Source organism: Bradyrhizobium sp. BR13661 (assembly GCF_029892425.1).
Lineage (GTDB): Bacteria > Pseudomonadota > Alphaproteobacteria > Rhizobiales > Xanthobacteraceae > Bradyrhizobium.
This window is the reverse complement of record NZ_JARXWB010000001.1, coordinates 1-115,343: the sequence shown is the minus strand read 5'-3', so window position 1 is coordinate 115,343 and position 115,343 is coordinate 1. Positions and strand designations below refer to the sequence as shown.

General features: G+C 64.0%; 106 protein-coding genes (1 of these 106 running past the window's edge). 47 read left to right on the top strand and 59 right to left on the bottom strand.

Going from position 1 to position 115,343, the window contains the following annotated elements:
• Positions 1-607: the 3' portion of an inositol monophosphatase family protein gene (locus M2427_RS00530; RefSeq protein WP_280704092.1), read on the top strand. Its footprint begins 185 nt before the window's first position; 607 of the gene's 792 nt are visible here — the last part of the coding sequence; its start codon lies off the left edge, out of view; its stop codon occupies positions 605-607.
• Between the two features lie 68 nt (positions 608-675).
• Here the strand turns inward: M2427_RS00530 and M2427_RS00525 are convergent, their stop codons facing one another.
• The 5 genes from M2427_RS00525 to M2427_RS00505 all read right to left on the bottom strand — a co-directional run bounded on the left by M2427_RS00525 (position 676) and on the right by M2427_RS00505 (position 8,463).
• Complete coding sequence (locus M2427_RS00525) at positions 676-1,803, bottom strand: AAA family ATPase (protein WP_280704091.1); 1,128 nt, start codon at positions 1,801-1,803, stop codon at positions 676-678.
• 228 nt (positions 1,804-2,031) lie between these two features.
• Positions 2,032-5,184, bottom strand: a complete 3,153-nt coding sequence (locus M2427_RS00520) for an efflux RND transporter permease subunit (RefSeq protein WP_280704089.1) — start codon at positions 5,182-5,184, stop codon at positions 2,032-2,034.
• Between the two features lie 6 nt (positions 5,185-5,190).
• On the bottom strand, positions 5,191-6,384 hold the full coding sequence (locus tag M2427_RS00515) for an efflux RND transporter periplasmic adaptor subunit (RefSeq protein ID WP_280704088.1): 1,194 nt from the start codon (positions 6,382-6,384) through the stop codon (positions 5,191-5,193).
• A gap of 232 nt (positions 6,385-6,616) precedes the next feature.
• Positions 6,617-7,645, bottom strand: coding sequence for a cyclopropane-fatty-acyl-phospholipid synthase family protein (locus M2427_RS00510; protein ID WP_280704087.1), 1,029 nt, complete (start codon positions 7,643-7,645; stop codon positions 6,617-6,619).
• Complete coding sequence (locus M2427_RS00505) at positions 7,642-8,463, bottom strand: DUF1295 domain-containing protein (RefSeq protein WP_280704085.1); 822 nt, start codon at positions 8,461-8,463, stop codon at positions 7,642-7,644. The genes M2427_RS00510 and M2427_RS00505 overlap by 4 nt, the downstream gene beginning before the upstream one ends.
• A 177-nt stretch (positions 8,464-8,640) precedes the next feature.
• Here M2427_RS00505 and M2427_RS00500 point away from each other — a divergent pair, with 177 nt between their 5' ends.
• The 4 genes from M2427_RS00500 (at position 8,641) to M2427_RS00485 (ending at position 11,621) form a co-directional block, all read left to right on the top strand.
• Positions 8,641-9,663, top strand: a complete 1,023-nt coding sequence (locus M2427_RS00500) for a flagellar motor protein MotA (RefSeq protein WP_280704685.1) — start codon at positions 8,641-8,643, stop codon at positions 9,661-9,663.
• Between the two features lie 148 nt (positions 9,664-9,811).
• Positions 9,812-10,840 carry a peptidoglycan -binding protein gene (locus tag M2427_RS00495; RefSeq protein ID WP_280704684.1) on the top strand — a complete coding sequence of 343 codons (1,029 nt, stop codon included), beginning with the start codon at positions 9,812-9,814 and terminating at the stop codon, positions 10,838-10,840.
• Complete coding sequence (locus M2427_RS00490; protein ID WP_280704083.1) at positions 10,840-11,286, top strand: GNAT family N-acetyltransferase; 447 nt, start codon at positions 10,840-10,842, stop codon at positions 11,284-11,286. The genes M2427_RS00495 and M2427_RS00490 overlap by 1 nt, the downstream gene beginning before the upstream one ends.
• A 68-nt stretch (positions 11,287-11,354) precedes the next feature.
• A complete protein-coding gene (locus tag M2427_RS00485; protein WP_280704082.1) occupies positions 11,355-11,621 on the top strand; it encodes a hypothetical protein in 267 nt (88 codons plus the stop codon).
• A gap of 10 nt (positions 11,622-11,631) precedes the next feature.
• Here the strand turns inward: M2427_RS00485 and M2427_RS00480 are convergent, their stop codons facing one another.
• Complete coding sequence (locus M2427_RS00480) at positions 11,632-13,458, bottom strand: ABC transporter ATP-binding protein/permease (RefSeq protein WP_280704080.1); 1,827 nt, start codon at positions 13,456-13,458, stop codon at positions 11,632-11,634.
• A 218-nt stretch (positions 13,459-13,676) separates the two neighbouring features.
• On the opposite strand from M2427_RS00480, the gene rpmE reads away from it, so the two are divergent.
• On the top strand, positions 13,677-13,904 hold the full coding sequence (rpmE, locus tag M2427_RS00475) for a 50S ribosomal protein L31 (RefSeq protein ID WP_027530154.1): 228 nt from the start codon (positions 13,677-13,679) through the stop codon (positions 13,902-13,904).
• A gap of 250 nt (positions 13,905-14,154) precedes the next feature.
• Here the strand turns inward: rpmE and M2427_RS00470 are convergent, their stop codons facing one another.
• Entirely contained in the window at positions 14,155-14,667 is a 513-nt protein-coding gene (locus M2427_RS00470) for a DUF1465 family protein (protein WP_280704077.1), read from the bottom strand.
• Between the two features lie 609 nt (positions 14,668-15,276).
• Entirely contained in the window at positions 15,277-15,468 is a 192-nt protein-coding gene (locus tag M2427_RS00465) for a DUF1192 domain-containing protein (protein WP_271582459.1), read from the bottom strand.
• A gap of 116 nt (positions 15,469-15,584) precedes the next feature.
• Here M2427_RS00465 and M2427_RS00460 point away from each other — a divergent pair, with 116 nt between their 5' ends.
• On the top strand, positions 15,585-16,583 hold the full coding sequence (locus M2427_RS00460; protein WP_280704076.1) for an NAD(P)H-quinone oxidoreductase: 999 nt from the start codon (positions 15,585-15,587) through the stop codon (positions 16,581-16,583).
• A gap of 140 nt (positions 16,584-16,723) precedes the next feature.
• On the top strand, positions 16,724-19,600 hold the full coding sequence (locus M2427_RS00455) for an EAL domain-containing protein (protein WP_280704075.1): 2,877 nt from the start codon (positions 16,724-16,726) through the stop codon (positions 19,598-19,600).
• A 139-nt stretch (positions 19,601-19,739) separates the two neighbouring features.
• Here M2427_RS00455 and M2427_RS00450 read toward each other — a convergent pair whose 3' ends face one another.
• Entirely contained in the window at positions 19,740-20,813 is a 1,074-nt protein-coding gene (locus M2427_RS00450; protein WP_280704074.1) for a class I SAM-dependent methyltransferase, read from the bottom strand.
• A 325-nt stretch (positions 20,814-21,138) separates the two neighbouring features.
• Between M2427_RS00450 and M2427_RS00445 the strand changes: the two genes are divergently transcribed.
• Positions 21,139-21,573: a DUF3551 domain-containing protein gene (locus M2427_RS00445; RefSeq protein WP_280704073.1), complete on the top strand. Its 435-nt coding sequence runs from the start codon at positions 21,139-21,141 to the stop codon at positions 21,571-21,573.
• Positions 21,574-21,622: 49 nt separating this feature from the next.
• On the opposite strand, the gene M2427_RS00440 is transcribed toward M2427_RS00445, so the two are convergent.
• On the bottom strand, positions 21,623-21,886 hold the full coding sequence (locus tag M2427_RS00440; RefSeq protein WP_280704072.1) for a hypothetical protein: 264 nt from the start codon (positions 21,884-21,886) through the stop codon (positions 21,623-21,625).
• A gap of 146 nt (positions 21,887-22,032) precedes the next feature.
• On the opposite strand from M2427_RS00440, the gene M2427_RS00435 reads away from it, so the two are divergent.
• Complete coding sequence (locus M2427_RS00435) at positions 22,033-23,529, top strand: sensor domain-containing diguanylate cyclase (RefSeq protein WP_280704071.1); 1,497 nt, start codon at positions 22,033-22,035, stop codon at positions 23,527-23,529.
• A gap of 3 nt (positions 23,530-23,532) precedes the next feature.
• Here the strand turns inward: M2427_RS00435 and M2427_RS00430 are convergent, their stop codons facing one another.
• Positions 23,533-24,408 (bottom strand): UTP--glucose-1-phosphate uridylyltransferase, encoded by an 876-nt coding sequence (locus M2427_RS00430; RefSeq protein ID WP_280704070.1) that lies wholly within the window; start codon positions 24,406-24,408, stop codon positions 23,533-23,535.
• A gap of 246 nt (positions 24,409-24,654) precedes the next feature.
• Between M2427_RS00430 and M2427_RS00425 the strand changes: the two genes are divergently transcribed.
• Entirely contained in the window at positions 24,655-26,010 is a 1,356-nt protein-coding gene (locus M2427_RS00425; protein WP_280704069.1) for a lytic murein transglycosylase, read from the top strand.
• Between the two features lie 149 nt (positions 26,011-26,159).
• On the top strand, positions 26,160-27,848 hold the full coding sequence (locus tag M2427_RS00420; RefSeq protein ID WP_280704068.1) for an SGNH family hydrolase: 1,689 nt from the start codon (positions 26,160-26,162) through the stop codon (positions 27,846-27,848).
• Positions 27,849-27,950: 102 nt separating this feature from the next.
• Here M2427_RS00420 and M2427_RS00415 read toward each other — a convergent pair whose 3' ends face one another.
• Both M2427_RS00415 and M2427_RS00410 read right to left on the bottom strand, forming a co-directional pair.
• Entirely contained in the window at positions 27,951-28,325 is a 375-nt protein-coding gene (locus tag M2427_RS00415) for a CsbD family protein (RefSeq protein WP_280704067.1), read from the bottom strand.
• A 74-nt stretch (positions 28,326-28,399) separates the two neighbouring features.
• Positions 28,400-29,137: an SDR family oxidoreductase gene (locus M2427_RS00410; protein ID WP_280704066.1), complete on the bottom strand. Its 738-nt coding sequence runs from the start codon at positions 29,135-29,137 to the stop codon at positions 28,400-28,402.
• Positions 29,138-29,236: 99 nt separating this feature from the next.
• Between M2427_RS00410 and M2427_RS00405 the strand changes: the two genes are divergently transcribed.
• Positions 29,237-30,016: an SDR family NAD(P)-dependent oxidoreductase gene (locus M2427_RS00405; RefSeq protein WP_280704065.1), complete on the top strand. Its 780-nt coding sequence runs from the start codon at positions 29,237-29,239 to the stop codon at positions 30,014-30,016.
• Between the two features lie 96 nt (positions 30,017-30,112).
• Complete coding sequence (locus M2427_RS00400; RefSeq protein WP_280704064.1) at positions 30,113-31,000, top strand: TauD/TfdA family dioxygenase; 888 nt, start codon at positions 30,113-30,115, stop codon at positions 30,998-31,000.
• Positions 31,001-31,182: 182 nt separating this feature from the next.
• Here the strand turns inward: M2427_RS00400 and M2427_RS00395 are convergent, their stop codons facing one another.
• A complete protein-coding gene (locus M2427_RS00395; RefSeq protein ID WP_280704063.1) occupies positions 31,183-31,821 on the bottom strand; it encodes a YqgE/AlgH family protein in 639 nt (212 codons plus the stop codon).
• 142 nt (positions 31,822-31,963) lie between these two features.
• Here M2427_RS00395 and M2427_RS00390 point away from each other — a divergent pair, with 142 nt between their 5' ends.
• The 3 genes from M2427_RS00390 to M2427_RS00380 all read left to right on the top strand — a co-directional run bounded on the left by M2427_RS00390 (position 31,964) and on the right by M2427_RS00380 (position 35,373).
• Complete coding sequence (locus tag M2427_RS00390) at positions 31,964-32,803, top strand: protein-disulfide reductase DsbD domain-containing protein (RefSeq protein WP_280704062.1); 840 nt, start codon at positions 31,964-31,966, stop codon at positions 32,801-32,803.
• 190 nt (positions 32,804-32,993) lie between these two features.
• Positions 32,994-34,352, top strand: coding sequence for an oligosaccharide flippase family protein (locus M2427_RS00385; protein WP_280704682.1), 1,359 nt, complete (start codon positions 32,994-32,996; stop codon positions 34,350-34,352).
• Between the two features lie 196 nt (positions 34,353-34,548).
• On the top strand, positions 34,549-35,373 hold the full coding sequence (locus M2427_RS00380; RefSeq protein WP_280704060.1) for a sulfite exporter TauE/SafE family protein: 825 nt from the start codon (positions 34,549-34,551) through the stop codon (positions 35,371-35,373).
• Between the two features lie 155 nt (positions 35,374-35,528).
• On the opposite strand, the gene M2427_RS00375 is transcribed toward M2427_RS00380, so the two are convergent.
• The 12 genes from M2427_RS00375 to cysG all read right to left on the bottom strand — a co-directional run bounded on the left by M2427_RS00375 (position 35,529) and on the right by cysG (position 46,755).
• Positions 35,529-36,317: a 3-hydroxybutyrate dehydrogenase gene (locus tag M2427_RS00375; protein WP_280704059.1), complete on the bottom strand. Its 789-nt coding sequence runs from the start codon at positions 36,315-36,317 to the stop codon at positions 35,529-35,531.
• A 1-nt stretch (position 36,318) separates the two neighbouring features.
• Positions 36,319-37,494 carry a patatin-like phospholipase family protein gene (locus M2427_RS00370; RefSeq protein WP_280704058.1) on the bottom strand — a complete coding sequence of 392 codons (1,176 nt, stop codon included), beginning with the start codon at positions 37,492-37,494 and terminating at the stop codon, positions 36,319-36,321.
• Between the two features lie 87 nt (positions 37,495-37,581).
• Complete coding sequence (locus M2427_RS00365) at positions 37,582-38,085, bottom strand: CAP domain-containing protein (RefSeq protein ID WP_280704057.1); 504 nt, start codon at positions 38,083-38,085, stop codon at positions 37,582-37,584.
• An 81-nt stretch (positions 38,086-38,166) separates the two neighbouring features.
• Positions 38,167-39,204, bottom strand: coding sequence for a sulfate ABC transporter ATP-binding protein (locus M2427_RS00360; protein ID WP_280704056.1), 1,038 nt, complete (start codon positions 39,202-39,204; stop codon positions 38,167-38,169).
• Positions 39,194-40,105: a sulfate ABC transporter permease subunit CysW gene (cysW, locus tag M2427_RS00355; protein WP_280704055.1), complete on the bottom strand. Its 912-nt coding sequence runs from the start codon at positions 40,103-40,105 to the stop codon at positions 39,194-39,196. The genes M2427_RS00360 and cysW overlap by 11 nt, the downstream gene beginning before the upstream one ends.
• 11 nt (positions 40,106-40,116) lie before the next feature.
• Positions 40,117-40,953: a sulfate ABC transporter permease subunit CysT gene (gene cysT, locus M2427_RS00350; protein ID WP_280704054.1), complete on the bottom strand. Its 837-nt coding sequence runs from the start codon at positions 40,951-40,953 to the stop codon at positions 40,117-40,119.
• A 36-nt stretch (positions 40,954-40,989) separates the two neighbouring features.
• On the bottom strand, positions 40,990-42,003 hold the full coding sequence (locus tag M2427_RS00345; protein WP_280704053.1) for a sulfate ABC transporter substrate-binding protein: 1,014 nt from the start codon (positions 42,001-42,003) through the stop codon (positions 40,990-40,992).
• Between the two features lie 112 nt (positions 42,004-42,115).
• Entirely contained in the window at positions 42,116-42,841 is a 726-nt protein-coding gene (locus M2427_RS00340; RefSeq protein ID WP_280704052.1) for a phosphoadenylyl-sulfate reductase, read from the bottom strand.
• The gene (locus M2427_RS00335) at positions 42,838-43,353 is read right to left on the bottom strand and encodes a DUF934 domain-containing protein (RefSeq protein ID WP_280704051.1); all 516 of its coding nucleotides are present in this window, start codon (positions 43,351-43,353) and stop codon (positions 42,838-42,840) included. Before M2427_RS00335 ends, M2427_RS00340 begins: the two co-directional genes overlap by 4 nt.
• Positions 43,340-44,995, bottom strand: a complete 1,656-nt coding sequence (locus tag M2427_RS00330) for a nitrite/sulfite reductase (RefSeq protein WP_280704050.1) — start codon at positions 44,993-44,995, stop codon at positions 43,340-43,342. The genes M2427_RS00335 and M2427_RS00330 overlap by 14 nt, the downstream gene beginning before the upstream one ends.
• A gap of 30 nt (positions 44,996-45,025) precedes the next feature.
• A complete protein-coding gene (locus M2427_RS00325) occupies positions 45,026-45,334 on the bottom strand; it encodes a DUF2849 domain-containing protein (protein ID WP_280704049.1) in 309 nt (102 codons plus the stop codon).
• Positions 45,331-46,755 carry a siroheme synthase CysG gene (gene cysG / locus M2427_RS00320; protein WP_280704047.1) on the bottom strand — a complete coding sequence of 475 codons (1,425 nt, stop codon included), beginning with the start codon at positions 46,753-46,755 and terminating at the stop codon, positions 45,331-45,333. Before cysG ends, M2427_RS00325 begins: the two co-directional genes overlap by 4 nt.
• A 236-nt stretch (positions 46,756-46,991) precedes the next feature.
• Here cysG and cysD point away from each other — a divergent pair, with 236 nt between their 5' ends.
• The 3 genes from cysD (at position 46,992) to M2427_RS00305 (ending at position 52,183) form a co-directional block, all read left to right on the top strand.
• Positions 46,992-47,786 carry a sulfate adenylyltransferase subunit CysD gene (cysD, locus tag M2427_RS00315; RefSeq protein WP_254135527.1) on the top strand — a complete coding sequence of 265 codons (795 nt, stop codon included), beginning with the start codon at positions 46,992-46,994 and terminating at the stop codon, positions 47,784-47,786.
• A 21-nt stretch (positions 47,787-47,807) separates the two neighbouring features.
• Positions 47,808-49,724 carry an adenylyl-sulfate kinase gene (gene cysC / locus M2427_RS00310; protein ID WP_280704046.1) on the top strand — a complete coding sequence of 639 codons (1,917 nt, stop codon included), beginning with the start codon at positions 47,808-47,810 and terminating at the stop codon, positions 49,722-49,724.
• Positions 49,725-50,017: 293 nt separating this feature from the next.
• Positions 50,018-52,183 carry a malate synthase G gene (locus M2427_RS00305; RefSeq protein ID WP_280704045.1) on the top strand — a complete coding sequence of 722 codons (2,166 nt, stop codon included), beginning with the start codon at positions 50,018-50,020 and terminating at the stop codon, positions 52,181-52,183.
• Positions 52,184-52,253: 70 nt separating this feature from the next.
• Here the strand turns inward: M2427_RS00305 and M2427_RS00300 are convergent, their stop codons facing one another.
• Positions 52,254-52,409 carry a Thivi_2564 family membrane protein gene (locus tag M2427_RS00300; RefSeq protein WP_280704044.1) on the bottom strand — a complete coding sequence of 52 codons (156 nt, stop codon included), beginning with the start codon at positions 52,407-52,409 and terminating at the stop codon, positions 52,254-52,256.
• A gap of 271 nt (positions 52,410-52,680) precedes the next feature.
• On the opposite strand from M2427_RS00300, the gene M2427_RS00295 reads away from it, so the two are divergent.
• Positions 52,681-54,774 (top strand): methyl-accepting chemotaxis protein, encoded by a 2,094-nt coding sequence (locus M2427_RS00295; RefSeq protein WP_280704043.1) that lies wholly within the window; start codon positions 52,681-52,683, stop codon positions 54,772-54,774.
• A gap of 184 nt (positions 54,775-54,958) precedes the next feature.
• Complete coding sequence (locus M2427_RS00290; protein ID WP_280704042.1) at positions 54,959-57,052, top strand: HAMP domain-containing methyl-accepting chemotaxis protein; 2,094 nt, start codon at positions 54,959-54,961, stop codon at positions 57,050-57,052.
• Positions 57,053-57,057: 5 nt separating this feature from the next.
• Here the strand turns inward: M2427_RS00290 and M2427_RS00285 are convergent, their stop codons facing one another.
• Together M2427_RS00285 and M2427_RS00280 are read right to left on the bottom strand one after the other, a co-directional pair.
• Positions 57,058-57,708 (bottom strand): DUF2865 domain-containing protein, encoded by a 651-nt coding sequence (locus M2427_RS00285; protein ID WP_280704041.1) that lies wholly within the window; start codon positions 57,706-57,708, stop codon positions 57,058-57,060.
• Positions 57,709-57,726: 18 nt separating this feature from the next.
• Positions 57,727-58,497 carry a L,D-transpeptidase gene (locus tag M2427_RS00280; RefSeq protein ID WP_280704040.1) on the bottom strand — a complete coding sequence of 257 codons (771 nt, stop codon included), beginning with the start codon at positions 58,495-58,497 and terminating at the stop codon, positions 57,727-57,729.
• Between the two features lie 225 nt (positions 58,498-58,722).
• Here M2427_RS00280 and M2427_RS00275 point away from each other — a divergent pair, with 225 nt between their 5' ends.
• The 6 genes from M2427_RS00275 (at position 58,723) to M2427_RS00250 (ending at position 63,241) form a co-directional block, all read left to right on the top strand.
• Positions 58,723-59,835, top strand: a complete 1,113-nt coding sequence (locus M2427_RS00275; RefSeq protein WP_280704039.1) for an AI-2E family transporter — start codon at positions 58,723-58,725, stop codon at positions 59,833-59,835.
• Between the two features lie 78 nt (positions 59,836-59,913).
• A complete protein-coding gene (locus M2427_RS00270; protein ID WP_280704037.1) occupies positions 59,914-60,285 on the top strand; it encodes a DUF883 family protein in 372 nt (123 codons plus the stop codon).
• Positions 60,286-60,320: 35 nt separating this feature from the next.
• On the top strand, positions 60,321-60,776 hold the full coding sequence (locus M2427_RS00265; RefSeq protein ID WP_280704036.1) for a hypothetical protein: 456 nt from the start codon (positions 60,321-60,323) through the stop codon (positions 60,774-60,776).
• A gap of 186 nt (positions 60,777-60,962) precedes the next feature.
• Positions 60,963-62,105 carry an OpgC domain-containing protein gene (locus tag M2427_RS00260; protein WP_280704034.1) on the top strand — a complete coding sequence of 381 codons (1,143 nt, stop codon included), beginning with the start codon at positions 60,963-60,965 and terminating at the stop codon, positions 62,103-62,105.
• A gap of 109 nt (positions 62,106-62,214) precedes the next feature.
• Complete coding sequence (locus M2427_RS00255) at positions 62,215-62,823, top strand: TetR/AcrR family transcriptional regulator (protein ID WP_280704033.1); 609 nt, start codon at positions 62,215-62,217, stop codon at positions 62,821-62,823.
• A 58-nt stretch (positions 62,824-62,881) separates the two neighbouring features.
• On the top strand, positions 62,882-63,241 hold the full coding sequence (locus M2427_RS00250) for a RidA family protein (protein ID WP_280704032.1): 360 nt from the start codon (positions 62,882-62,884) through the stop codon (positions 63,239-63,241).
• A 48-nt stretch (positions 63,242-63,289) separates the two neighbouring features.
• Here M2427_RS00250 and M2427_RS00245 read toward each other — a convergent pair whose 3' ends face one another.
• The 16 genes from M2427_RS00245 to urtA form a co-directional block, all read right to left on the bottom strand.
• Positions 63,290-64,948, bottom strand: coding sequence for an HWE histidine kinase domain-containing protein (locus M2427_RS00245; protein ID WP_280704031.1), 1,659 nt, complete (start codon positions 64,946-64,948; stop codon positions 63,290-63,292).
• A 312-nt stretch (positions 64,949-65,260) separates the two neighbouring features.
• Entirely contained in the window at positions 65,261-65,884 is a 624-nt protein-coding gene (ureG, locus tag M2427_RS00240) for an urease accessory protein UreG (protein ID WP_280704030.1), read from the bottom strand.
• 39 nt (positions 65,885-65,923) lie between these two features.
• Positions 65,924-66,652: an urease accessory protein UreF gene (locus M2427_RS00235; RefSeq protein WP_280704680.1), complete on the bottom strand. Its 729-nt coding sequence runs from the start codon at positions 66,650-66,652 to the stop codon at positions 65,924-65,926.
• Entirely contained in the window at positions 66,633-67,268 is a 636-nt protein-coding gene (locus M2427_RS00230) for an urease accessory protein UreE (RefSeq protein WP_280704029.1), read from the bottom strand. The genes M2427_RS00235 and M2427_RS00230 overlap by 20 nt, the downstream gene beginning before the upstream one ends.
• Positions 67,269-67,274: 6 nt before the next feature.
• Positions 67,275-67,574, bottom strand: coding sequence for a putative quinol monooxygenase (locus M2427_RS00225; protein WP_148755265.1), 300 nt, complete (start codon positions 67,572-67,574; stop codon positions 67,275-67,277).
• A 134-nt stretch (positions 67,575-67,708) separates the two neighbouring features.
• Positions 67,709-69,424 (bottom strand): urease subunit alpha, encoded by a 1,716-nt coding sequence (ureC, locus tag M2427_RS00220; RefSeq protein ID WP_280704028.1) that lies wholly within the window; start codon positions 69,422-69,424, stop codon positions 67,709-67,711.
• 37 nt (positions 69,425-69,461) lie between these two features.
• On the bottom strand, positions 69,462-70,007 hold the full coding sequence (locus M2427_RS00215) for an HD domain-containing protein (RefSeq protein WP_280704027.1): 546 nt from the start codon (positions 70,005-70,007) through the stop codon (positions 69,462-69,464).
• The gene (locus M2427_RS00210; RefSeq protein ID WP_280704025.1) at positions 70,004-70,462 is read right to left on the bottom strand and encodes an endonuclease domain-containing protein; all 459 of its coding nucleotides are present in this window, start codon (positions 70,460-70,462) and stop codon (positions 70,004-70,006) included. The genes M2427_RS00215 and M2427_RS00210 overlap by 4 nt, the downstream gene beginning before the upstream one ends.
• Before the next feature lie 92 nt (positions 70,463-70,554).
• On the bottom strand, positions 70,555-70,860 hold the full coding sequence (locus M2427_RS00205) for an urease subunit beta (RefSeq protein WP_025576653.1): 306 nt from the start codon (positions 70,858-70,860) through the stop codon (positions 70,555-70,557).
• A gap of 9 nt (positions 70,861-70,869) precedes the next feature.
• Entirely contained in the window at positions 70,870-71,172 is a 303-nt protein-coding gene (locus M2427_RS00200) for an urease subunit gamma (protein ID WP_007605424.1), read from the bottom strand.
• 40 nt (positions 71,173-71,212) lie between these two features.
• Complete coding sequence (locus M2427_RS00195; protein WP_280704024.1) at positions 71,213-72,043, bottom strand: urease accessory protein UreD; 831 nt, start codon at positions 72,041-72,043, stop codon at positions 71,213-71,215.
• Positions 72,044-72,078: 35 nt separating this feature from the next.
• Positions 72,079-72,774 (bottom strand): urea ABC transporter ATP-binding subunit UrtE, encoded by a 696-nt coding sequence (urtE, locus tag M2427_RS00190; protein ID WP_280704023.1) that lies wholly within the window; start codon positions 72,772-72,774, stop codon positions 72,079-72,081.
• 3 nt (positions 72,775-72,777) lie between these two features.
• A complete protein-coding gene (gene urtD, locus M2427_RS00185; RefSeq protein ID WP_280704022.1) occupies positions 72,778-73,539 on the bottom strand; it encodes an urea ABC transporter ATP-binding protein UrtD in 762 nt (253 codons plus the stop codon).
• A 5-nt stretch (positions 73,540-73,544) separates the two neighbouring features.
• Complete coding sequence (gene urtC, locus M2427_RS00180) at positions 73,545-74,714, bottom strand: urea ABC transporter permease subunit UrtC (protein WP_280704021.1); 1,170 nt, start codon at positions 74,712-74,714, stop codon at positions 73,545-73,547.
• Positions 74,711-76,321, bottom strand: a complete 1,611-nt coding sequence (urtB, locus tag M2427_RS00175; RefSeq protein ID WP_280704020.1) for an urea ABC transporter permease subunit UrtB — start codon at positions 76,319-76,321, stop codon at positions 74,711-74,713. The genes urtC and urtB overlap by 4 nt, the downstream gene beginning before the upstream one ends.
• Before the next feature lie 82 nt (positions 76,322-76,403).
• Positions 76,404-77,726, bottom strand: a complete 1,323-nt coding sequence (gene urtA, locus M2427_RS00170; protein WP_280704019.1) for an urea ABC transporter substrate-binding protein — start codon at positions 77,724-77,726, stop codon at positions 76,404-76,406.
• A 501-nt stretch (positions 77,727-78,227) separates the two neighbouring features.
• On the opposite strand from urtA, the gene M2427_RS00165 reads away from it, so the two are divergent.
• From M2427_RS00165 to M2427_RS00155, 3 genes are all read left to right on the top strand, one after another.
• A complete protein-coding gene (locus tag M2427_RS00165) occupies positions 78,228-79,775 on the top strand; it encodes a DEAD/DEAH box helicase (RefSeq protein WP_280704018.1) in 1,548 nt (515 codons plus the stop codon).
• 23 nt (positions 79,776-79,798) lie between these two features.
• Positions 79,799-80,089 carry a translation initiation factor IF-1 gene (infA, locus tag M2427_RS00160; RefSeq protein WP_008546913.1) on the top strand — a complete coding sequence of 97 codons (291 nt, stop codon included), beginning with the start codon at positions 79,799-79,801 and terminating at the stop codon, positions 80,087-80,089.
• A gap of 269 nt (positions 80,090-80,358) precedes the next feature.
• Positions 80,359-80,571, top strand: coding sequence for a cold-shock protein (locus M2427_RS00155; RefSeq protein ID WP_057759442.1), 213 nt, complete (start codon positions 80,359-80,361; stop codon positions 80,569-80,571).
• Between the two features lie 111 nt (positions 80,572-80,682).
• Here M2427_RS00155 and M2427_RS00150 read toward each other — a convergent pair whose 3' ends face one another.
• The 4 genes from M2427_RS00150 to M2427_RS00135 form a co-directional block, all read right to left on the bottom strand.
• Positions 80,683-81,258 (bottom strand): pilus assembly protein, encoded by a 576-nt coding sequence (locus M2427_RS00150; protein ID WP_280704016.1) that lies wholly within the window; start codon positions 81,256-81,258, stop codon positions 80,683-80,685.
• Between the two features lie 22 nt (positions 81,259-81,280).
• Entirely contained in the window at positions 81,281-81,859 is a 579-nt protein-coding gene (locus M2427_RS00145; protein WP_280704015.1) for a pilus assembly protein, read from the bottom strand.
• A 225-nt stretch (positions 81,860-82,084) separates the two neighbouring features.
• The gene (locus M2427_RS00140; protein ID WP_280704014.1) at positions 82,085-82,585 is read right to left on the bottom strand and encodes a pilus assembly protein N-terminal domain-containing protein; all 501 of its coding nucleotides are present in this window, start codon (positions 82,583-82,585) and stop codon (positions 82,085-82,087) included.
• Positions 82,586-82,814: 229 nt separating this feature from the next.
• Positions 82,815-83,642, bottom strand: coding sequence for a sterol desaturase family protein (locus M2427_RS00135; protein ID WP_280704679.1), 828 nt, complete (start codon positions 83,640-83,642; stop codon positions 82,815-82,817).
• Between the two features lie 259 nt (positions 83,643-83,901).
• On the opposite strand from M2427_RS00135, the gene M2427_RS00130 reads away from it, so the two are divergent.
• The 10 genes from M2427_RS00130 (at position 83,902) to M2427_RS00085 (ending at position 92,810) form a co-directional block, all read left to right on the top strand.
• Positions 83,902-84,066: a Flp family type IVb pilin gene (locus M2427_RS00130; protein WP_079851750.1), complete on the top strand. Its 165-nt coding sequence runs from the start codon at positions 83,902-83,904 to the stop codon at positions 84,064-84,066.
• Positions 84,067-84,138: 72 nt separating this feature from the next.
• The gene (locus M2427_RS00125) at positions 84,139-84,285 is read left to right on the top strand and encodes a hypothetical protein (protein ID WP_280704013.1); all 147 of its coding nucleotides are present in this window, start codon (positions 84,139-84,141) and stop codon (positions 84,283-84,285) included.
• A gap of 106 nt (positions 84,286-84,391) precedes the next feature.
• On the top strand, positions 84,392-84,916 hold the full coding sequence (locus M2427_RS00120) for a prepilin peptidase (protein WP_280704011.1): 525 nt from the start codon (positions 84,392-84,394) through the stop codon (positions 84,914-84,916).
• A gap of 125 nt (positions 84,917-85,041) precedes the next feature.
• Positions 85,042-85,839: a Flp pilus assembly protein CpaB gene (gene cpaB, locus M2427_RS00115; RefSeq protein WP_280704010.1), complete on the top strand. Its 798-nt coding sequence runs from the start codon at positions 85,042-85,044 to the stop codon at positions 85,837-85,839.
• A gap of 11 nt (positions 85,840-85,850) precedes the next feature.
• Positions 85,851-87,326 carry a type II and III secretion system protein family protein gene (locus M2427_RS00110; RefSeq protein WP_280704009.1) on the top strand — a complete coding sequence of 492 codons (1,476 nt, stop codon included), beginning with the start codon at positions 85,851-85,853 and terminating at the stop codon, positions 87,324-87,326.
• Between the two features lie 21 nt (positions 87,327-87,347).
• A complete protein-coding gene (locus tag M2427_RS00105; RefSeq protein WP_280704008.1) occupies positions 87,348-88,082 on the top strand; it encodes a CpaD family pilus assembly protein in 735 nt (244 codons plus the stop codon).
• Positions 88,079-89,347, top strand: a complete 1,269-nt coding sequence (locus M2427_RS00100; protein WP_280704007.1) for an AAA family ATPase — start codon at positions 88,079-88,081, stop codon at positions 89,345-89,347. The genes M2427_RS00105 and M2427_RS00100 overlap by 4 nt, the downstream gene beginning before the upstream one ends.
• A 21-nt stretch (positions 89,348-89,368) precedes the next feature.
• Positions 89,369-90,832, top strand: a complete 1,464-nt coding sequence (locus M2427_RS00095) for a CpaF family protein (RefSeq protein WP_280704006.1) — start codon at positions 89,369-89,371, stop codon at positions 90,830-90,832.
• A 16-nt stretch (positions 90,833-90,848) separates the two neighbouring features.
• Complete coding sequence (locus tag M2427_RS00090) at positions 90,849-91,826, top strand: type II secretion system F family protein (protein ID WP_280704004.1); 978 nt, start codon at positions 90,849-90,851, stop codon at positions 91,824-91,826.
• 9 nt (positions 91,827-91,835) lie between these two features.
• Positions 91,836-92,810, top strand: coding sequence for a type II secretion system F family protein (locus tag M2427_RS00085; RefSeq protein WP_280704003.1), 975 nt, complete (start codon positions 91,836-91,838; stop codon positions 92,808-92,810).
• Between the two features lie 132 nt (positions 92,811-92,942).
• Here M2427_RS00085 and M2427_RS00080 read toward each other — a convergent pair whose 3' ends face one another.
• The 3 genes from M2427_RS00080 to M2427_RS00070 form a co-directional block, all read right to left on the bottom strand.
• Positions 92,943-93,755, bottom strand: a complete 813-nt coding sequence (locus tag M2427_RS00080; protein WP_280704002.1) for a tetratricopeptide repeat protein — start codon at positions 93,753-93,755, stop codon at positions 92,943-92,945.
• 71 nt (positions 93,756-93,826) lie between these two features.
• Positions 93,827-95,344 (bottom strand): metallophosphoesterase, encoded by a 1,518-nt coding sequence (locus M2427_RS00075; protein WP_280704001.1) that lies wholly within the window; start codon positions 95,342-95,344, stop codon positions 93,827-93,829.
• Between the two features lie 273 nt (positions 95,345-95,617).
• Entirely contained in the window at positions 95,618-95,821 is a 204-nt protein-coding gene (locus M2427_RS00070; RefSeq protein WP_280704000.1) for a hypothetical protein, read from the bottom strand.
• A 190-nt stretch (positions 95,822-96,011) separates the two neighbouring features.
• Here M2427_RS00070 and M2427_RS00065 point away from each other — a divergent pair, with 190 nt between their 5' ends.
• Positions 96,012-97,385, top strand: coding sequence for a leucyl aminopeptidase family protein (locus M2427_RS00065; RefSeq protein ID WP_280703999.1), 1,374 nt, complete (start codon positions 96,012-96,014; stop codon positions 97,383-97,385).
• The gene (locus M2427_RS00060; RefSeq protein WP_280703998.1) at positions 97,378-98,220 is read left to right on the top strand and encodes an NlpC/P60 family protein; all 843 of its coding nucleotides are present in this window, start codon (positions 97,378-97,380) and stop codon (positions 98,218-98,220) included. Before M2427_RS00065 ends, M2427_RS00060 begins: the two co-directional genes overlap by 8 nt.
• Before the next feature lie 160 nt (positions 98,221-98,380).
• On the opposite strand, the gene M2427_RS00055 is transcribed toward M2427_RS00060, so the two are convergent.
• The 6 genes from M2427_RS00055 to M2427_RS00030 form a co-directional block, all read right to left on the bottom strand.
• Positions 98,381-100,018, bottom strand: a complete 1,638-nt coding sequence (locus M2427_RS00055; RefSeq protein WP_280703997.1) for an ABC transporter ATP-binding protein — start codon at positions 100,016-100,018, stop codon at positions 98,381-98,383.
• Between the two features lie 7 nt (positions 100,019-100,025).
• Positions 100,026-101,204, bottom strand: a complete 1,179-nt coding sequence (locus M2427_RS00050) for an ABC transporter permease (RefSeq protein WP_280703996.1) — start codon at positions 101,202-101,204, stop codon at positions 100,026-100,028.
• Entirely contained in the window at positions 101,204-102,313 is a 1,110-nt protein-coding gene (locus M2427_RS00045; RefSeq protein ID WP_280703995.1) for a microcin C ABC transporter permease YejB, read from the bottom strand. The genes M2427_RS00050 and M2427_RS00045 overlap by 1 nt, the downstream gene beginning before the upstream one ends.
• Positions 102,314-102,315: 2 nt before the next feature.
• The gene (locus tag M2427_RS00040; protein ID WP_280703994.1) at positions 102,316-104,187 is read right to left on the bottom strand and encodes an extracellular solute-binding protein; all 1,872 of its coding nucleotides are present in this window, start codon (positions 104,185-104,187) and stop codon (positions 102,316-102,318) included.
• Between the two features lie 14 nt (positions 104,188-104,201).
• Positions 104,202-106,103 (bottom strand): ABC transporter substrate-binding protein, encoded by a 1,902-nt coding sequence (locus M2427_RS00035; RefSeq protein ID WP_280703993.1) that lies wholly within the window; start codon positions 106,101-106,103, stop codon positions 104,202-104,204.
• A 213-nt stretch (positions 106,104-106,316) separates the two neighbouring features.
• A complete protein-coding gene (locus M2427_RS00030) occupies positions 106,317-106,871 on the bottom strand; it encodes a cytochrome c family protein (protein ID WP_280703992.1) in 555 nt (184 codons plus the stop codon).
• Positions 106,872-107,090: 219 nt separating this feature from the next.
• Here M2427_RS00030 and M2427_RS00025 point away from each other — a divergent pair, with 219 nt between their 5' ends.
• The gene (locus M2427_RS00025; RefSeq protein WP_280703991.1) at positions 107,091-107,831 is read left to right on the top strand and encodes a 3-deoxy-manno-octulosonate cytidylyltransferase; all 741 of its coding nucleotides are present in this window, start codon (positions 107,091-107,093) and stop codon (positions 107,829-107,831) included.
• Between the two features lie 21 nt (positions 107,832-107,852).
• Positions 107,853-108,710, top strand: coding sequence for a prephenate dehydratase (locus M2427_RS00020; RefSeq protein WP_280703989.1), 858 nt, complete (start codon positions 107,853-107,855; stop codon positions 108,708-108,710).
• 123 nt (positions 108,711-108,833) lie between these two features.
• On the opposite strand, the gene M2427_RS00015 is transcribed toward M2427_RS00020, so the two are convergent.
• Positions 108,834-109,847: an LLM class flavin-dependent oxidoreductase gene (locus tag M2427_RS00015; protein ID WP_280703988.1), complete on the bottom strand. Its 1,014-nt coding sequence runs from the start codon at positions 109,845-109,847 to the stop codon at positions 108,834-108,836.
• Positions 109,848-110,241: 394 nt separating this feature from the next.
• Here M2427_RS00015 and metF point away from each other — a divergent pair, with 394 nt between their 5' ends.
• Together metF and metH are read left to right on the top strand one after the other, a co-directional pair.
• Positions 110,242-111,162 carry a methylenetetrahydrofolate reductase [NAD(P)H] gene (metF, locus tag M2427_RS00010; RefSeq protein WP_280703987.1) on the top strand — a complete coding sequence of 307 codons (921 nt, stop codon included), beginning with the start codon at positions 110,242-110,244 and terminating at the stop codon, positions 111,160-111,162.
• A 6-nt stretch (positions 111,163-111,168) separates the two neighbouring features.
• Positions 111,169-115,020 carry a methionine synthase gene (gene metH, locus M2427_RS00005; protein WP_280703986.1) on the top strand — a complete coding sequence of 1,284 codons (3,852 nt, stop codon included), beginning with the start codon at positions 111,169-111,171 and terminating at the stop codon, positions 115,018-115,020.
• Positions 115,021-115,343 lie beyond the last annotated feature (323 nt).

Here is a 115,343-nt window from a genome sequence, read left to right as displayed (position 1 = left end):
CGGCTACGGATTCATCGGCGAGGAAGGAGGAATGCGCGAGGGCAGCGACAAGAGCCACACCTGGATCGTCGACCCCCTCGACGGCACCACCAACTTCCTGCACGGCATCCCGCAATTCGCGATTTCGATCGGTCTGTCACGCGAGGGTACGATCATCGCCGGCGTGATCTACAATCCCGCCAATGACGAGCTCTACATCTCGGAGCGCGGCAAGGGCGCCTTCCTCAACGACCAGCGCCTGCGCGTCGCCGGCCGCCGCCAGCTCAACGAGTGCGTGGTGGCCTGCGGCCTGCCCCATATCGGCCGAGGCGATCACGAGGAATTCCGCCGCGAGATGACCGCGATCCAGGACCGCGTCGCAGGGCTGCGCCGCTTCGGCGCCGCCTCGCTTGATTTGGCCTTCGTCGCCGCCGGCCGCCTTGATGGGTACTGGGAGCGCAATCTGCAATCCTGGGACATCGCCGCCGGTATGCTGATGGTGCGCGAGGCCGGTGGCACGGTCAGCGACATCAACACGCCGGGCGATGCGCTGGTCACGGGTGATGTCGTGTGCGGGAATGAGTACGTGCACGGGGAGCTGGTGAAGATCTTGAAACGGCCGGCGTAAGGCGAAAGCGCATCCTCCGCATCGTCATTCCGGGACGCGCCACTTGGCGCGGGCCCCGGAATGAAAGGCTAGGCGTCGTCATCGTCGGGCTCCTCATCGCGATACTCGCCTCCAAGGGTGAGGCCCTCGATCATCGTGGCGCCTTTCGACTTGATCACCCGGCGGAGCGGGACCGAGCTCTCGCTTCGCAAGGCCTCCATCAGCTGCTCCGAGTGGGTGACGATCCAGATGTCGGCGCGGCTCGATGCCTTGACGATCAGCCGGGCCAATGGCGCCAGCAGCGACGGATGCAGGCTGGTCTCGGGTTCGTTCAGCGCGATGAACGGCGGAAGCCGATAGCCCATGAACACCGCGAGCAGGCAAATGTATTTCAGCGTCCCGTCGGATAATTCATGAGCCCTGAACGGCCGCGGCATATCCTCCAGTTGCAGATCAAATTCACACAGGCCGCCCTGCTCCCATGCGCGGAGTTCGGCGCCCGGGAACGCATCCTGGATCGCGTCCTGCAGGTCGGTGGCGTCTTCCCTGATGGTATAGAGTGTCGCCAGGGCCGCAGCCAGGTCGCTTCCATCAGCACTGAGGGAGGGCGTCGTGATCGCGAGGCAAGGCTTTCGTATCGGTGACGCCGGATCGGTGCGAAAGTCGTGATAGAAGCGCCAGCCGAGCATGGCGTTTCTGATCAAATCGATTTCGGGGCATTGCTTGCTATCGGAAAAACCCGCAAGCGCCGTCTCGGACGGCAGCACCGCATCCTTGTGGCTGCTCCAAGCACCGCTCTCGCCGCGGATGCTGACGAGCGAATTCTTCCGCTCCATCAGTTGAACCGTTCGTTTGCCCTGAGTCGCCTCGATACTTTCGGCCTTGATCATCGGCTCGCCGGAAAACGCCGCCTCAAGAGATCCAGGAAATCCGATCTCGATGGAATATTTGAGACGGTCGAATTTTGCCGATAACCGCAGTCGCCCGTCTTCGCCGCGTTTGCGAATGCCGGACCAGCAGACTGAATTCAATCCGCCTTCGTCAGCGATCGTGCGCGTGATCCGCCCGGTCGCCGCGTCGCGCAACAGCGACAGGGACTTGTAGAGATTGGATTTGCCGACACCATTTTCCCCCACAAAGACGGACAGGGGATGGATTGGTATCGAGAGCCGCCGGATGGAGCGATAGTTGGAGATCGCAATGTCGGTCAGACGCATCAGGTACTCTCAAGCGGTGGGCTGGCTGTGCATTCGTGCGGCGGAGCGAATACACGCGATTCAATCCAAGGATGTAGTCTGGATTGATGCCCACGGGAAGGCAAGCTTCTCTCGTCATTCCGGGGCGCGCCTCTTGGCGCGAGCCCGGAATCCATTCATCGACTACGCTTGCGGCCCGATGGATTCCGGGCTCGCGCTACGCGCGCCCCGGAATGACGGGAAGAAGTGTCAGTGACCGACACTTGCCGGCGCAGGTGGCCCATACGCTTCAGCTTCCACCTTCTCCCGATCCCCCGCCAGCACGCGCTGCACCGAGACGAAGAACACCGGCACCATCAGCAGCGCCAGGATCACCACCGCGATCATGCCGCCCATTACGACGCTGCCGAGCGCCTGCTGGCTGGCGCCGCCGGCACCGTGCGCGATCGCCATCGGCAACACGCCGCAGATGAAGGCCAATCCCGTCATCAGAATCGGACGGAAGCGCAGGCGGCAGGCCTCCATCGTCGCTTCGACCAGCGGCTTGCCCTCTTTGCGCAGATCCTTGGCGAACTCGATGATCAGGATCGCGTCCTTGGCGGCAAGGCCGATGATGGTGATCAGGCCGACGGTGAAATAGACGTCGTTGGGCAGACCGCGCAGCATCGCAGCGACCACCGCACCGACGATGCCGAGCGGCACGGTGAGCAGCACCGCGAGCGGAATGGTCCAGCTCTCGTAGAGCGCGGCGAGACACAGGAACACCACGAATACGGACAGCGCCAGCAGGAACGGCGCCTGCGAGCCCGACAACTTTTCCTGCAGCGACTGTCCGGTCCATTCATAGCCGAAGCCGCGCGGAAGCTTGCCGGCAAGCTTCTCCATCTCGGCGATGGCATCGCCCGAGGTGAAGCCGGGTTTGGCTTCGCCCGAGATGCGCACCGCCGGATAATAGTTGAAGCCGGCGATCTGGGTCGGGCCGCGCGACCATTCGACCGTCGCGAACGAGGAGAACGGCACGAGGTGACCGTAGGAATTCCTGACGTTGTAGTTGAGGATGTCCTCGGTCTTCATGCGGTCCCGGGCGTCGGCCTGCACCACGACGCGCTGCATGCGGCCGCGGTTCGGGAAGTCGTTGATGTAGTTGGAGCCGAGATTGGTCGAGATCGTGTTGTTGATGTCCTCGAAGGTGACGCCGAACGCGCCGGCCTTCTCGCGATCGATCACGAGATTGACGACGCCCGCCTCGGGCAGGCCTTCGACATAGACCTTCTGCAGCACCGGGCTCGCATTGGCCTCCGCGATCAGCTGATCGGCGGCGCGCATCAGGGCCGGATAGCCCTTCTGGCCGCGGTCCTGCAGGCGGAACGAAAAGCCCGAGGAGTTGCCGAGATTGTCGATCGGCGGCGGCTGCAAAGCGGAGATCTTGGCGTCGCGAATCGTCGACGACAGATCGCGGTTGATGTCGGCAACGATGGCCGCCGCAGACTCCTTCGGCCCGCGCTCCGACCAGTCCTTCAAGGTGATGAAGGCCTGCGCGGTGTTCATGCCCTGGCCGGAGAAACTGAAGCCGGTGAGGAAGGTGACGTTGTCGACGCCCGGCCGCTGGGCCAGATATTTTTCCACCTTCTCGATCACGGCCTCGGTGCGGCCGTAGGACGAGTCGGATGGCGTCTGCACGTCGGTGGTGACAAAGCCCTGGTCGTCGACGGGCAGGAAGCCGCCGGGCAGACTGACGAAGGCCCACGACAGGCCAGCGAGCAGCGCGGCATAGACCAGCATCAGGCGACCGATGCGCTTCAGCGAGAAGCCGACGGTGCGGGAATAACCTTCCTTGCCGCCTTCGAGCATGCGGTTGAACCAGCCGAACACGCCGCGCTTCGCGTGGCCGTGACCGGCCGCGACGGGCTTGAGCAGGGTCGCGCACAGCGCCGGCGTCAGCGACAGCGCGAGGAAGGCCGAGAAGCCGATCGCGGCGACCATCGTCACCGAGAACTGGCGGTAGATGATGCCGACCGAGCCCGGGAAGAATGCCATCGGCACGAACACGGCCATCAGCACCAGCGTGATGCCGATGATGGCGCTTGATATCTGCGACATCGCCTTGCGCGTCGCTTCCTTCGGCGGCAGGCCCTCCTCGCTCATGATGCGCTCAACATTCTCGACCACGACGATGGCGTCGTCGACGAGGATGCCGACCGCGAGCACCATGCCGAACATGCTGAGCATGTTGATGGAGTAGCCGGCGAGCAGCAGCACGGTACAGGCGCCCAACAGTGCCACCGGCACCACGATGGTGGGGATGATGGTGTAGCGGATGTTCTGCAGGAACAGGAACATCACTGCGAAGACCAGCACCACAGCTTCGAGCAACGTCGTCAGCACCTTCTTGATCGAGGCCTCGACCACCGGCGTGATGTTGTAGGGGATTTCATAGGAGATGTTGGCCGGGAAGAAGCGCGACAGCTCCTTCATCTTCTCCTCGACCGCGCTCGCGGTCGCCAGCGCATTGCCGGTCGGCGACATCAGCACGGAGAGACCCGCAGTCGGCTTGCCATTGAGGCGCGTGTTGAACTGATAGCTGAGGCCACCGACCTCGATGCGGGCGACGTCGCGCAACCGCACGGTCGAACCGTCGGCATTGGCGCGCAGGATGATGGCGCCGAATTCGTCCGGCGAGGAGAGCTGCCCCTTGACCAGCACCAGCGCGGAGGTGCGCTGGCTATCGGTCGACGGCTCGGCGCCGATGCTGCCCGAGGCAACCTGCGCGTTCTGGGCTGATATCGCCTTGTTGACGTCGTCGGCCGTCAGGCCATAGCCGACGAGCTTGGCCGGATCAACCCAGACGCGGAGACTGCGCTCGGTCGAATAGAGCGTGGCGCGGCCGACACCGGGAATGCGCCTGACTTCACCGAGCACGTTGCGGATCATGAAATCGCCGAGGCCGACTTCATCGAGACTGCCGTCGGTCGAGTTCAGCGTGATGATCTGCAGCACTGCGCTGGAGGCTTCCTCGATCAGGATGCCCTGCTGGATCACCGCGCGCGGCAGCCGCGCCTCGACGCGCTTGATGCGGTTCTGCACCTCCACCGAAGCCGCACTGGTGTCGGTACCCGGCTGGAAGTTGGCTGTTATCTCGACCTGGCCGAGCGAGTCGCTGGTCGACTCGAAATTGAGGATGCCGGAGGCGCCGTTGAGCTCCTCCTCGATCAGCCGCGTGACACTGTTGTAGAGGTTTTCCGGCGACGCGCCCGGATAACTCGTCGAGATCGAGATCGAGGGCGGCGCGATGATCGGATATTGCGCGATCGGCAACAACGGGATCGAGATTGCGCCGATCAGACAGATGAACAGCGCGACGACCCAGGCGAAGATCGGCCTGTCGATGAAGAAGCTCGCCATGGTGCGTTACCGCACGACCTTGAGGGCGTGTCTGTTATCCGCGCTCGCCTCGGCCTCGGACCAGGATTGCGGCTTGACCTTGTCGCCGGCCGCGAATTTCTGGAAGCCTTCGACCACCACCTTGTCGCCGGCCTTCAGGCCGTCGGTGACGAACCAGACGCCGTCCTGCACCGAGCCCGTGCGCACCGGCTGCACCGCGATGCGGTTGTCGTCCTTGACGACGAACACCTCGCTGCCGCCGCCGCCATTGCGCTGCACCGCCTGCTGCGGCACCGCGATCGCATCGGAGTCGAGCCCCTGGTCGAGGCGGACGCGCACATACATGCCCGGCAAGAGCTCGCGCTTGGGATTGCGGAACTCGCCGCGCAAGGTCACCTGGCCGGTGTGGGCGTCGACCTTGGCCTCGGAAAACAGCAGCTTGCCGTCGAGGGCATAGACACTGTTGTCGTCGAGCACGAGACGCACCTTGGCGGCATCGCCTTCGATGCGATCGAGATCGCCGCTCTCGAAGGCGCGGCGCAGTTGATTGAGCTCGGTCACCGACTGGGTGAAGTCGGCATAAACAGGATCGAGCTGCTGCACGGTGGCGAGATTGGTCTCGTTCTGCACGACCAGCGCGCCCTCGCTGACCAGCGCGGCACCGACGACACCGTCGATCGGCGCGCGCACGGTCGCATAGTCGAGATTGAGTTTTGCGCGCGCGAGGTCGGCCTTGCGGCCCTCGACTTCGGCTTGGGCCTGGCGCTCGGCGGCGATGGTCTTCTCGTTTTCGGCTTCGGGCGCGGCGCGCTGACTGGTCAGGGTCGCGATGCGGCGCGCCTGCTGCTGCGCCTGCATCAGCGCGGCGTCGGCCTTGGCGAGCGCGGCCTCATTGGCCATCACCTCGACCTCGAACGGACGCGGATCGATGCGATAGAGCGGATCGCCTGCCTTGACCTCGCTGCCCTGACGGAACAAGCGCTCGACCACGATGCCGGACACGCGCGGGCGCACTTCGGCCACGCGTGTCGGCGCGATCCGGCCCGGCAGCTCGCGCACCACGGCGCGGGCTTGCGGCTTGACGGTGACGATGCTGACGTCAGGTTCAGTGGGTTGCGCAGCGGAGACGGCGGATGAAGATTCGTCGCAAGCGCCTAGCAGCGGCGCAAAGGCCGCGAGCATCATTGCAACGCATGCCGATCGCGCTCGAAGTCCTGACATGAAGTGGGGTGCCCCAAAATTGTTGAAACTGATCAAGCATCGCGCAACGCCCGTTCTGGGCAATGTCTGCGCGGCTGATGCGATTAAAGTAGCGGGGACGTGCTGCGACGCAACGCATCGCGCGGGCGGCTCAATGCCACATCAGCTATCGCGCTGAGTTCAGGCTGATTTTTGGGACTCACCGGATTGTGAGTCGGGTTCCATTGCGGCGCGATGCGACAGAACATCGCGATCAATCCGCCGCCTTCATCCGGTAGTGGCTGACGCCCCACTCCGTTCCGCCGGCGTAGCCGAACAGGCCTGCGGTGGCGAGGAAGAACCAGCGCCAGCGCCGCATCCAGAGATGCGTCTCGTCGCCATAGACGTTGCGCAAGGAGGATTCGATCGCGTCACGATGCGCATCGAAATTGGCAAGCCAGTCCATCGCGGTGCGCTGATAGTGCGTGCCGCTCCAGCGCCATTCCTTCTCGATCTGGAAGATGTCGGCATATTGCCTGACGAGATGATGGCTCGGCATCAGGCCGCCGGTGAAGAAGTGTTGCGCGATCCAGTCCTCGCGATTGGCGTGGTCGAATGCATAGGAACCGACACGATGGGTGAAGATGTGCATGAAGAAGCGGCCCTCCGGCGCGAGCCAGGAGCGCACCCGCGTCATCAGCTTGCGCCAGTTCATCATGTGCTCGAACATCTCGATCGAGACGATGCGGTCGAACTGGCCCTCGGGTGCGAACACGTTCATGTCTGATGTGACGACGCGCAGATTCAGCAGGCCTCGGCTCTGCGCCTCCCGCTCGATATAGGCGCGCTGCGACTGCGAGTTCGACACAGCGGTGATCCTGGCGTGCGGAAACTGCCGCGCCATCCACAGCGACAGCGAGCCCCAGCCGCAGCCGAGTTCGAGAATGGTCTGCCCGTCGGCAAGGCCGGCATGCTCGACGGTCTGGCGCAGCGCTTCCTCTTCCGCCTCCTGCAATGTCGTCGCATCGTTACTGTAGAAGCAGGAGGAGTATTTGCGGTTTGGTCCGAGCACCTGCGCGAAGAAGCTTTGCGGCACTTCGTAATGCTGGGTGTTGGCCGCATCCGTGTGCTCGGCGATCGGCCGCAGCATCATCCGTCCGGCGAAGGCGGCATCGTCGGCTGCGGTGTGCACGGCGAGCCGCGTCGCGGTGCGCGAGCACAGGCGCTGGATGGCGGCTCGGACCACGAGATCCGGCAGCGGCACGCGTTCGGCAGTCCCGATGACGGCGGACACGACGCTCATGTGGCTACGCCCTCGGTCGATTGCTGCTTCGGCGGCAACGGGAAGAAGGCACTGGTTCGCGCCTGATAGGCGCGATAACGCTCACCCCGGGAGCGCAGCATCTGCGCCTCCAGCGGAGGGATGCCGGTGACGTGCACCAGAATCCAGTACATGAAGATCGGCGCGAGCAGGCTGGCCCAGCCCCAGGAATAGCCGACGGACAGGGCGATGACCGGATAGGCGAGCCAGGAAAACCATTCGAAGAAATAGTTGGGATGACGCGACCAGCGCCACAGGCCGACGTCGCACACCTTGCCCTTGTTGGCGGGGTCGTGCCGGAAGCGCCGCAACTGCGCATCCGCGAGCCCCTCGCCGAGGATCCCGGTCAGGAGGATCGCGATGCCGAGGAAATCCTGAACCCGCAAGGCGGGATCGGGCAGATGGGCCGCGACGAAGATCGCGAACACCAGCGGCACCGAGCCCAGGGCCTGGTTCTGCAGAAAGACGAACATCCGCCAGGGCGCTTTCAGGCCCCAATCGGCGGCGAAGGCAGCGTAGCGGGGATCGTCCGCGATCCCCGCGGTGCGGATCGCGATATGGATGCCGAGCCGGAATGACCAGAGGGCCACCAGCGCAGCAACCAGCCATTGCCGCGCATTGGGCGCTCCGCCGGCAACCGGCCAAAGGGCCGCACCCGCGCCGACCAGGCCGACGGCAAAGGTCCATATCGTGTCGACCCAGCCGGAATTGCCGGTGCGCTGCTGCACAACCCAGGCGAATGCCATCAGGACCGCGAGCGAGAGCGCGATGGAAGCCAATCCCCAGAGAAACACCGCCATGCAAAAATTCCGACCTAAGCCTGTGGAATGCCGAAGTTTTGCAAAATACGTTGGTATCAAAGCGCGGTTTCAGCTCCGGGTTCCGCGCTCCCTCCTGAAATCCGCACATCCGGCGCTTTTTTTGCACCCGGCCTGTGCCATAGTGCGGATGCAAGCAAGTAATGGATGATCCCGGCCATGCCGTCAGGCGCTTCGCCCCGCTCCACCATCGAGATCGAGTACACAAAACTGTCTTCGCCCAGCGTCTTCCTGGTGCGGATGCTGGTTTTCCTGGTGCTCTGCACCCTGGTGGGCGTGGTGCTCTACAAGCAGATCATCCAGGCCTTCTTCGCCAATCCCGGATTGAATGCCCTGATCGGGGCGGTGCTGTTCATCGGCATCGTGCTGGCCTTCCGCCAGGTGATCCGGCTCTATCCTGAAGTGTCCTGGGTCAACAATTTCCGCATCGCCGACCCGGGCCTTGCGCCCGCCCGGCACCCGAAGCTGCTGGCGCCGATGGCGATGATCCTGGGCGGCGAGCGCACCGGGCGGATGTCGATCACCCAGACCACCATGCGGCATCTGCTCGATTCGATCGCGACCCGCCTCGATGAGGCCCGCGACATCTCGCGCTACATGACGGGCCTCCTTGTCTTCCTCGGCCTGCTCGGCACCTTCTGGGGCCTGATCGAGACGGTCGGCTCGGTCGGCAAGGTGATCGACGGGCTCAAGGTCGGCGGCGATGCCGGCGCGCTGTTTGATACGCTGAAGGAGGGCCTCGCCGCCCCGCTCGGCGGCATGGGCATCTCCTTTTCCAGCTCGCTGTTCGGTCTGGCGGGCTCGCTGATCCTCGGCTTCCTCGATCTTCAATCGAGCCAGGCGCAGAACCGCTTCTACACCGATCTCGAAGACTGGCTCGCCACCACCGTGCGCGAATATGGCAGCGGCGAGGTGCCTGTCATCTCCGGCGGCGGCAGTGGCGTGGCCAGCGGCGAACTGCAGGCGGCCGTCGAACGGCTCCGCTCCGTGCTCGAGGAAGGCAGCGCCAGCCGCGGAACCACCGCGGCGATGGCGAACCTTGCCGAAGCGATCCAGGCGCTGGTCTCGCATATGCGGACCGAGCAGCAGATGATCCGCGAATGGGCCGACGGCCAGGGCGAGCAGAACCGCGAGATCCGCCGCCTCCTGGAGCGCATCGCGCGCCAGCCCGAGAAGAGCTAGGCGCTCTCGTGCCCCGGACACAGCGCAGCGCTTCTTCAGCGGTGCGCTGCAGAGCCGGGGCCCAGAGAAACGAAACATGGGTCCCGGCTCTGCGCAGCAGCGTTGCACGCTGCAGCGCGTCCGGGACACGAAAGTGGAGATCGACCAGATGGCTCTTGCCCGTACCCGCCGCAGCGACGGCGCCTTCAATTATTGGCCCGGCTTCGTCGACGCGCTGTCGACGCTGGTGCTGTCGATCGTGTTCCTGCTGTCGGTGTTCCTGGTCGTGCAGTTCTTCCTGTCGCAGGAGGTCACCGGCAAGGACAAGGCGCTGGAGCAGCTCAATGCCAAGATCGCCCAGCTCAACGAGCTGTTGTCGCTGGAGAAGCTCGGCAAGCTCACGCTCGACGACCAGGTCTCGCAATTGAAGGCCGGCCTGGCCTCGGCCGAGAGCGAGCGCGATCGCATCAAGGGACTCTATGACGGGCTCGCCGCTGCCGGCAACGACGCGCAGGGCAAGACCTCCGAACTCGGCAAGGCGCTGGACTCGGAGAAAGCGGTCTCGGCGCGGGCGCTGGCGCAGATCGAGGTGCTGAACCAGCAGATCAGCGCGCTGCGCCGGCAATTGGCCGCACTCGAAGAGGCGCTGGATGCGAGCGAGAAGCGCGACAAGGAATCGCAGAACCGCATCGCCGATCTCGGCTCACGGCTGAACGTTGCGCTGGCGCAGCGCGTGCAGGAATTGTCGCGCTACCGCTCGGAATTCTTCGGCCGCCTGCGCGCCATTCTCGGCAACCGTCCAGACATCCGCGTGGTCGGCGACCGCTTCGTGTTCCAGTCCGAAGTGTTCTTCGACACCGGACAGGCGACGCTGCTGCCCGAGGGCCGCGCCGAGCTCGACACGGTCGCGGCCGCACTGATCGAACTCGACAAGAAGATCCCGGCCGAGATCGCCTGGGTGCTGCGCGTCGACGGCCACACCGACGTGCGGCCGGTCAACGGCCCGAACTTCAAGTCGAACTGGGATCTGTCCGCGGCGCGCGCGATCTCGGTGGTGCAATATCTGGTCTCGCTCGGCGTGCCGGCCCAGCGCCTCGTCGCCGCCGGCTTCGGTGAATTCCAGCCGCTCGACACCGCCAACACCGAAGACGCCTACAAGCGCAACCGCCGCATCGAGCTGAAGCTGACGGAGCGGTAGTGAGCGCGGTCCGCCTTCGCCCCTACCTGGACGCCGACGAAGCGGCGACAATCGACCTCTGGCATCGCACCTGGCAACAGGCCTATCCGCAGATCGATTTTGCTGCGCGGGTGGACTGGTGGCGCGAGCGATGGCGCAAGGAACTGGTGCCGAAGGCGTCCATTGTGGTCTCGGAACAAGATGGCGCACTGACGGGATTCGTGACCATCGACGGCGACGGCTATCTCGACCAGCTCGTGGTCGATCCCGATCACTGGGGCTCGGACGCGGCGAGACTGTTGGTGGACGAGGCCAAGCGCCTGTCACCATCAGGCGTCACGCTGCTGGTCAACAAGGACAACGCCCGTGCCATCCGCTTCTACGAGCGCAACGGCTTTGCGCATGAGGGCTGCGACGTGAACCCGACGTCGGGGCGGCCGGTGCTGAAGATGGCGTGGCGGCCGTGACTGATGTCACGTAAGAGCCCGGCGCGATTTGCTAACGTGACATCAGACAATGCAGATGGAGAGGATCGATGCGGCTGAGCGATCTGGCCAAAGGGTCTTCGGTCTTTCTCGGCGTCATCGTCGCCGGCTATGTGTCGACTGTTTATGTCGACCAGCGCTTGCCCTCGCCGCCCAAGACGGCGAGTGAGACGGGTTCGCCCGCGCCAACGAACACCCCCGCCCCGTCAGACAGCCCGACGCCGGCGAGTAGTGGCTCGCCCTGTATCGGCGAAGGCGGGAGCTGGAAGAACTGGCCGTGGCCGAACGTGCCGATGGGCTCACCGAAGTGCCCGTGAGATCGGCGCCTCACGCGCCCTCGAACTGCAATCTCGCCAGCCGCGCATAGAGCCCGTTCGCCGCAACCAGCTCGGCATGCGTGCCCTGCTCGACGATCTTGCCCTGGTCCATCACCAGGATGCGGTCGCAGGAGAGAACGGTGGCGAGGCGGTGCGCGATCACCAGCGTGGTGCGGTGCTTCATCAGCTCTTCGAGCGCGGTCTGCACCAGCGTCTCGCTTTCGGCGTCAAGCGCTGAGGTGGCTTCGTCGAGCAGCAACAGCGGCGCATCGCGCAGGATGGCACGCGCGATCGCGATACGCTGGCGCTGGCCGCCTGAGAGCGTCACGCCGCGCTCGCCGAGCGGGGTGTCAAAACCTTCGGGCAGGCGGCGGATGAACTCAGTGGCATGCGCGAGATCGGCCGCACGCTCGACCTCGGCGTCGGTCGCATCGGGCCGGCCAAAGCGGATGTTTTCGCGCGCGCTTGCGGCGAACACGTTGGACTCCTGCGGCACCAAAGCGATGCGGGAACGGAAATCGCGGGGGTCGGCAGATTTCACCGGCACGCCGTCGAGCGAGATCGAACCGCCCCGCGGATCGTAGAAGCGCAGCAGCAGATGGAAGATCGTGCTCTTGCCGGCGCCGGAGGGACCTACGATCGCAACCTTCTCGCCTGGCCGCACGGAAAACGACACGGCATCGAGCACGTTGACGTCGGGCCGCGCGGGATAAGCGAAGCTGACGTGATCGAAGCCGACCTCGCCGCGCCCGGGCACCGGCGGTGCGCGCGGCGACGCGGGTGCAGCGATCTCCGGCTTCACATGCAAGATCTCGAACAGGCGCTCGGCAGCGCCTGATGCCGCCGACACCTCGCCCCAGACCTCGCTGAGCTGGCCGAGGCCGGCCGCCGCAAAGGCCGCATAAAGCACGAACTGGCCGAGCCGGCCCGGCGTGATCGCGCCTGTCAGCACGTCATGCGAGCCGATCCAGAGGATGCCGACCACGCTTGCAAAAACGATGAAGATGACGATGGCGGTGAGAACCGCGCGGGCCTGGGTCGAGGTACGCGCGGCCTCATAGGCCTGCTCGACCTCGCCGCCGAAACGCTTCGCGGCCAGTCCTTCGCTGGTATAGGCCTGCACGGTGCGGATCGCGCCGACCAGCTCGCCGGCATAGGCGGACGCATCGGCCAGCGTGTCCTGCGCGTTGCGCGACAGACGCCGCACCCAGCGCCCGAACGCGACCAGCGGCAGCACGATCAGGGGAATCGCGAGCAGCACGAAGCCTGAGAGGCGCGGGCTGGTGATCACCATCATCGCAGCCGCGCCGATGAACATCATCACATTGCGCAGCGCGATCGACACCGAGGCGCCAACCGCGGATTTGATCTGCGTCGTGTCGGCGGTGAGCCGCGACACCAACTCGCCGCTGCGCGCGGAATCGAAGAAGGCGGGCGAGAGCGAGAGCAGATGCGCAAACACGTCGCCGCGCAGATCGGCGACGATGCGCTCGCCGATCGTCATCACGAGGTAGTAGCGCGACGCGCTCGCCAGCGCCAACACGGCGACGACAGCGATCATCACCGAGAAGTAGCTGTTGATCAGCGCAATGCCTTCGGGCGTCAGCCCGAAATCGATCATCCGGCGCACCGCGACCGGCACCAGCAGCGTCGTCAGAGCCGCGACCGTCAGCGCGACAAAAGCGAGCGCCGCCCGTCCGCGATAGCGCGCGACGTAGGGCGCGAGCGCCATCAGCGGCCGCAGCTTGGCGCGGCCCTTGGCGGGTTGCTCGATCAGCTCGGCTTCGATCGACGGAACTTCTGCGGGCCCGGTTTCAAGCCGTTCAACTGCGCTCATTGGAATCCGACCAAAAGAGAGACGTCCGCTCCACATAGGCCGCGGCCGGGGGCTAGGCAAATCCGGGATGTCCCTTAGGGGCGGCCCGGTTCTTCAGTGCCCACAATGGCTTGTTTTAGGGGGCCAGCTTGTCTTTAGGGGGTCTGTGGGGTATAGACCCCGCCAAATCCGTCATTCGATAGTCACTCAAGCCGGGCGCGGGCGCCCTAGGAATTGCCATGAAAGCCGAAATTCATCCGGATTATCATACGATTAAGGTCGTCATGACCGACGGAACCGAGTACCTGACCCGCTCCACCTGGGGCAAGGAAGGCGACACGCTGAACCTCGACATCGACCCGAAGTCGCACCCGGCCTGGACCGGCGGCAACGCCCAGCTGATGGATCGCGGCGGCCGCGTCTCGCGCTTCCAGAAGAAGTTTTCGGGCTTCCTCAAAAAGGATTGATCCTGGCCGAAAAGGCTGGAACCAAAAACGCCCCCGGGAGACCGGGGGCGTTTTTGTTTTTGGGGAACCGTGTCCCGGACGCGCTGCAACGCTCTTGCGTTGCTGCGCTGAGCCGGGACCCAGAAAGCCGCACACGTGACTGCCGCATGGGCCCCGGCTCTGCAGCGCACCGTCAAAGGGACGCTGCGCTGCGTCCGGGGCACGAGACCCGAGTTACGAGCGCCACGGCATCGGCGATGCGGCGGAGACCTTACCGACGCTCGAACGCCGCCTTCAGCGCGTTGAGCTGCGGCACCAGCGGGTTGCCGATCGCGATGTGATCGGTCGGCGGGGTGTGGATCGAGGTGTCGAGGCGACGCACGCGGGTCTGCAGGCTCATCGAGCGATTGATCAGCTCCTGGAGCTGCGCCGGCAGCTTCTCGATGGTGTCGGTGGGGCCGGGATCGGCGGCGGTGAGCTTGACCTTGGTCTTCTCGCGGTTGGCCTGGAGCAGCGTCATCTCGCCTTCCTTCACGGCGCGATGCAGCAGCAGCCACGAGGCAAGCTGCATCAGGCGCGTGGTCAGGCGCATGCTCTCGGTCGCGTAGGTGAGGCTGACCGCGCGGTCGAGCGCCTTGGCCTCGGTGCGGCCGGCACCGTCGAGATAGGCGGCGGTCTCTTCGACGAGATCCATGCCCTCGCGGAACAGGACGCCGAATGCCGCAGAATTGGTGAACCGCTCACTGAGTTGAACGAGAGCGCCTTCGGCCTGCAAACGTTCCATGGTTAACGCCCCTTACGCAACTGTTTACCTATCCGGCTTTGGCGCCGGCTTATGATGAACAAATCATTGCGCGGGGCGGACCGGGAGTCCAGCGACAAGCGCGGATATGGTTTCCGCGGGTCATTCCCCGGAATTCAACCGGAACGGGATGCCAAAATGGGAGGGCTTTTTGTTTTGGCGCGTTTTCATGACGCGAACCGGTATCCACTTCGCTCGAAAACGCTATAGGACGCAAAAAAAGAGCCGCCGGAAGACCGGCGGCTTTGAAAGTTGATAACAGGGAGGCGTCAAACAGAGTGGACAGGAGCCACTCGGTGTCCAAACGAGGACAGCTCCAGTCATAAACTCGAAAGCTTAATCGAGAGTAAACGAACGATTATTTTGAGGGTTCGTTAGCCATGTCGTTCATTGGCCGACGTGATCTCGTGCCCCGGACGCAGCGCAGCGCGTAGCGATGCGCTGCCGAGCCGGGGCCCAGTTCTTAGCGAACGTGCGTGGGGAGACATTGGTCCCGGTTCTGCGCAGCAGCGCCATCAGCGCGTTTACGCGCGTCTTCGACGCGCTATGGCGCCGCAGCACGCCCGGGACACGGGAGGAGAGATCAGAATCCTACGACTTGAAAAAACTATTGGCCGCATCGCGCGAGGCGCGCTTTTTGGTGGCGGCTTCTTCCAGCCTGGCGATCTCGGTCTTGAGCAGGGCGACGCGCTCGGTCAGCTCCTCGACCGACAAGAGTGAGAGATCCTGTCCGATCTCGTGGGTCACCTTCTTGCGCGGGCGGTCGTCGTCTTCCATCGGCATCGTCGTTGCTCCTGCGTCCGCGGGCCTGACCACACGGTTGAGGCGGTTGCCAGCTTGAACCGCGCTGGCTAAGCAAAGGCCTCGTACTCCCTCGCACCTTTGCTCAAGGATACATCATGGACAAGCTGCCCGCGCAAATGACTGTGGTCGCCATCTCCCGGCACGGCGGACCGGAGGTCCTGCTGCCGGAACAGCGTCCCGTGCCGCAGCCCGGCCCCGACGAGATCCTGGTCAAGGTGCAGGCCGCGGGCGTGAACCGGCCCGACGTGGCCCAGCGCTCCGGCGCCTATCCGCCGCCGCCCGGCGCCAGCGACCTGCCAGGTCTGGAAATTGCGGGTGAAGTGGTCGCTGTCGGCAGCAACGCCAAGCGGCACAAGGTCGGCGACAAGGTCATGTCGCTCGTCGCCGGCGGTGGCTACGCGCAGTACTGCATCGCGCAGGATGCCCAGGCGATGAGCGTGCCGCCCGCGCTGTCGATCAAGGAAGCCGGCGCGCTGCCGGAAACCCTGATGACGGTCTGGCACAATGTGTTCGAGCGTGGCGGACTTAAGGCCGGCGAAACGCTGCTGATCCATGGCGGCTCCTCCGGCATCGGCACGATGGCGATCCAGCTCGCCAAAGCGTTCGGCGCAAAGGTGTTCGTCACCGTCGGCTCGCAGGACAAGATCGATGCCTGCCTCAAGCTCGGCGCGGACCGCGCCATCAACTACAAGACCGAAGACTTCGTCGCCGTGGTGAAGGAAGAGACCGACAAGGTCGGCGTTAATCTGATCCTCGACATGGTCGCCGGCGAATATGTCGACCGCAACTATGACGCCGCCGCGGTCGACGGCCGCATCGTCCAGATCGCAACCCTCAACGGCCCCAAGGTCAGCGTCAACATTGCCAAGGTGATGGTGAAGCGGTTGACCCATACCGGCTCGACCTTGCGTCCCCGTAGTAATGCGGACAAGGCGGCGATGGTGGCTGCAATCGAGGCGAAAGTGATGCCGCTTTTGCGCGAGGGCCGGGTCAAGCCGCTGATGGACAGCGCTTTCCCGCTGGAAAAGGCATCCGACGCGCATCGGCGCATGGAAACCTCCGCACATATTGGCAAAATTGTGTTGGAGGTCTAGGCCGCTGGCTCACCAAACCTGCCGGAAACCCTTTGATTTTCTTGGCTTTCGTGGCATCTATCGCGACACACCGAACCACTTCTGTCCGGTGTGAAATCGCCTTCCACTGAAGAGTTTGCGTCGAACGCGGAGAACTGACCTTGCGTCTGATCAGGTGCCTCGCGCCCATCGCGCTGGGCCTCATGATTCTCGTCGCCGCGTCCCCTGCGCGCGCGCTTGACGCTGTCAGCGTCCGCAGCGACGCGCCCGCGATCGACCTCACCGGCGTGCTCGAGCATCAGCGCAGCGACGCCGACCGCATCCAGGTCTCCACCGCGCCCGGCACCGACGGCATCGTGCGCCGCATCGAGGTGCGCGCCCGTGAAGGCGGCCAGAACTGGGTGGTGTTCGCGCTTGCCAACAACACCGACGACCAGCTCGACCGCCTCATCGTCGCCCCGCATTATCGCATCGTATCCTCCGGCTTGCTGTGGCCCGACCTCGGGCTGTCGCGTATCGCGACCATCACGCCGTCGACCGGCGACCGGCCGGAGCGGCAGGAAAGCCCGACCGCCGACGTGTTCCGCATCACGCTCGACCCCGGCGCCGTCGTCACCTTCGTCGCGGAACTGCGCACCGATAAGCTGCCGCAGCTCTATCTGTGGGAGCCGGAAGCCTACAAGGACAAGGTCAACTCCTTCACGCTGTACCAGGGCATCGTGATCGGCATCTCCGGCCTGCTTGCGCTGGTTTTGACCATTCTGTTCGTGGTGAAGGGCAGCATCATGTTCCCGGCCGCCGCGGCGCTGGCCTGGGCGGTGCTGGTCTATATCGGCGTCGATTTCGGCTTCTGGGGCAAGGTGCTCGACATGTCGAACAACGCCGAGCGCATCTGGCGCGCGGCGGGTGAGGCGATATTGGCAGCAACGCTGCTGGTGTTCCTGTTCGCCTATCTCAATCTCAGCCGATGGCATGTGCGCTATTCTCACATCACGGTGGGCTGGCTCGCCTTCCTGGGCTCGCTGGTCGCGCTCGCTCTGTTCGATCCGGCCGTCGCTTCCGGCATCGCGCGCATCTCGCTGGTGCTGATCGCCTTCGCCGGCTTCGCGCTGATCGTCTACCTCTCCACCCACGGCTTCGATCGCGCGGTACTGCTGATCCCGACCTGGTTCCTCCTGGTGGTCTGGGTGGTCGCGGCCGGCATGACGGTGGCGGGCTCCGTCACCAACGACATCGTCGGCCCTGCCCTGCTCGGCGGTCTCGTGCTGATCGTGATGCTGATCGGCTTCACGGTGATGCAGCATGCCTTCGCCGGCGGCGGCGCCACCACGGGCGTCGTCTCCGACATCGAACGGCGCGCGCTCGCGCTGGCCGGTTCCGGCGATCTGATCTGGGACTGGGACGTCTCCGCCGACAAGGTGTTCACCAGCCCCGAGACGGAAGCCCTGCTCGGACTGAAGCGCGGTACCCTCGAAGGTCCGGCGGCGTCGTGGCTGGAGGTGCTGCACCCGCTCGACCAGGATCGTTTCCGCGCCGCGCTCGACAGCGTGCTCGACCAGCGCCGCGGCCGCCTGGTGCAGGATTTCCGCCTGCGCACGCCGGACGGTCATTTCATGTGGTTCGCGCTGAAGGCGCGCCCGGTGGTCGGCTCGGACGGCGAAGTCTCACGGGTGGTCGGCACGCTCACCGATGTCACCGAGCTGCGTAACGCCGAGGAACGCCTGCTGCACGATTCCGTGCACGACAACCTCACCGGCCTGCCTAACCGCAAGCTGTTCATGGACCGGCTCGGCGCCGTCGCGCATTTCGCCAAGACCATGCCGACGCTGCGCCCGACACTGATGGTGATCGACCTCGACCGCTTTAAGCAGGTCAACGATTCCGTCGGCATCGCGGTCGGCGATTCCATCCTGCTGACGCTGGCCCGCCGCCTGACCCGCATCCTGAAGCCGCAGGACACGCTGGCGCGGCTCGCCGGCGACCAGTTCGGCCTGATCCTGCTCTCGGAGCAGGACCCGGCCCGCATCACCGCCTTCGCGGAAACCATCCGCAAGACCATCCGCGCGCCGATCGCCTTCAATGACCGCGAGATCTTCCTGACGGCGTCGATCGGGCTGGCGCTCTCCGATCCGCAAACGCAACTGACTGACGAGATCATCAAGGACGCCGAGCTTGCGATGTATCACTCCAAGCGCATCGGCGGCGACCGCATCGACGTCTACAAGCCGGCGATGCGTGCACGGAAGACCGATCGCTTGACGCTGGAGAGCGAGCTGCGCCGCGCCATCGAGCGGCAGGAACTCACCATCCTGTACCAGCCGATCGTGCGGCTGGAGGATCGTTCGGTCGCCGGCTTCGAGGCGCTGGTGCGCTGGGATCATCCGAAGCTCGGGCGCATGGCGCCGTCGGAATTCATCACCATCGCCGAAGAGACCGGCCTGATCGTCGATCTCGGCATGTTCGTGCTCGACCAGACCGCCAAGCAGCTCTCGATCTGGCAGCGCGCGATGCGCTCGCGCGAGCCGATCTTCGCGAGCGTCAACGTCTCCTCGCGGCAATTGCTGCGCCACGATTTGATCCACGATATCCGCACCGTGCTGTCGCGCTCTTCGGTGGCGCGCGGCACGCTGAAGCTGGAACTCACGGAATCGCTGGTGATGGAGAATCCGGAGCACGCCGCGCAGATGCTGACGCGCATCCGCGAGCTCGGAACTGGATTATCGCTCGACGATTTCGGCACCGGGCATTCCTCGCTGGCCTATCTGCAGCGCTTCCCGTTCGACACCATCAAGATCGACCAGTCCTTCGTCCGCACCACCAATCGCGGGACGCGGCCGGTGATCCTGAAGTCGATCATCGCGCTCGCGCACGATCTCGGCATGGACGTGGTGGCGGAAGGCGCCGAGACCGATTCCGACGCGGTCGAGCTGTACCAACTGGGCTGCGAATACGCGCAGGGCTTTGCCTTCGGCGAGCCGATGGACGCCGACGCCGCGATGCGGCTGCTGACGGAAGTGCGGCTGGAAGCGGCGAGCTAGCCCGCATTTCTCACAGCGTTGGAGCGCATCGGGGCGGCGAAAGTTCTTTTGCGAGAAGGACTTTGCGATCGCCCATGGCAGCCTCCTCGATGCGCAGACTCCGACGGCTGCTGAATCGTCGCGATACCGAACCTTCCGCTCAGGCGGTCAGTTCGAGAATCAAGTTGACCGGCGTCTGCGCGGCACGCCGCAGGTTCGAGAACCCGGCGTCCCGCGCCACCTTGCGCAAGCGCTCTTCACCGGCCTGCGCGCCGAGGCCGAGCCCGACCTCCTGCGACAGCGAGTTCGGCGTGCACGCCATGGCCGACGCGGCGTAGAACATGCGGCCGATCGGATTCAGATTCTCCTCCAGGCGGTCGCCGGCATAGGGCTCGACCAGCAGCACCTTGCCGTCGGCCTTGAGCGCGCTGCGGCAGCGCGCGAGCGCGCCGACGGGATCGCCGAGGTCGTGCAGGCAATCCATGAAGCAGATGAGGTCGAAGTCGTGGCCGTCGAACTCGGTCGCCGCCTTCACTTCGAAGGTGATGTTGGCAGTCACGCCCTGCTCGGCGGCGCGCTGGCGTGCGGTCGCGATCGACGCGTCGTGATAGTCAAGCCCAATGAAGCTCGATTTGGGGAACGCTTGCGCCATCAGGATAGTGGATGCGCCATGCCCGCAGCCGATGTCGGCGACCCGGGCGCCGCGCTTCAGTCGCTCGATGACGCCGTCAAGCGCAGGCAGCCACGCGCTCACCAGATTCGCGCGATAGCCGGTGCGGAAGAAGCTCTCGGTGCCGCAGAACAGGCGATGATTGTGCGCATGCCAGCCCAGGCCTTCGCCCGAGCGGAAAGTCTCGACGATCTGGTTCTCGTCGAGCCAGAACGAGGCTGCGACCTCGAAAGCGGAGGCCATGAAAATGGGGCTTTGCTCCAGGGCCAGGACCATCGCCTGCGCAGGCGGTAGCGCGTAGGTCCGCTTCTCGGGATCGTAGGCGACATAGCCGCCGGCCGCTTGATTGGCGAGCCACTCGCGGACATACCGCTCGCGAATGCCAGTGGCTTCAGCGAGCGCCGGCGACGTACAGGCACCGAGTTCGGCCATCGCCTGATAGAGCCCGAGCTTGCGGCCTACATTCACCAGCACGCCGGAAAAGGCCGCACTCAGGTCGGTGACGACCTGACCGATGAAGGCTTCGATTTCGCTCGGTGAAGGCGATGGTGTAAACTGGGTCATGATCCGGTCCTTTCTGTATTAGCGCGGAGCGGTCGGTCGTTAACACCGCGCCGTCCCCTGATCGTCCCCCGGGTCGTCCTCCAGCAGCGCGCATGATTTAATGAGCGTATGCTGTGCCGCTTGAGATAGTCGGCAAAACAAGCGCGGTCTTGATAAACTCCGCCAAAGCGTTGCGGGATCATGCCAATGACGATGGAAAGACGCGCCGCGACTTGACGCGACCATCGCTAGGCGCGCGCGAACCCATTCCGAGAACATTGACCTGGATCAATGCCGCCTGCGGTCCAAGTGCACCGGGTGTTGTGCCGACTTGGAGGAAGTTCCAATGCGCACACTGGCCTTGACGATCTTGACGATGGGCATCGTCTTAACAGCGGGGCCTGCCCGGGCTCAGAGATACGATCCGGCCTTTCCCGTTTGTTTGTACGTCGTTTCTTTCGGAGCTACCCCCTACTACAGATGCAGCTATCAAACGATGGACGAATGCAGGGCGTCGGCCAACGGTCAGATGTGCGTCCTCAACCCGTACTACGCTGGTGCGACGGCGCCGATGAAAAGGAACAGTCGGCACGATCATCGCCAAGTCGGATCACGATCGGCCACGCAAGCTGGGACCAGATCATACGTGCCACCTAAGTCAGCGATCCGCTCACGGTCCGCACCGTACAATCAATTCAATGAACCGTATTATGGAGCTTCCCAAGGTTACGCGCCCGGCGAAAAGCAACGATTTCTCGAAAGCGTGCGACAAAGCCTCTAGACACGCCCGGTGCAGAATCTTGGCACTCATGCCGGCCGAAGAAACCTCGCTACCTCCGCCGGTCGCTCTTCAGCTTCGTGAATCGCACGGTCTGGCCGTCCGGCATCCGCGTGGCCTTGAAACCTGCCGCGAGGCAGGCTTCACGCTGGGGCATCTGGATGTCGGGGCTGCGCAGGCTGTCCCACCATGACGCACGGTTGGCCGCGCGCGGCAGGGCCGCGCCGATGATTTCCTCGATCTGCTCGAAGCTCAGCACGAACTCCGCCTGCTTCTGCCGTATCAGGTAATCGCGTAGCGCGTCGTAATCGTTCACCGCCGTCCTCTATCCCCTTGTCCGCGGTCTGATCTGCTCAAACGCGAGACCGGCGGAAACCAATCCTTAACTCATTGCAGCGTCGCCGTCGCGGCTTAAACACTATGCAAGATTTCAGGCGCATTCGTTAATGCCGGGAGCAAACGATGCTGTTGGGAAGGCGCGAAACCACGGCCCGCCGGCCCTGGCGTATTTCGGCGAAGCTGCTGATCATCTCGTCCATCGTGACGGTGATCGGCTTTTCCGCCATTTGCGTCAACGTCATGCTGGACATGCGCCGCGGCGAAGAGGCGCTGGCGCGCCAGACGCTGGAGAACCTGGCGACCTCGATCGACGCCGACATCAGCCGCAACATCGATATCTACGACCTCTCCCTGAAGGCGGTCGCCAGCAACATGCTGTTGCCCGAGATCAACACGGTCTCGAGGCCGATCCGCCAGCTGATCCTGTTCGACCACTCCACGACCGCCAAGCATTTCGGCGCCATCCAGGTGTTCGACGCCAGCGGCAATCTGACCATCGATGCCTCCACGCTCGATCCGCAACCGGAGAATCGCGCCGACGAGGAGTACTTCAGGGCCCATCGCGACAATCCCGACGTCGGACTTTTTATCAGCCGGCCGATGCTGTTCCGCGGCGCCTATTCGATCGTGCTGAGCCGACGGCTGAGCGGCACCGATGGCGGATTCGTGGGAGTCGTCGCCGGCTCCATCCGCTTCAGCTATTTCCACGAACTGTTCGAGCGGCTCAGCCTTGATCTCGAGGACACCATCACCGTGCTCAAGCGCGACCGCACCATCATGATGCGGCGGCCGTTCGATCTCGACATCATCGGCAAAAACCTGGGAACGCAGCAGGATTGGAAGTCCGAAAATCTCAGGGCCGGCGGATCCTACGCCGGAAGGGGGCCGGTGGACCCGACGCCGCGCCTTTACGTACGCAGCAGCGGCTCTGGTCCGCTGTTTGTCGTGGCCGGCAAGCCGCTGAGAGTGGTGTTCGCGCTGTGGCAGCGCGAAGCGCTGCGCATCGGCGCCGTGGTGCTGATGCTCTCCCTGTTCGTGCTGGGATCAGCGATCGTGCTCGCGCGTGAGATCAGCCGGCGCGCGGATGCCGAGAACAGGCTCGAGGAGATGGCGACGACCGACGCGCTCACGGGCCTGCGCAACCGCCGCAAGTTCGACCAGGTCATCGATACGGAATGGCGCCGCGCCATGCGCCAGAAGACGCAGGTCGCGCTCCTGATGATCGATGCCGATCACTTCAAGGCCTATAACGACACGTTCGGTCACCAGGCCGGCGACCAGGTGCTGGTTGGCATAGCCATCTGCATCTCGGACTCAGTGCGTCGCGCCGGCGACTGCGCCGCGCGCTATGGCGGCGAGGAGTTCGCCGTGCTGCTGCCGAACATTTCGGCGACCGAGGCGTTCAAGATCGCCGAGACCATCCGCGCCAAGGTGCTGGGCTGGTCCGACGGTGGCGCGGGATCAACCGTCTCCTGCGGCGTTGCCAGCCTCACGCCCACCGCCGGCATGGACTGGGCCGTCCTGGTCGCCGCGGCCGACAAGGCACTCTACGCCGCAAAAGCCGGCGGGCGGAATCAGTCGGTGGTCGCGAGCCTGCCGAAGCTGTCGCTGGTGGCGTAAGGCCTACTGCCCCAGATACTTCTTCATCTCCGCGATCAACCCCTCGCGCAGCTCCGGCCGCTTCAGGCCGTAGGCGATGTTGGCGCGGAGGAAGCCGGGCTTGGAGCCGCAATCATGCCGCTCGCCCTCGAACTCGACGCCGTAGAATTTTTGCGATTTGGCGAGGCCGATCATGGCGTCGGTGAGCTGGATCTCGCCGCCGGCGCCGCGCTCCTGCGTCTCCAGGATCTTGAAGATCTCGGGCTGGAGAATGTAGCGGCCGGTGATCGAGAGGTTGGAGGGCGCGGTGCCCTTGGCCGGCTTCTCGACCATGCCATCGACCTCGAACATCTTGCCGCTGCGCTTGCCGACGCCACAGATGCCATATTGGTGGGTGAGATGGTCGGGCACCGCCTCGACCGCGATCAGATTGGATTTCTCGCCGAGCGATGCGGCGGTCTCGATCATCTGTTTCAGGCAGCCGGGCGTGTTGAGCACGAGTTCGTCGGGCAACACCACCGCGAACGGCTCGTTGCCGACGATGTCGCGCGCGCACCAGACCGCATGGCCGAGGCCGAGCGGCGCCTGCTGCCGGGTGAAGCTGACGGCGCCGGCCTCCGGCTGGTTCTGCGCCAGAACATCCTGCTCGGCCTTCTTGCCGCGCGCAGCGAGCGTGGCGTCGAGCTCGTACATCCGGTCGAAATGATCTTCGATGACGCTTTTGTTACGGCCGGTGACGAAGATGAAGTGCTCGATGCCGGCTTCCCTCGCCTCGTCATAGACGTACTGGATCAGCGGCTTGTCGACGATGGTGAGCATTTCCTTCGGCATGGCCTTGGTGGCAGGCAGGACACGGGTGCCGAGGCCGGCGACTGGGAATACGGCTTTGCGGATTTTCATGGGATTGATCGAATACCTTGGAGCGCGCGTGAAAGAAGCAATGCCATCTTGCTAGCCGTTTTGCAGCCGGTAACAAAGGCGGATGTTGGGCTCGGTCTCGCAGAATTTGCGAAAAAGGTGACCAGCAAAAATTCACCTTTGTTAAGATATTGGCAACCGTAACCAGGCCTCCTGATGGCCGATTTTCGGCTGGACGGATGAGACATGAGGCAAGCGGTGGCAAGGTCAGCAAAACGCTGGGGAATGATGACCGGCGCAACAATGTTTGCGGCCGCGCTGCTGTTCCCCGCGGCCGCGCAGGCCCAGACGCAGAACGGCCTGTCAAAACTGTTCGGCGGTATTTTCTCCGGCTCGAACGCCGCGCCGTCGCAACCCGCACCCGCCTCCGGCGGCGCCCAAACGGGAGCTCAACCCTGGAGCGGCGAGGACGGCGCCTCCGGCCATCCGCTGATGACGGCCGCGGCGATCCGCGAGGCGGCCGGCAATTTCGACAATTGCGTTGCCGGCATGTGGCCTGATGCCGCACGGCGCAACATCACGCAGGAGAATTTTCAGCGCTTCACGGCTGGGCTCACGCCCGATCTGCGCATCATGGACCTGATGGATTCGCAGCCGGAATTCTCCAAGTCGATCTGGGACTATCTCGACATCCTCGTGAACGATAACCGCCTCGCCAAGGGCAAGGAAGTCCTCGCCAAATACAAGGCGCAGTTCGACGCGACCGAGAAAGCCTATGGTGTGGATCGCTACATCATCGCCGCGATCTGGGGCATCGAATCCAATTATTCGACGCAGATGGGCGACCGCAGCGTGCTGCAATCGACCGCGACGCTTGCCTGCATCGGCCGCCGCCAGGCCTATTTCAAGGACGAGTTCCTCTCGGCGCTGGAGATCCTCAATCGCGGCGATCTCAGGCCCGAACAGATGCGCGGCTCCTGGGCCGGCGCGTTCGGCCCGACGCAATTCATGCCGACCGCTTTCAAGCGCTTTGCCGTGGACGGCGACGGCGACGGACGGCGCGACGTCGTCGACAATCCGACCGATTTGATCGCATCCACCGCCAACAATCTGAAGAAGGACGGCTGGCAGAGCGGCCAGACCTGGGGCTACGAGGTCGTGGTGCCCCAGGGCTTCAATTACATGCTGGCCGACCGCGCCAAGATGATGACGATCGCGCAGTGGGAGAAGCTCGGGCTCAAGCGCCCGACAAATCAGCCCTTCCCGCATCCGGCGGAGAAGGCCTATCTGCTGGCGCCGGCCGGCGCGCAGGGGCCCGGCTTCCTGATGCTGCAGAACTTCCGGGTCATCATGAAATACAACCCGGCCGAGGCCTATGCGATGGCGATCGGCCATTTCGCCGACCGCCTGCGCGGGGGGCAGCCCTTCGTGCAGCCGTGGCCGCGGCAGGAGCGGGAGCTATCCCGCACCGAGCGGCTGGAACTGCAGCAGCTGCTGGTCCAGCGCGGCTTCTACAAGGGCACCCCGGACGGCCAGTTCGGCGGCCAGACCCGGGACGCACTGCGCAACTTCCAGGCCTCGATCGGGGTCCCCGCGGACGGATTTGCCTCCTCCGACGTGCTGGACCGGCTGCGCGGGCGGTAAAAACGGCCTGAAAGTAACCCTGAGCGGCGATTCTGCCCCCTCAGCGGTGTATGGCACCAAGATTCTGCAAGAGAATTTGCCCGTTTGGCGCCCGATTCCGTTAGTATAACGACCTACTTCCAGACCCCGTTGCGCGCGCAAAAGATCGCATGTCGAAGCCAAAATCCTTTTTCAAGGCGCTGACCGAAACCGGCCCGCTGATCGCGCTGGGGACGGCGCTTGCGATCCTGGTCTCGATCGCGGGCTCGTCCGCCTCGGCGCAGGGGTTCTTCAACTTCCCCGGCTTCGGCCCGCCGCAGCGCCAGGCCCCGCAACGCGGTGGTGGTGGCGGCGGCGGTGGTTGGGGCGATTTCTTCGCGCCGTTCCAGCAGCAGCAGCCGCAGGCTCCGCGCCAGGATTTTTCGCGCGCCCCGGCGCCCGCCAAGCGCGACACCATTCCGGACAAGAACGTGCTGGTGATCGGCGACGCCATGGCCGACTGGCTCGCCTATGGCCTGGAAGACGCCTACACCGAGCAGCCCGACATGGGCGTGATCCGCAAGCACAAGACGACCTCGGGCCTGATCAAGTACCAGCCGAAGGGTGAGCCTTCGGACTGGGCGGCGGCCGCCAAGGGCATCCTCGACACCGAGAAGCCCGACGTCATCGTCGTCATGCTCGGCCTCAACGATCGCATCTCGATCCGCGAACCCGTGGTCGACAAGCCGGCGGACAAGGATAAGGACAAAGACAAGAAGAACGACAAGGGCGCGCGTGCCAAGCCGCAAGGAAAAGGTGACGCCAAACCGGACGCCGCGGCCAAGCCCGAGGACAAGCCTGTCGACACCGACCTGCCGCAGGACGACGCAGACAACGCGGACGCGCCGGTTGCCGCGCCCGAGAAGACCGCGCGCAACCCGAACGGCCTCTACGAATTCCGCGACGACCACTGGGTCGAACTCTACAACAAGAAGATCGAGGAACTCGCGAACGTTCTCAAAGCCAAGGGCGTACCGGTGCTCTGGGTTGGCCTGCCCGCGATCCGCGGGCCGAAGGGCACTGCGGACATGCTGTTCCTGGATTCGCTCTATCGCGAGGGTGCGGCGAAGGCCGGCATCACCTATGTCGATGTCTGGGACGGCTTTGTCGACGAAGCCGGCCGCTTCCTGCAGAAGGGCCCCGACTTCGAAGGCCAGATCCGCCAGCTCCGCAGCGGTGACGGCGTATTCTTCACCAAACCCGGCGCGCGCAAGCTCGCGCATTACGTCGAGCGCGAGATCACGCGTCTGCTCGCAGGCCGGTCTGGACCGATCGCGCTGCCGAGCGAGCCGGCGACGCCGGACACCAGCGCCGAGCCCGGCAAGCCCGCGCCGCGGCCGCTTGCCGGCCCGATCGTGCCGCTGGTTGCGGCCTCGATCTCGACCGATCAATTGCTGGGTGGCCCCGGCACGCGGCCTGCAGCCGTCGATGCACTCGCTGCGAGAACAATGGTGAAGGGCGAGCCGCTGGCCGCGCCCGCTGGCCGTGCTGACGACTATTCCTGGCCGCGCCGCGAAGTCGGCCGCGAGCAGGCCAAGGGCGATACGCCGGTTGCGGCCACGACGCCTGACGGTGGTGCCGCAGTTCCCGGTACGCCGGGGGCAGCCGCTGCCATCGCGCCACCCAAGCCGCTCGCACCGAAGAAGCCGACGCCGCAGCAGCAACCGGCACAGGCGACGCCGTCCCTGCGTGACTTCTTCGGCTTCGGCTCGCCGCAGCCCGCGCCGCGCCAGCTGGCGCCGGCACCGCGCAACCCGAATCCGAACCCTGCGATCCCGCGTCCGCCCGGCAATGTCGGGCGTTCGGCGGAGGTTCGGTAGGCGCAGTCGTTCCGAGGCGCGCGAAGCGCGAGCGCCACCGTCAATGTCGATGAATGGATTCCGGGCTCGCGCCAAGCGGCGCGCCCCGGAATGACGCACGGCTCAGCCGTAATAGCGCCAGCGCGGCGGGGGACGACGTGCAGGGCGCGACATCAGCAGCGCGAGTGCGAAGCCGATGCCGCCGGCGACAAGCAACGCACCGAGCGGATTGTCCTGCACCTTCTGCGAGATCGCCTGCGAGCCGCCGCGAAGCGTCTCGCCGCTGTTCTCATAGGCATCCTTGGCGTAGTTCGTCGCGGTGTCTGCGGCGTCGCGCACGGCATCCTTCGCCTGGCCGTAGATATTCTGCACGGTGCCTGCAGCTTCGCGCGCCTTGCCCGATGCCTGTGTCTGCGCATCGCCTGCCATGTCTCCGATGGCGCCTTCCGCGCGTCCGGCGAATTCCTTTGCCGAGCCGACGATCCTGTCCTTGTCCATGATGCTCCTCCTCGGGGGTCTGCCCAAGTAACCGATCAGGACGAGCGCAGTTCCACAGCTACTTGGAGTTTGGCCTAGAGAATAAGCCCGCCATCGATCACGAGCGTCTGTCCAATCATGTACGAAGACAACGGCGAGGCCAGGAACAGTGCCGCGCCCGCCATGTCGGCCGGCGTGCCCAATCGCCGCAGCGGAATTCGCGCGAGCGCGCCTTCGAGCCGCTTGGGATTGTCGGTCGTCACCTTCGTCATCTTGGTGTCGACGAGGCCGGGCGCGATACCGTTGACGCGGATGCCGTCCTCGGCCCAGGCCTCACCGAGCGTTCGCGTCAATCCGACCGCGCCCGTCTTCGAGGCATTGTAAGCGGGATTGCCCATGGTGGAATGATAGGCCGCGGTCGAGGACACCATGATCAGCGCGCCCTTGGATTCCCGCAACATGGAATGAAACCGCGTCGCGCACGCCATCAGGCTCATCAGATTGACCTCGACCACCTTGCGAAAGCCCGCCATCTCGAACTCGCCGCGGCGATAGATCACCGCGCCTTGCGCGAGCACGAGGATGTCGAGCTTGTCGAAGGACGGCTCGAACGCCTCGATCGCGCCAGCATTGCCGACATCGAGCTGCGCGTAGGCAAGACCGGTGAGATCGGAGCCCTCCTCCGGCGAATATTCCGCTGCGCGAGCCCGCGTACCGCACACCGCAACGTGCGCGCCCCTCGTGCGAAAGGCCTGTGCGATCCCGTTACCGATACCGCTGGAACCACCGACGACCAGCACCTGCTTGCCAGAGAAATCGAGTTCGTTCGCCATCGCGGCCTCCCCTTTTGTTTTGCTTGTTTGACCTGTCTGCGGATCGATGCCAGCCTTGTCCATCTCATAACAAGAAACAAGAGACCGCGAGGAAACAGCATGTCCGAATTCAAAGAGCTCAGCCGCTCCGTGAAGGGCCTGACCGTTCTCGTCACCGGCGCCGCCAGCGGCATGGGGCGCGCGACCGCGCGCGTGTTCGCAGCCGAAGGCGCAAACGTTGCCGTCACAGATTCCGACGAGCAAGGCGCGCAGGCCGTTGCCAAGGAGATCGCGACAAGCGGTGGAACGGCGAAGGCGTGGAAGCTCGACGTCGCCGATGGTGGCGAGATCAAGCGCGTGGTTGGCGACGTCGTCGCGCATTTCGGCGGGCTCGACATCGTCGTCAACAATGCCGGCATCTCCGTGCGGGTCGCGATCGACGATGAGGCTTACGAAGACGCCTGGGCTAGGGGCATCGCGGTGATGCTGACGGCACATCCGCGCATCATCCGCGCCGCGTTGCCGCACTTGCGCAAGTCGAAGTCCCCGCGCATCGTCAACATCGCCTCGACCGAGGCACTCGGCGCCACCGCGTTGCACAGCCCCTACTCCGCTGCGAAAGGTGGCGTCGCGAGCCTCACCCGCTCGCTCGCGGTCGAACTCGGCCGTGAAGGCATCACCGTCAACTGCATCTGCCCGGGCCCGATCCGCACTGCCATCACCGATCGCATCTCGGAAGAGCACAAGACCATCTACGCCAAGCGCCGCACCGCACTGGGACGTTACGGCGATCCTGAAGAGGTCGCGCATATGACGCTGAGCCTGTGCCTGCCGGCGGCATCATTCCTCACCGGCGCCGTGATCCCGGTCGACGGCGGGTTGATGGCGCGGAACGCGTAAGAGCCATGCACGTAGAGCGTTGACATCATCAGGCGCCGGAGTAGCTTTTTCGATGGCAGAGCGGACCAACCGCTCGCGGTTCGCGGGAGATGCGCCATGACGATCGCCATCCGGCAGCTTCAGAAGCATTTTGCCGGCGAGGTTTCCGGCCTCGACCTGCGAAAGCCTCTTACGCCGGATGAGGCCCGTGAGGTCGAGGCCGCCATGGACAAATATGCGGTGCTCGTCTTCCACGACCAGGACATCACTGATGAGCAGCAGATGGCCTTCGCGCTGAACTTCGGCCAGCGCGAGGATGCCCGCGGTGGCACGGTGACGAAGGAAAAGGACTACCGGCTCCAGTCCGGCCTCAACGACGTCTCCAATCTCGGCAAGGACGGCAAGCCGCTGGCAAAGGACAGCCGTACGCATCTGTTCAATCTCGGCAACTGCCTCTGGCATTCCGACAGCTCGTTCCGCCCCATCCCCGCAAAGTTCTCGCTGCTTTCCGCGCGCGTCGTGAACCCGAAGGGCGGCAACACCGAATTTGCCGATATGCGTGCGGCCTATGACGCGCTCGACGACGAGACCAAGGCGGAGATCGATGATCTCGTCTGCGAGCATTCGCTGATGTATTCCCGGGGATCGCTTGGCTTCACCGAATACACGGACGACGAAAAGGCGATGTTCAAGCCGGTGCTGCAACGGCTGGTGCGGACGCACCCCGTGCATCGCCGCAAGTCGCTCTATCTCTCATCGCATGCCGGCAAGATCGTCGGCATGAGCGTGCCGGAGGGCCGGCTCTTGCTGCGCGATCTCAACGAACATGCGACGCAGCCGGAGTTTGTCTACGTCCACAAATGGAAGCTGCATGATCTCGTGATGTGGGACAACCGCCAGACCATGCACCGCGTCCGCCGCTACGACCAGTCGCAGCCCCGCGACATGCGCCGGGCCACGGTGGCGGGGACCGAGCCGACGGTGCAGCAGCAGGCGGCGGAGTAGGTCGCTGTCGGTGCGGCGAAGGCCTTGGTTATCTCGTCGTCCTGGACAAGCGAGCAAAGCGAGCGCTGATCCAGGACCCATTACCACCGAACACAGTTTGGCGAAGGCTGGTTGTGACCAGCCGCCTCAAACTGCAGCTTGGGGTAATGGGTCCTGGCTTTCGCCAGGACGACATTGGAGCGCTACGCGTGCCCGGCCTCGTTCGACAGCATCCCAGGATCAATCCCGATCTTGCGCAGGGCGCGGCCGTATTTCTCGTCGACGTCGTCGCCGAAGATCAGATCCGCATCCGCGTCGCAATGCAGCCAGCCATTGCTCTGAATCTCGGTCTCGAGCTGGCCCGGCGCCCAGCCGGCATAGCCGAGCGCGAGAATGGCGTGCTTGGGGCCGGAGCCGTTGGCGATCGCGCGCAGAATGTCGACGGTCGCGGTGAGGCAAACGCCGTCGTCGATTCGCAGTGTCGCGTGCTCGATATAGAAATCGCTGGAATGCAGCACAAAGCCGCGACCGGTGTCGACCGGGCCGCCAGCCAGCACCTTCATGCTCTCGGCATTTTCGGGCAGCTTGATGTGCTCGCCCTTCTTGATGATGCCGAGCTGCTCCAGCAGCTCCGGAAAATCGATGCTGCCGGCCGGATGATTGACGATGATACCCATCGCGCCCTCGGCGGAATGCGCACAAAGATAGATCACCGAGCGCTCAAAGCGGGAGTCGCCCATGACAGGCATCGCGATCAGGAGCCGTCCGTCGAGATAACTGGCCGAACTGGGGAGCCCCGCGCCGCGGGTGCTTTCGCCCGTCCTCTTGCCTGTGGGAGCCATCGGTGAAGCACTCCGGTTTCAATTCCTATCCTGATGTCGGGCCGGGCGGCTGTCAAATCAAGGCTTGCAGAGACTCGAATCAGGTACCTCCATCACAAGCAATTCAATGGTTTGCCCAAGGGGGACCCTGTAAAGACGTGCCATGCTGACAAGAGTTCCCCTGCATGCGGCGATTGGCGTCGCGACAACCGTGCTTGTGTCGTTGCTGACGACGGTAGCCCATGCTGACGATGCGTCACCGTGGCAGCGCGACGGACATTCCGCGGTGCGGCTGCTCGCGGGATCACGCAGTGGCACGGTGCTGCTCGGCGGTATCGTCGTCCAGCTCCAGCCCGGCTGGAAGACCTATTGGCGGATGCCGGGCGACTCAGGCGTTCCGCCGCGGTTCGACTTCTCAAAGTCGGACAATGTCGAAGCCGTGACCGTGATGTGGCCGGCGCCGCTGAAATTCGACGACGGCGCAGGCGGTCATTCGATCGGCTATCACGACCAGATCGTGCTGCCCCTGCGCATCGTCGCCAAGGCCGCCGACAAGCCGGTGACGTTGCGGGCCGAGATCAACTACGCCGTCTGCGAAAAGCTCTGCATTCCCGTCGAGGCCAATCTCGAGCTCGGCTTCAACAATGTTGCCTCGACCGAAGACGCCAATCTGCGCACAGCGCTCGACGCCGTGCCGAAGCCCGCCACGATCGGCGACCCCAATCCGCTGACCATCCGCGACGTCAAGCGCGACGGGCCGAAGAACGTGGTGGTGGATGTCGTCGCGCCCCAAGACAGCAAGGTCAACCTGTTCGTGGAGGGACCAACGCCCGAGTGGTCGCTGCCGATCCCTGATCCGGTCGAGCACAGCCCGCCCGGCGTGAAGCGATTTTCCTTCGAGCTCGACGGATTGCCTCCGGGCGTCAAGCCTGATGGTGCTGCTTTGAAGTTCACGCTGGTGGGGCCGGACAAATCGTACGAGTTCAATACGAATTTGGAGTGAGCCAAAGCTGTCGCGCCACTCTCAGCTGTCGTCCCGGATCTGCGCTGACGCTTGTCCGGGACGACACCGAGGGTGGCGCAACGGCGTGCCCACCCAACCGAATCTTAACGAATGGTTGCTAATCCCAAAAGCTACCGCATCAAGCCTGCCGCAGCATGCGGGACGCCCTGGGGATTTCGACTTGGCCGTGATGGATGCAGAACCCGCAACGACCGGACCGGCCGGGCTGATCGCGCGGCTGCGCGCGAAGTTGACGGGCGGATCGAGCGAGGCGTCGCTGACGCGGCGGCTGGCCGGCACCATCTTCATCATCCGCGTCATCAGCGCGGGCCTTGCCTATGTCTCGCAGGTGCTGCTCGCGCGCTGGATGGGCACGTCCGACTACGGCATCTATGTCTATGTCTGGACCTGGGTGCTGCTGCTCGGCAGCATGATGGACTTCGGCATCTCCGCGTCCGCGCAGAAGATCATTCCGGAATATCGCGCCAGCGGTGACCATGCTCTGCTGCGCGGCTTTCTCTCCGGCAGCCGCTGGCTGACCTTTGCCGTTTCCACGCTGGTGTCGCTGGCGCTTGCCGGCATCGTCAGATTGCTGTCGCCCTGGATCGATCCGGCCGAGGAGCTGCCGCTCTATATCGGCTGCATGACGCTGCCTGCCTTCGTGGTCGCCAACACCCAGGACGGCATCGCACGCTCGCATGACTGGATGCAGCTCGGACTGATGCCGCAATTCATCATCCGTCAGGCGCTGATCATCGGCATCACGGCATGCGCCTTCCTGCTCGGCTATCATCTCGGCGCGATCGCCGCGATGGCCGCAAGCGCGGGCGCAGTGTGGATCGCGATGACCGGGCAGATGGTGGTACTGAACCGCAGGCTCGCCGATCACATCACCCCCGGGCCAAAGGCCTATGACGTCAGCGGCTGGCTTGCCGTCTCGCTGCCGATCCTGCTGGTCGAGAGTTTTTACCTGCTCCTGTCCTACACCGACGTGCTGGTGCTGCAGCAATTCCGCCCCTCCGACGAGGTCGGCATCTATTTTGCCGTGGTGAAGACGCTGGCCCTGGTGTCGTTCATTCACTACGCGATGTCGGCGACGACGGCACATCGCTTCGCCGAATACAACGCCAGCGGCGACAAGGCGCGGCTGTCGGCCTATGTCGCGCATGCCATCGCCTGGACGTTCTGGCCGTCGCTGGCCGCGACCGCCGTGCTGCTCGCGCTCGGCAAGCCGCTGCTCTGGCTGTTCGGACCGCAATTCGTGGTCGGCTACGACATCATGTTCGTCGCCGCTGTTGGCCTCGTGGTGCGCGCCGCGATCGGACCGGTCGAGCGGCTGCTCAACATGCTCGGCGAGCAGAGGATCTGCGCGCTCGCCTATGCGCTCGCCTTCGTGATGAATGTCGTGCTTTGCATCGCCCTGGTGCCGCGGTTCGGCGGCCACGGCGCCGCGGCCGCGACCTCGATCTCGCTCACCTTCGAGACCGTGCTGCTGTTCTGGATCGTGCGGCAACGGCTGGGACTGCACGTGCTGGCGTTTGGTAAATAGGTACTACGCACCCATCTTTGTTCGCCCGCTCGAGGAACGACTGTTTCCCAACGGGCCCGATAACAGAGAAAAATACCTACCCAGCTCGACATCAAAGCAGAAAGTTTCTTATTCTGCCCAACAGGTTGCGTGCTGGGGGAAATTTATTCTACGTCATATTGCTCATCTGACGAGATAAACCTAGATTCCTCCTGATATGATCGATCCGCTTTACGTCGCCTCGGGATTTGGCGTCGGCCTGCTTGTCGGGTTGACCGGTGTGGGCGGCGGCTCGTTGATGACGCCGCTGCTGATCCTGCTGTTCGGAATCCACCCGACCACCGCCGTCGGCACCGACCTGCTTTATGCCGCCGCCACCAAGACCGGCGGCAGCGTGGTGCATGGCTGGTCGCGCAGCGTGCACTGGCCCGCAGTGCTGCGGCTTGCCAGCGGCAGTATTCCGGCCAGTGCGCTGACGCTGCTGGCGCTGTGGAAGCTCGATCTCAGAGGTGAGACCGAGCGCAATCTGGTCAATCTGGTGCTGTGCTTTGCGCTGATCCTGACCGCGACATCGCTGATCTTCCGCAAATCGATCATGGACCTGTATCGCCGGCGCATGGAGCAGGTCGACGAGCGCACCATCGCGATTGCGACCGTGATCACGGGCGTCGTGCTCGGCGTGCTGGTCTCGATTTCATCGGTCGGCGCCGGCGCAGTCGGCGTGACCGTGCTGCTGCTGCTCTACCCGCGCCTGCCGATGGCAACCATCATCGGCTCCGACATCGCGCACGCGGTGCCGCTGACGCTGGTGGCCGGCGTCGGACACTGGATGCTTGGTTCGGTCGACTGGGGTCTGATGGGCGTGCTGCTGCTCGGCTCGCTGCCCGGCATCATCATCGGCAGCTACGGTGCGACGCGCGTGCCGGAGACGGTGCTGCGCGTGGCGCTCGCCAGCGTCCTCGTCGTGGTCGCCAGCAAGATCATGTTCACGGAGCTGAACGTGCAATCCGCGATCGTGACGGCGCTGGCCTGGAGCCATTAGGCGGAAGCGGTGCTCCATGCGGGCTATCGTAGGGTGGATTGGCCGAAGGCGTAATCCACCACTTCTGTCTCTTTGGAAATAGAAGAGGTGGGTTACGGCTTGCAAACTGCGCTTCGCGCAGTCGCAGGCCTAACCCACCCTACGACATCCTGCCCTTACTCCGCGGTCCAACCGCCGTCGATCGACAGATTGGTGCCGGTGATCTGCGCGGCATCGTCGCTGCACAGGAACAACGCCAGCGCTGCCACCTGCTCTGAGGTCACGAACTCCTTGGTCGGCTGCGCGTCGAGCAGCACGTCGTTGATGACCTGCTCGCGCGTGAGGTTGCGGGCCTTCATCGTATCCGGGATCTGCTTCTCCACCAGCGGCGTCCAGACATAGCCGGGGCTAATGCAGTTGCAGGTGATCTTGTTGGTCGCGACTTCCAGCGCCACGGTCTTGGTCAGGCCGGCGATGCCGTGCTTGGCCGAGACGTAAGCCGACTTGAAGGGCGAGGCGACCAGCGAGTGCGCCGACGCGGTGTTGATGATGCGGCCCCAGCCCTTCTTCTTCATGCCCGGGACGGCCGCGCGAATGGCATGGAAGGCCGAGGACAGGTTGATCGCGATGATCTGGTCCCACTTCTCCGGCGGGAATTCCTCGATCGGCGAGACGAACTGGATGCCGGCATTGTTGACGAGGATGTCGACCGAGCCGAACGACTTCTCGCCGAGCGCGATCATCCCGGCGATCTCGGCCGGCTTGGTCATGTCGGCGGGCGAATAGACCGCCTTCACGCCGAAATCGGACTCGATCTTGGAGCGCTCCTTCTCGATGTCCTCCGGCGAACCGAAGCCGTTGATGACGACATTGGCGCCGGCGGCGGCAAAGCCGCGCGCATAGGCGAGCCCGATGCCGCTGGTCGAACCGGTCACAACGGCGTTCTTGCCTGAGAGAGTACCCATCTTATTCGCTCCTTTTTGGCGGGGGCGCGGTGACGTCCCCGGTGAGATCGTAAGTCACCATGGTCTCGCCGGACTGCGGCTTCTCGAGCCAGTCCTTGTGGCGCATCGACAGATGCACGTCGCGAACGCCGCTTTCCCAATGCTCGACCATGGCGACATGCGAGAAGTCGTAGTCCTTGGACGAGGATTCGTAGTTCTTGCTGCGATAGATCAGGTGCACCACGGTGACGGTGCTTTCGCGCGAGGCTTTTGCGAGGAATTCGACGGACGGGTCGTTCTTCAGATAGTCCGGCAATTTGGCAATCAGCTCGCGCGCCGCCCGGCGGGCATTGTGCAATTGCTTGTTCTTGTCGGTGTTCATTCGCGTGCGGCTGGAGAAGCGGATGTCCTTCTCGCGCTCGGTGGCCTCGAGCAGCGAGGTCGGCAGATCGCCGCGCGCGCTGAACAGATCGACCTGGAAGATCAGCATGTCGCGTTCGACCTCGGCATCGAGCACGAAGTCGAGCGGCGTGTTGGAGGCGATGCCGCCGTCCCAGTAATGCTCGCCCTCGATGACGACCGACGGAAAGCCCGGCGGCAGCGCACCTGATGCCATGATGTGCTCGGGGCCGATTTTCTTGCCGAACTTCTTGAACTCGTAATTGTCGAAATATTTGAAGTTACCGGAGGCGACGCCGACCGCGCCGACCGAAAGGCGGGTCTTGAGGTCGTTGATGCGGTCGAAGTCGACGAGCCGCTCCAGCGTCTTCTTCAGCGGCGCGGTGTCGTAATAGCTCTCGGCCTGCTTGCTGCCCGGCGGCCACAGCGGCGCGGGCGGCATGCGCGGGACGAAGAAGCCGGGCACGCCGAAGGTCGCGATCAGCGCGGCGCTGGTGGAATTGAACAGTTCGCGGCTGTGGTCGCTCTTGCCGATCGGCTTCCATGGCACCGGCGCGGACACCATCTCCCAGAATTCTTTCAGCCGCTTGACGCGGGTGTGGCCCTCATTGCCGGCGATGATGGCGGCATTGACCGCGCCGATGGAGATGCCCGCAACCCATTCCGGCTCGAAGTCAAAATGGCACAGCGCCTGATAGGCGCCAGCCTGATACGAGCCAAGCGCACCACCGCCCTGGAGAACCAGGACACGCTGCGCCTTCGCGGGAACGGTTGCGACTTCCGGGCTATGATCTGTCATTCGGGGACATTAGCAAATAATCGCAAAAGGCGAGCCACCGTGGCGATAGTCTGTCGCGGCGTCAATGCACCCGGGATCAAGTCTGGCTTATCGGGGATCGGTCGACGCCAGGATCATGGTCCAGAACACCTTGTACTTGGTGCCAGGAGCATAGCTGGCCGCTATGCCTAATTTTGTGACACCGCTCTTGAGCATGTTGGCGCGGTGCGGGGGCGAGTCGCGCCAACCGGAAAACGCTTCCGCCAGCGTATGATAGCCGGCCGAGATGTTCTCGACCGCCACGGTCGCGGGATAGCCGCCGGCATTGAGCCGCTTGCCCAGGGGCGCGCGAACGTCATGGTCCATCTTGTTGGCGGCGGCCATGGCGCCAGACTGGGATTCGGCCAGCCGCATCAGTTCGGGGTCGATCTCAACGACGCCGAGACCGTTGTTCTGGCGGTATTGCGAGATCATGATCGCAGCGGCTGGCGCATCGAGCTTGGCGCCCGGGACCGACATGTCGGCATACATCGACGGCTGCTGGACCGGCGCTTCGTTGCCGGCACAACCGGCGAGAAGCAAAATAAGAAGGATCGCGGCCGCAGCGCGCATGTTCAGGGGCCCCCAAATGAGGGGCCGTTGTTGCATACCAACCGTGGCTGAAAGGTGAATTTTGAGGAAGATTTGAGCGGTTTACCCGCCCGCAAAGATGCGGTAGCGGCGGGGCTCGAGGCCGACTGTGTCGCCGGCCCGCAGTTCCCGGCTGCGCGGGGCATCGATCTCGATGGTCTCGCCGCCGGATAAGGCGACCTCGGCCCGCTGCACCGGGCCGAAATTGCGGACATGCTGGACCGCGCCTTCGAAGGCACCGCTGCCGGGTGGGCCGACCAGCATGTCATGTCGCCGCACGAACAGTTTTGACGCGCCAGGCTTCAGGCCCTCAGCCGCGAGATTGAGCGGTCGATCGCCAAGCCTGACGACGCCGCCCTCGACATGGACCGGAAGCTCGATGGACTCGCCGATGAAGCCGTGGACGAAGGCTGTCGCCGGAGTCTCATAGACGTCATTGGGCGAGCCGATCTGCTCGATCTTGCCCTTGTCCATCACGACGACGCGGTTGGCGACTTCCAGCGCCTCCTCCTGATCATGGGTGACGAAGATCGAGGTCACATGGATCTCATTGTGGAGCGAGCGCAGCCATTTGCGCAGCTCCTTGCGCACCTTCGCATCGAGCGCACCGAAGGGCTCGTCGAGCAGGAGGATGCGCGGTTCGATGGCGAGCGCACGGGCGAGCGCAATGCGCTGGCGCTGGCCACCGGAGAGCTGGTTCGGATAGCGGTCGGCGAGCCAGTCGAGCTGCACGAGATCGAGCAGTTCCTTCACGCGTCTGCGGATCGTCGCCTCGTCCTTGCGCACCGCGCGCGGCTGCACGCGCAGGCCAAAGGCGACGTTTTCGAACACGCTCATGTGGCGGAACAGCGCGTAGTGCTGGAACACGAAGCCGACGTGACGCTCGCGCGCGCCCTGCGCCAGCGCGTCCTCGCCATTGAAAGCAACTTCGCCTGAATCAGGCCAGTCGAGGCCGGCGATGATGCGCAGCAGCGTGGTCTTCCCGGAGCCCGAGGGCCCGAGCAGGGCGAGCAGCTCGCCATCGTCGACCTTGAGGTCGACGCCATCAAGCGCTTTAAAGCTGCCGAATTTCTTGACGAGATTTTTGACTTCAATGGTCATTGACGTCGTGTCCTTCGTCGAGATGACGTTCGAGGATGGTCTTGGCGATCAGCGTGATCAGTGCCAGCATCGCCAGCAGCGAGGCAATCGCAAACGCGGCGACGAACTGGTACTCGTTGTAGAGAATCTCGACCAAGAGCGGCATGGTGTTGGTTTCGCCGCGAATGTGGCCGGAGACGACGGAGACCGCGCCGAATTCGCCCATCGCCCGCGCATTGCACAGCAGGACGCCGTAGAGCACGCCCCACTTGATGTTGGGCAGCGTGACCCGGAAGAAGGTCTGCAGACCGGAGGCGCCGAGCGAAATCGCGGCCTCTTCCTCTTGCGTCCCCTGCTCCTGCATCAGCGGAATCAGCGCACGCGCCACGAAGGGGAAGGTCACGAAGGTGGTGGCGAGCGCGATGCCGGGCACCGCGAACAGGATCTGGATGTCGTGATCCCCGAGCCAGCCGCCGAAATAACCCTGCGCGCCGAACAGCAGCACGAAGACCAGGCCCGAGATCACCGGGCTGACCGAAAACGGCAGATCGATCAGCGTGATCAGGAAGGTCTTGCCGGGAAATTCGAACTTTGCGATCGCCCAGGCGGCGACGAGACCGAAGACGAGATTGACGCTGACCGAGATCGCCGCAACAACCAGCGTCAGCTTGATCGCCGCAAGCGCCTCCGGCTCGGCCAGCGCATCGAAATAGGCCAGAATGCCCCTGGAGAAGGCCTGCGCGAACACCACCACCAGCGGCAGTACCACAAAGACGGAGAGGAACGCGATCGCCAGCGTGATGATGGCGATGCGCACCGCCCTGGGCTCGGTGCGGAGATTGTTGCGCGCGGCGGCCGCATGGGCGCGTGACTTCGCGTCGGGTGAGGACAGCGAAACGTCGTCGGCGATCTGCATGGTCATCGCATTCCGCCCTAATGCACCGGAATCCGGTCCTGCGCCCAGCGCTGCAACCTGTTCACCGCGAAGATGATGACGAAGGAGACGACGAGCATGACGACCGCAATCGCGGTTGCGTCGGCATAGCGGAATTCGGAGAGACGGATCACGATCAAGAGCGGCGCGATCTCCGAGACGTTCGGCAGGTTGCCCGCGATGAATATGATCGAGCCGTATTCGCCGACCGCGCGGGCGAAGGCGAGCGCAAGCCCCGTGAGCAGCGCGGGTGCGAGCGACGGCAGGATCACGCGGATGATGGTCTGCCAGCGGCTGGCGCCAAGGCTACCCGCGGCCTCCTCGATCTCGGGATCGAGATCCTGCAGCACCGGCTGGACCGTGCGCACCACGAAGGGAATGCCGATGAAGATCATGGCGACGAAGATGCCGAGCGGCGTGAACGCCACCTTGATGCCGAGCGCGGCAAGCGGGGCGCCCAGCCAGCCCTTCTCGGCAAACAGCGAACTCAGCGCGACGCCGGCGACGGCCGTTGGCAACGCGAACGGCACATCGACGATGGCATCGAAAATTCGCCGGCCGGGGAAACGATAACGCACCAGCGCCCAGACGATGATGCTGCCCATCACGAGATTGACGCAGGCGGCTGCGAAGGCAAGGCCGAACGACACCCGCAAGGCATTCAAGGTTCGCCGGCTGGAGAGGATGGCCCAGAACTGCTCGGGGCTCAGCTCGAGCGACTTCAGGAACAGCCCGGCGAGCGGAATCAGGATGATGACGGACAGCCAGGTCAGCGTCAGTCCCATCGTGAGACCGAAGCCCGGCAAAGTCCGGCGTCGTAAAGCGATTGCGCTCACCAGGCCCCCTGTTAAATCCCCTTCGACGGCGCCCGATCAGTTCTTGTAGATCTGATCGAAGACGCCGCCATCGGCGAAATGCTCCTTTTGCGCCTTGGTCCAACCACCAAAAACGTCGTCGATGGTGAATAGTTCGACCTTGGCGAAGGAATTTTCGTACTTCTTGGCGATCTCGGCATCGCGCGGCCGGTAGAAATTGCGCGCGGCGATCTCCTGCCCTTCCTTTGTATACCAGAACTGGAGATAGGCCTCGGCAACGCTGCGGGTGCCCTTCTTGTCGACGACCTTGTCGACCACTGCGACCGGCGGCTCCGCCAGGATGGATTGGCGCGGTGCGACGATCTCGAACTTCTCCGGGCCGAACTCCTTCAAGGCGAGGTAGGCTTCGTTCTCCCACGCGAGCAGCACGTCGCCGACGCCACGCTCGACGAAAGTCACGGTCGAACCACGTGCGCCGGTGTCGAGCACCGGCACCTGCTGGTAGAGCTTGGCGATAAAATCCTTGGCCTTGTCGGCCGAGCCGAGCTTCTTCTCGGCGTAGCCCCAGGCCGCGAGATAATTCCAGCGCGCGCCACCCGACGTCTTCGGATTCGGCGTGATGACGGCGACGCCCGGCTTGATCAAATCGTCCCAGTCCTTGATGCCCTTCGGATTGCCCTTGCGCACCAGAAACACGATGGTCGACGTATAGGGCGAGGAATTCTGCGGGAGCCGCTTCTGCCAGTCGGCAGCGGTCAATCCCTTGGCCGCAATCGCGTCGATGTCGTAAGCGAGCGCAAGCGTCACCACATCCGCCGGCAGGCCATCGATGACGCTACGCGAGGACGCGCCCGAACCGTTGTGCGACTGCTTGATCTCGACGCTCTTGCCGGTTTCCTTCTGATAGGCGGTCGCGAACGCCTTGTTGAAGTCGACATAAAGCTCGCGCGTCGGATCGTACGACACGTTCAAAAGATTGATGTCAGCGGCGAGAGCCGAGCCTGCCCAGACGCCTGCCGCAAGCAGGCCAGCCGCGAGCGGAACGATACGGCGCATCATGTCCATCTCCATTTACCTCGACGACTTCAGCGTCATCGATGGCGTGCGGGCATAACTCGGGGCGAAACGCGTTCAAGTCAACGGAACCGGATTTTCTTGTTGGCAGCGTTGCAGCGCGACTGTGCTACGAAATCTTCATCGTGTGGATGCCGCATTCTGTCTTGGCCCGGCCACGCCAGCGACCTGCGCGCTCATCCTCGCCCTCGGCCGTTCTGCTCGTGCAAGGCATACACCCAACCGAACGAAAACCCGACGCCGCAAGCGGGTGACGCGGCAATTTGGCGCGGACGAAGATCGCTTCGAGCTCCTCACGCGAGACATTGGCAAACGGGTTGAACTTCAACCGCACGCCATCATCCTCGACCACGGGAATGTCAGCGCGCGTATTGCCCTGAAAACGCTTGCGGCCGTTGAGCCAGGCCGAAAACGGTTTGAGCGCACGCGCCAGCGGCTCGACCTTGCGAATGCGGCAGCAGGCGTCCGGATCGGAGAACCAGAGCTCGCGCTCGGGATCCTCGCGCGTCAGCGTTTCCTCGGCCGGCTTGATCGAACGAACGTCCTTCAAGCCCAGCGTCGCGATCAGCGTATCGCGATAGGCCAGCGTCTCCTCGAACAGCCAGCCGGTGTCGAGGAAGATCACCGGGATTGCCGGATCGACATCCGCCATCACCTTGAGCAGCGTCGCCGACTCTGTGCCGAAGGACGACACCAGCGCGAGCTTTTCACGCCCGACCGCCTTCAGCGCCGCGGCGATGACTTCTGCGGGAGAGGCATCGCGCAGCGCACGATCGAGCTCTTCAGCCGAAGGCAGCGGCGAAATGGACGAAACCTGGGGCGCGATGGCGTTCATGTGCCGACCCCCTCGGAGTGACGCAGCTGCATGCGCCGATGCAGCGCCGTGATACGGCCATCGCCGGTCGGCTGATAGAACACCGAATAGCGCTTCGCGGTCTGCATGAAGGCCTCCGCATCGGCCTGCTTTTTGACCTCGAAGGAATCGAAGCCGGCGCGCAGCATGAACACGAACTGGTCGCGCAGGACCTGCCCGGTGGCCCGCAGATCGCCGCGATAATTGTAGCGCTCGCGCAGCAGCCGCGCCTGGCTGTAGGCGCGCCCGTCGCGGAAGGTCGGGAACACCAGCGCAACAGTGGCGATCTTGCCGAGATAAGGCACGAGCTCGTCGATGTCGCGGTTGTTCGGCCAGATCACGCCGACTTTACCGGCGCGCTTGAGCAATGCATCCGCTTCGGCAATGAAGCGCTCGGCCGGCACCAGGATGTCGCCGCTCTCGGGCAGCGGCGTGTCGACGGCGAGCTTGACGAAGCCGTCGTCGATGATTTTTCCGCCGTTAACGAGTGGCATAGACGCGCTCCTTGAAGGGTTCGACGCCGAGGCGCTTCACGGTATCGACGAACAGCTCCTCCGGCCGCTCGCGCAGCGCCAGATAGGCTTCCACGATGTCCTCGATGACGTCGGCAACCTCGTCGAACTTGACACCGGGGCCGATCAGATTGCCCAGCGCGGCGTTCTCGTCGGCCCGGCCGCCGATGGTGATCTGGTAGACCTCCTCGCCGTTCTTCTCGACGCCGAGAATGCCGATATGGCCGACATGGTGGTGACCGCAGGCGTTGATGCAGCCGGAGATGTTGATGTGCAGCCGGCCGATCAGATTGGCGAGTTCGTGATTGGCAAACCGCCGCGTCAGCTCCTGCGCGATCGGGATCGAGCGCGCATTCGCCAGCGAGCAATAGTCGAGCCCGGGGCAGGCGATGATGTCGGTGATCAGATTGATGTTCGGCGTGGCGAGCCCAAGCTTGTCGAGCGCCTTCCACAGCGCCGACAGGTCGCGCTTGGCGACGTGCGGCAGCGCGAGGTTCTGCTCGTGGCCGACGCGGATCTCGCCAAAAGAATATTTGTCGGCGAGATCGGCCAGCGCATCCATTTGCTCGGCCGTGGCGTCGCCCGGAGGCGCGCCGATCGGCTTCAGCGAAATCGTGACGATGGAATAGCCGGGGTTCTTGTGCGCGGCGACCGAGTTCTTGCGCCAGGCCTCGAACTCAGGATCGGCCGCGGCTTGCCGCAGCTCGTCCGGCATGTGCGGGAGCTTCTCGTAAGCGGGGTAGATGAAGCGCGAGCGGATGTCCTCGATCACCTCGTCGTCGATCTGGAGCGAGGAATAGCGGATATGCTGCCACTCCTCCTCGACCTCGCGCGAGAACTTCTCGATGCCGAGCTCGTGCACCAGGATCTTGATGCGCGCCTTGTAGATGTTGTCGCGGCGGCCGTATTGGTTGTAGACGCGCAGGATCGCCTCGATATAGCTGAGGAGATCGCGGCCATGGACGAAGTGCTTGATGGTCTTGCCGATGAACGGCGTGCGGCCCAGACCGCCGCCGACCAGGACCTCGAAGCCGGTCTCGCCCTTCTCGTTCTTGATCAGCTTCAGGCCGATGTCGTGCACCTTGATCGCGGCACGGTCGTGGTCCGACGCGGTGATCGCGATCTTGAACTTGCGCGGCAGGAACGAGAATTCCGGATGCAGCGTCGTGTGCTGGCGGATCAGCTCCGACCAGATGCGGGGATCTTCGATCTCGCCCGGCGCAACGCCGGCCCACTGGTCGGAGGTGACGTTGCGCATGTTGTTGCCGGAGGTCTGCATCGCATGGATACCGACCTCGGCGAGGTCAGCCAGCGCATCCGGCAGGTCCGACAGCTTGATCCAGTTGAACTGGATGTTCTGCCGCGTGGTGAAGTGGCCGTAGCCACGGTCGTATTTGCGCGCGACATGGGCCAACGCCCGCAACTGGTTCGACGCCAGCGTTCCGTAGGGAATCGCGACGCGGAACATGTAGGCGTGCAGCTGCAGATAAACGCCGTTCTGCAAGCGCAGCATCTTGAATTCGTCTTCGGTGAGCTCGCCCGAGAGACGGCGCTGCACCTGGTCACGGAATTCGGAGACGCGCTCATTGACCAGCGTACGGTCGATTTCGTCGTAAGCGTACATGATTGAAGTGCCTTACTACTCGACCTGCGATCAGACCGGCAGGTCGATGGTCACGCCGTCACGGCGGATCTGCTCACGCAGATTGCCCGGCAGGATCTTGCCGGCGTCGTCGACCTGCACTGGCGCGATATAGGGACCGATTGCGCCGAGGTCATCGGCCACGGCCTCGGCGAGCAACGCTTTCGCCTCATCGGAGTCTCGCACGATCGCAGCATCGGTCAGTTCCACGGACCAGCCTTTGGCGGCGGTGCGATAAACGACGACGCCGTCCCAGGTCCGGTTGGCGGTCACGACGGAGGGCCCCGCGATTTTCAGTTTCTGTTGCAGTGGTGATGTCATTCGGCAGCATCCAGGAGGTCAGAGATGATTTGCTTGGGTGTTTGACGATGAAGCGCCCCGGCATGCCGGACCACGTCACCGATGATGAGAATGGCAGGACCGCCATTTGTCTTGCGCACCAGCTCGGGCAAGTCGCGCAGCGTACCGATCGCGCCCCGAGCATCCGGCCGCGTCACGCGGGCGAACACGCCGACCGGAGTCTCCGGGGAACGACCGGCGGCGAACAAACCGGCGCGCACGGCAGGCGCGGCTGTCATGCCCATGTAGACAACAACGGTCATCTTCGTATCGGTCAGCGTCGACCAGTCGACGGTCTCGGCATCGCGCGCCTTGTGCGCGGTGAGGAAGGTGATGCGGGTTGCTTCATGGCGATAGGTGAGCGGCACCTCGAAATCGGCGGCTCCGCCGAGCCCGGCGGTGATGCCGGGGACGATCGAATAGGCCACGCCGGCGGCGCGCAGCGCTTCGACCTCTTCGCCGCCGCGACCGAACACGAAGGGATCGCCGCCCTTCAGCCGCACCACGCGCTGCCCGGACTGCGCGGCCTCGATCATGCGCTTGTTGATGGCATCCTGGCCGATGCCGGGCTTGCCGACGCGGCGACCGACCGGAACACGCGTGGTGTCGCGGCGGATACGGTCGAGAATCTCTGGAGAAACCAACTCGTCGTGGAAGACGATATCGGCGTCCTGCAACGCGCGCAGCGCCTTGATGGTGAGAAGATCAGGGTCGCCGGGGCCGGCGCCGACCAGCGCAACGGAGCCTTCCGGCTTGTCGGCGCGCGCGAAATCGGACGGATTGGAAATCGCGTTGAGGGCGGCATCCGCCTCGCCCTTGCGGCCGGCCAGCACGGACGCACCGATCGGACCGTCGATGACGCGCTCCCAGAAGCGGCGGCGCAGCGGAAACTCTGCGATGCGCTCGTTGATGGATTTGCGGAAACCGCCGATGAACTCCGCCAGCTCGCCGATGCGGGCCGGCAGCAGCGCCTCGATCTTCTCGCGCACGCGCCGCGCCACCACCGGCGAAGTGCCGCCGGTGCCGACCGCGACCACGACATCGCCGCGATCAACGATGGCCGGGAAGATGAAGGAGGAATGCTCGAGATCGTCCATGACGTTGACGGGCAGGCCGAGCGCCTTGGCACGGACCGACATCGCCACGCCGACGTCGCCCGCGCCCGCGCAGACGATTGCGATGACGCCGGCAAGATCGGCCTGAAGCGGATCGCCCGTCGCGATCTCGACACCCGGCGCGTCCTCGGAACTCAGGCCCAGCTCATGATTGCCGTCGATCGCATGCACGCGAATGCGCGCGCCGGCGGAGGCGAGCACACGCAATTTGGCGCGCAAAAGCTCACCCGTGCCGATGAGGACCACCGGGCCGGCCTTGAGATCGAGGAACACCGGCAAGAACCGCATGCGATACTCGCTTCCCCCACATCCGGGGTTGACTGGAATTATTTTCTATATATGTGTCATTTCGAGCGCGCAAAGAGAAAATTTTTTCTTCTCTTCTGCGCCGCAACTATAGAAAATTCGCCTCCAAACGCAAAGTGGCAGAGATGCATCTTCTCAAGGACAATTCCGGTGCAGACGGGCCGGACTCCCGCGCCCCCGTTTCCGAGCAAATTCCAGTTGAGCTGACCGCACCCAGCATGGACCATCTCGACCAGCTCGAAGCGCAGAGCATCTACATTTTCCGCGAGGCGTTTGCGCGTCTGAAGAAGATCGCCCTGTTGTGGTCGCTCGGCAAGGACTCCAACGTCATGATCTGGCTGGCGCGCAAGGCGTTCTTCGGCCGGCTGCCGTTCCCTGCGCTCCATGTCGACACCGGCAAGAAGTTTCCGGAGATGTACCGCTTCCGCGATCATTACGGAAAGGAATGGGAGCTCGACCTGCGTGTCGAGCCCTGCCCGCCTATCGATGCCGTCGACCCAACGCTGCCGCCGGCCGCCCGTTCCGCCGCGCGCAAGACCGAAGGTCTGAAGATGGCGCTCGCCAAATACGGCTTTGACGGCCTGATCGCCGGCATTCGCCGCGACGAGGAAGCCACCCGCGCCAAGGAGCGGGTGTTCTCGCCACGCGGCCTGGAAGGCAATTGGGACGTGCGCGACCAGCCGCCGGAGTTCTGGGATCATTTCAACGCGTCGCCGCCGCAGGGCGCGCATTTGCGCATCCACCCGATCCTGCATTGGACCGAGGCCGATATCTGGGCCTACACCAAGCGCGAGAACATCCCGATCATCCCGCTCTATCTCGCCAAGGACGGCAAGCGCTATCGCTCGCTGGGCGATCAGGACATCACCAATCCGGTCGCTTCGACGGCAACGAATATCGACGAGATCCTGGCCGAGCTCGAGCAGACCAAGGTGCCGGAGCGCGCCGGCCGTGCGCTCGATCACGAGACCGAGGACGCTTTCGAGCGACTGCGCGTCGCCGGCTATCTCTGATTCTAAGGACGCATCGCGGTCATGAACATGCTCGTCACGTCTCCCTCGCCCACCACGCCGAACGGCACCACCCGCCCCCAGGTCCGCATCGTCATCGTCGGCCATGTCGACCACGGCAAGTCGACGCTTGTCGGTCGCCTCTTGCACGAAACCGGCAGCCTGCCTGACGGCAAGCTCGAGATGCTGAAGGCCGTCAGCGCACGGCGCGGCATGCCGTTCGAATGGTCGTTCCTGCTGGATGCGCTCCAGACCGAGCGCGACCAGGGCATCACCATCGACACCACGCAGATCCGCTTCCGAACCAATTCGCGCGACATCGTGCTGATCGACGCGCCCGGCCACGCCGAATTCCTGCGCAACATGATCACCGGCGCCTCGCAGGCCGACGGCGCAGTGCTGATCATCGACGCGCTGGAGGGCGTGCGCGACCAGACCCGGCGGCACGGCTATCTGCTGCATCTGCTCGGCGTGAAGCAGGTCGCGGTCGTCGTCAACAAGATGGACCGCGTCGATTTCTCCGCGGATCGCTTCAAGGACATCAGCGACGAGATCTCCGCCCATCTCAACGGCCTCGGCGTGACGCCGACTGCGATCATCCCGATCTCCGCGCGCGACGGCGACGGCGTTGCCGAACGCACCGACCGCATCGGCTGGTACAAGGGTCCGACCGTGGTCGAGGCGCTTGACCGGCTCGAACCGGCGCGGCCGCTGGAGGCGCTGGCGCTGCGCCTGCCGGTGCAGGCGATCTACAAGTTCGACGATCGCCGCATCGTTGCCGGCCGCATCGAATCCGGCAGCCTCATTGCCGGCGACGAGATCGTGATCATGCCGGCCGGCAAGATCGCCAGGATCAAGACGGTCGAGAGCTGGCCGGTGACGCCGGTCGCAACGCGCCAGGGCGCCGGCCGCTCGGTCGGCATCACGCTCGACCGCGAATTGTTCATCGAGCGCGGCGACATCATCGCGCATGCAAGCGCCGCTCCGCGTGAGACGCGGCGGCTGCGCGCGCGCATCTTCTGGCTGCACGACAAGCCGCTCGCCAAGGGCGACCAGATCCTGGTCCGCTCCGGACCGAAGGAGAGCCGCGCCACCGTGGTGGCGATCGAGAAGGCGGTCGACCCCGGCGAGCTCGAGAGCCGCGAGAACAAGGCGATCGGCCGCAACCATGTCGGCGAGATCGATATCTCCCTGTCGAGCCCGATTGCCGCCGATCCCTACACCGAGAATCCGCGCACGGGCCGCCTCGTGATCGAGGTCTCCGGACGCATCACCGGCGGCGGCCTCGTGCTGTCGGTCGATGCCGGCCAGCGCGCGGTGCCGGTCGATATCGTGCCGGTGGAATCGGCGCTGCGCCCCGACGAGCGTTCGGCGCGCTATCAGCACAATGGCGCCGTGGTCTGGCTCACGGGCCTGCCGGCCTCCGGCAAATCGACGCTGGCGAAGGCGCTGGAGCGGCGCCTGTTCACCAATGGCGGCTCGCCGATCCTGCTCGACGGCGACACGCTGCGTGCTGGCCTCAACAGCGATCTCGGCTTCTCCGCCGCCGATCGCAGCGAAAACATCCGCCGGCTTGCCGAGGTCGCGACGCATCTCGCCCGCAACGGCCACATCGCGATCGTCGCCGCCGTCTCTCCGGCGCGCGAGGACCGCGCCACCGCCCGCCGCATCGCCGACACGACGTTCCGCGAAATCCACGTCGCGACGCCGGCCGAAGTCTGCGAGGAGCGCGACCCCAAGGGCCATTACAAAAAGGCCCGCGCCGGCGCGCTTGCCTCCTTTACAGGCATCGGCAACGACTACGAAGCCCCGCAAGCAGCCGAGCTCGTGATCGATACATCGACGCGCACGGTTGCGGACGCGGCGGATGAGATCGAGCAGATGCTGAAGGCGACCGGCGTACTGTTCGACGAAGTCGTGGACCTCGCCGCGAATATTTGAGGCAACCCCAATCTCCGCTGTCGTCGCCCGGCTTGACCGGGCGACCCAGTATTCCAGAGACAGCAACGGGATACGGAGAAGCTGCGGCGTACTGGATTCCCCGCTTTCGCGGGGAATGACACCGGTGCGTGCCTCCCCACTTCGTCTTGACATTTTGACAGACCTTTAGGGGTCTTCTCACCGCCCTGATTTTGAGGCTAATAGAGCCTCGAAAGCCGCTCCGCGTGGGCGCATTTTGCTGCTGTCGGGTCAAAAGCAGCCAAAAACAGCCATTTCCAACAAGAAAGACCATCATGAAACGCGTCGACGCCCACGGATTGAAGATCGCCCCCGTCCTTTTCGATTTCATCGCCAAGGAAGCCGCCCCGAAAACGGGGATCGCGCCGGATGCGTTCTGGGCCGGCGTGGCCGCCATCGTGAAGGAGCTGGGGCCGAAGAACCGCGCGCTGCTCACCTTCCGTGATCAGCTGCAGGCCAAGATCGACGAGTGGCACCGCGCCCACAAGGGCAAGGCGTTCGACCTCAATGCCTACACCGCCTTCCTGAAGGAGATCGGCTATCTCGTCCCGGAGCCGGCGACGCAGAAGGTCGAGACCGCCAATGTCGACGAGGAGATCGGCAAGATCTGCGGCCCGCAGCTGGTCGTGCCGCTCACCAACGCACGCTACGCGCTGAACGCGGCGAACGCGCGCTGGGGCTCGCTCTACGACGCCTTCTACGGCACCGACGCGATCCCGCACGATCCATCCGAGGGCGGCAAGGGCTACAACAAGGCGCGCGGCGACAAGGTGATCGCCAAGGCCAAGGCATTCCTCGACAACGCTGCGCCGCTGGCGACCGGCAGCCACACCGACGTCACAGCCTACAGCGTCGTTGCTGGTCAGCTCGCGGTGAAACTGAAGAGCGGCAACGCGACTGCGCTGAAGAATGCCGCGCAGTTCGCGGGCTTCGCGGGCGACGCGGCAGCACCATCAGCCGTGCTGCTCGTCAACAACGGCCTGCATGTCGAGGTGACGATCAATCGCAACAGCGCGATCGGCAAGGACGATCCGGCCGGCGTCGCCGACATGGTGATGGAAGCCGCGGTCTCGACCATTCTGGACATGGAAGACTCCGTCGCCGCTGTCGATGCCGAAGACAAGGTGCTGGTCTATCGCAACACGCTCGGCCTGATGAACGGCACGCTGTCGGCGGACTTCGAAAAAGGCGGCAAGACGCTGACGCGTTCGCTCAACGCCGACCGCAGCTACAAGACGCCTGACGGCAAGGGCGAGGTGAAGCTGCACGGCCGCAGCCTGCTCTTGATGCGCAATTGCGGCCACCACATGTTCACCGACGCCGTGCTGGACGAGGCCGGCGAGGAAGTTCCTGAGGGCCTGCTCGATGCCGCCGTCTCCGGGCTTCTCGCGATCCACGACCTCAAGGGCAACTCCAAGGTCAAGAACAGCCGAACGGGCTCGGCCTATATCGTCAAGCCGAAGATGCACGGCCCGGACGAGGTCTCGTTCACCTGCGAGATCTTCGATCGCGTCGAGAAGATGCTGGGGCTGCCTGAGAACACCCTCAAGGTCGGCATCATGGACGAGGAGCGGCGCACCACCGTCAACCTCAAGGCCTGCATCCAGCGCGCATCCAAGCGCATCATGTTCATCAACACCGGCTTCCTCGATCGTACCGGCGACGAGATCCACACCTCGATGGAAGCGGGTCCGATGATCCGCAAGAACGAGATGAAGGCGCAGGCCTGGATCAAGGCCTATGAGGACTGGAACGTCGACATGGGCCTGATCGACGGCCTGCCCGGCCATGCCCAGATCGGCAAGGGCATGTGGGCCGCGCCCGACAAGATGGCGGACATGCTGGCCCAGAAGCTTGCCCATCCACAGGCCGGCGCCACCACGGCGTGGGTGCCCTCGCCGACCGCGGCGACCTTGCACGCGCTGCACTATCACCAGGTCAACGTCACCGCTCGCCAGCAGGAGCTGACCAAGGGTGGCCCGCGCGCCAAGCTCTCGGACATCCTTACCATTCCGGTTTCGAAGTCGAACTGGGCGCCTGATGACGTCAAGCAGGAGATCGACAACAACTGCCAGGGTATTTTGGGTTACGTCGTGCGCTGGATCGACCAGGGCGTCGGCTGCTCCAAGGTGCCCGACATTCACGATGTCGGCCTGATGGAAGACCGCGCGACCTTGCGCATCTCCAGCCAGCATCTCGCCAACTGGTTGCACCAGGGCGTGATCACCGAAGCGCAGGTGATGGAATCGCTCAAGCGCATGGCCGTCGTCGTCGACAAGCAGAACGCCGGCGATGCAATCTACAAGCCGATGGCGCCCGCCTTCGACGGCGTCGCCTTCAAGGCCGCCTGCGACCTCATCTTCAAAGGCCGCGAGCAGCCGAACGGCTATACCGAATACATCCTCACCGCGCGCCGCCGCGAGGCGAAGGCGGCCGGCTAAGACCGGTTGTTCGAACATCAAAAGCCCCGGCTCACGCCGGGGCTTTTTTGTTGGGCAGCTGCGCCGCCCGCTAGAACACCGCGAGGTATTTCAGCAGCGAGACGATGCCGATGATGATGACGATGACGCGCGCGATCTGCTTGGCGCGGCCATCCATCGGCAGCATGTTGACGAGATAGAGCACGAGAATGACGACGAGAAAGGTGACGAGTACGCCGACCAACATCGCAGAGCCCCCTTCAGGCAATTGCTAATGATGTCCTAACGCCCGTCTCGCGCGCTGGTTCCATCGAGGCAACCCGTTGCAACTTCTAGTAAATGCGTACTTCTACCGGCAGGCGGCCAGCCTAAAACTTTACCCTTTTCGTTTCAGATATCGAAACCGTTCGCCGTATGCCCGAACGGTATCTGATTGCCGATCCTTGTCACGCCCCATTCTTCTCGATTTTCCGGGGCGCTACAGCCGAACTTTGAAATGGGAATTGGGGGGGACTTCGATGTTGAATCGCCTGAGCGTATCCGCGCTTCTGAAGATTGTGATCGCGATTACGTCGATCTGTGTGGTGATCGCGCTGTCGCTCACCGCCTGGGAATCATGGGACCGCCTCAGGACCGCGAGCCGCATCTCGCAGATCACAGACGCCTCCGCCGATCTCTTCAAGGCCATGCACAATCTGCGTACCGATCGCTCCACCACGTCGCGGCTATTGAACGCGACCGAGCCGATGGATCCCGAGATCGAGAAGTATCTCCGCGCGCTTCGTGATGCGCAGATGCCGGCGATGGCGCGCGCGCTCGAGCTGCTCCCGAACATCGACTTCCCCCGATCCGGCACGCTGGTGCCGGAGCTCGCGCGCCTCAACAAGCTGCTGATCGAGGAGCAGAAGGAATTCTGGGAGAACGTGGCAAAATCGAAGGAACAGCGCCGCGCGGGTTTGACCAAGGAATATATGGAAACGACGCAGGGCCTGCTCGACGTACTCGACAATCTTTCGAACACGCTGGCCGCCACCGTCAATCACCAGGACGCCGCAATCGACCAATTGCTGTCGATCAAGCAAAACGCTTGGCTGCTGCGCAACACCGCGGGCGAAGCTTCGCTGATCGTCTCGATGGGGCTTGCCGCCGGCAAGATCACCCCGGAAGGGCGCTACAATTACACGCAATATGTCGGCGGCACGACCGCCATGTGGAAAGCGCTGGAGCTGTCAACGTCGGGCATGCAATTGCCGCCGTCGCTATCCTCCGCGATGGCCGCTGCGAAGACCGGCTATTTCGAGCCGCAATATCTGGCCTTGCGCGATCGGCTCGCAGACACCCTGGTCAAGGGCGAGAAAGCCGAGATGACGGCGAACCAGTGGAGCCCGGTCACGGTCGGCCGCATGGCAAGCGCGGTCGCTGTTGCCGAAGCCGCCCTCGACGCCGCCCGGACGCACACCTTCGATCAACACGGTGCCGCGCAGCGCGCGCTGACCATCCAGCTGGTACTGCTCGCGCTCGCCATCGGCCTTGCCGTCGGCGCCAATCTGCTGGTGAGCCACCGCGTCATCAATCCGCTCAACACCATCCGCGACGCGATGCTGAAGGTCGCCGGCGGCGATCTTGCCGTCGACAGCGGCTATCTCGACCGCAAGGACGAGATCGGCGCACTCGCCGGTGCGCTCGAGACTTTCAAGCAGCAGGCCGTCGACAAGCTCAAGGCCGAGGAGCACGAACGCGAGCTCAACGCCGGCGCCGCAGCGCGCCAGCGCGCAGTCGAAGCCTATGTCGGCGAGTTCGAGGGCGCGGTGCGCAAGACGCTGGGCGAGCTGAACGGCGCATCGGGGCAGATGCGCAAGACATCGGGCGATCTCTCTGCCGTGTCGCGTCGAACCAACGACCGCGTCGAGGTTGCCGGCAAGGCCTCCAGCGACGCCTCGATGAGCGTCGACAGCGTCGCGGCGGCCGCCGAAGAGCTCTCGGCCTCGATCAACGACATCAGCCAGCAGGCCGCGCATGCCGCAGGCATCGCCGGCCGCGCCGTCACGCAGGCGCGAGAGACCGACGGCACGGTGCAGGGCCTGCAGAAGTCGGCGGGCCGCATCGGCGAGGTCGTCGGCCTCATCAACACTATCGCGTCGCAGACCAATCTGCTGGCGCTCAACGCCACAATCGAAGCCGCGCGCGCCGGCGAGGCCGGGCGTGGTTTTGCCGTCGTCGCCTCCGAAGTGAAATCGCTGGCGAGCCAGACGGCCAAGGCGACGGAAGAGATTTCCGAACAGATCGCCGACATCCAGAAGGTCGCGGGCGAGGCCATCCACGCGATCCAGACCATCGGCGGCATCATCGGCGAGGTCAACGAGGTCGCGACCGCGATTGCGGCGGCGGTGCAGGAGCAAGGCGCGGCCACGCAGGAGATCACCCGCAGCACCCAATATGCCGCCCAGGGCACCCGGAATGTCTCCGACAATATCACCGGTGTGAAAGCCGATGCGGATGCCGCAGCTGCGGCCGCCGACAACGTGAAGAGCGCCTCCGAAATGCTCGAGGCCCAGAGCAACCAGCTCGGCCACGAGGTCTCCGACTTTCTCGGCAAGATCCGCGCGGCGTGAGGTTACGAACGCCTGCATCATTTTACGGCAGGGACACTGTCTAAGTTTTTACCCTTTTCGGGCCAAATGCGCCTGAGCGCCGGCTGTAGGCAGGCGCGTCTATCGCGCGCATCCCTTTGGTTTCGAAGTTCGTGGGGGCTGCCGTCCTGGGGCACGAACTTCGAAACGCGTACCGGGGTGTCCGATGCTCAATCGCCTGACCGTATCAACGCTGCTCAAGGCGGTGATCCTTTCCACCGCACTGATCATCGTCGCCGGCTTCTCGCTCAACGCATGGCGCTCCTGGACCGGGCTTCAGCAGGCCAACCGCATCGTCGCGGTCTCGGCCGCCTCGGCCGACGTGTTCAAGACCATGGCCAATATCCGGGCGGACCGCTCGACCACCAACCGGCAATTGACCAGCGACATCAGGGTCGATGCCGATATCGAGAAATACATTCGCGGCATTCGTGACGAACTGATGCCGGCGCTGGCGCGTGCCATCGATATCCTGCCCGAGATCGACATCCCACAGCGCGATTCGATCGTGGCCGATCTTGCCCGGCTCAACAAGGCGCTGCTGGCGCAGCAGGCCGAGTTCTGGACCGAGGTTGCCAAGCCCAAGGCTTCACGCCGCGCGGCGCTCGCGAGCGAATATCTCGAGAGCGAGGACGGGCTGATGGCCATCTTGGAAAAGCTCGCACCGCTGCTGGCGGCCAGCGTCAACCACCAGGACGCCACCATCGACCAGCTGCTGATGATCAAGCAGATGGCCTGGCTGCTGCGCCAGAATGCCGGCGAATCCTCGCTCATCGTCGGCAATGCGCTGGCCAGCGGCAAGATCTCGCCCGAAACCCAGGCCGCCTTCACCAAATTCGTCGGCGCCACCGACGCCGCCTGGAGTGCGATCGAGCTTGCCGCCACCGGCATGCAACTGCCGCCGGCGCTGTCCGCCGCCATGACCGAAACCAAGTCGGTCTATTTCGACCCGCAATACACCACGACGCGCGATGGCATCATCGCGACCATCGCCAAGGGCGAAAAGCCGTCGATGACGGCCAATCAGTGGAGCCCCTTCTCGGTCGGCCGTATGGCGATCGTGGTCAAGCTCGCCGATACCGCGCTTGCCGCGGCCAAGGATCATGCCGCCAACCAGCGCGCCAGCGCGCTGCAATCGCTGCTGGTCCAGCTGGCGCTTCTGGTCGCGGCCATCATCCTGACCGGCGCCGCGATGCTGGCGGTCAGCCGCCGCGTGATCACGCCGCTGCACCTGATTCGCGACGCCATGCTCAAGGTCGCCGGTGGCGACCTCGGCGTCGACAGCGGCTATCTCGACCGTCACGACGAGATTGGCTCACTCGCTGGCGCGCTCGAAACCTTCAAGCAGCAGGCGATCGACAAGCTCAAGATCGAGGAGCAGGAGCGCGAGCGCAATGCCGGCGCCGCCGCCCGCCAGCGCGCCATGGAGACCTATGTCGGCGAGTTCGAAGGCGTGGTGCGCAAGTCGCTCGGTGAGCTGAGCGATGCCTCGGCCGAAATGCGCAAGACTTCGGGTGATCTATCCGCGGTGTCGCGCCAGACCAATGAACGCGTCGAGGTCGCGGGCAAGGCCTCCAACGACGCATCGACGAGCGTCGAGAGCGTCGCCGCGGCCGCTGAAGAGCTCTCAGCCTCGATCAACGACATCAGCCAGCAGGCCGCGCATGCCGCGGGCATCGCCAGCCGCGCGGTCAACCAGGCCCGCAACACCGATGGCACCGTGCAGGGCCTGGCACAATCCGCCGGACGCATCGGCGAAGTCGTCGGTCTCATCAACACCATCGCGGCGCAGACCAATCTGCTCGCGCTCAACGCCACCATCGAAGCTGCCCGCGCCGGCGAAGCGGGCCGGGGCTTTGCGGTGGTTGCCTCCGAGGTGAAGTCGCTGGCGAGCCAGACTGCGAAGGCGACCGAGGAAATCTCGGAACAGATCGCCGACATCCAGAAGGTCGCAGGCGAGGCCATCAACGCGATCCAGGCGATCGGCGGCATCATCGGCGAGGTCAACGAAGTCGCCACCGCGATCGCCGCCGCCGTGCAGGAGCAGGGCGCGGCGACTCAGGAGATCACCCGCAGCACGCAATATGCCGCGCAGGGCACCAAGAACGTCTCCGACAACATCACCGGCGTGAAGGCTGACGCTGACATGGCAGCCGGAGCGGCTGACAACGTCAAGCACGCTTCGGAACTGCTGGAAACCCAGAGCCGTCAGCTCGGCGATCAGGTCTCCGACTTCCTCGGCAAGATCCGCGCGGCGTAAGGCCTCTACTCCTTCGCCACCACGGGCACCTGGCGGAACTTCGCGCGAATCTTGTCCGGCAATGGCGAGAAGTTCATCGCGACGCCGCGGCGATCGCCGGCGTTGCGGTTGGCGACGACGAGGCCGTCGCTGCCCGCAACGATATCGCCCTTTCGCAAGGTCGGATCGTCCTCGGCCTTGATCGACGCCAGACCGGCCGGGTCCTTACCGTTGCAGGTGCAGCCCGCGACGATCTCGTTGCGATAACGGAAGGCGTTGGGCAGATCGGAATAGGATTTTCCGGTCTCCGTCGTGGCGTCATCGATATTGCCCCCGTAGACCAGCGAGGTTTCAGCGGACGGGCAGAAGCTCTTGCAGGATTGTGCCTTGCTCTGGGCATCAGCGCCTTGTGCGGGAAAGTAGCGCCCGTCGCAGCCGCGCACGCAATAGGCGGTGCCGCCGCCAAACGCGCGCTGGCGCGGTGCGTCATAGCGCGGCACATCGTCGTCCGCGAACGGCGCCTGAATTTGCGGCGTTGGCCGCCTGCCAAGCGCGCCGAATAACGCCGAGAAGAAGTCTTCCGCATGTGCCGCCGGCGCGAGCGCGAGACCGAGAGAAGCGACCGTGACGAACGCGGCCGTTCCGCTAGCCAACTTGCTGGTCGAACGTCTCACCATTTGGCCTCACTCAAGCTCTTAGTCCACCGACGAAGTCGGGATGTTCAGCGCCTGGCGCCCCGAGGGCAGCGTCGTCGCTGCCGGCCGCTTGCGTGCGGGATCACCGCCGCGCGCCATCAGTGGTGCGTTCTTCGGCAGAACCACGACCTTGGCGCCGACGCTGACGCGGTTGAACAGGTCGCTGACATCTTCGTTGGTCAGACGAATACAGCCCGAGGACACGAACTTGCCGATCGTTGTCGGATCGTTGGTGCCGTGGATTCGGTATTCGCTGGCGCCGAGATACATCGCGCGCGCACCGAGCGGATTGCCGGGACCACCGGCGACGAAGCGCGGCAGATAAGGCTGGCGCGCGATCATCTCTGCCGGCGGATGCCAATCCGGCCATTCGGCCTTGCGGCTGATACTTTGCACGCCCGACCAGGTGAATCCCTCGCGGCCGACGCCGACGCCGTAACGCATCGCGCGTCCGTTGCCGAGCACGTAATAGAGATAGGTGTTGGCAGTATCGATGACGATGGTGCCGGCCGGCTCGTTGCGGTCGAAGCTCACGATCTGCCGGCGCAGCCGATCGGGCAGCACTGAATCCTCGTCCGCGGCCTGTGGCGCCTCGTTCGCGTAGCCCTGCGAATAGGCCTGGTCCTGCGGATAGCTTTGCAGCTGCATCGGCGCATAGCCGAGCACTTGCGCCTCGGCCGCGACCGGCACGGTCAGCAAAGCTGTCGCAAAAGCACAGGTGATGACGACGCGCGGCGAGAAGCTGCGACGGACGACCGAGAACTTTGTCATGTGCTGCCCCGTTGAATGTGTGCATCTGGTTGAATGTGTGCATCTGGGTGATGCTGCTGACCCGTCAACGCAGCAGCGCCGACTCAAGTTCCGCTCTCGCTTGCGGCAGCCGTGTCACAGTCAAGCGAGTGCAACTTCACGAAGCCGCGATGGAACCCCGGCATCGCCGGCGCGTTCTCCTGTCATCAATTGGGCGCGCGGACGTTTCCGTGCAGGAGAGATATTGTGCGCGTCCTTCCCAGTGAACGAATGATTTCCGGCACCAGCGAAGGCGTACCGCTTCCAGATAGCCGCAACGAACTACCGCCCGTCATCCGCCGCAGCGAATTCGTTGCCTTTGCCCTCGCCGGCCTGCTCCTGATCGCCGCCGTCGCGGTGCTCTATGTCGCCAAGGCGTTCTTCCTGCCGGTCGTGATGGCCATTGTCGCCGGCACCATGCTCTCGCCCGCAGCGACTTTCCTGGAAAAACGGCACGTGCCGCGCGCCCTCGGCGCCTTGCTCATTGTGATCGCGGTGACCGCGATGGTCGCGTTCGTCTTCGCGCTGATTGCCGCGCCGGCGATGGAGTGGAGCTCTCGCCTGCCAGAGCTCGGCGCACAGCTCAAGGAGAAGATGCACGTCTTCGACCGTCCGCTGGCGCTGTGGCATGAGCTTCAGACCATGCTTGGCGGTTCCGAGGCGCTGCCAAGCCTCCAGCTTCCCAAGGTCGAATGGGTCCAGCCGACGCTGGAATTCCTGTCGCCGACCTTCGCCGAATTCCTGCTGTTCTTCGCCACCCTGATCCTGTTCATCGCGAGTTGGCGCGATCTGCGGCGCGCCCTGATCATGACGTTCGGCGAGCGCGACGCGCGACTTCGGACGCTGCGGATCCTGAACGAGATCGAGGTCCATCTCGGCAGCTATCTCCTGACCGTGACGGTCATCAATGTCGGCGTGGGCGTCGCAACGGGGATCGTGTGCGCGGTCACCGGGATGCCAAATCCGGCCGGGCTCGGTGCGCTCGCGGCAGCACTCAACTTCATCCCCATCATCGGGCCGGTCGCTATGTTCGTCGTTCTGGTCGTGGTTGGCCTTGTTGCCTTTCCGACGCTCGGTGGCGGACTAGTCGCGGCACTGGCTTTCGGCGGCATCACGTTCATTGAGGGGCACTTTGTCACGCCAACCATCATTGGCCGCAGGCTGGCGCTGAATGCGTTGGCCGTCTTCATCGCCCTGGCCTTCTGGACCTGGCTGTGGGGACCGATGGGTGCGTTCCTGTCGTCGCCGCTGCTCATCGTCGGGCTGATCCTGAAGGAGCATCTGCTGCCGGAGAATTCGCCGCAGCTTCCGCAGGAATGACTGGTTTCCCGCGACGGAACTTCCACCCCGACGAAACGTTCTCCGCCCGACCCTATGTCAAACAGTTCGGAGCCCGTGATGTCCACGACCGATGCCGAAGGCAGGATGCGAAATTGGACTGACAAGGCCACCACAGACCGCCTCGAGAAGGATGTAGCAGCCGTGAAAAGCGATATCGCCGCCCTCACCGATCAGATCACCGACGCGCTCAACACATTCGCCAATTCGGCGGGCAAGCAGGCCCGGCGTGGTTACAAGCAGGCGCGTGACAACATGGATTCGACGCTCGACGACATCTCCGATCGTGGCAGCGCGATGATGGACGCGGCGCAGGACGCCTATGGGTCAGTCGAAGAGACGCTGGAAGATGCGATCACGCAGCGGCCGCTCGCGACCGTTGGTGTCGCACTCGGCATCGGCTTCCTGATCGGCTTCGCCTGGCGCCGCTGAGGCGCGCGATTGATCGACATCCGAGGAGCAAGACCGTGTTTCAGCGCATCATCGATGGTATCAGCGCATCGACGGGAACGACCATGCGGCTGACATCGCTGGCCGCAGGTGCGGCGTTCGCACTGTTCATCACGACATGCTTCCTCTGCGCGGCGGCCTTCATCTCGGTCCTCGACAAATATGGCCCCGTGCAGGCCTGCCTTGCCGGTGCCGGCATCTTCTTCCTGCTGACGCTCAGCGCAGCAGGGAGCTATTGGGGCTACAAGCGGGAAGCGCAGAAGCGCGCCCGCATCGCCGCCGAGCGGGCCGCAAAGTCCGCAGCCACGAGCATGCTCGCTGATCCCATGTTGCTGGCGACGGGTCTACAGGTCGCACGCGCCATCGGGATCAAGCGGCTGTTGCCGATCCTGGCGATCGGCGGTGTTGCGCTTGGAATCATGGCAAGCCGCGTAGGCGCCGCGGACGAGGCCTCAGCCGAGCCGGCCGAGTAGGACGAGGCGCGTTAAGAAAGTTGCGCCGCCAGCCGGGCGGACAGGCTCCGGAGAATCCGGTGGCCCGCCTTGCGCAATTTTTCATCAAACGCGGTAAATCCGCCCCGCTTCACGCAATCGCTACTCGGATAGGCAGGCGGTTGCCGCTAAAAGCATCGCCCCTGATTCCAAAAGTCATTTTCCGCGATGAAACCGTCCGTCAAGGCGAACCTTGCTGCATTTCAACACGACGCCAGGCTCTATTTGACGCTCGGCATTGCGAACTGGTCGGTGTTCGTCGACCACATCCCGAACAACGTGGTCAACCTGCTGACGCTGCGCAATTTCGGCTTCAGCGGCGCGGCCGACCTGTTCGTGTTCGTGGTGGGTTACGGCGTTGCCATCATCCACGGCAGGATGGCGCTGGAGCGCGGCTATGTCGTGGCTGCGACGCGCATCTTCCGCCGCGTCTGGCGGCTCTATGCCGCCTATGTCGTGCTGTTCGTGATTTACATCGACACCATCGCCTACGTCGCTTCGCAGTCGATGGCGCCGGAGATCATCAGCGACTACAACATCTCGGGCATTCTCGAGCACCCGCTGCGCATTCTGGTTCAGGGATTGGTGCTCCAGGAAGAGCCGCTCAACCTCGATCTTCTGCAGCTGATGATCCCGCTGATGGCTTTCTTCCCATTCGCATTGTGGGGCCTGCTGCGGCGTCCGAACCTGACCCTGGCCGCTTCGGTCGCGCTGTATCTCGCCGCGCGCTGGTTCGGCTGGACTTTTCACGCCTACCCCGACCTGGAATGGACCTTCAATCCGCTGTGCTGGCAGATGCTGATGGTGCTGGGCGGCTGGTTCGCCGTCACCGGCCTGTCAGGTCATGCACTTCACAAGATCTCCTGGCTTCGTGCGCTCGCGGGCGCCTACCTTGTGCTGGCGATGGCCCTCACCATGATGCGCCATTCGCCGGTCCTGTCCGCCTATTTGCCTGAGTTCGTTCTCAACAGCATCTCGCCGGCCGACAAGGAAAACCTCGCGCCCTATCGCGTGATCCACTTCCTCGCGCTCGCCTTCCTTGCGACGTACCTCATTCCGGCTGATCATCCAGGATTGCAGTGGAAGCCGCTTCTGATGGTGATCAGGTGCGGCGAGGAATGGCTCGCGGTATTCTGCATCGGCGTATTCCTGTCCCTCGCCGGCCATCTCATCCTGATTACGGGCGCCAATCTGGTCGTGATGCAGATCGGGGTGAGCCTCGCCGGTTTCGCGGCAATGACGGCGGTGGCCTATTATATTTCCTGGTCGAAGCGCCAGGACGAGCCGGCGGCCGTGCGGCAGCGAGCCTGACCGGGACAGCCACGCGATTCCGCTAGGCCGGGTGCTCCACCTGCGCTATGCGGGACGAGGCGACCGGCGGGAATGGCCGCCTCCCGCGCAAGGAGAGACCGGCTTGGTCATGGCGAAAGGCACGAGCGATACGGCCGAGGGCGCACCCCGGCGCGGCAGGCCGCGCTCGATCGAGACCACCAACGCCATTCTCGAAAGCGCCTACACGCTGATGGCCACGACCGGCCTTGCCGCCACCACGATCGATGCGGTGGCGCGCCACTCCAACGTCTCCAAGATGACGATCTACAAATGGTGGCCGTCACGGGAGGCGCTGCTGATCGACGCCTTTCTCCACCACGCGGCTCAAATGCTGCCGCTGCCGCCGGCAAGCGCAGGCACGCCCGCCGTGCGCGCGCGCCGCCATGCCGCGGCCTATGCCGAAGCCTTGCAGGGCGAGTTCGGCAAGGTCCAGCTTGCCGTCATCTCAGAATGCATCTCCAAGACCGGCTCGGCGGAGCTGTTCTATGTCCGCTATCTCCAGTTTCGCCGCGACGCGCTGGTGGAGATGATCGCGACCGGCCAGCGCGACGGCAGCATCCTCGCCGAGGCGCCGGCGGAGGATCTCTATGACGCGATCTATGGCAGCCTGTTCTACCGCTACATCTTTGGCATCGCGCCGATCACGCCGGCCTATGCACGGTCTCTGGTCGATCTGGTGTTGCGACCGAAAGGCTAGATATCGTGCAGGATACGAAAGATCTCACGACAGTTTCGACAGGAGCATCGTCCTCAACATGATCAAGCGCATCCTGCCTTACGAAGGGCTGCTCCACGAAGTGGTCGAGCATGCCGGCGTGCTTTACATCGGCGGAATCGTACCCGAGGACACCAGCCTGGACATGTCGGGCCAGGCGGACGACGTGCTGGGCCAGCTGTCGCGCCTGTTGGAGACGCTTGGATCCAACATGGCCAACGTCTTGCAGGTGACGATCTTCATGACCGATCTCAGCGAGAAGGCTGCGTTCAATGCGGCCTGGAAGTCGCACTTTCCGGCAGCTCATTTGCCGGCGCGTGCCGCCGTCGGCGTGGCCGATCTCGGCCCTAAGGTCAAACTCGAGATGACCGCCATCGCGGCTCGATCGACCTCGACCTGAAGCGTCGGCGCCAAGTCGCTCAAAAGTCGCTTCAAACCCACTTCAAGCCTATTTCGCGGGTCGTACCGGCGCGGAGATCTTGTCAGTGCGGTCGCGCTCGGTCATATCCACGACCGTCTCCATCGGCGCGGTCAGCTCGTAGACATAGGAGACATCGGTGAAATAGCGCTTGGCGGTGCCGCCAAGCGCTTCGGGCGCAACGCGGTCGAGCAGGATCAGGCCGAAATCCGAATCCGGCCGGCGCGTCGCCTCGCTGGTGTTGAACTCCTCCCAGCGGAATTGAAACACGGTGTCAGGCTCCTCGCCGGTCACCGTCCAGTTCGCCGTGATGTGCGGATGCTTGCCGACCAGCGACAGGCCTTCGTCCGAATGCGAGGCAAGCTCGAAGAACAGCAGCGACAGGCTCTGGGCGGCGCGCGCGCTGACGGCGATATCAGGGCCGCTGACGGCGATGCGATCGGCATGCGGAATGGCGCGCGCCTCGAACAGGCCCTTCAGCTTGACGCCCTGCCACTGGCTCTCGCTGAGCAGCGACACCACGTTGGACATGGCATGGATGCGGCCGATCAACAGTTCGCGCGCACTATCGATATCCGAACCATGCCGCAGCGTGCGCGTCACGATCGACTGGATCACCGCGAGGATGTTCTTCACGCGATGATTGAGCTCGTCGATGACAGCCGTCAGCCGCCGCTCGAAACCGATCCGCACCTGGATCTCGCGGCTGAGCCGCAAATTGTTGTAGGCGACGTAGCCGAAGAGGCCGCACACCATCGCGGTGATGGCGAAGCCGATCGCCGCAACGATGATTGCGGTCTGCTCGGCCCGTCGTGCCGAATTGGTCTTGGCGTAATAGCCGAGTTGCCAATCGCGGCCGCCGAAGCTGATGGTGCGCGTCGCCGACGGCGACGGCCCGTCCGGGGACGTCATGCGGGTGGACACCACGCCCTGGTCGTTGGCGACGAGTTCGCTATTGTCCTTGCGGGGGTCCTTGAGCGCGACCGAGAACAACGACAGATCGTCGTTGGTCAGCATCAGCGAGGCCAGCTCATAGGAAAACGTGATGAATCCGACCGGCTCGGTTGCACCTTCGGGAATGACGGGGGCCGCGACGATGACACCGATCGGCCCGTTCCCGCGCAAGAGCGGTATCGGGTCGGAGGCGACAGACCGCTTCTCGATCCTGGCCCGCGTCAGCATCGCGTTGCGAACTGGATCGTCATCATAGCTGCGGCCCGGCAGCCCCTTGGTCTCGTCGCTGCGCGGCTCGAGGTCCATCAGCACGTCGATCGGCTGGGTCAGGCTCGCCGGGTCGATCGGCTTGTCGTTGTAGTCGCGGATCTCGGGCTTCGCAAAGCCGGCGGCCTTGATCGCAGTCTGTGCGGCCGCGAGTTCGGACGGTTGCAACCGGGCGACCCAACCGGCCACGACGAAATCGGTCTTGAAGGCATAGATCGCCGAGCGCAGCGGCTCGAGCATGTTGGGCTTCAGCACCGATGGCGCGCGGAACAGGCCTGAGGCGACACGCGCCAGCAGCTCACGCTCGGTCGACCTGTCCTGGACCAGGCTTGCATGAACGTCGATCGCGCGCGCCAGCGCGATCCGGTCCAGCGCCAGCTCCTGGTCGTGGACACGATAGGCCGCAAGCCCCGAGAGCAAAGCTCCGAGCAGAGCAATAAAGCCGATGATGAAACCCAGCCGGACCACGCGACTACTCAGGCGAAAGCAGGAGGTCGGCAATAAACACGGAGCATATCAACGCCGCTCGAACGGCCATGTGCCGAAACAGGGTGAGCCCAGTGGCTGGGATAATGACGGAGGAGGCATCTGTACGCAACTTGGGTCGCCTAAAAAGCTTAATCCGCCCGGCCGATGGTCTGGCCAATCGCGGCTTTGCTCCGGGCCCCGGAGGTAGATAATTGCCGTGTCGGAAATTTGTTCCGTCAGCCGGCTCTGCCTCAGAGGTTAACGGCGGAATTGGCCCGCGCCACGTCGCCGCGGCCCGACAGCTGGCCCGCTTCAACCCGCTCGTTTCAGTCCACCTTTGGTCTCGATGAAGCTAACGATACGGTCGAGCCCTTCGCTCTTCTTCAAATTGGTCATGACAAAGGGACGCTCGCCGCGCATGCGTTTGGCATCGGTGTCCATCTTCTCAAGGGACGCACCGACATGGGGCGCGAGGTCGATCTTGTTGATGACCAGAAGGTCGGAGCGGGTGATGCCTGGACCGCCCTTGGACGGGATCTTGTCCCCGGCGGCAACGTCGATGACGTAGATGGTGAGATCGGCCAGTTCCGGGGAAAAGGTGGCAGCGAGATTGTCGCCACCGGATTCGATCAGGACGAGATCTAGCCCGGGGAATTTGGCACGCATATCGGCGACTGCAGCCAGATTCATCGAAGCGTCCTCGCGGATCGCGGTGTGCGGGCAGCCGCCAGTTTCGACGCCGGCGATACGGTCCGGCGTCAGCGAGCCGGAATGCACCAGGAATTCCGCATCCCATTTGGTGTAGATGTCGTTGGTGATCGCAGCGATGTCGTAACGCTCGCGCATGGTCTTGCAGAGCAGATCCATCAGCGCGGTCTTGCCCGATCCGACGGGACCGCCGACGCCGACACGCAAGGGGCCGTGAGAAGTTGCCATTTTGCTCGCTCTCTCTTGATCAGTTGAAGGCCGTCCCGCTCACGAGCGAAACAACCGCGTATACTGCGTCTCATGTCGCAGGCTGGCGAGATCGGCGCGGAAGGTCGCACTGCCGAGATCGTCCAGCGTCGCATTCAGCGCGCGATGAGCGGTTGCAGCGACGGCGGCTTCCAATCTGACCAGCACGCGCTGGCTGTCGGTCTGACCGAGCGGAATGAGGCGGCTCGCCGCCGAGATCCAGTTCGAGAGCACTGCGTGCAGGAAGGCGTGCAGCGTCGGCGCCAGCGCCACGCCGTGCATCGCGGCGACGACGCCGACCGCAACGGGATAGACCAGTGGCGCTCGGCATGCCGCGACCATGGCATCGAGGCCCTCCGCATCCCACGCCGCGCGGCTGATTTCGATGAAGGCGCGGCCCTGCGAGGTCGTCTCGAGCTGCCGTTCGCGCGAGGGCACGAAGGCGGCTGCCAGCTCGGCGATCTCGCTCAAGCTGACGTCGTCGCCGGCTTCAGCGGCACGATAGGCATGGACCAGGAACGTCGCGTCACAAAACCCGGAGCCGTCACCCAGCATGACATCGAGCCAGTCGGCGAGCGTGGCAATATCAGTGATGTCTCCCGCTTCAACCGCCCATTCGATGCCGCTGGAATAGGAGAAGCCACCGACGGGAAACGACGGCGACAGCCACGTCATCAGCCGGTACAGCGCCGCCGCCTCGCGCTCGGCGAGGTCGCCGGCACCAACAGGCTCATTTGCGGTCATGAGCATGCTTGTGGCCGTGATGATGATCGGGATGGTCGCAATGCTCGTCGTGGTGATGGTGATGATCATGCCCATGATCATGCGCGGCATGATCGTGATGATGGTCGTGGCCGTGATGGTCTTGGCCGTGATGGTCATGATGATGGCCATGGTCGTGATGCGCATGGTCATCGTGTCCATGCGCATGGCTGGCCTCGGCATAGGCGCCACCTTCGGGATCGAACGGCGCTTCGATCTCGACGACCTTTGCACCAAGCCCCTTCACCATGGCTTCGATGACATGGTCGCGGCGAATGCGCAGGCTCTTGGCCATGAGCTGCGTCGGCAGATGGCGGTTGCCGAGATGCCAGGCGACGCGGATGAGATGGTGCGGGTCGTGGCCGCGGATCTCGAGCAGCGGCTCAGGCGCCGCCACCACTTCGACCAGACGGCCGTCTTCCAGCACCAGCGCATCGCCGCCGCGCAGTGCAACGGCATTCTCCAGGTCGAGCAGGAATTCGAGACCTCGCGTCCCCGTCATCGCCATGCGACGGCGGTGCCGATCATCGAAATCGAGCACGACCGTATCTGCCGGCGCTTCCGTGAAGCGGTGCTGTCCCTTAACCTGCGTCGCCCGGATCATGCGCTGTTACCTCGTCTCGACCTTTTCGGGCGTGATCACTTCAATCTTCGGCGGGGCCGTAAAGCACTTCACCGCGACGCGGCCGAACGTCTTCATGTGTTCCTGGCCGCGATGCGGGACCAGCGCCTCGGCGTTCTCCCACTGCTCGACGAACACCATCTTGGTGGGATCGGTGACGCTCTCGTGCAGATCATAGGCAATATTGCCGGGCTCTTTTCGCGTCTCCTTGATGCAGGCGGTGGCGGCTGCAATGAATTCGGCGCGGGTTTCGGGCTTGATGGTCAGGGTGGCAACGACGTAGATCACGAGAAATCCTCCCGGCTTTTCTTCTGAAGGGTTAGATACCGGGCGGGACATTAGACCACCCGGCATCGAACGCAAAACCGGAAAAGCCGTCCCCGGATAGGCAGTGCGCCGGGGACATGCGTTGAGGCGCTATTTCAGTACATGAAATATCGCTGCGCCATCGGCAGCACCTCGGCGGGCGGACAGGTGAGCAGTTCGCCGTCGGCGCGCACCTCATAGGTCTCCGGATCGACCTCGATATTGGGCGTGGCGTCGTTGTGGATCATGCTCTTCTTCGAGATCTTGCTGCGGGTGTTCTGGACGGCATAGAGCTTCTTCTCGATGCCAAGTTTTCGCGCGAGGCCGCCGGTGACGGCCGCCTTCGAGGTGAAGACCACCGAGGACGCCGTGCGGGCCTTGCCGAAGGCGCCGAACATCGGCTGGTAATGCACCGGCTGCGGCGTCGGGATCGAAGCGTTGGGATCGCCCATCGGAGCGGCGACGATCGTACCGCCCTTGACGATGCAATCCGGCTTGACGCCGAAGAACGCCGGCGACCACAGCACGAGATCGGCCAGCTTGCCCTTCTCCACCGAGCCGATCAGCTTCGACACGCCATGCGCGATCGCGGGGTTGATGGTGTATTTGGCAATGTAGCGCTTGACGCGGAAATTGTCGTTGTCCTTGCCCTTGTCCTGCGGCAGCGATCCGCGCTGCTTCTTCATCTTGTCGGCGGTCTGCCAGGTCCGGATGATGACCTCGCCGAGACGGCCCATGGCCTGGGAGTCCGAGGACATCATCGAGAGCGCGCCGAGGTCATGCAGGATGTCTTCGGCGGCGATGGTTTCCTTGCGGATGCGGCTTTCCGCAAATGCCAGGTCTTCCGCGATCGAGGGATCGAGGTGGTGACACACCATCAGCATGTCCAGATGCTCGTCGATGGTGTTGCGGGTGAAGGGGCGCGTCGGATTGGTCGAGGACGGCAGCACGTTCTTGAGCCCTGCGACCTTGATGATATCAGGGGCGTGGCCACCGCCGGCGCCCTCGGTGTGGAAAGCGTGGATGGTGCGTCCCTTGAACGCCTTGATGGTGTCCTCGACAAAGCCGGACTCGTTCAGCGTGTCGGAATGCAGCATCACCTGGACGTCGTGATCATCGGCGACCGAGAGGCAATTGTCGATCGCGGCCGGCGTCGTGCCCCAATCCTCGTGCAGCTTCAGCGCGCAGGCGCCGGCCTTGATCATCTCCACCAGTGGTGCGGGGCGCGAGGCATTGCCCTTGCCTGATATGCCGAGATTGACGGGGAAGGCGTCGAACGACTGGATCATGCGCGCGATGTGCCAGGGGCCCGGCGTGCAGGTGGTGGCGAAGGTGCCGTGCGAGGGACCGGTGCCGCCGCCCAGCATCGAGGTGACGCCGCTCATCAATGCGTGCTCGATCTGCTGCGGGCAGATGAAATGGATGTGGCTGTCGAAGCCGCCGGCGGTGAGGATCTTGCCTTCGCCCGCGATCACGTCGGTGCCGGGACCGATAATGATGGTCACGCCCGGCTGGATGTCGGGATTGCCGGCCTTGCCAACGCCTGCAATCATGCCGTCCTTGATGGCGACGTCGGCCTTGACGATGCCCCAGTGGTCGACGATCAGTGCATTGGTGATGACGGTGTCGGCCGCGCCCTGCTTGTTGGTGACCTGCGACTGCCCCATGCCGTCGCGGATCACCTTGCCGCCGCCGAACTTCACCTCTTCGCCGTAGATGGTGAAGTCCTTCTCGACCTCGATGATGAGATCGGTGTCGGCCAGCCGCACCTTGTCGCCGGTGGTCGGGCCGAACATGTCGGCATAGACGGAACGTTTCATCTTGACGGACATCACAAGCCCCGTTTGCGTTTGAATTTCTGCTCAGTGCTCACTGCGAGGCCCTCGCTTGTCGCACCACGTTGGCGAATGTCGTATCGAGCCAGACATTGCCGCCGCGGCAGCCGGCGACGACCTGCTCGGCCCAGCTGGTGTAGTCGGCAAGATCGTCACGCTCGTCGGCGGTTGGATCGGCATGCATGCGCGCGCCGATATTGCTGATCTTGTCGGCGATCTTGATCAGTTTTGCGCTCGCGGATTTCTTCGGCGCGTCGACGACCTGCAGGCGCCGTCGCTCGGCCTTCGGCAGGCTCATATCGTCGGTGCATTCGACCACGAGAGAGGCGACGCGGTCGGAGAATTTCTGCGCGAGCTCCTCGCGCGTGGTCTCGGTATCCTCGATCGCATCGTGCAACCAGCCCGCCGCCACGAGCTCGGCATCAGCACCCTCGGTCGCCGTTGCCAGCAGGTTCGCGACCTCCGCAAGATGGTTGATGTAAGGCTCGTTCCCCCGCCCCTTGCGCGCCATGCCATTGTGCCGCCGCGCAGCCAGCTCAGCAGCTTCCGAAATGAGGCGAACGGCGGAGAGCGTCGTCATGCTTCCTCGACACCGTTGGATGCACAGTTGGTTAGGGACGCATCGCTGGAAGGGTTCCCTCCCCCCTTGCGGGGGAGGGTTAGGGAGAGGGGTGCCGCTTGCTCCGCTGCTTCGAGGATTGAAAGAACAACGCCCTCAAGGTTCTTCATCACCTCGTCATTGGTGAAGCGCAACACGCGATAGCCGCGGGATGCGAACCATTGGTCACGTCCCTCATCGTGGCGGATACGTTCCTCGGAATCGTGACTCTCGCCATCGAGTTCAACGACAAGCTTGCATGAGTGGGCGACGAAATCCGCGATGTAACGGCCCATAGGGGTCTGACGGCGAAAAGCGAGGCCTGCGAGACGATCAGCCTTCAGGTGGCGCCACAGTAATGTTTCCGCGCGAGTCATCTCGCGCCTCAATCGTCTGGCGCGATGGCGCTGAATCTCGCTGACCTCGTCGTGTGGCATACCCCTCTCCCCAACCCTCCCCCGCAAGGGGGGAGGGAGCCCGGCCAGCGTGCTCACCTCACTGTAGATCACTGCGCTCGCCTCGGCTTGCGTTACAGCTTCCCCATCACGTCGCCGCGGAAGCCGTAGATGGTCTTCTTGCCGGCGAGCGCGACGAGCTGGACGTCGCGGGTCTGGCCGGGTTCGAAGCGGACGGCGGTGCCGGCGGCGATGTCGAGGCGCATGCCGCGGGCTTTCTTGCGGTCGAACTTCAGCGCCGGGTTGGTCTCGAAGAAATGGTAGTGCGAGCCGACCTGGATTGGGCGATCGCCGGTGTTGGCAACGGTCAGCGTCACCGTCTTGCGGCCGGCATTGAGCTCGATCTCGCCGTCCTGGATGAAGAGTTCACCGGGGATCATGTCGCTCTCCTATCGGATCGGTTCGTGCACGGTGACGAGCTTGGTGCCGTCAGGGAACGTCGCCTCGACCTGGATGTCGTGGATCATCTCGGGAATGCCGGGCATCACCTGGTCGCGGGTCAGCACCTGCGCGCCTGATTGCATCAGTTCGGCGACGGTACGGCCGTCGCGCGCGCCTTCGAGGATGAAATCGGAGATGATCGCGATCGCCTCGGGATGGTTGAGCTTGACGCCGCGGTCGAGCCTGCGGCGCGCCACGATCGCCGCCATCGAGATCAGAAGCTTGTCCTTTTCGCGGGGAGACAGGTTCATGCGAAATCTCTTCCGTTCAACACTTCAATTCAGCCAGCCGTCAATTCAGCCAAAGCCGCGGCAGGGCCGCACCGGTGCGCGTCAGCACGGCCATCATGTCGGCGCGCAAACGCGCCGCATCTTGGGCACAGAACCGCGCCATTGCAAAGCCATTCCAGACTGAAATCCCGACCTCGCCGGTGAACGAGTCCGACGCCTCGCGGAGGCGTTCGACCAGCGCCTCGTCGCCGGGCACGATCAGGGCCGTGCCGATTGCGGCGCCGCCCTTGGCGACCGCCGACCGCGCCAGTTTTGCACCGATATCACCGTCCAGCCTGATGGTCTCGGCGAAGACCAGCCTGCCGCCACGGCGCAGCCGCCAGCGGTCGACGAATTCGCCCTGATCCATGCGCTCGCCCATGGCTGTGCGGCCAAATACGACGATTTCACACAGCAGCAGCGAGGCGGCCTCATCGAGCTCGATGTCAAAGCGGCGATGAACCCGGGCGCGGTCGAACAGGATCGTCTCCTGCGGCAGCCAGCCGAGATGCGCTCCGGCGCCAACCTTCAAGGAAATGTTGAGCTGCGCTGCCGCCCCCGGCGCGCGGTAGATCTTTTCCGCGGCCGCCGTGGTCAGCGTCAGGCGGGCAGCTTCGGCGGCCGATATCTCGATGTCGAAACGATCACCGCCCGCAACGCCGCCGGCCGTGTTGACGAACACACCGGACAGACCCTCATCCTCCGGCGAGGGGAAGCGCACGCGGAGCGAGCCGGATTCATGCACAGCGCCCCGCCGCGTGACGCCGTCGCGCGCATGCACGTCGAAGCGCACCGCCCCACGGGCGCGGTTGGCTTCGAACACCGAAGATGTCGCTAAAGCATCGCTGCGCATCCGTCTCCCCAGCCGGCCGCGGCAGAAATCTGGACTTACAGCGCCATCTGGCGGCTGATTTCGGCCGGGTCAAGATTGGAGCGATCGCAAGTGAATTTCACCGCGCCGCGATCCATCACCGCGAAACTGTCGCCGAGTTCGCAGGCAAAGTCGAGATATTGTTCGACCAGCACGATGGCGATGTTGCCGAGGTTGCGCAAGTACGAGATGGCGCGGCCGATGTCCTTGATGATCGAGGGCTGGATGCCCTCGGTCGGCTCATCGAGCAGCAGCAGTTTCGGCCGCATCACCAGCGCACGCCCGATCGCGAGCTGTTGCTGCTGGCCGCCGGAGAGGTCGCCGCCGCGGCGGCCGAGCATGGATTGCAGCACCGGAAACAGCGAGAACACGTCGTCAGGAATGTTCTTGTCCTGGCGCTTGAGCGGGCCGAAGCCGGTCTTGAGGTTCTCCTCGACCGTCAGCAGCGGAAAGATCTCGCGGCCCTGCGGCACGAAGCCGATGCCCTTGCGCGCCCGCTCATAGGGCTTGAGGCTCGTAATGTCGCTGCCGTCGAACACGATTGCGCCCGAGGCGATCGGATATTGCCCGACCATGGCGCGCAGCAGCGACGTCTTGCCGACGCCGTTGCGCCCGAGCACGCAGGTCACCTTGCCGGGTTCGGCCGCAATCGACACCCCGCGCAGCGCCTGCGCAGCGCCGTAGAACAGGTTGATGTCCTTGACCTCAAGCATCGCTCAGCGTCCCAGATAGACTTCGATGACCCGCTCGTTGGACGAGACCTGGTCGATGGTACCTTCCGCAAGCACCGTGCCTTCGTGCAGGCAGGTGACCTTGACCCCGAGCTCGCGCACGAACGTCATGTCGTGCTCGACCACCATCACGGTGTGGGTCTTGTTGATCTCCTTCAGCAGCTCGGCAGTGAGATGCGTCTCCACGTCCGTCATGCCGGCCACGGGCTCGTCGACCAGCAGCAGTTTCGGGTCCTGCGCCAGCAGCATGCCGATCTCGAGCCACTGCTTCTGGCCGTGACTGAGGCTGCCGGCGAGCCGGTTGCGGGCGTCGGTCAGGCGGATCGTCTCCAGCACCTTGTCGATGCGCTCCGACTCCGCCTTGCTGCCGCGCCAGAACAACGTGCCCTTGACGCTGTGATCGACATTGAGCGCCAGCAGGAGGTTATCCTGCACGGTCTGGCTCTCGAACACCGTCGGCTTCTGGAATTTGCGACCGATGCCGAGCTCGGCGATGCGGGTCTCGTCGAGCCGCGTCAAGTCGGTGACGCCGTCGAACAGCACCGTACCCAGGTCGGGCCTGGTCTTGCCGGTGATGATGTCCATCATCGTGGTCTTGCCGGCGCCGTTCGGTCCGATGATGGCGCGCATCTCGCCGGGGGCGAGCGTCAGCGACAGATTGTTGATGGCGTGGAACCCGTCGAACGAGACGTGCACGCCGTCGAGATAGAGCATCGCGGACGTCGCGCGGGTATCCATGACGTTCATGACCGCTACTCCGCCATCTTCGGTTCGGTGATGCCGTCTTCGGCCGCCGCGCTCGCGGTCGTCTCAGCCGGGCGCCTCTCTTTGGCCGACTCTCGCCAGGCGTTGAAGGTGCCGACGATGCCCTTGGGCAGCAGCAGCGTCACCAGGATGAACAGCGCACCCAGCATGAACAGCCAGTACGGCGCCAGCACGCCTGATGTGAAGAACGTCTTGGCGTAGTTGACGACGATGGCCCCGAGCGCCGCACCGACCAGCGTGCCGCGGCCGCCGACCGCGACCCAGATCACCGCCTCGATCGAATTGCCCGGCGCGAATTCGCTCGGATTGATGATGCCGACCTGCGGCACGTAGAGCGCGCCGGCGACGCCAGCCATGCAGGCCGACAGCGTGAAGACGAACAGCTTGTAGGATTCGACGCGGTAGCCGAGGAAGCGGCTGCGCGATTCCGCGTCCCTGATCGCGATCAGCACCTTGCCGAGTTTTGAAGACACGACGGACCGGCAGATCAGGAAGGCGACGATCAGCGCCAGACAGCTCAGCGCGAACAGCGCGGCGCGCGTGCCCTCGGCCTGGACGTTGAAGCCCAGGATGTCCTTGAAGTCGGTCAGGCCGTTATTGCCGCCGAAGCCGAAATCGTTGCGGAAGAAGGCGAGCAGCAGCGCATAGGTCATCGCCTGTGTGATGATCGACAGATACACGCCGGTGACGCGGGAGCGGAAGGCGAGCCAGCCGAAGCAGAAGGCGAGCAGGCCCGGCACAAGCAAGACCATCAGCGCGGCGAACCAGAACATGTCGAAGCCGTACCAGGTCCAGGGCAGCTTCGAGTAGTTCAGGAACACCATGAAGTCGGGCAGGATCGGATTGCCATAGACACCGCGGGTGCCGATCTGCCGCATCAAATACATGCCCATGGCATAGCCGCCGAGCGCGAAGAAGGCGCCGTGGCCGAGCGAGAGGATGCCGCAATAGCCCCAGATCAAATCGATCGAAAGCGCCAGGATGGCGTAGCAGACATATTTACCCCAGAGCGCGACCAGATAGGTCGGCACCTGCAGGAACGAACCCGCCGGCAGCAGCAGGTTGGAGAGCGGGATGAGGATGCCGCAGGCCGCGACGACCATCAGGAAGATCACCGCGCCGCGGTCCAGCGATCGCGTCAGCATGTGAGGGGTCATGCTTCCACCGCACGGCCCTTGAGCGCGAACAGGCCGCGCGGCCGCTTTTGAATGAACAGGATGATCAGGACCAGGATCGCGATCTTGCCGAGCACGGCGCCGGCGACCGGCTCCAGGAACTTGTTGGCAATGCCGAGCGTGAAGGCGCCGACCAGCGTACCCCAGAGATTGCCGACCCCGCCGAACACCACGACCATGAAACTGTCGATGATGTAGCTCTGGCCGAGATTGGGGCTGACATTGTCGATCTGCGACAGAGCCACGCCGGCGATGCCGGCAATGCCCGATCCGAGCCCGAAGGTCAGCGCGTCGACGCGTGAGGTGGCGATACCCATCGAGGCCGCCATACGCCGGTTCTGCGTCACCGCGCGCATCTCGAGGCCAAGCGCAGTGTAGCGCAGCATTGCGAGCAGGATCAGAAACACGGCGAGCGTGAAGACCAGTATCCAGAGCCGATTATAGGTGATGGTGATCTGGCCGAGCTCAAATGCACCACTCATCCAGGAGGGGTTGCCGACCTCGCGGTTGGTCGGCCCGAACATGGTGCGCACCGCCTGCTGCAGCACCAGCGACAGGCCCCAGGTCGCGAGCAGCGTCTCCAGCGGCCGGCCGTAGAGGAAGCGGATGATGCTGCGTTCGATCAGCACGCCGATCGCGCCTGCGACGAGGAAGGCGAGCGGCACGGCGATCAGCAGCGAATAGTCGAACAGAGCGGGATAGCGGGTGCGGATCACCTCCTGCACCACGAAGGTGGTGTAGGCCCCTAACATCACCATCTCGCCATGGGCCATGTTGATGACGCCCATCACGCCGAAAGTGATGGCGAGCCCGATCGCTGCGAGCAGCAGCACCGAGCCGAGCGACAGGCCGTACCAGGCGTTCTGCACCGTGGACCAGACCGCGAGCGAGTTCTGGATCGAGCCGATCGCGCTCGTCGCGGCCTTCCCGACTGACGCCGGCTGGTCGGAGCCGATGTCGGACAGCAGCGCGAGCGCATCCTGATCGCCGCGCGCCTTGACGGTGGCGACGGCCTCCAGCTTTTGTACCTCGGTGGCATCGGACTTGAACAGCAGGATCGCCGCGCGCGCTTCACCGAGCGCAGTCCTGACAGCCTTGTTGGTTTCCTTGGCAAGCGCGCTTTCGACCGGCTCGAGCGCAGTCTCCTCGTGCGACTTGAAGACCGATTGCGCGGCCTGGAGCCGCGTTGCAAGCTCGGGCGACTGCAGCGTCAGGCCGCCGAGCGCCGCGTCGACGCTGCGGCGCAGGCGGTTGTTGAGGCGGACGGCGCTGGCGCTGTCGGGCACGCTGGCGACGGGCTCACCGGTCGCAGCATCGATCGACTTGCCGTCGGTGCCGGTGACGTAGACTTTCTTGCTGTCGGGATCGGCCATGAGGCGACCGTCCTGGAGCGCGCTGATGATCGGAAAGGCAAGCTTGTTGCCACTGCTTGCAACCACACCGATCGCTTCTTCCGTATCGGAATAATCGTCGTTGGTGAATTTGGCGACCGCATCTTCAAACGGACCGGCGAAGGCCGGCAACGCGAACGCGATCAGAAATAGCGAGAGGACAAAGGTGCAAAAACGAGCGGACAATTTGGTTGGCACTGTGGATCACCCCGGCAGAAGTGGGGAGAAGACGGCGGAATAGCCGTCTTCTCCCGTCGTGCAATCGAATGTCAGATCCGGATCAGGAGCCGGAGCCGAGGCACTTGTTGGTCTTGGTGTTGAAGTTGCCGCACTTCTTGCCGACCCAGTCGCCGATCAGGTCCTTGGAGCCATCGAGCTCCTTCGACCAGGCGTCGCCAGCGACGAGACCCGGGGTCTTCCAGACCACGTCGAACTGACCGTTCGCCTTGATCTCGCCGATGAACACCGGCTTGGTGATGTGGTGGTTCGGCAGCATCTTCGACACGCCACCGGTCAGGTTCGGCGCTTCGATGCCGGGAAGCGCGTCGATCACCTTGTCCGGATCAGTCGACTTCACCTTCTCGACGGCCTTGATCCACATGTTGAAGCCGATCACGTGGGCTTCCATCGGGTCGTTGGTCGTACGCTTCGGGTTCTTGGTGTAGGCCTGCCAGTCCTTGATGAACTTCTCGTTCGCCGGGGTTTTGATCGACTCGAAGTAGTTCCAGGCAGCGAGATGGCCGACCAGCGGCTTGGTGTCGAGGCCGGCGAGTTCTTCCTCACCCACCGAGAACGCGACCACCGGGATGTCCTTCGCCTTGATGCCCTGGTTGCCGAGCTCCTTGTAGAAGGGGACGTTGGCATCGCCGTTGATGGTCGAGACCACCGCCGTCTTCTTGCCCGCCGAGCCGAACTTCTTGATATCGGCCACGATCGTCTGCCAGTCGGAGTGACCGAACGGCGTATAGTTGATCATGATGTCTTCCTGGGCGACACCCTTCGACTTCAGATAGGCTTCCAGGATCTTGTTGGTCGTGCGTGGATAGACGTAGTCGGTGCCGGCGAGCACCCAGCGCTTCACCTTCTCGTCTTTCATCAGATAGTCGACGGCCGGGATCGCCTGCTGGTTCGGCGCAGCACCGGTGTAGAACACGTTGCGCTCGGACTCTTCACCCTCGTACTGCACGGGGTAGAACAGGATGTTGTTGAGCTCCTTGAACACCGGGAGCACCGACTTGCGCGACACCGAGGTCCAGCAGCCGAACACGACCGAGACCTTGTCCTTGGTGATCAGCTCGCGCGCCTTTTCGGCGAACAGCGGCCAGTTCGAGGCGGGGTCGACGACGACGGCCTCGAGCTTCTTGCCGAGCACGCCGCCCTTCTTGTTCTGTTCGTCGATCAGGAAGAGGATGGTGTCCTTCAGCGTGGTTTCGCTGATGGCCATGGTGCCTGACAGAGAGTGCAGCACGCCGACCTTGATGGTGTCGTCAGCAGCCTTCGCGCCGGAAATGGAAGCCAGACCGAGCATCAGTCCGGCGGTCGCGGCGAGAACGCCACGGCGGCTAAATGACGCCGCTATATCGTGAGTGGATTTGTTATGCATGGATGTATCATCTCCCTGACGCAGACGTGAAAAGACGCTGCGAAACGGCCCCACGGCCGCCTGCGATTAACGGAATCGCAAGAACCATGCCATGGGCTGGGCACCTGCCAAGTGATTGGTCAATCTAGATAATTCTGACGCAATCAAAATTTCGCCGCAGTCCGACTGCATAAATCTTGGGCGAATAAAATGTATGCTTATGCGGCAGACAGTTCATTTTTTAAGCAAACTGGCGCGACTGGCTAAAATTCCGGCATAACTATTTTTGCACTGCAATCGACGCCGGTCGAACACCTGCCTTGAAAGCGCCCCGTCGATGTTCCATATGAGGGTAGAGATCGCGAATCGAGCGATCGTTGCGAGCCGCGTGTTCTTAAGCCCGTATGGGCGTCTGGCTTGCCCCATATCTCCCAAGCCATCCGACACCCCAAACACGCAGGTGTCTTCTCGACACCCTTGTGCGCGCGCCCCGCTGATTGCGTCGGGCCGACCGCATTTGACATGGAAAGAACCCATCTTTTGACTTCGTTTCAGGACTTCGGCCTCGCCGAACCCATCGCACGTGCTCTCGCCGAAGAGAATTACGTCACCCCCACCCCCATCCAGGCCCAGACGATTCCCACCGCGCTGACCGGCCGCGACGTCGTCGGCATCGCCCAGACCGGCACCGGCAAGACCGCCTCCTTCGCGCTGCCGATCCTGCATCGCCTGCTCGAGAACCGGATCAAGCCCCAACCCAAGACGGCCCGCGTGCTGGTGCTGTCGCCCACCCGCGAGCTTTCCGGGCAGATCCTCGACAGCTTCAACGCCTATGGCCGCCACATCCGGCTGTCCTCGACGCTCGCCATCGGCGGCGTGCCGATGGGCCGCCAGGTTCGCGCCCTGATGCAGGGCGTCGACGTGCTGGTTGCCACCCCCGGCCGCCTGCTCGATCTCGTGCAGAGCAACGGGCTGAAGCTTTCAAGCGTCGAGTTCCTCGTGCTCGACGAAGCCGATCGCATGCTGGACATGGGCTTCATCAACGACATCCGCAAAATCGTCGCCAAACTCCCGATCAAGCGGCAGACGCTGTTCTTCTCGGCCACCATGCCGAAGGACATCGCCGAGCTTGCCGACGCCATGCTGCGTGATCCCGCCCGCGTCGCGGTGACTCCGGTCTCCTCGACCGTGGAGCGCATCCAGCAGCGCATTATCCAGGTCGATTTTTCGGCCAAGCCGGCGTTCCTTGCCAAGCTGTTGAAACAAGAGCCGGTCAACCGCGCATTGGTTTTCACCCGCACCAAGCACGGCGCCGACAAGGTCGTAAAGACACTCGAAAAGGCCGGCATTCCCGCCAGCGCCATCCACGGCAACAAGTCGCAGAACCATCGCGAGCGGACGCTCGCCCAATTCCGTACCGGCGAGATCCGCACGCTGGTCGCCACCGACATCGCCGCCCGTGGCATCGATGTTGACGGGATCACCCACGTCATCAATTTCGACTTGCCGAACGTGCCCGAGACCTATGTGCACCGCATTGGCCGCACCGCGCGCGCCGGCGCTGAGGGTACCGCGATCTCGCTGGTCGCAGGCGGCGAGGAGCTCAGCTACCTCCGCGACATCGAGAAGCTGATCAAGGTGGCGCTGCCGCGCGAGGATCTTCGCACTGATGCCGGCCGCCGCGATGCGGGCGCTCCCCCGTCGCAGCAACGGCAGGGCCGGCCGGGCGGCCACCCGGGCCAGCGCCCGCAAGGCGCACGGCAGGGTGACGGACGGCGTAACGATGAAAGGCATGCTGACGGGCGCCACCACAGCGCCGGCAAGCAGGGCGACGGACGGCACGCTGACGCAAGGCATGTCGAGGGAAGGCCTGGCAACGGCCCGAAGGCCGCGAAGGGGTCTCGCCGCCGCCAACCTGGCGGTGGAAAGATGCATTCTTCGCCAGCCGACCGTTCAGAACAGCGTTCCGCGCATAGCGCGGGGGCCCCTGATGGGATACAAGGCGTGGCCTTTTTGCGCCGTGAGAGTCGGCCGAACGGCCACCCGAACCGCAAACCTCATTCGCACTAGCCGTCCACGACCTGGAGAAATTCATGGCTAAGGAAGAGCTGATCCAGTTCGAAGGACTGGTCACCGAAATCCTCCCCGACGCGCGCTACCGCGTGCAGCTCGACGCCGGGCACGAGATCGTCGCCTACACCGCCGGCAAGATGAAGAAGAACCGCATCAAGACACTGGCGGGCGACCGCGTAACGGTTGAGATGTCGCCGTACGACCTCGAAAAGGGCCGGCTGATTTTCCGCCACAAGGACGAACGTCCCGCGACCGCCGGTGGACCGCCGCGTGGCGGCCCCCAGCGCGGCGGCCAATTCCGTCGCCGCTAAACGATCGCCTGCGCGCAAGCGCGGCATTAAAATTCTGACCTGTATGCTGATCCGCCGTGGACATCACGGCGGATCAAAAAATCGTGCGCGTCCGGATTGTTTTGGCGCCTTGATTCCAATAAAATGAACACAATCGATTTTCGGCCGGACGACATTAGCATCCACCGGTACAGCCGGTTCAGACACGCTGACGACCCTTCCAAAAATTCGATCTAACTGGCCCTGCGCGAGCGGGCTCTGACATTGTGTATTGAGAAGGGACTACCCCCATGAGCATGGGAACCGTGAAGTGGTTTAACGCGACCAAGGGCTATGGCTTCATCCAGCCCGACGATGGCGGCAAGGACGTGTTCGTTCACATCAGCGCCGTCGAGCGTGCCGGCCTCGGCTCGCTGCGCGAAGGCCAGAAGGTCTCCTACGAGATCGTCGCCGATCGCCGGTCCGGCAAGTCGGCTGCCGACAACCTCCGCGACGCGGGCTGATATCGACCGCGCGCTCTGCCAAGCGCGTGCAAGCATCAGTGCGACGCACTGAACAACGGAAAAGGCCGTGCGGGATGCACGGCCTTTTTCATGTCCGCAGAATGGGTGTGTTCAATAGGTGGTGCAGGCCGTAGCCGGGCTGTAATAGACGCAGGTCGACTGCCGCGGGCGCGTGTAAGCCACATCGCTCAGCGTGATCGAGCCCTTGAGCATATAGCCGACCGACGGCGTGTAGCTATAGCTGACCTCGCTGAAGATCAGATAGGTACCGGCGATCGCGAGCGTCGTAGGAATCGTGACCACCGACTTCTGGGTCCGCGGCGCCGATCCTTTGCTCCACTGGACGTGCGCCGTCTGCGTCGAATCCACATAAAGCTCACTGATCGTCGAGGACACCGGCGTGGCGTCATAGGGCGTCAGGATGCCGGTCGAGGCCGCGAAGAAATTGGTCATGTCGCTGTCGGCGACCGAGGTCGACTGCGACGTGAGGTCCGACAGCGTTCGCGCCATCAGCGTCACCTTGCGGTCGATTGCCACGGCCGACGAGAATTCGACCGTACCGAAGAACATCACCAGCATCAGCGGCACGATCACCGCGAACTCGGTCGCCGCGAGACCTGTTCCGTCCGCCAGGAATTCGTGCGCGGTGAGACGGCTCGTCCGCCAGAATTTCGCAATCACCTGCATCGTTCTGCCCGATCCGTTGATCTCAATAAGGCTCGTTCTTGAACGCAGCCGTCGCCACGAGCAGCCGCTTGTGGCCCGCAAGGTTGGAGATGTTGTAGCCGAGCCCGGTCACGAACAGCGGCCACTGATAGAACAACCGCACGACCACGATGTCGCCGGCATTGCCCGGGCTGTAGAGCATATTGGTGTCGAAATTGCCGGCTGCATCGATGTGGCTCGACAGCGTGACCGACGTAAAGGACGAGTAACTCTCGACATCGACATAAAGGCTGTTGCAGTCGAACAGCGCCGGGATCTGGTTGCAGACGTAGGTCTTGAACGTCGCCTGCGTGCAGGCCGTGGCCACGCCGCCCACCGCGCAGGACCCCACCGAACCCGACTGCGCCTGGCCGGTCAGCACCACGCGCGCGGAGTTCTGCGTGATGGTCTCGAGCACCTGGCTCGCGAAGAACATGATCGCCGTCTCGATGATGGCAAACAACAACGCAAAGAAGACCGGCGCGACCAGCGCAAACTCGACCGCAGCGGATCCGCGGCGACTGCCGCGAAACCGGCGCAGAGCGGTCTTGAGCGTGAACCTCGAAGGTACAGGCGATGGCATCGCGTCAAATTCCCCAGCGGCGGCGATCATCTGCCCCGATCAGTATCGGAAACTGATTGTTTAAGTGTTTCAGACAATCCGCCCCGGCCGGAACGGGGCGTTAAGATCGGGTTAACCACGCTGGCTTGCGGACACGGCCCCGGTGCGGGACAGAGGTCCCGCCGGGCAGCCGCTTCCCGATGACTTTGCCGTGCTGGTTCGTCTTGGCGCTAGTTTGTCTTGGCGCTAGTTCGTCTTGGCGGCCGTAGCGCCCCCGGTGCCGCTGGCACTGCTGTTCAGCGCACCAGCCTGATTCATCGTGGTGGTGAAGTAGGTGTCGCTGTCGCCGAGCGTGACCCGGCGCTGGCAGACCGGCATGCAGCTATAGGACTCGCGCTCGATCCCGCGATAGACGGTGACGAGGCGGTCGCTCGGGCCCTCGACCTGGATCTGCCGATCGACCAGGATCTCGCCGCCACGATCGAGTGCAATGAAATTGGTAGCGCCGTAGCCTTTGCCCGTCACAACGATCATCCCGCCCGGTTGGAGCGTGACGTCGGCGATCAGGGGATTGCCGACAACGATCGTCGCCACCTTGCCGGGCAGCCGCACCAGCTTGGCCTGGTCGACATTGACGGCAATGGTATCGACTGTGGGCTCGGCAAGACCAATCGCAGGCGAAGCCAGAGCAGCGGCGGTGGCCAGCAGACAGACGCGCGCCTGACGGCGAAGGAACTCTTTACGCATACTTTTACCCCGGGACGTCACAAACCGGCAGAATCGATCAGGAAGCGGAGCCGGCGCCCGACCCGGTTAACCTGCCTGTAATTCGTGAACGTTCCGCAAATTCGCCCACTATTGTTCTAACGGACTGGCGTTTTATCGCCCGCCTAGAGCATGATCCGGAAAAGTGTGCAGCGGTTTTCCCTCGCGACAAACGCGGAACGCGTTTGCGCGGAGATCATGCTCAAACACATCAGTGCCGGAACGGATAGGCAAGCTGGCCGGCGATCTCCTTCGGCATGGTCGCTTCGTCCTTGCCGTAATCCTGCGGCAGCTCATCCTTCGGCATGCGGAAGGTCCCGAACAGCACGTCCCAGATCGGGAAAGTGCCGGCGAAATTGGTGTCGCCACCCTCTTCGAGCGGCGTGTGGTGCCAGCGATGGAACACGGGTGTTGCCAGCACATATCTGAACGGCCCGAAGGTCCAGTTCAGATTGGCGTGCACGAAGGCCGAATGGAAGGTCGTGAACGGGCCGACCCAGATCATCACGTTCGGCGAAATGCCGGCCATCAACAGCACGACATCGACGCCAATCGTGCCGAGCATCAGATTGACCGGATGGAAACGGGCCGCCGAGATCCAGCTGATCTCCTCGGAGGAGTGATGGATCGCGTGGTATTTCCAGAACTCGCCGCCATGGAACAGGCGGTGCAGCCAGTACAGCATGAAGTCGGCGGCGACCACGAACAGCATGCCCTGCACCCAGAGCGGCAGCTCCGCCAGCGGGCCATGGCCATTGTCGTAGAAGGCGATCAGTTCGTCGGCATCATGGATGTTGAAGAAGAAGCCGGCCGTGACGATCAGGAGTCCGATCCGCATCGTGCGGGCGAACACAGGAACGAAAAACCAGTAGCAGATGTCGGTAATGATCTCGCGCTTGCGCCACCACGCCGGACCGGGGTTGCAGGCCCAGAAATGTTCGAGCACCGTGAAAACCACCGCGAGCGCGAAAGTGACTGGGATCACCTTCTCGATGGTCTCGCCGAGCATCAGGGCAACTTGCATGGGCAGGCTCGACATCATCGTCGTCTCTTTCAGGCTGCTGATCTGACTTAACGCCTACTCCGCGAAATTTAAGGGACAGTGAAGTTGACGCCGCGTTCGGAACTCGAACGGATTGCGACGACAGCCTTAAGGCGAAATTCACTTTGGCCAAAAGCATCGCGCTGGATGCAGGTTTGACCGATTGAATTAACTCTACCGAAAGAGCTCGGCTCACATGGTCGGCGCGTCAATACAGCGCCGAACGAGGCGACCACACCCAGATGGAGTTTAGTTCATGAAGAACCTGATTGCGCGTTTCGCCAAGGATGAATCCGGCGCCACCGCCATCGAATACGGTCTGATCGCCGCCGGCATCGCGCTGGCCATCATCACCGTCGTCAACAACCTCGGCACCACGCTGAACACCAAGTTCGGCTCGATCAGCTCCTCGCTGAAGTAAGCCGACCGACACACGACGGCAAAAGCCCCGGACCTCCGGGGCCTTTGTTTTTTTGGGAAGTAGCGAGTTCCAGTGGCGTTGCGTAAACACAGGACCGATGCCGCGGTTGCGGCCCGCGAAGCAGACACGGCGCGCATCGACGCGTCGGCCTATTGGGTCTGCCTTGCGCTGCTGCTCGCCATGATCACACTGGCAATGCGTATCGCCAGTCTGTGGTGAGCCCGGTTCCGCGACTGCTGCGAGCGTTGTCGGTTTGTTTAGCACTGCGCTCTAGCATGCGCCGACGCCCCGATCCGGCAATACACCCAGGCCCAAGACGCAGCCCATGATCCTCGACCTCGCGCGCCTTCTGCTGTTCCCGGCCTTGATGGCGTTCGCAGCCGCGAGCGATCTCTTCACCATGACGATCTCGAACCGAGTCTCGCTGGCGCTGGTTGCGGGTTTCTTCGTGCTTGCCGTTGCCGGTGGCATGGCGCCTTACGAGGTGCTGAGCCATGTCGGCGCCGGCGCGTTGATCCTCGTCGTGGCCTTCACCTGCTTTGCGATGGGCTGGATGGGCGGCGGCGACGCCAAAGTCGCGGCTTCCGTCGCGCTCTGGTTCGGCTTCACGCAATTGATGAACTTCCTGCTTTACGCGTCGCTGTTCGGTGGCGCGCTGACGCTGCTCCTGCTCCAGTTCCGGCAATGGCCGTTGCCTTACGGGCTCGCGGGCCAGGCCTGGCTGGCGCGGCTGCACGACAAGCAGACCGGCATTCCCTACGGCATCGCGCTCGCACTTGGCGCGTTGATGGTCTACCCCGAGACCGAATGGGTCAAAGCGATCGACCTCGCTCACCTCGCGCTGCGCTGAACGCCGCGATAACCCGGCGTTAAGGCGATTTAGATACGCCTCATTAACCATGCTTTGACGAATAGCTGGTCAACTGCCGATTACGGCGGCGGCAGCGTCGCAGCGTTCTGTGGAAAGTGAAGCGTATGAATAGGGCACGCATAGTCGTCCTGACGGTCGCCATCTGCGCCGGCGGCGTCGCCGCGTATCTGGCGAGCGGCTCGGACTCTGCGCCGCCTCCAGTGGCTCCGGTCGCGCAGCTTCCCACCACCGACGTTCTGGTCGCCAAGAATGACATCGGCCTCGGCCAGACCGTGAAGCCGGACGACGTGCAGTGGCAGACCTGGCCGACCGCGACCGCCAGCTCCACCTTCATCCGCCGCAGCGAACGTCCCGATGGCGCGACCCAGGTCACCGGGTCGATCGCGCGCGCCCCTTTCATTCAGGGTGAACCGATCCGCGACCAGAAGCTGGTGAAGGCCGACGGTTCCGGCTTCATGGCGGCGATCCTGCCGACCGGCATGCGCGCCATCTCGACCGAAATCTCGCCCGAGACCGGCGCCGGCGGCTTCATCCTGCCGAACGACCACGTCGACGTTCTGCTCACGCGCCGCCTCAAGAACCCCGACCAGAGCGCCGGCGCCCAGGACATTGTCACCACCGAGGTCATCCTGCTCAACGTCCGCGTGCTCGCCATCGATCAGGCGCCGAAGGAGAAGGATGGCCAGAATACGGTGCTCGGCAAGACCGTGACGCTGGAACTCAATTCCGCGCAGACCCAGGTGCTTGCCTCGTCCCGCCAGGCCGGAACGCTGTCGCTGGCGCTGCGCAGCATTGCCGACGGCAAGACGACCGAGATCACGCTCGATGAGACCGCGCAGAAGCGCGACGGCGTTTCGATCATTCGCTACGGCGTCCCGACCCAGGCGACGAAGGTACGATGAGGACAGTCGATATGAAATGCAGGGCAAATCCGGCGACGCTGCGGACCTCGATGGTTCGCGCCCTGTCGTTCTCGGCCGCCGTCGCGGTGACGCTCAATCCCGTGCTGACACCCGTGATCGCCGCGGACTACCGTCCCGCGGCTCCGGTTGCGGCCGACGGCCAGATGAACGCGCGTTTCCTCTCGCTCGGCGTCGGCAAGTCGATCGTGATCGACCTGCCGCGCGACATCAAGGACGTGCTCGTCGCAGATCCCAAGATCGCCAATGCGGTGGTCCGTTCTGCCCAGCGCGCCTACATCATCGGCGCCTCGGTCGGCCAGACCAACATCGTGTTCTTCGATTCCGCCGGCCAACAGATCGCCGCCTATGATATTGCGGTCAAGCGTGATCTCAACGGCGCTCGCGCCGCGTTGAAGCAGATCCTGCCCAATTCCGACATCCAGATCGACGGCCTCGGCGACGGCGTCGTCCTGACTGGAAGTGCGGCCACTCCGATCGAAGCGCAGCAGGCCAACGATCTCGCTGCACGCCTTGCCGGCGGCGCCGACAAGGTGGTGAACTCGATCGTGGTCCGCGGCCGCGACCAGGTCATGCTGAAGGTGACGGTCGCGGAAGTCGCGCGCAACATCGTCAAGCAGCTCGGCATCGACCTGTCGGCGAGCCTCAACTACGGCACCTCCGTGGTGAGCTTCACCAACTCGAACCCGTTCAACGCCTATGGCCGCAACCTCGTCGACGGCAACAATCTGACCACCAAATTCGGCGCGTCGCCTTCCGTGCAGGCGACCCTGCGCGCGATGGAGACCGCGGGCGTCGTACGCACGCTGGCCGAGCCGAACCTGACCGCGATTTCGGGTGAGTCCGCAACCTTCATCGCCGGCGGCGAATTCCCGGTGCCGGCGGGCTATGCCTGCGATCCCACCACCCATGTCTGTACCACCCAAATCAGCTTCAAGAAGTTCGGCATCTCGCTCAACTTCACGCCCGTGGTGCTCACCGAGGGCAAGATCAGCCTGCGGGTGATGACCGAGGTCTCGGAGCTTTCCAACGACAATTCGATCACGCTGTCGCAAGCCGTGACCTCGACTTCGGTCAACTCGCTGACGGTGCCCTCGATCAAGACCCGGCGCGCCGAGACCTCGCTGGAAATTCCCTCCGGCGGCGCGATGGCAATGGCCGGCCTGATCCAGCAGCAGACCAAGCAGGCGATCAGCGGATTGCCCGGGCTGATGCAGCTGCCGATTCTCGGTACGCTGTTCCGCAGTCGCGACTTCGTCAACAACACGACCGAGCTGGTCGTGATCGTGACGCCTTACGTCGTTCGCGCGGCGGCGCCAAAGGACCTGTCGCGACCGGATGACGGCTTCGCCGCGCCTGCCGATCCGCAGGCCGAACTGATCGGCAACATCAATCGCATCTATGGCGTGCCGGGCCGGACCGAACCGGCGAGAAACTACCGCGGCACCTACGGCTTCATCACCGACTGACGCGGAACGGGGACTTAAGTAATGATCACAACACGACCCCAGACCCGCCACCGCGCCGCCGGCCTCGGTGGCGTGCTCGTCGGTTTCGCCCTCGCGCTCGGCGGCTGCCAGCACGACGAGGTGACGACCGGGTCCATTCCCGACGACTACAAGCAGCGTCACCCGATCGCGATCGAGGAGCAGAACCGCTCGATCGTGGTGTTCGTCGGACATGCCCGTGGCGGCCTCACCGCAGCCCAGCGCGCCGACGTGATGGGGCTTGCGTCGACCTGGATGCATGAGGGCACCGGCGCAATCCACATCGACGTGCCCTCCGGAACGCCCAATGCGCGTCCGGTCGCGGAGTCCATGCGCGAGATTCAGGCCATGCTGGCGGCAGCGGGCGTTCCCCCGCGCGGCATCATCGCCCGCCCCTACCAGCCGGAGGACAGGCGCTTCCTGCCGCCGATCCGGCTGACCTACTCCAAGATCGCCGCGGTCGCGGGCCCCTGCGGCCTGTGGCCGGAGGATCTCGGGCCCTCGATGAAGAACAAGAGCTGGTTCGAGAACAAGGACTACTACAATTTCGGCTGCGCCAATCAGCGCAACGTGGCGGCCATGATCGACAATCCGTCCGACCTCGAACAGCCGCGGCCTGAAACTCCGGCCTACACGGCGCGGCGCATCACCGCCTTCGAGAAGTACCGCAAGGGCAACACGACGACGACCACCTATCCCGAGGCCGAAAAGGCCAAACTCAGCGACACCGGCAAATGATCAGCTACGCGCGCCAAACTCAGGACGAGCAGCCGGAGGCCCCCCCGCCGCCGGCCGAAGAGCATATTGCGCCCGCGCCGCGTGTCTCGGTCCAGGCCTTCTGCGAAACCGTGGAGACCGCCGCCGCCGTGCAATCGGCCGGCGAGGATCGCCGCCTCGGCAAGGCCCATCTGAAGATCCAGATGGGCGGCATGGCGGCTGCGATCGAGGCTTATCGGTCTGCTCCGACTCCCAACGTGATCGTGCTCGAAAGCGACGCCCGCAACGATTTGCTGGCCGGCCTCGACCAGCTCGCCACGGTCTGCGACGCCGGCACCCGCGTGGTCGTGATCGGCCGCATCAACGACGTCATGCTCTATCGCGAGCTGGTCCGTCGCGGCGTCAGCGACTACGTGCTCGCGCCGGTGGGCCCGATCGACGTCGTGCGCTCGATCTGCAACCTGTTCTCGGCGCCCGAAGCCAAGGCGGTCGGCCGCATCATCGCCGTAGTCGGCGCCAAGGGCGGCGTCGGCGCCTCCACCATCTCCCATAACGTCGCCTGGGCGATTGCGCGGGACCTTGCGATGGACGCGGTGGTCGCCGATCTCGATCTCGCCTTCGGCACCGCCGGGCTCGACTACAACCAGGATCCGCCGCAGGGCATCGCGGACGCGGTGTTCTCGCCGGACCGTGTCGATACCGCCTTCATCGACCGTCTGCTGTCGAAATGCACGGACCATCTCAGTCTGCTCGCGGCGCCGGCGACGCTCGACCGGGTCTATGATTTCGGCACCGACGCCTTCGACGCGGTGTTCGACACGTTGCGTGCGACCATGCCCTGCATCGTGCTCGACATCCCGCATCAATGGTCGGGCTGGACCAAGCGCGCCCTGATCGGCGCCGACGACATTCTGATCGTCGCCGCCCCCGACCTCGCCAACCTGCGCAATACCAAGAACCTGTTCGACCTGCTGAAGGCCGCCCGTCCGAACGACCGCCCGCCGCTCTACTGCCTGAACCAGGTCGGCGTTCCCAAACGGCCGGAGATTGCGGCGACCGAGTTCGCCAAGGCGATCGAGAGCCAGCCGGTCGTATCGATCCCGTTCGAGCCCCAGATCTTCGGCGCGGCCGCCAACAACGGCCAGATGATCGCGGAGATCTCCGCCAACCACAAATCGATCGAGATGTTCCTCCAGATCGCCCAGCGCCTGACCGGCCGCAGCGAGACGAAGAAACAAAAGTCGTCCTTGCTTTCACCGCTGATTGAGAAGTTGCGGGGAAAATAAGCCGCCGCATGGAGTTGTTAAGTGTTCGGTAAGCGTAGCGGAACAGACACCGACTTTCGGGCTCCCAAGCCCGGCGCCGTGTCGCCAGAGCCTGCCCCGGCTCCGGCGCCGACGGTGTCGCGCGCGCCGCCCCCGCCGGCCGTCGCCTCGCCGCCGCTCGCTCCCTCCCGGCCGCCGCCGGCCATGGAAAGCCGCCGCTCGGACAACTACTACGAGGTCAAGGCCACCATCTTCGGCGCGCTGATCGAGGCCATCGACCTCGCCCAGCTCGCCAAGCTTGATTCCGAGTCGGCGCGCGAAGAAATCCGCGACATCGTCAACGAGATCATCGCGATCAAGAACATCGTGATGTCGATCGCCGAGCAGGAAGAGCTGCTCGACGACATCTGCAATGACGTGCTCGGTTATGGTCCGCTCGAGCCGCTGCTCGCCCGCGACGACATCGCCGACATCATGGTGAACGGCGCCGGCACCGTCTTCATCGAAGTCAGCGGCAAGATCCAGAAAACCGGAATCCGCTTCCGCGACAACCAGCAGCTCCTCAACATCTGCCAACGCATCGTCAGCCAGGTCGGCCGGCGCGTCGACGAATCCTCGCCGATCTGCGACGCGCGCCTCGCCGACGGCTCCCGCGTCAACGCCATCGTGCCGCCGCTCGCGATCGACGGCCCCGCGCTCACCATTCGTAAGTTCAAGAAGGACAAGCTGACGCTCGACCAGCTGGTCAAGTTCGGCGCGATCTCGCCCGAAGGCGCGGAGATCCTGCAGATCATCGGACGCGTCCGCTGCAACGTGCTGATCTCCGGCGGCACCGGCTCGGGCAAGACCACGCTGCTCAACTGCCTGACCAACTATATCGAGCACGACGAGCGCGTCATCACCTGCGAGGACGCGGCGGAGCTCCAGCTCCAGCAGCCCCACGTGGTGCGGCTCGAAACCCGCCCGCCCAATATCGAGGGCGAAGGTCAGGTCACCATGCGCGAGCTGGTGCGCAACTGTCTGCGTATGCGCCCCGAACGCATCATCGTCGGCGAAGTCCGCGGCCCGGAGGCCTTCGACCTCCTCCAGGCCATGAACACCGGCCACGACGGCTCGATGGGAACGCTGCATGCCAACAATCCCCGCGAAGCGCTGTCGCGCTGCGAATCCATGATTACGATGGGCGGCTTCTCACTGCCCTCGCGCACGATCCGCGAGATGATCTGCGCCTCGATCGACGTCATCGTCCAGGCTGCGCGCCTGCGCGACGGCTCGCGCCGCATCACCCACATCACCGAGGTGATGGGGATGGAAGGCGACACCATCATCACCCAGGACATCTTCCTCTACGACCTGGTCGGCGAGGACGCCAACGGCAAGATCATCGGCCAGCACCGCTCGACCGGCATCGGTCGTCCGAAATTCTGGGAACGCGCCCGCTATTACGGCGAAGAGAAACGCCTTGCCGCAGCGCTCGACGCCGCGGAAAAGAAACCGAATACGTGAGCAGGCCGGCGCAATCATGAACATCCAGGTCCTCGCCCTCGCCTTCCTCGCCACCGCTGCGGTCGGCGGCATCGCCTGGGTCTTCCTCTATCCGATGCTGTCGGGCGAGCGGAAGGCCGAAGGCCGCCGCGCTTCGATCGCGCGCGCCGATGCGCCGGCAGCCAAGCAGGCCGAGAAGAGCCAGCGCTCGCGCCGCGAGCAGGTCGAGAGCTCGCTCAAGGATCTCGAGGCGCGGCGGGCGCAGGAAAAGAGCGTTCCGCTCAACATTCGCCTGTCGCAGGCCGGGCTCGACTGGACGACGCAAAAATTCTGGATCGTGTCCGGCGTGGTGGCGGGCGTATTTTTCTTCGGCGCTCTGTTCGGCGGCGGCGGCCTGCTCGGCGCAGCCGGTCTCGCCTTTGCCGGCGGCCTCGGCCTGCCGCGCTGGGCGCTCGGCTTCCTGAAGAAGCGGCGCGAGAACCAGTTCCTGAAAGCACTGCCCGACGCCGTCGACGTCATCGTCCGCGGCATCAAGGCGGGCCTGCCGCTGTTCGAATCCATCAAGGTCGTCGCCGCCGACGCGCCGGAGCCGCTGCGCAGCGAGTTCCTCCAGATCATCGAGACGCAGGCGATCGGCATGCCGCTCGGCGAGGCCTGCACGCGGCTCTACGATCGCATGCCGCTGCCGGAGGCCAATTTCTTCGGCATCGTGGTATCGATCCAGCAGAAGTCGGGCGGCAATCTCTCCGAGGCGCTGGGCAACCTCTCCAAGGTGCTGCGCGACCGCAAGAAGATGAAGGAAAAGATCCAGGCGATGTCGATGGAAGCCAAGGCCTCGGCCGGCATCATCGGCTCGCTGCCGCCGATCGTGATGTTCCTCGTCTATCTCACGACGCCCGGCTACATCTCGCTGCTGTGGACCCATCCCACCGGCCAGCTGATGCTGGTCGGCTGCGTCGTCTGGATGTCGATCGGCATCATGGTGATGAAGAAGATGATCAACTTCGATTTCTGATGGTGCTGCATGGTTGATTTGCTCGTCACGAAACTGCACGACATCCACTTCATGACGATGCTGCTGGCGGCCATCGCCGCCAGCGCAACCGTCTATACGCTGGTCATGCCGATGTTCGCCGGCGAAGGCCTCTCCAAGCGCATGAAGGCGGTGGCAAGCGAGCGCGAGCGGATCCGGCAGCGCGAGCGCGAGCGCCTCAACAAGAGCGAGAAGGTCTCGCTGCGCCAGACGCCCAAGCAGCTCGTCTCCAAGGTCGTCGAGGACTTCAACCTCACCAAATGGCTGGCGCAGGAAGCTGCACGCGACAAGCTAATCATGGCGGGCTATCGTGGCCACGCGCCTTACGTCACGTTCCTGTTCGCTCGCATGGTGGCGCCGCTGGTGCTGTTCGTCGGTTCGATCGTCTACGTGTTCCTGATCGCCCATATGGACCGCCCGCTGCCGATCAAGATCGGCATCTGCGTCGGCGCGGCCTATCTCGGCCTTCAGGCGCCGATGCTGTTCCTGAAGAACGCGATCTCCAAGCGCCAGCTCTCGATCAAGCGCGCCTTTCCCGATGCGCTCGACCTGCTGCTGATCTGTATCGAATCCGGCATGTCGGTGGAAATGGCTTTCCGCAAGGTCGCCACCGAAATCGTCGGCCAGTCGATCGCGCTGTCGGAGGAATTCACGCTGACCACTGCCGAGCTGTCGTACTTGCAGGACCGCAAGGTGGCGTACGAGAACCTCGCCAAGCGCACCGGCCTCGAAGGCGTCAAATCGGTGTGTCTGGCGCTGCAGCAGGCCGAACGCTACGGCACCCCGCTCGGCCAATCCCTGCGCGTGATGGCGCAGGAAAACCGCGACATGCGCATGAACGAGGCCGAGAAGAAGGCCGCCGCGCTGCCGCCGAAGCTGACGGTGCCGATGATCCTGTTCTTCCTGCCGGTGCTGTTCGTCGTCATTCTCGGGCCGACCGGCATCAAGATCTCCGAGCTGCACTGATCCCGGACGCTTCAAACCGCGAAAACAACCCCATGCACAGTAGCCGGCCATGGCCGGCTCGCTGCGATGTGGATCGTCGAAAGCGTCTGAAGCGCCAGCGGTAATCCGCGCTGCGGCGCAAGCCGCAGGCGGTCAGTCGGATTGGCTGAGGGAAGCGACCGGGGTCCGCTTCGGCGCGCCGCGCGGGGCTTCGCTGCGGCTCAGCATGTCCTTCAGATAGGCGACATTGGCCGCGGCCTGATCGGGCGGAAGGTCCGCCTTCACGATGGTCTCCGCTTCGGCGAAGCGGCCCTGGAGGCCGACCACCAGAGCGAGATTCTGCCGCACGCGGGCGCTCGCGCGCGGCGAAGCGTAGGCCTGCCGCAGCACCTCCTCGGCCTTCGGCAGCTCCTTCGTGAGCATGTAGGACAGGCCGAGATTCGACAGCACGCCGGGATCGCCGGGCGCGATCTTCAGCGCGCTCGCATAATAGCTGCGCGCCTCTTCGTGGCGGCCCATCTGGTCGAGCGCGGTGCCCTGCACCGAGAGCAGGCGCCAGTCCGGATTGTCGGGCGAATGCGCCTTGGACAGCACGTCGAACGCCTGCTGGAAATTACCGTTGTCGGCTAAAGCGCGGCCATATTGGGCCAGCAGCGGCTTGTTGCCGGGATTGGCGATGGTCGCCTGTTCGAGCACGGCGGCCGCCTGCGCGTGCTGGCCGTTGGCGCGCAGCGCCTGGCCATAGGCCAGCGCCGCGTCGGGATCCCTGGGATTGGCGCGATAACGCTCGCCATAGACCTCGGCCGCGCGCGCCGGATCGGCCGGCGCGGCCTCCGCCCTCGACCCGATCGAGCCGGTCACATCAGACAGTTTTGGCCCCCCCGCGCAGCCGCCGAGGCTCGCGGCCGCCAGCACGATCAGCGAGGCGGAGGCGAGAAGCCGGACAGGACGGAACCGTTGACGCATGACGCTTTGACTCTCGAGCCTGATGATCGAGCCGAACGCGCCAGCAATAGACTGTTAACCCTAATGGCCGGTTAACGCGGCAGGCCGCCTCGCTCCGGCGACAAGTGCGGCGGGGGCGCGCCGCCGAGGGCAAGCTCGAGACCCAGCAGCTTCACCTGATCATTCAGGTCTCGCAGCAATCGCAGCCGCTTCTGCGCCCTGCCTTCGACATCGGCAGCCTCGCGCGGCGGCGTCGGCCATCGACGCTCGAAATTGTCACGACTGACCAGGCTGACGGCGCGGAGTTCGTCGAGCGTCATGCGATCAATGCCGAGCATCTCGGCGGATTGTTCGATCAACTGGCGAAGCAGGCCGGCGACTGCGGCCAGCACCGCGACGTCGGGCTTCGGCGCCGACCTTGCGAACTTGCCCTCGATATCGGCCCAGGCATGGGAGGTGACGAGATAGATGTAGAGATTGTCCGCCCAGCTCTTCCCGCCGTCATGATAGAAGGCGCGGCGCGATAGCAGCCGGCTTGCAATCTGCAGGACCTGATCCCGCTTCAGCGACGTGGATGAGGCGATCTCGATCGCCACCTGGATGGCGGGATCGCGGGACAGATCTCGCCCCGCGGGAATCCTGACGAGGCCTTCAGACAGATTCGAATCCAGCGGTCTGAAGCCGCCGTCGTTGCGCAGCCGCGAATAGCGGGCGATCGTGAACCGGTGGCCGGATTGCCCGGCCTCGGATGACGGGCCAAGATGGATGATGTTGAAGCCGGCATCATCACCGCCCTGCCCGGTGGAAGACGGACAGGACAGCACATGAACCGTGTGCCAGAAATCCTCGCCTCCGCTCCGGGTTGCGCGCGGGTTGGGGACCGAATAGCGGCACAGCCCCTCGACATGCCGGTGGCCATGCAGCACCATGGTGACGTTAAGCGAGGTGGCCGCTTCCAGGAAGGTCGCGGGTGCGGCGAGATACATCAGCGGCTCGTCGGGCACGCCGAGAAACCGCTTGCCCTCGCCGGTGGCCTGCGGCAGCGGATGGTGATGCAGCGCCAGCACGCGCACGAGATTTTCCGCGGGCTCGGAATAGTGGGCGCGTCCGGCCGAGCCCATGCTGCCCGCGAGCTCGACGCTCAACCGTGCTGAATGACCGACCGTTGCCTGGTAGGCCTGCGCGTCGATATCGCCACTGGCAAGCGTCAGGCTTGCCCTGTTGGAGTCGAGCAGCACAAGATCAAGACCGGCCTGGCGGTAATAAACGCTCTTCGAGGCGCGCGGCAGATGCAGATAGTCGTAGGCATCGTGCCGGCCGCCGCGCTGGCTCGGACTCTTGGCGTCGTGATTGCCGGCAACCGCCTGGATGTCGGTGAACAATCCCGTCTGCCTGAGCGACGCGATGGCCCCGAGCGCTTCCTCGAGCGCACGCGGTGTCGGGTCGTTCACGATGTCGCCGGTGATCACCAGGATGCGGTCGGGCACATCCGAAAAGCCCTCCATCCGTTCGCGAAGGGCGCCGGCAAGAGCCTCGATCGTCGCAAGCAGCCGTCCGGACCCGTCCAGATGCAGGTCGGATATGTGCGCAATGACAAACGATCGATCCATTTCGCGCCGCTCGTAACGAATGCTGCGTCGCCCAAAACGATGGAGAGAAATGCCTTCGGCGAAGAGTCCGGCCAGGTACCATCCTGGTCGGCATCAACAGAAATTCAACAACGCTGCTGCGCTCGATACGTGCAGAGATGCGCAGCACAACTTAAAAATATCCGTCAATAATGCCACAACCAAAACGCTAGTAAAGCCCCGCGGCGGCACACGTGAACAGCAGTTCTCAACGGAGCTGCGAGCGCCGGGCGCAAATCGTTTCGAGAGGCCCGATCAATATTCGATGGCGAGACGCTTGCGGATTTCGTCAATGCGCTTGTCGAGCGCGTCGAACCGCGCATGAATCGAACGATCGTGGAGATAGAAGACGTAGCCGCCGGCGATGAACGCGAAGACCCAGTGGTGATGCTCGACATAGCCAAACACCGCCTCGATGGCCTGGCCAATGAATGTGATCCCGCTCCACACAAATTCCATCGCGATTCCTCCCGGCAGGCATCGTCTTCGGTCGCCGGCGTTCTCTGCGCATCGGGCAACCACCGCCGGAACCTAGCATGGGTCTTTCTTTGCGAGTAGCGGCTCGCTGAACGGTGACCGCAAAGCCGATTGCGGCCACGGCCAAACTCTGCGAAGTCTCATCCAACCTGATGACCTTGCGGACCCGCCAATGCCTTCCGTCTTCGAGACGTCTACGACTGCCATTCCGATCACCTTCGTGACCAAATCGAGCTGGGAGGCCGTGCGCGAAACGCTGCCGCCGGCACAGCGCCAATACGCGACCGCAAGCGCCTTTTCCGCGAAGCCTGGCGGCTATCTCGCGCTGCCCGCGCCCGACGGCGCGATCGCGCAAGTGTTGTTCGGCCTCGAGGACGACGACAGGAAATTGCGCGATCCGTTCCGGCCGGGCGCCCTGCCCGGCTTGCTGCCGCCGGGCACCTATCGCTTTGCCAATGCACCGCACGATACACGGCTGGCAGCACTTGCCTTTGCTTTGGGATGCTACCGCTTCGCCCGCTACCGCAAGGCTGACAGGCCCGACGTCCGCCTGGTTCCGCCTGACGGCGTCGACGCCGTCGAGATCGACCGCATGGCGGATGCCGCGATGCTGGCGCGCGACCTCATCAACACCCCGTCCAACGACATGGGGCCGGAGGAGCTGGCCAGTGCCGCGCAAAACCTCGCGGCCGAATTCGGGGCGAGCTGTGCCTGCATCATCGGTGAGGAGCTCGAAAAGAACTTTCCGCTGATCCACGCCGTCGGCATGGCCTCCAACCGCGCGCCGCGACTGATCGACATCGGCTGGGGCGATGCTGCCCATCCCAAGGTGACGCTGGTCGGCAAGGGCGTCTGCTTCGACACCGGCGGGCTCGATCTGAAGCCGTCAAGCGGCATGCTGATCATGAAGAAGGACATGGGCGGTGCCGCCAACGTGCTGGCGCTGGCGCGCATGGTGATGGATGCGAAGCTGAAGGTGCGCCTGCGCGTGCTGATTCCGGCGGTGGAGAATGCGGTCGCAGGCAATGCCTTCCGCCCGCTCGACATTTTTACGTCGCGCAAGGGCATCACGGTCGAGATCGGCAATACCGACGCGGAGGGGCGGCTGGTGCTGGCCGATGCGCTGGCGCTGGCCGACGAGGAGAAGCCCGAGCTGCTGATCGACCTGGGCACACTGACGGGCGCCGCGCGCGTCGCGCTGGGGCCGGATTTACCTCCCTTTTACACCGATGATGAGACCCTGGCCGCCGACGTCGCACGTTGCGCGGTGCAGGAGAACGATCCGTTGTGGCGCATGCCGCTGTGGCCGCCTTACGATGCCTGGCTGGACTCCAAGACCGCCACCATCACCAACGCGCCGTCGGGGGGCTTTGCCGGCTCGATCACCTGCGCGCTGTTCCTGCAACGCTTCGTCGAGCAGGCCGAGAGCTGGCTTCACGTGGATATTTACGGCTGGACGCCGTCGGCGAAGCCGGCCCGGCCCGAGGGCGGCGAATGCCAGGCCGCCCGCGCCATCTACAAGGTGCTGAGCGAGCGCTATGCATGATTTGCGGCTGACACCGACGCGCGGCGACCTCGCCGCGAAATATCTCGAAGGCAAGGTGCAAGCCGATCGCTTCGTCGTAGGCGAGGAATTCGAGGTCATTGCACCAATCGCGCCGGTCCGCGAGCAGCCATCCTCGAACGCGATGCTGATGACGGAGGCGCTGCGCGGCGAGCGCGTGACGATCTACGACCGCAACGGCGAAGGCTGGGCCTGGGGCCAGCTTGGCGACGATGGCTATGTCGGCTGGCTGCCGGACGCTGCGCTGGCAAAGCCGGCCGCGGCCCCGACCCACAAGGTGAGCGCGCTGCGGACACTCGTCTTCCCCGGCCCGTCGATCAAGCTGCCGCCTGATAACACGCTGGCGCTGGGATCGAAGCTCACGATCGCGCGCGAGGAGGGCACGTTCGCCGTCACGCGCGAAGGCACGTTCTTGCCAAAAACGCATCTCGTGCCGCTCGACCATCGCGAGGCGGACTTCGTCGCGGTCGCCGAGCGCTTCGTCGGCACGCCCTATCTGTGGGGCGGCAAGAGCAGCCTCGGCATCGACTGCTCCGGCCTCGTCCAGGTCTCGCTGACCGCCGCCGGCACCGGCTGCCCGCGTGACAGCGACATGCAGCAGACGGGCCTCGGCCGCGCGCTGGAGCCGCACGAGCGAAACAGCTTGCTGCGTGGCGACCTGATCTTCTGGAAGGGCCACGTCGCCATCGTCCGCGACTCCGGCACGATGGTTCACGCCAACGCGCATCACATGGCCACGGTGATCGAGCCGATCGCGCCGGCGATCGCGCGGATCAAGGCGACCGGCAGCGAGGTCGTCGCGATCAAGCGGCTGTAGCGGCATTTGTAGTTCGCAGCGTGGGTTAGCCCTGCAGATGCGCGAAGCGCATCTGCTCGGCGTAACCCACCTCTTTGGTTTCCACGGAGACAGAAGCGGTGGGTTACGCCTCGCGGACCGCGCTTCGCACGGCCGCAATGCTAACCCACCCTACGAAACCTTACGTCGCGACCGCGCCGCCGCCCGCCGTCTCCAGGCGGAACGCCGCCGCGAACAGCGCGCGCGTATAATCCGTCTTGGGATTCTTGAACAACTCGGCGGCCGGACCTTCCTCGACCACCTTGCCGGCGCGCATCACGATGAGATGGCTGGCGAGCGAGGCGACGACGCGTAAGTCGTGCGAGATGAACATGTAGGTGAGATCGCGCCGGCGCTGCAATTCACGCAGCAGATCGACCATCTGCGATTGAATGAGCATGTCGAGCGCGCTGGTCGGCTCGTCCAGCACGACGAAGTCAGGCTCCAGCACCACCGCACGCGCGATGCTGATGCGCTGGCGCTGGCCGCCGGAGAATTCGTGCGGATAACGGAAGCGCGTATCCGGCTTCAGGCCGACATCCTCGAGCGCCTTGACGACGCGCGCTTCGCGCTCCTCAGCCGACAGTTTGGGCTGATGCACGGAGAGGCCTTCGGCGATGATGTCGGCGATCGACATGCGCGGTGAGAGCGAGCCGAACGGATCCTGAAACACGATCTGCATGTCGCGCCGGAAGGGCCGCATCTCCTTGAAGCGTAGCCCCTGGATGTCCTTGCCCAGGAACACGATGCGCCCGTTCGACGAGATCAAGCGCAGCAGCGCGAGGCCCAGCGTGGTCTTGCCCGAGCCGGATTCGCCGACGACGCCCAGCGTCTCGCCCTTGCGCACGGCGACGCTGACGCCGTCGACCGCCTTGATGTGGCCGACGGTCTTGCGCATCAGGCCGCGCTTGATCGGAAACCACACCTTCAGATCATCGGCCGACATCACCACCGGCGCATTCGGCTGCGGCGGCGCCGGATCAGGCTTCGGCTCGGCTGCAAGCAGATCGCGGGTATAGGCATGTTTGGGGGACTTGAAAACCTGCTCGACCGGCCCCTGCTCGACGATCTCGCCGCCCTTCATGACGCAGACGGTGTCGGCGATGCGCCGGACGATGCCGAGATCGTGCGTGATGAAGAGCAGGCTCATGCCGAGCCGCGCGCGGATTTCAGCGAGCAGCGCCAGGATCTGCGCCTGCACGGTGACGTCGAGCGCCGTGGTCGGCTCGTCCGCGATCAGGAGGTCGGGCTCGTTGGCGAGCGCCATCGCGATCATCACGCGCTGGCGCTGGCCGCCGGAGAGCTGGTGCGGATAACTGCTCAGCCGCGTCTCCGGCTCGGGAATGCCGACCTGCGTCAGCAATTCCAGCGTCCGTTCACGCGCCTTCCCATTGCTGGTCGGGTTGTGAAGCTGGATGATCTCGCCGATCTGCGCCTCGATCGTGTGCAGCGGATTGAGCGAGGTCATCGGCTCCTGGAAGATGATGGAGATGTCGCTGCCTCTGATCTCGCGCATCTCCCGTTCCGACCGGTCGATCAGCTCCTGTCCCTTGAAGCGGATGCTGCCCGAGGGGTGCGACGCATTCGGATAGGGCAGCAGCTTCAGGATCGAGAGCGCGCTGACCGATTTGCCGGAGCCGGACTCGCCGACCAGCGCGACGCATTCGCCGCGCTTGATCTGGAACGAGACCTTGTCGACCGCGAGCGTGGTGGCGCCGCCCTGGTGGAAAGCCACCGAGAGGTCGCGCACGGCGAGCAGTGGCTGGTTGATCGCGTCCATCACGCCCTCACTTGAACGTCTTGCGCGGATCGAAGGCGTCGCGCACGGCCTCGCCGACGAAGATCAGGAGCGACAGCATGATCGCAACCGAGAAGAAGCCGGAGAAACCAAGCCAGGGCGCCTGGACGTTGGACTTGCCCTGGGACAGCAGCTCGCCGAGCGACGGCGAGCCGGGCGGCAGCCCGAAGCCGAGAAAGTCGAGCGCCGTGAGCGTCATCACCGACGAGGAGACGATGAATGGCAGGAACGTCATCGTCGCGACCATCGCGTTCGGCAGCAAATGCTTGAACATGATGACGGCGTTCGACACGCCGAGCGCCCGCGCCGCCTGGATGTACTCGAAATTGCGTCCGCGCAGGAATTCCGCCCGCACCAGTCCCACCAGCGACACCCAGGAAAACAACAGCAGGATGCCGAGCAGCACGAAGAAGCCCGGCACCAGCACCGACGACAGGATGAGCAGCAGATAGAGCGAGGGGATCGCCGTCCAGATCTCGATGAAACGCTGGAACAGCAGATCGACCCAGCCGCCGAAATAGCCCTGCACTGCGCCGGCAGCGATGCCGACGACCGACGAGACGATGGTCAGGCACAGGCCGAACAATACGGAGATGCGGAAGCCATAGATCAGCCGCGCCACCACGTCGCGGCCCTGATCGTCGGTGCCGAGCCAGTTGTATTCGAGATCGCGGCAGCTCTTGAGGCCCTTCTTCTCGACCACCGGCTGGCACTGCTTCTCCGTCAACATCCAGGTCGGCGCTGACGGCGCCGGCGTCGGCAGATCGAGATTGTGGGTGTCATAGGAGTAGCGGATCAGCGGCCAGACGATGCTGCCGCCCTTGTCCTTGATCAGCTTCTGCAAGTACGGATCGCGATAGTCGGCCGCGGTCTCGAAGTCGCCGCCGAAGGTCGTCTCCGAATAGGTTACGAAGGCCGGCCAGTAGAGATGGCCGTCATATTTGACCAGGAACGGCCGGTCATTGGCGATCAGCTCGGCGAACAGCGACAGCACGAACAGGACCAGGAATATCCATAGCGACCAGTAACCGCGCCGGTTCGCCTTGAAATTCTGCCAGCGCCGCCTGTTGAGCGGCGACGGCGCGAACGGCTTGCGCGTGATCGGCACGGCGTCGCCGAGCGGCGACTTCGCGGTGGTTTCGATCGGGGTGGGAGCGGTCAGCGTCATCAGACCTCCCGCGCCTCGAAATCGATCCGCGGATCGATCCACATATAGGCCAGATCAGAGATGAGGTTCACCACGAGGCCGACCAGCGAAAAGATGAAGAGCGTGCCGAACACCACGGGGTAGTCGCGGTTGAGAACGCTCTCGAAGCTGAGCAGCCCCAAACCGTCCAGCGAGAAGATGGTCTCGATCAGCAGCGAGCCCGAGAAGAAGGCGTGAATGAAGGTGCCGGGGAAGCCGGCGATGACGATCAGCATCGCGTTGCGGAAGACGTGGCCATAGAGCACCCGGTTCTCGCTGCAGCCCTTCGCGCGCGCGGTCATGACGTATTGCTTGCGAATCTCGTCGAGGAACGAGTTCTTGGTCAGGAACGTCATGGTCGTGAATGCGCCGAGGCCCATGGCGATCAAAGGCAGCGTCAGATGCCAGAAATAATCGATGATCTTCCAGTACCAGGGAAACTGCGACCAGCCGTCCGACGTCAAGCCGCGCAGCGGGAACCAGTTGAAGAATGAGCCGCCGGCAAACAGGATGATCAGGAGGATCGCGAACAGGAAGCCGGGGATCGCATAGCCGAGCACGAGCACGGTCGAGGTCCAGGTGTCGAAGCGCGAGCCGTCCTTCACGGCCTTGCGGATGCCGAGCGGGATCGAGATCAAATAGGTCAGGAAGGTCAGCCAGATGCCGAGCGAGATCGAGACCGGCAGCTTCTCCTTGACCAGCTGGAGCACGCTGACATCGCGGAAATAGCTATTGCCGAAATCGAAGCGGGCGAAATTCCACACCATCAGCGCGAAGCGCTCCGGCGCCGGCTTGTCGAAGCCGAACTGCTTCTCCAGCTTCTTGATGAAGTCGGGGTCGAGCCCCTGCGCGCCGCGATATTTGGAGTTGATGGCGTCGCCACCGGCGCCCAGCTGGCCCGGCGCACGCTGCGCAAAATCGCCGCCGCCCGAAATACGCGAGGTGCCGCCCGTGTCGGCGCCCGACAGCTGCGCGATGACGCGCTCGACCGGACCGCCCGGCGCGAATTGCACGACGACGAAGGAGACAAACATGATTCCGAGCAGCGTCGGAATCATCAGGAGGAGGCGGCGGGCGATGTAGGCGCTCATGATTATTTCGCCTGCTCGAGCCTGGCGGCCTTGGCCGCGTCGAACCACCAGTTCTCGGGCGCACCGACGCCTTGCGCGTATTTCGCCGGCTTGTCGGGATGGCTGAACTGGTCCCAATAGGCGACGCGATGGAAGTTCGCATACCATTGCGGCACCCAATAGCGCCCGGCGCGGAACACGCGGTCGAACGCCCGGCAGGCCGTGGTCAGCTCGACCCTCGTCTGTGCGGCGACGATCTTGTCGATCAGCGCGTCGATGACGGGATCGGATATGCCCGCGAGATTGTACGAGCCCTTGGTCTTGGCGGTCTGCGAGGAGAAGAACGCCCGCATGGAATCGCCGGGGGTCGCCGACATCGAGAAGCGCTCGATAGTCATGTCGAAATCGAAATCCTCGACGCGCGCGCGGTACTGAACCGCATCCACCAGGCGGAACGTCGCGTCGATGCCGAGCGTCGCGAGGTTCTTCAGATATGGCCCGTGATGCGGCTGGATCGACTGCTCGTCGTTCAGGAACTCGATCGTGAAAGGCTCGCCATTGGGCAAGACCCGCTTGCGGTCCTTGATGACGTAGCCGGCTTCGTTGAGCAGCTCGCTCGCCTTGCGCAGCAGGGTGCGGTCCTGTCCCGAGCCGTCCGATACCGGCGGCACGAAAGGCTGACCGAACACTTCGTCGGGCACCTTGCCACGGAAGGGCTCCAGCAATGCGAGCTCTTCCGACGAGGGCGGGCCTGATACCATCATGTCGGAGTTCTGGAACGGCGAGCGCGTGCGCGCATAGGCGCCGTACATGATCGACTTGTTGGTCCACTCGAAATCGAAGGCATAAATCAGCGCCTCGCGCACGCGCGGATCCCTGAACTTGTCGCGGCGCATGTTGACGAACCAGCCCTGCGCGCCCGAGGGCGTTTCGTCCGGCAACTGCTCCTGCTTGACGCGGCCGTCCTTCACCGCCGGGAAATCGTAGCGCGTCGCCCAGATGCGCGAGGTGAGCTCCTCGCGGAACAGATAGTTCTTGCCGGTGAAGCCTTCGAAGGCGACGTCGCGGTCGCGATAGAACTCGTAGCGCACCGTGTCGAAATTGTAGCTGCCGCGGCAGACCGGCAGATCGGCGCCCCACCAATCCTTGACGCGATCATATTCGATGTAACGGTTGACCTCGAACCTGCCGACCTTGTAGGGGCCGGAGCCGAGCGGCGTATCGAGCGTCGATTCATCGAAGGCGCGCGTGGCGTAATACGCCTTCGAGAAGATCGGCAGGCTCGCGACATAAAGCGGTACGTCGCGTGCGCGGTTCGGCGCGAAAGTGACGACCGCGGTGGCGTCGTCGAGCGCCTCGGCCTTCACGAAATCGCGCAGCTGCACCACGATCAGCGGATGGCCCTTCTCCTTCAGCACATTGAGCGAGAAGGCGACATCATGCGCCGTGAGCTTCGAGCCGTCGTGGAAACGTGCCTCGGGCCTGATCGTGAAAGTGTAGGCCAGCTTGTCCGGCGAGATCCGCACCGATTTCGCAACAAGCCCATACATCGCGTCGGGTTCGTCATTGGCGCGCACCATCAACGGCGCGAAAGTCATGTCCATGCCCTGCGCGCCCTCGCCCTTCAGGATATAGGCATTGAGCGAGGAGAACGTGAAATAGGACTGGTTGTACGACCGCACCGAAGGGATCAGCGAGAACGCACCGCCTTTCGGCGCGGCAGGATTGACGTAGTCGAAATGGTGGAAATCGGCGGGATATTTGAGGTCGCCGAACGCCGAGATGCCGTGGGCCTCAGCGGGCCCCTCGGATGCTGCCACGTTGCGGAGTGCGGCAGCGCTGAATGCGCCGCCGACACCGAGAACCAGCACATGCCGGCGTGAAAGCTGCGCCATGCGGGACATGTCCTTCACGACTTCTTTGCGATCCGCGCCGCCTTGTCTGCGTCGTACCACCAGATGAGCGGGAAGCCGGACTGACCGTATCGCGGCAATTCGGCCGGCCGGCCGAAGCGATCCCAGCGCGCGGTGCGCACCTTCGTATAGGTCCACTGCGGCACGACGTATTGATTCCACAAAAGCACCCGGTCGAGCGCCCTGGTTGCGGCGACGAGATCATCGCGATCCCTGGAGTAGATCAGCCGCTCGATCAGCTTGTCGATCGCCGGATTCTTGATGCCGCCAATATTGCGCGACCCAGCAATGTCGGCCGACTTCGACGACCAGAACTCGCGCTGCTCGTTGCCCGGCGACTGCGACTCGCCCCAGGAGTTGGTGACGACGTCGAAATCCCACTCGCGCGTCCTGTTCTCGTATTGAGTCGGATCGACCGTCCGCACGCTGACGGCGATGCCGAGCCGTTCCAGCGACGGCTTGTAGAACAACGTGACTCGTTCGAAGCTCGGATCCTGATTCAGCAGCTCCAGAGAGAACTGGGTGCCGGTCTTGACGTCGATCAGCTTGCGGTCGCGCACCTCATAGCCGGCTTCCTTGAACAGGCGGAGCGCCTCGCGCAGATTGTCGCGCACGGCTTCCGGACTGCCGCCGACCGGATTGGCGTAGGGCGTCGTGAACACCTCGGGCGGGACCTCGGCACGGACGGTCTCCAGAATTTCAAGCTCCTTGCCTTGCGGCAATCCCGTCGCCATAAGCTCGTCAAGGCCGTCAAAATAGCTGCTGACGCGCTTGTACTGACCGTAGAAGAGCTGCTTGTTCATCTCCTCGAAATCGAACGCGCAGTTGAGCGCACGACGCACGCGGGGATCGCTGAACTTGGCGCGGCGCAGGTTCGGTACGAAGGCTTGCATCACGCCCGAGCTGCGATTAGCGAACTCCTCCAGGATCACGCGCTTTTCGGTCACAGCCGGGAAATCGTAGGCGGTCGCCCAGTTCTTGGCGCTGTTCTCGGTGCGCCAATCGACCTGATCGGCCTTGAAAGCCTCGATCGCAACAGTGGCATCGCGGAAATACTCGTAGCGCAGCTCGTCGAAATTGTTGCGCCCCACATTGGCGGCGAAGTCGCGCCCCCAATAATCCTTGACGCGCTCCAGTGCGATTGAGCGTCCAGCGACGAATTCCTTGACCTTGTAGGGGCCGGAGCCCAGCGGCACCTCGAGCGTGGTCGCCGAGACATCGCGCTTCTTGCCCTGCGCGTCCGTGCCCTCCCACCAATGCCGGGGCAACACCGTGAGCTGCCCGACGATCTGCGGCAGTTCGCGGTTCCCCGGCGCATCGAATACGAATTTCACATCGCGCTCGCCGACCTTCTCGGCCCGGACCACATGGCTGTAGTAGGCCGAGTACATCGGGTGGTGCTTCTTGAAGGAGTCGAGTGAGAAGATCACGTCCTCGGGGGTGACCGGCTTGCCATCATGCCATTTGGCCTGCGGGCGCAAACGGTAGATGACGAAGGAGTAATCGTCCGGATGGCTCACGGCTTCGGCCAGCGCGCCGTATTCGGTCGAGACTTCGTCGAGTGCGGGTGTCGTGAGGGATTCGTAGATGAAGGCGACGGCGCCGGAGACCTGCCCCTTCACGCCTGCTACGACGATATTGAAATTGTCGAAGGTACCGATGGCGATCTGGCGCGCGACGCCGCCTTTAGGCGCATCCGGGTTGACGTAATCGAAGCGCTTGAAGTCGGCCGGATACTTGACCTTGCCAAACAGCGACAACGCATGGCGCCAGGGAAGTTCACCGGCCGATTGCGCTTCTGCCGCGCCGACGACGGGCACGCCCGCTACCGAGCCGAGGGCGGGAAGCGCAGCGACGGCCGCGCCGGTGAGAAGCAGATCGCGTCGGGTAATGGCCAAATCAACATCCCTGTCTTGAAGGAGGCTACTCCTTTAAAGGTCCCAATATAGGCGAGGTTTCGACCGAATACGTTGCTTTTTCCTCATGTTGGAAGGCCGGACGGCCTCTCGGATGCGGCCAAACGCCCCGATAACAACGCCGCGAGCCCCTGATATGGAAGCGGCCAGGCTTTGAGGCCTGGCCGCATATTCCAAGATTGATATCCAAGAGCCTTATTTCGCCGCGGTCGGGAGCGGCTTCGGGCTGTCGGAGAGGCTGTTCAGATAGGCGATGACGTCAGCACGCTCCGAGTCCTTCGGGATACCGGCGAAGCCCATCGCCGTGCCGGGAACAGCGGCCTTCGGATTGGCAATGAACTTGTTGAGCAAGTCAAAGTCCCAGGCGCCGCCCTTGCTCTTCATGCCGGCCGAGAAGTTGAAGCCGCCGCGGCCCTCGCCGACGTGATCGCCAACGATGCCGTAGAGGTTCGGACCGACGCGGTTCGGGCCGCCCTTTTCGAAGGTGTGGCAGGCACCGCACTTCTTGGCGGCGGAGGCGCCCTTCTCGACGGAAGCAGTCTGGAGCAGCTTTTCGATCGGCTCGGAGGGGGCTGCGGCAGCGCCCGCGCCGCCCTTGTCGCCGGCTTCTTCCTTCACGGCGATCTCGAAGCCCGGCTTTTCCGGCATCTTGGGCGAGAACAGCGCACTCGCGGTGAAGCTCGTCACCAGCAATACGAGACAGGTGCCGAGCACCGCACCGATAATCTTGTTGAGTTCGAAAGAGTCCATTTCCGGCCAGGCCCCACACCGCAAGAAGGAATAAGCGGCCAGGCGGCCGCCAGGACGAGCCTCGGGAGAATCAAACGTTCCTTATTGTTTCCCCGAGTTTTGCCATTCAGATATCGGTTTGCCCCGGGTCTGGCAACCCGTATAAGCGACCCGACTCCCGACCCGTCCCCACCCCATTTCTCGGTGCGGAAATCGCCCTGTTTTCAAGGCTCTCGAACGATGACCGATCCCCGCATCCTGGTGCTGATCCCGGCCCGCATGGCGTCGACCCGCCTGCCCGGCAAGCCGCTGAAGGACATCGTGGGCCTGCCGATGATCGTACACGTGCTGCGCCGGGCGCAGGAAGCCGCGGTCGGCCGGGTCGCGGTCGCGACCGATACACAGGAGATCGCGGACGCCGTGACTGCGGATGGCGGTCTGGCAGTGATGACCAGCCCCGATCACCCCAACGGCTCGAACCGGATCTATGAAGCCATGCAGAAGCTCGATCCGGGTGGCCAGGCCGAGATCGTGATCAATCTCCAGGGCGATTTCCCGACGATCACGACTGACAATATCCGCGACGTGCTGCCGCCGCTGGAGGACCCCGCGGTCGATATCGCGACGCTGGCCTCGCAGATCCACACCGAGGAGGAGGACCTCGCGCCGAGCGTCGTGAAGGCGATCGGAACCTCACTCGGCGGCCGGCGCATGCGCGCACTTTATTTCACCCGTGCGACGGCGCCGACCGGCGACGGACCGCGCTACCATCATATCGGCCTTTACGCCTATCGCCGGGCCGCGCTGGAGCGTTATGTCTCGCTGCCGCCCTCGCCGCTGGAGTTGCAGGAGAAGCTCGAGCAACTCCGGGCCCTGGAGGCCGGGATGCGGATCGACTTCACCATCGTCGACACCGTCCCCCGCGGCGTCGACACGCCGGCGGATCTCGAGACCGCCCGCAGCATCCTTTCCAAATCCTGAGCCGCTGCTACAAGGCCCGTCATGAGCAAGATGAAAATCGCATTCCAGGGCGAACCTGGCGCCAATTCCCATATCGCCATCGTCGAGGCCTATCCCGACGCCGAGCCGATGCCCTGCGCCACCTTCGAGGACGCGCTGTCCGCGATCTCCTCGGGTGAGGCCGATCTCGGCATGATCCCGATCGAGAATTCCGTCGCCGGCCGCGTCGCCGACATCCACCATTTGCTGCCGGCCTCCGGCCTCTTCATCATCGGCGAATGGTTTCTGCCGGTCCGCCATCAGCTGATGGCGATCAAGGGTACCAAGCTATCCGACATCAAATCCGTCGAGAGCCATGTGCATGCGCTTGGCCAGTGCCGCCGCATCATCCGCAAGCTCGGCATCAAGCCGATCGTGCACGCGGATACCGCCGGCAGCGCCCGCGACATTTCCGAACGCAAGGACAAGAGCGTTGCCGCGATCGCCTCGCGCCTCGCCGCGCAGATCTACGGCCTCGACATCCTCGCCGAGGATATCGAGGACGAGGCCCACAACACCACGCGATTCGTGGTGTTGGCACGCGAGCCGAAATGGGCCGCCCAAGGCTCGGGCTCACTGGTGACGACTTTTGTTTTCCGGGTGCGCAACCTGCCCGCCGCGCTCTACAAGGCGCTCGGCGGCTTTGCCACCAACGGCGTCAACATGACCAAGCTCGAAAGCTACATGGTCGACGGCAATTTCTTCGCCACGCAGTTCTATGCTGACGTCGATGGCCACCCTGATGACAAGGGCCTAGCGTTCGCGATCGAGGAGCTGAAATTCTTCTCGCGCGAATTCCGCATCGTCGGCGTCTATCCGGGACACCCGTTCCGCGCGACCTTCAGCGAGGCGCAGGATTAGTCTCGTGTCCCGGACGCGCGAAGCGCGAGCCGGGACCCAGAGGCCACGATACCTAGACGGGCGATGGGCCCCGGCTCTGCAGCGCATCGTTTCACGCTGCGCTGCGTCCGGGGCACGAGCGGTCTAAGCCGCTCTCTTGAGCCCGAACGCCTTCGCCAGCAGCGAATACGACTTCTTCCGCGCCTCGTGATCGTACACGGCGGTGATCACCATCAATTCGTCCGGCTTGCTCGCATCCATCAGCGGCTGAAGCTTCTTCTGCACGGTCGCAGGGCTGCCGACGAACAGGCGCGAGCGGTTGCGGGCGATCGAGACGCGCTCGGAGTCCGTATAGGGATAGGCCAGCGCCTCCTCGACGCTTGGCAGCGGCAGGTATTGACCACGGTCGCGGCGCAGGCGGTTGAGGTCGAAGGATGTCGCAAGCTTTTCCGCCTCCTCGTCCGTATCAGCCGTGACGACGGCAACGGCGAGAATCGCGTGCGGGGTCGCGCGCCAGGCCGAGGGCTGGAAGCGGTTGCGATAATGCACCATCGCGTCGATCGCATCGTGGGACGCGAAATGATGCGCGAAGGCGAAGCCCATTCCGACTTGCGCTGCTAGCTCCGAGGAATAATCGCTGGAGCCGAGCAGCCAGATCGGCGGCAACGGGCTGTCGTCGGGCATCGCGACGACGTTGTGGTAAGGATGACCTGCGGGAAATTCGCGGGTCTCCCACAGGATCAATTCGTGCAGCCGCTCCAGAAAGTCGTCGCCCTCGCGACGATCGAGCCGGCTGCGCAGTGCATAGGCCGTCGCACCGTCGGTGCCGGGCGCGCGGCCGAGGCCGAGGTCGATGCGGCCCGGAAACAGCGCCTCCAGCATCTTGAAGCGCTCGGCCACAACCAGCGGGGCATGGTTGGGCAACATCACACCGCCAGAGCCGACGCGGATATGCTTCGTCACCGCCGCGATCTGCCCGATCATCACATCGGGGGCCGGGCTCGCGACGGAGGCGAGGTTGTGATGCTCGGCGAGCCAGTAGCGGACATAGCCGAGCCCGTCGACGTGGCGCGCCAGATCGATGCTGTTGCGCAGCGCCGCGGCGGGTTTAGTGCCTGTGGTGACGACGGAGAGGTCGAGGACTGAAAGCGGGATCATGGCGCGTTAACGTAGTGGAGGGCCGCGCGTCGGCAATGGGGGGCATGCGCAGGTCTGGCGTGTGCGGCCGAGCGGCCTTGCGTTCGACCGATGTCGAACGTTGGGACACGCAAAGGCCGCATAGATCAAACTTCATATTGCCCACGATTTTTGGGCCATCTATCGAGCTGCAAGAAGAGATTCAATACATTGATTATAATGAAATATTCTCCAGTTTAACGCAATTCCCACTCAAGAGCATCGCGCCGCAATATTCAGCCATTTCTAACTCGGAAGTGGGCTACTTCCCATCTCCGATGGGCTGTCGAGAAACCAGCCTTTGCCTTATCTTAGCGTCTCCCGAGCTAAGACCCGGCGGCCAGACCGCTGGCAAGCCCCTGGAGTGTATGGTGCCATGACCGAGACGACGACGCCTGCCCAACCCGAAGGGCATGACGGGCACCTGAAGCGGCCTGCGATCTCGTTCGAGTTCTTTCCGCCCAAGACTGAAGATATGGAGCGGAATCTCTGGGAGACCATCAATCGCCTCGCCACGCTCGAGCCGAAATTCGTCTCGGTGACCTATGGCGCCGGCGGCTCGACGCGTGAGCGCACCCATTCGACCATCGCCCGCATCCTGAAAGAAACCGCGCTGCTCCCGGCCGCGCATCTAACCTGCGTCGGCGCCTCGCGCGGCGAGATCGACGAGATCGTCGACCGCTACCACGAGGTCGGCGTCCGCCACATCGTTGGCCTTCGTGGCGATCCCGCCGGCGGCATTGGAACGCCCTACGTCAGCCATCCCGACGGCTATCAGAGTTCGGCCGATCTCGTCGCGGGGATCAAGAAGCGGCATGCCGACATCGAAGTGAGCGTGTCTGCCTACCCCGAGAAGCACCCCGAAGCACGCGACTTCGACGCCGATATCGACACGCTCCAGGCCAAGGTCGACGCCGGCGCGACCCGCGCGATCACCCAGGTGTTCTTCGATAACGACCTCTACTTCCGCTATCTCGACCGTGTCCGCGCCCGCGGCATCAGCATTCCGATCGTGCCGGGCATCATGCCCATGCACAATTTCAAGCAGGCTCGCAATTTCGTCACCCGCGCCGGCACCACCGTGCCGGACTGGTTCGCTGCGAAGTTCGAGGGCCTCGATGACGATGCCGAGACCCGCAAGCTCGTGGCCGCGACGGTCGCAGCCGGCCAGGTGCAGAAACTGGCAAAGCACGGCGTCGACACCTTCCATTTCTACACCATGAACCGCGCCGATCTCGTGTTCGCGATCAGCCATTTGCTCGGCATCCGCGCCAAGAGCGCGCAGAAGGCGGCGTAAAGCACAATGACCGTATCCCCCTCGCCCAAGCGAACCGCCCTGATCAACGCTGCGCGCGAGCGCATCCTCGTGCTCGACGGCGCCATGGGCACGATGATCCAGAACCTGCAGTTCGACGAGGCCGCCTTCCGCGGCGAGCGCTTCAAGAACTTCCATCGCGACCTGCGCGGCAACAACGATCTGTTGATCCTGACCCAGCCACAGGCGATCGAGGACATCCACGCCGCCTATTTGCGCGCCGGCGCCGACATCGTCGCGACCAACACCTTCTCCACGACCTCGATCGCGCAGGCCGATTACGATCTCACCGACATCGTCTACGAGATGGCGCGCGATGGCGCCCGCCTCGCCGGCAACGCCGCCAGGCGCGTCGCGGCCGAAGACGGCAAGCCGCGCTTCGTCGCCGGCGCGATCGGGCCGACCAACCGCACCGCGTCGATTTCGCCTGACGTCGCCAACCCCGGATATCGCGCAGTCACCTTCGATGATTTGCGCAAATCCTATGGCGAGCAGATCCGCGGCCTGATCGACGGCGGCGTCGATTTGCTGCTGGTCGAGACCATCTTCGATACGTTGAACGCCAAGGCGGCGCTCTATGCGATCGCCGAGATCACCGAAGAACTCGGCATCGACATGCCCGTGATGGTGTCGGGCACCATCACCGACAAATCCGGCCGCCTGCTGTCGGGCCAGATGCCGGAAGCATTCTGGAATTCGGTGCGGCACGCCAAGCCCGTCACCATCGGCTTCAACTGCGCGCTCGGTGCGGAAGATTTGCGCGCGCACATCGCCGATATCGGCCGCGTCGCCGACACGCTGGTCTGCGCCTATCCCAACGCCGGCCTCCCCAACGAATTCGGCCAGTATGACGAGACGCCCGAATACATGGCGCGCCTGATCGGTGAGTTCGCGCGTGACGGCCTCGTCAACATCGTCGGCGGTTGCTGTGGCACCACGCCGGACCATATCGCTGCGATCGCCGCCGCCGTCGCCCCGCACAAGCCGCGCATCGTGCCGGAGATCGCACCGAAGTTGCGGCTCTCCGGCCTCGAGCCGTTCGTGCTGACGGATGCGATTCCGTTCGTGAACGTCGGCGAGCGCACCAACGTCACCGGATCGGCGCGCTTCCGCAAGCTGGTCACGAACGGTGATTACACCGCCGCGCTGCAGGTCGCGCGCGACCAGGTCGAGAACGGTGCGCAGATCATCGACGTCAACATGGACGAGGGCTTGCTCGACTCCGAAGCCGCGATGGTGACCTTCCTCAACCTCGTCGCCGCCGAACCCGATATCGCCCGCGTCCCGGTCATGGTCGACTCCTCGAAATTTTCGGTGATCGAAGCCGGACTGAAGTGTGTTCAGGGCAAGCCGGTCGTCAACTCGATCTCGATGAAGGAAGGCGAGGAAAAATTCATCCACGAGGCCAAGATCGCCCGTCGCCACGGCGCGGCGGTCGTGGTGATGGCGTTCGACGAGGTCGGCCAGGCCGACACGTTCGCGCGCAAGACCGAGATCTGCAAGCGCGCCTACGACATCCTGGTGGGCCGCGTCGGCTTCCCGCCTGAGGACATCATCTTCGATCCGAATATCTTCGCGATCGCGACCGGCATCGAGGAGCACAACAATTACGGCGTCGACTTCATCGAGGCGACGCGCTGGATCCGGCAGAACCTGCCGGGCGCGCATATCTCGGGCGGCGTCTCGAACCTGTCGTTCTCGTTCCGCGGCAACGAGCCGGTGCGCGAGGCCATGCACTCGGTGTTCCTGTATCACGCCATCAAGGCCGGCATGGACATGGGCATCGTCAATGCCGGGCAGATGATCGTCTATGACGACATCGACCCTGAATTGCGCCAAGTGTGCGAGGACGTCGTCCTCAACCGCGACGCGGGCGCCTCCGAGCGCCTGCTGGCGCTCGCCGAAAAGTTCCGCGGCAAGAAGACCGAGGCGAGGGAAGCTGATCTCGCCTGGCGCGAATGGCCGGTGGCGAAGCGGCTGTCGCATTCGCTGGTGCACGGCATCACCGAATTCATCGAGCAGGACACCGAGGAGGCCCGCAAGAATTCCTCGCGCCCGCTCGACGTCATCGAGGGGCCGTTGATGGCCGGCATGAACGTGGTCGGCGACCTCTTCGGTGACGGCAAGATGTTCCTGCCGCAGGTGGTGAAGTCGGCGCGCGTGATGAAGCAGGCGGTCGCCTGGCTGATGCCGTTCATGGAAGAGGAGAAGGCCCGCAACGCCGCGGCTGGTGTCGACGCCGGCAAGAGTTCATCCGCCGGCAAGATCGTGCTCGCGACCGTCAAGGGCGACGTCCACGACATCGGCAAGAACATCGTCGGCATCGTGCTCCAGTGCAACAATTACGAGGTGATCGACCTCGGCGTGATGGTGCCGGCCGCCAAGATCGTCGAGACGGTGAAGGCGGAGAAGGCCGACATCGTCGGGCTATCAGGTCTGATCACGCCCTCGCTCGACGAAATGGCGTTCTTCGCCGGCGAGCTGCAGCGCGAAGGCCTCAAGCTGCCGCTGCTGATCGGCGGCGCAACGACCAGCCGCGTGCATACGGCTGTCAAGATCGACCCGAGCTACCGCGCCGGTCCCGTCGTGCATGTCAACGACGCCAGCCGCGCGGTGGGCGTTGCGTCCTCGCTGCTGAGCCCTGAGAAGCGCGAGGCCTATGCCGCCGAGGTCCGCGCCGAATACGCAAAAATCTCCGAGGCGCATCTGCGCGCGCAGGCGGACAAGAAGCGGCTGAAGCTCGCTGATGCGCGCAAGAACCGCGTGCCGGTGGACTTCGCGGCGAACAAGCCGGTGAAGCCGACCTTCCTCGGCACCAAGAGCTTCGACGAGTACGATCTCGCCGAGCTCGTGCCCTATATCGACTGGACGCCGTTCTTCCAGACCTGGGAGCTTGCCGGCCGCTTCCCCGCGATCCTCAAGGACGAGAAGGTCGGCGAGGTCGCGCGCTCGCTCTACGATGATGCGCGCAAGATGCTCGACACCATCGTCAAGGAAAAATGGTTCCGGGCCCGTGCGACGGTCGGCTTCTGGCCGGCGAATGCGCAGGGCGACGACATCGTGCTCTATGCCGACGAGAGCCGCACCGCTAGAATCGCGACGCTGCACACGCTGCGTCAGCAGCTCGAGAAGCGCGAGGGTCGTTTCAACGCGGCGCTGTCCGACTTCATCGCGCCCGCGGGCGTGCCCGACTATGTGGGTGGCTTCGTCGTCACCGCCGGGATCGGCGAGGACGCCGTCGCTGACCGCTTCAAGATGGCCAACGACGACTACTCCTCGATCCTGTGCAAGGCGCTGGCCGATCGTCTCGCCGAAGCGTTCGCCGAGCGCATGCATGCCCGCGTGCGCCGCGAGTTCTGGGCCTATGCGCCGGACGAGGCGCTGTCCAGCGAGGAGCTGATCCTCGAAAAATACCAGGGCATCCGCCCCGCGCCCGGCTATCCCGCGCAGCCCGATCACACCGAGAAGGCGACGCTGTTCGAGCTGCTCGATGCGGAAGCGACCGCCGGCGTGAAGCTGACGGAGAGCTTTGCGATGTGGCCGGGCTCGTCCGTGTCCGGGCTCTATTTCGCAAACCCCGAGAGCTATTATTTCGGCGTCGGCAAGATCGAGCGCGACCAGGTCGAGGACTATGCGGCGCGGAAGGGCATGACGGTGACCGAGACCGAGCGCTGGCTCGCGCCGGTGCTGAACTACATCCCGTCGCAGCAAACGACCGACAAGGCTTTCACCGCGACGCCCGCGAACGACGAAACGTCAAAAGACCTCGCCTCGCATCCGCCCGGCTGCACCTGCGCGGTGCATCTGGTCTGGCAGAAGAAGCGCGCGGGAGCGGGTTAGGCGCCCGCTCGAAAAGCAAGCGCGAAAACAACCCCATGCACAGTAGGGATGGGGTTGATGGGATTGACGAATTTCGGCCTTACCGAAAATTGCTTGTTCCGTCGGGCAAAACAGCTGTATAAGTCGATCATCGCTCGCCATGTCGGTCTCGTGCCCCGGACGCAGCGCAGCACGAAGTGATGTGCTGCAGAGCCGGGGCCCACACTGGCTACGTTGCTTGTGGCGATCTGGGTCCCTGTGTGTGGAAAGTCTGTCATGATGGCGGTGGGCGGGAAGCCGTTGGGTCCTTGGCGCTTGACGCCGTGATCCGGCCCGGTCTCCCG

Coding starts and splice junctions, on each gene's coding strand:
- M2427_RS00525 (WP_280704091.1), bottom strand. CDS start 1,803: ATGCGTCTGACCGACATTGCGATCTCCAACTATCGCTCCATCCGGCGG.
- M2427_RS00520 (WP_280704089.1), bottom strand. CDS start 5,184: ATGGCGAGCTTCTTCATCGACAGGCCGATCTTCGCCTGGGTCGTCGCG.
- M2427_RS00515 (WP_280704088.1), bottom strand. CDS start 6,384: ATGTCAGGACTTCGAGCGCGATCGGCATGCGTTGCAATGATGCTCGCG.
- M2427_RS00510 (WP_280704087.1), bottom strand. CDS start 7,645: ATGAGCGTCGTGTCCGCCGTCATCGGGACTGCCGAACGCGTGCCGCTG.
- M2427_RS00505 (WP_280704085.1), bottom strand. CDS start 8,463: ATGGCGGTGTTTCTCTGGGGATTGGCTTCCATCGCGCTCTCGCTCGCG.
- M2427_RS00500 (WP_280704685.1), top strand. CDS start 8,641: ATGCCGTCAGGCGCTTCGCCCCGCTCCACCATCGAGATCGAGTACACA.
- M2427_RS00495 (WP_280704684.1), top strand. CDS start 9,812: ATGGCTCTTGCCCGTACCCGCCGCAGCGACGGCGCCTTCAATTATTGG.
- M2427_RS00485 (WP_280704082.1), top strand. CDS start 11,355: ATGCGGCTGAGCGATCTGGCCAAAGGGTCTTCGGTCTTTCTCGGCGTC.
- M2427_RS00480 (WP_280704080.1), bottom strand. CDS start 13,458: ATGAGCGCAGTTGAACGGCTTGAAACCGGGCCCGCAGAAGTTCCGTCG.
- rpmE (WP_027530154.1), top strand. CDS start 13,677: ATGAAAGCCGAAATTCATCCGGATTATCATACGATTAAGGTCGTCATG.
- M2427_RS00470 (WP_280704077.1), bottom strand. CDS start 14,667: ATGGAACGTTTGCAGGCCGAAGGCGCTCTCGTTCAACTCAGTGAGCGG.
- M2427_RS00465 (WP_271582459.1), bottom strand. CDS start 15,468: ATGCCGATGGAAGACGACGACCGCCCGCGCAAGAAGGTGACCCACGAG.
- M2427_RS00460 (WP_280704076.1), top strand. CDS start 15,585: ATGGACAAGCTGCCCGCGCAAATGACTGTGGTCGCCATCTCCCGGCAC.
- M2427_RS00450 (WP_280704074.1), bottom strand. CDS start 20,813: ATGACCCAGTTTACACCATCGCCTTCACCGAGCGAAATCGAAGCCTTC.
- M2427_RS00445 (WP_280704073.1), top strand. CDS start 21,139: ATGCGCACACTGGCCTTGACGATCTTGACGATGGGCATCGTCTTAACA.
- M2427_RS00435 (WP_280704071.1), top strand. CDS start 22,033: ATGCTGTTGGGAAGGCGCGAAACCACGGCCCGCCGGCCCTGGCGTATT.
- M2427_RS00430 (WP_280704070.1), bottom strand. CDS start 24,408: ATGAAAATCCGCAAAGCCGTATTCCCAGTCGCCGGCCTCGGCACCCGT.
- M2427_RS00425 (WP_280704069.1), top strand. CDS start 24,655: ATGACCGGCGCAACAATGTTTGCGGCCGCGCTGCTGTTCCCCGCGGCC.
- M2427_RS00420 (WP_280704068.1), top strand. CDS start 26,160: ATGTCGAAGCCAAAATCCTTTTTCAAGGCGCTGACCGAAACCGGCCCG.
- M2427_RS00415 (WP_280704067.1), bottom strand. CDS start 28,325: ATGGACAAGGACAGGATCGTCGGCTCGGCAAAGGAATTCGCCGGACGC.
- M2427_RS00410 (WP_280704066.1), bottom strand. CDS start 29,137: ATGGCGAACGAACTCGATTTCTCTGGCAAGCAGGTGCTGGTCGTCGGT.
- M2427_RS00405 (WP_280704065.1), top strand. CDS start 29,237: ATGTCCGAATTCAAAGAGCTCAGCCGCTCCGTGAAGGGCCTGACCGTT.
- M2427_RS00400 (WP_280704064.1), top strand. CDS start 30,113: ATGACGATCGCCATCCGGCAGCTTCAGAAGCATTTTGCCGGCGAGGTT.
- M2427_RS00395 (WP_280704063.1), bottom strand. CDS start 31,821: ATGGCTCCCACAGGCAAGAGGACGGGCGAAAGCACCCGCGGCGCGGGG.
- M2427_RS00390 (WP_280704062.1), top strand. CDS start 31,964: ATGCTGACAAGAGTTCCCCTGCATGCGGCGATTGGCGTCGCGACAACC.
- M2427_RS00385 (WP_280704682.1), top strand. CDS start 32,994: ATGGATGCAGAACCCGCAACGACCGGACCGGCCGGGCTGATCGCGCGG.
- M2427_RS00380 (WP_280704060.1), top strand. CDS start 34,549: ATGATCGATCCGCTTTACGTCGCCTCGGGATTTGGCGTCGGCCTGCTT.
- M2427_RS00375 (WP_280704059.1), bottom strand. CDS start 36,317: ATGGGTACTCTCTCAGGCAAGAACGCCGTTGTGACCGGTTCGACCAGC.
- M2427_RS00370 (WP_280704058.1), bottom strand. CDS start 37,494: ATGACAGATCATAGCCCGGAAGTCGCAACCGTTCCCGCGAAGGCGCAG.
- M2427_RS00365 (WP_280704057.1), bottom strand. CDS start 38,085: ATGCGCGCTGCGGCCGCGATCCTTCTTATTTTGCTTCTCGCCGGTTGT.
- M2427_RS00360 (WP_280704056.1), bottom strand. CDS start 39,204: ATGACCATTGAAGTCAAAAATCTCGTCAAGAAATTCGGCAGCTTTAAA.
- cysW (WP_280704055.1), bottom strand. CDS start 40,105: ATGACCATGCAGATCGCCGACGACGTTTCGCTGTCCTCACCCGACGCG.
- M2427_RS00345 (WP_280704053.1), bottom strand. CDS start 42,003: ATGGAGATGGACATGATGCGCCGTATCGTTCCGCTCGCGGCTGGCCTG.
- M2427_RS00340 (WP_280704052.1), bottom strand. CDS start 42,841: ATGAACGCCATCGCGCCCCAGGTTTCGTCCATTTCGCCGCTGCCTTCG.
- M2427_RS00335 (WP_280704051.1), bottom strand. CDS start 43,353: ATGCCACTCGTTAACGGCGGAAAAATCATCGACGACGGCTTCGTCAAG.
- M2427_RS00330 (WP_280704050.1), bottom strand. CDS start 44,995: ATGTACGCTTACGACGAAATCGACCGTACGCTGGTCAATGAGCGCGTC.
- M2427_RS00325 (WP_280704049.1), bottom strand. CDS start 45,334: ATGACATCACCACTGCAACAGAAACTGAAAATCGCGGGGCCCTCCGTC.
- cysG (WP_280704047.1), bottom strand. CDS start 46,755: ATGCGGTTCTTGCCGGTGTTCCTCGATCTCAAGGCCGGCCCGGTGGTC.
- cysD (WP_254135527.1), top strand. CDS start 46,992: ATGGACCATCTCGACCAGCTCGAAGCGCAGAGCATCTACATTTTCCGC.
- cysC (WP_280704046.1), top strand. CDS start 47,808: ATGAACATGCTCGTCACGTCTCCCTCGCCCACCACGCCGAACGGCACC.
- M2427_RS00305 (WP_280704045.1), top strand. CDS start 50,018: ATGAAACGCGTCGACGCCCACGGATTGAAGATCGCCCCCGTCCTTTTC.
- M2427_RS00300 (WP_280704044.1), bottom strand. CDS start 52,409: ATGTTGGTCGGCGTACTCGTCACCTTTCTCGTCGTCATTCTCGTGCTC.
- M2427_RS00295 (WP_280704043.1), top strand. CDS start 52,681: ATGTTGAATCGCCTGAGCGTATCCGCGCTTCTGAAGATTGTGATCGCG.
- M2427_RS00290 (WP_280704042.1), top strand. CDS start 54,959: ATGCTCAATCGCCTGACCGTATCAACGCTGCTCAAGGCGGTGATCCTT.
- M2427_RS00285 (WP_280704041.1), bottom strand. CDS start 57,708: ATGGTGAGACGTTCGACCAGCAAGTTGGCTAGCGGAACGGCCGCGTTC.
- M2427_RS00280 (WP_280704040.1), bottom strand. CDS start 58,497: ATGACAAAGTTCTCGGTCGTCCGTCGCAGCTTCTCGCCGCGCGTCGTC.
- M2427_RS00270 (WP_280704037.1), top strand. CDS start 59,914: ATGTCCACGACCGATGCCGAAGGCAGGATGCGAAATTGGACTGACAAG.
- M2427_RS00260 (WP_280704034.1), top strand. CDS start 60,963: ATGAAACCGTCCGTCAAGGCGAACCTTGCTGCATTTCAACACGACGCC.
- M2427_RS00255 (WP_280704033.1), top strand. CDS start 62,215: ATGGCGAAAGGCACGAGCGATACGGCCGAGGGCGCACCCCGGCGCGGC.
- M2427_RS00250 (WP_280704032.1), top strand. CDS start 62,882: ATGATCAAGCGCATCCTGCCTTACGAAGGGCTGCTCCACGAAGTGGTC.
- ureG (WP_280704030.1), bottom strand. CDS start 65,884: ATGGCAACTTCTCACGGCCCCTTGCGTGTCGGCGTCGGCGGTCCCGTC.
- M2427_RS00235 (WP_280704680.1), bottom strand. CDS start 66,652: ATGCTCATGACCGCAAATGAGCCTGTTGGTGCCGGCGACCTCGCCGAG.
- M2427_RS00230 (WP_280704029.1), bottom strand. CDS start 67,268: ATGATCCGGGCGACGCAGGTTAAGGGACAGCACCGCTTCACGGAAGCG.
- ureC (WP_280704028.1), bottom strand. CDS start 69,424: ATGTCCGTCAAGATGAAACGTTCCGTCTATGCCGACATGTTCGGCCCG.
- M2427_RS00215 (WP_280704027.1), bottom strand. CDS start 70,007: ATGACGACGCTCTCCGCCGTTCGCCTCATTTCGGAAGCTGCTGAGCTG.
- M2427_RS00210 (WP_280704025.1), bottom strand. CDS start 70,462: ATGCCACACGACGAGGTCAGCGAGATTCAGCGCCATCGCGCCAGACGA.
- M2427_RS00205 (WP_025576653.1), bottom strand. CDS start 70,860: ATGATCCCCGGTGAACTCTTCATCCAGGACGGCGAGATCGAGCTCAAT.
- M2427_RS00200 (WP_007605424.1), bottom strand. CDS start 71,172: ATGAACCTGTCTCCCCGCGAAAAGGACAAGCTTCTGATCTCGATGGCG.
- M2427_RS00195 (WP_280704024.1), bottom strand. CDS start 72,043: ATGCGCAGCGATGCTTTAGCGACATCTTCGGTGTTCGAAGCCAACCGC.
- urtE (WP_280704023.1), bottom strand. CDS start 72,774: ATGCTTGAGGTCAAGGACATCAACCTGTTCTACGGCGCTGCGCAGGCG.
- urtD (WP_280704022.1), bottom strand. CDS start 73,539: ATGAACGTCATGGATACCCGCGCGACGTCCGCGATGCTCTATCTCGAC.
- urtC (WP_280704021.1), bottom strand. CDS start 74,714: ATGACCCCTCACATGCTGACGCGATCGCTGGACCGCGGCGCGGTGATC.
- urtA (WP_280704019.1), bottom strand. CDS start 77,726: ATGCATAACAAATCCACTCACGATATAGCGGCGTCATTTAGCCGCCGT.
- M2427_RS00165 (WP_280704018.1), top strand. CDS start 78,228: ATGGAAAGAACCCATCTTTTGACTTCGTTTCAGGACTTCGGCCTCGCC.
- infA (WP_008546913.1), top strand. CDS start 79,799: ATGGCTAAGGAAGAGCTGATCCAGTTCGAAGGACTGGTCACCGAAATC.
- M2427_RS00155 (WP_057759442.1), top strand. CDS start 80,359: ATGAGCATGGGAACCGTGAAGTGGTTTAACGCGACCAAGGGCTATGGC.
- M2427_RS00150 (WP_280704016.1), bottom strand. CDS start 81,258: ATGCAGGTGATTGCGAAATTCTGGCGGACGAGCCGTCTCACCGCGCAC.
- M2427_RS00145 (WP_280704015.1), bottom strand. CDS start 81,859: ATGCCATCGCCTGTACCTTCGAGGTTCACGCTCAAGACCGCTCTGCGC.
- M2427_RS00140 (WP_280704014.1), bottom strand. CDS start 82,585: ATGCGTAAAGAGTTCCTTCGCCGTCAGGCGCGCGTCTGTCTGCTGGCC.
- M2427_RS00135 (WP_280704679.1), bottom strand. CDS start 83,642: ATGTCGAGCCTGCCCATGCAAGTTGCCCTGATGCTCGGCGAGACCATC.
- M2427_RS00130 (WP_079851750.1), top strand. CDS start 83,902: ATGAAGAACCTGATTGCGCGTTTCGCCAAGGATGAATCCGGCGCCACC.
- M2427_RS00120 (WP_280704011.1), top strand. CDS start 84,392: ATGATCCTCGACCTCGCGCGCCTTCTGCTGTTCCCGGCCTTGATGGCG.
- cpaB (WP_280704010.1), top strand. CDS start 85,042: ATGAATAGGGCACGCATAGTCGTCCTGACGGTCGCCATCTGCGCCGGC.
- M2427_RS00110 (WP_280704009.1), top strand. CDS start 85,851: ATGAAATGCAGGGCAAATCCGGCGACGCTGCGGACCTCGATGGTTCGC.
- M2427_RS00105 (WP_280704008.1), top strand. CDS start 87,348: ATGATCACAACACGACCCCAGACCCGCCACCGCGCCGCCGGCCTCGGT.
- M2427_RS00100 (WP_280704007.1), top strand. CDS start 88,079: ATGATCAGCTACGCGCGCCAAACTCAGGACGAGCAGCCGGAGGCCCCC.
- M2427_RS00090 (WP_280704004.1), top strand. CDS start 90,849: ATGAACATCCAGGTCCTCGCCCTCGCCTTCCTCGCCACCGCTGCGGTC.
- M2427_RS00085 (WP_280704003.1), top strand. CDS start 91,836: ATGGTTGATTTGCTCGTCACGAAACTGCACGACATCCACTTCATGACG.
- M2427_RS00080 (WP_280704002.1), bottom strand. CDS start 93,755: ATGCGTCAACGGTTCCGTCCTGTCCGGCTTCTCGCCTCCGCCTCGCTG.
- M2427_RS00075 (WP_280704001.1), bottom strand. CDS start 95,344: ATGGATCGATCGTTTGTCATTGCGCACATATCCGACCTGCATCTGGAC.
- M2427_RS00070 (WP_280704000.1), bottom strand. CDS start 95,821: ATGGAATTTGTGTGGAGCGGGATCACATTCATTGGCCAGGCCATCGAG.
- M2427_RS00065 (WP_280703999.1), top strand. CDS start 96,012: ATGCCTTCCGTCTTCGAGACGTCTACGACTGCCATTCCGATCACCTTC.
- M2427_RS00060 (WP_280703998.1), top strand. CDS start 97,378: ATGCATGATTTGCGGCTGACACCGACGCGCGGCGACCTCGCCGCGAAA.
- M2427_RS00055 (WP_280703997.1), bottom strand. CDS start 100,018: ATGGACGCGATCAACCAGCCACTGCTCGCCGTGCGCGACCTCTCGGTG.
- M2427_RS00050 (WP_280703996.1), bottom strand. CDS start 101,204: ATGACGCTGACCGCTCCCACCCCGATCGAAACCACCGCGAAGTCGCCG.
- M2427_RS00045 (WP_280703995.1), bottom strand. CDS start 102,313: ATGAGCGCCTACATCGCCCGCCGCCTCCTCCTGATGATTCCGACGCTG.
- M2427_RS00040 (WP_280703994.1), bottom strand. CDS start 104,187: ATGGCGCAGCTTTCACGCCGGCATGTGCTGGTTCTCGGTGTCGGCGGC.
- M2427_RS00030 (WP_280703992.1), bottom strand. CDS start 106,871: ATGGACTCTTTCGAACTCAACAAGATTATCGGTGCGGTGCTCGGCACC.
- M2427_RS00025 (WP_280703991.1), top strand. CDS start 107,091: ATGACCGATCCCCGCATCCTGGTGCTGATCCCGGCCCGCATGGCGTCG.
- M2427_RS00020 (WP_280703989.1), top strand. CDS start 107,853: ATGAGCAAGATGAAAATCGCATTCCAGGGCGAACCTGGCGCCAATTCC.
- M2427_RS00015 (WP_280703988.1), bottom strand. CDS start 109,847: ATGATCCCGCTTTCAGTCCTCGACCTCTCCGTCGTCACCACAGGCACT.
- metF (WP_280703987.1), top strand. CDS start 110,242: ATGACCGAGACGACGACGCCTGCCCAACCCGAAGGGCATGACGGGCAC.
- metH (WP_280703986.1), top strand. CDS start 111,169: ATGACCGTATCCCCCTCGCCCAAGCGAACCGCCCTGATCAACGCTGCG.